Source organism: Streptomyces sp. NPDC003027, assembly GCF_053591435.1.
Map to the genome: position 1 here is coordinate 1 of NZ_JBSFTU010000020.1, position 109,344 is coordinate 109,344.

The window sequence follows — 109,344 nt, forward strand, 5'->3', positions numbered from 1 at the left end:
GATCCGTCCCCTCGGCCCTGGCGGGCCTGGGGAGACCCCATGCACCAGACCCCGCTCCCTGATCCGGCCTGATCCAAACGAAAGACCCTAGCCCCACCCGTACGGCCACGCGGCCCATCGGGACGTCAGCCCCGTACGAGCGGCCCTCACGGACGCGGGCGTACGGGCCGTCCTCGCGTGACCGCGTACGCCACCACACCCGCCGCGAGCACCCCCATCCCCGCGAGCACGGAGGCCGGCGGCAGCGCGAACGCCAGGACCGCGCAGCCGGCCAGACCCACGGCCGCGAGAGCCCGGTGCGAGCGGCCCAGCGTCCAGGCGGAGGCGTTGGCGATGCCGTAGTAGACCAGCACGCCGAAGGAGGAGAAGCCGATCGCGCCCCGCACGTCGGCCGTCGCCGCCACCACGGCCACCACGGCCGCCACCGCCACCGCGTGCGCCTGGTCCGGCCACAGATACGCCCCCACCGTCAGCGCCATCGCCGCGCAGGAGGCCGTCTTGCCGACGACGAACGCCCAGCCCGCCAGGTATCCCCAGAACGGCCCCAGGCGTTCGCGACCGTACACATAGGTGCCCCCGGAGGCCGGATGACGGGCCGCGAGCCGGGCCGACGCCATGGCGTTGCAGTACGCCACCACCGCGGCGACGCCGAGCGCCGGAAGCAGCCCCGAACCGGCCGCGCCCGCGGCCGGCGCGAGCGCCACGAAGATCCCCGCCCCCATCATCGAACCCAGCCCGATGACGACGGCGTCGAACACCCCGAGGAACCGGCGCAGTTCCTGTGTCATGCGCCGCACCCTAACCAGTCCCGCGACCGGACCGCCGCGCACGGTGCCCTCCCCGCCGCGCGCTTGGCGAACGCCGCTAGAGCCCCGTCTGGCGCAGGGTGATGTTCAGCCGGCCGGTCAGTCCGAGCTCCGGATCGGCCGTGCCGGGCAGGACCTTGGGCACTGCGTGGTACGCGAGCCGCGACGGCCCGCCGAAGACGAAGAGATCGCCCGACGCCAACTCCACGTCCGTGTAGGGCCGCCCGCGGTTCTCGGTGTTCCCGAACCGGAACACGCAGGTGTCGCCGAGACTCAACGACACCACGGGAGCACCCGACCGCTCCTCCCGGTCCTGGTGCATGCCCATCCTCGCCCCGGCGTCGTAGAAGTTCACCAGCGCCGTGTCCGGCGCGAAACCCCCGTGCTCGCCGTACGCCTCGACCAGCGCCTCACGCCCCAGCTCCGCGAGCCAGTCGGGCAGTTCGACACCCATCCCCGGCAGATAGCGGTACGGCTCCCACCGCCGGCCAAGGCACAGCGACCGCACGGACATCACCCCGCCGCCCGGCAGCACGGTGTGCCGGTACGCGACGGGCCCACGGCCCCACGCCCGGCAGGCGGCGACCAACTCCCGCTGCCGCGCGGGCGGCAGCCACCCGGGCACATGCACCGCGCCCGGCGCGACGACCGCCCGCTCGCGCGGGAAGAGCCCTTCCGCGCTCATCCCACCAGGGCGCCTTCCAGCCCGAGCAGCCGCTCCTTGCGCTCGAGACCGGCCGCGTACCCGCGCAGACTCCCGTCCGCGCCGATCACCCGGTGGCAGGGCCGCACCACGAGCAGCGGATTGCGCCCGATCGCGGTGCCGACCGCCCGCACCCCGGCCCCGGACGCCCCGACCCGGCGGGCGATGTCCGCGTACGAGACGGTGGAGCCGTACGGAATGTCCTCGAGGGCCCGCCAGACGCGCCGCTGGAAGTCCGTACCGCTCACGGCGTACACGACGTCGAAACGGTCCCGCCGCCCGGCGAAGTACTCACCCAGCTGCCCGGCGACCCCGGCGAGAAGCTCGGGGTCGTGCCGCCAGCCGTCCCGGACGGTGACGGCACCCTTCTGGCCGGGCAGCGAGAGCGACGCCAGCTCCGTGGAACCGTCCTCGGTGACGCGACCGACCAGCAGCATCTCCCCGAGGGGGCTGTCGAAGTGGGCGTACACGGTCTGCGGCGTCATGGCTGGTTCCTCTCCTCGCACGCTCGATCCGTCGTCCAGTGTGCGAGGGGCCGCCCGGGGCGGCTGGCGGTTTTCGGACACGCAGGTCGTGGACCTAGCGGTAGTTCACGAACTGGATGGCGAAGTCGAAGTCCTTGCCCTTGAGCAGCGCCTGCACGGCCTGCAGGTCGTCCCGGCTCTTCGAGCTGACCCGCAGCTCGTCACCCTGGACCTGCGCCTTGACGCCCTTGGGGCCCTCGTCACGGATGACCTTGGAGACCTTCTTGGCGTTCTCCTGGGAGATGCCCTCCTCGATCGTGGCGAAGATCTTGTACTCCTTGCCGGACAGCTGCGGCTCGCCCGCGTCCAGCGACTTCAGCGAGATCCCGCGCTTGATCAGCTTCGTCTGGAAGATGTCCAGGATCGCCTTGACCCGCTCCTCGCCGTTCGCCTGCATCAGGATCTTCTCGCCCTGCCAGGAGATCGAGGCGTCCGTGCCCTTGAAGTCGTACCGCTGCGAGATCTCCTTCGCCGCCTGGTTGAGGGCGTTGTCGACCTCCTGCCGCTCGACCTTGGAGACGATGTCGAAACTGGAGTCGGCCATGACGTGTGGCTCCTTGCGTCGAATGCGTGGGGTTGCGTTGGCGTTACGACGCAAGCCTAGTCACCCGCACCCACCCGAACCGCTGATCAATCCGGTGGCGGACCACCCCCACGCATCGGGTATCGTTTACGTCGTTGCCACGGAGCACCGCCGAAAAGCGGCTCCCGGCAGCGACATCCCATGGCGGTGTGCCCGAGTGGCCAATGGGAGCGGACTGTAAATCCGTCGGCTTAGCCTACCCAGGTTCGAATCCTGGCGCCGCCACGCGATAAGAACGGCCCCTGATCTGCGGAGACGCGAATCAGGGGCCGTTTCTGTGTGCCCGGGCCGCTATTCGCCCGCCACGGCCTTCACGGCGACCGAAACCGGGGCCGAGCCGCTGACCACTTCCAGGGTCAGACCCGCCGTGGCCGGGGTCTCCAGGAGTTCCGCGAGGACCGCCGCCACGTCGTCGCGGGGGATCGGCCCGCGGCCCGTGTGGGCCTCCAGGCGGACCAGGCCCTTGCCGGCGTCGTCCGTGAGGATGCCGGGGCGCAGGATCGTCCAGTCCAGGGCCTTTCGGGAGCGCACGGCGTCGTCCGCCTCGCCCTTGGCGCGGAGGTAGGCGTCGAAGACCTCCTCGCCCGGGTGGGCCGCGTCGGCTCCCATGGAGGAGACGACGACATAGCGCCGTACGCCCGCCCGTTCGGCGGCGTCCGCGAAGAGCACCGCGGCCGCGCGGTCCACGGTGTCCTTGCGCTCCACCGAGCTGCCCGGTCCCGCGCCCGCCGCGAAGACCGCCGCGTCGGCGCCGCGCAGCACCTCGGCGACCTCGTCCACCGAGGCCGACTCCAGGTCCAGGACGACCGGTTCGGCGCCCGCCGCACGCAGGTCCTCGGCCTGTTCCGGTCTGCGGATGATCCCGACCGCCTCGTGCCCGCCCGCCGAGAGCAGCCGCTCCAGACGCAGGGCGATCTGTCCGTGTCCTCCAGCGATGACAATGCGCATACTCACGACCGTACGTCGGCCCCGCCCGGAGGGCTTCCCGACTCCGGCCGTGACTGGCGCGGAAGATCGAGCGCGGCCGCGGAGTCGCAGTACTCCCGCACCGCGCTCGTGCGCGCCACCACCCGCCCCCGGTGCACCACGATCCGGCTGTACGCGAGGGAGAGCACGCCCGTGAGCCGCTCACCGCGCACCGCGAGCAGCTCGGCCGGGAACCCGGCCTCCACCCGCACCTCCGGCAGCCCCATCGCGGTCCTCGCCGCCGCGCTCACGGTGTCGTACGCGTCCTGGGCCGCGAGGCCCCCCAGGGAGGTCAGCAGATAGGCCGCCTCCAACGGGTCCCCCCGCCCCACCGGGTTGGCGACGTCCCGCAGGGCCCCGCCGCCCGCGGCCAGCCGTACCCCGGCCGCGCGCAGCAGCCGCACCGGTGCCGGGCCGCGCAGCTCGGTCGCCCCGCAGCCGCCCTGCGGCAGGCACACGACGGTCACCCCGGCCGCCGCCAGCCGGTCGACCGCCCGCCGTGCCACGTCGGAGGGCAGCCGGGCGAGCCCGGAGCAGGGCCCGATGGTCACTCCGGGCCGCAGCCCGCCGGCCATCGCGGCGAGCCGCGCCAGGCGCGCCGGGTCGTCGCCGTCGGTGTGGAGGTCGACCGGACAGCCCTGCTCCGCCGCGGTCTCCAGGACGGCCTCCACGTACCCGGTCGGATCGGGGTCGAGGTCGGGGCAGCCTCCCACCACCCCGGCGCCCATCTTCACCGCGTCCCGCAGCATCGCGAGTCCGTCGGCGCCCGCAGCCCCGGTCAGCAGGCGCGGCACCGCGACCGCCGTCAGGTCCGTGAGGCCGCGCAGCGAGCGCCGCGCCTGGAGGACGGCTTCGAGGGGGCCGAGCCCCTGGACGTCCCCGATCCGGACGTGGGCGCGCAGGGCGGTGGCGCCGTGGCCGAGCTGGAGCAGCGCCGCCTCGGTGGCGCGCCGCTGCACCTCCTCGGGGGCGTACGAGACGGGGCCGGGGGTGTCGGCGCTGAGCGCGGTGTCGGCGTGGGCGTGCGGTTCGGCGGGCGCGGGCAGCAGGAGGTACCCGGCGAGGTCGACGCGGGCGCCGAGTGCGGTCAGGCTGCCGGCCGTACCGACTGCCTCGATCCGGCCGCCGACGAGGCGCACGTCCACCGTCCGGCCGTCGGCGAGACGGGCGTTGGAGAGCAGGAGCGAGGTGGAGTCGGCGGTGTCGGCGGCCCAGTCGTCGGGCGGCTGGGGCTGCTTGCTGTCGGCTGACATCGGGCTCCTCAAGGCTCCTCAAGATCAAGATCACGCAGCGTGGAGCCGAGCCTAGGGGCGGCCCGGCCGCCCTTCGCGGAGGAGCGCAATAGTCGTACTGATGAGGCCACGAGTGGCGTACGGGGCGGGCGGGACACCGCGTGCGCGTGGGGGGACGCGGGCGCGAACGCACGCGCGGAGACGGCCCCGGAAACGGATTTGGGCGATCGGCGGAGGACCGTGTAATGTCTTCATCGCTCGCCCCAATAGCTCAGTCGGTAGAGCGTCTCCATGGTAAGGAGAAGGTCTACGGTTCGATTCCGTATTGGGGCTCTGGTGAGAAGGACCCGCCTTCGGGCGGGAACCAGATCATCAAAGCGGTGTAGCTCAGTCGGTAGAGCAAGCGGCTCATAATCGCTGTGTCACCGGTTCAAGTCCGGTCACCGCTACACACAGTAGCCGATTGTGGGGTCGGTCCTTCGATCGGCTACTCTTCTATGCGTTCATCCGTCCACCCGTCCGTCAAGGAGCACTCACGTGGCTGCCACCGACGTCCGCCCGAAGATCACGCTGGCCTGCGTGGAGTGCAAGGAGCGGAACTACATCACCAAGAAGAACCGGCGTAACAACCCGGACCGTCTTGAGATGAAGAAGCACTGCCCTCGCTGCAACTCGCACACTGCGCACCGCGAGACTCGTTAATCAGGCTCGTACACGAGGCCGTCCCCACCAGGGGGCGGCCTCGTGTCGTTTGTCGGCACGATCGGCAACACCGGCAACATCGGCAATGAATCCAGGAGGTATCGAGTCCATGGCGCTCGACCAGTCCTTCGTGGGTCGGACCTATCCGCCCACCGCGCCCTACGAGGTCGGCCGCGAAAAGATCCGCGAGTTCGCGGAAGCGGTGGGTGACGCGAACCCCGCCTACATCGATCAGGAAGCGGCGAAAGCGCTCGGTCACCCGGACGTGATCGCTCCGCCGACTTTTGTGTTCGCCATCACTTTCGCGGCGGCCGGGCAGGTCATCGAGGATCCGCAGCTCGGTCTGGACTACAGCCGCGTGGTGCACGGCGACCAGAAGTTCGTCTACACCCGGCCGGTGCGGGCCGGGGACCGGCTCTCCGTCACCTCCACCATCGAAGCGGTCAAGACCCTGGCGGGCAACGACATCCTGGACATCCGCGGCGAGGTGCACGACCAGACCGGCGAGCACGTCGTGACCGGCTGGACCAAGATCGTGTCCCGAGCGCCCGAGGAGGCCTGAACCCATGGCTGCGAAGATCGCTTACGACGAGGTCGAGGTCGGCACCGAGCTGCCGGCGCAGTCCTTCCCCGTGACGCGCGCCACGCTGGTGCGGTACGCCGGTGCCTCCGGGGACTTCAACCCGATCCACTGGAACGAGAAGTTCGCGCGTGAGGTCGGTCTCCCCGACGTCATCGCGCACGGCATGTTCACCATGGCGGAGGCGGTCCGCGTCGTGACGGACTGGGTCGGCGACCCGGGGGCCGTCGTCGAGTACGGCGTGCGCTTCACCAAGCCGGTCGTCGTGCCGAACGACGACAAGGGCGCCCTGATCGAGGTCAGCGGCAAGGTCGCGGCGAAGCTGGACGACGGGCGGGTCCGGGTGGACCTGACGGCGATGTCGGCGGGCCAGAAGGTGCTGGGCATGTCCCGGGCCGTGGTCCGGCTCGCGTAGCTCGTGCCGCAGGCGGAGGTGCCCGCGGCGGGACGTTCCGCGTGGCCGTCTCCGACCGCTTCGGGCGCGCGGCCCCGACCGGACCGGCGGGGCCGCCCCCGTACTCTTGAGCCCGTGCAGGAACTCCACGACGCCCCCCTCGCCCCCCTGACCACCTTCCGGCTCGGCGGCCCGGCCGCCCGGCTGGTCACCGCGACGACCGACGCCGAGGTGATCCAGGCGATCCGCGACGCCGATGTGACGGCCACCCCGCTGCTGATCATCGGCGGGGGCAGCAACCTGGTCATCAGCGACAAGGGCTTCCCGGGCACCGCCCTGCGCATCGCCACCAAGGGCTTCGAGCTCGACGGCACCGAGCTGGAGCTGGCGGCCGGCGAGGTCTGGACCGACGCCGTGGAGCGCACCGTCGAGGCGGGTCTCGCGGGCATCGAGTGCCTGGCGGGGATCCCCGGGTGCGCGGGCGCGACGCCGATCCAGAACGTGGGCGCGTACGGCCAGGACGTCTCGTCCACGATCACCGAGGTGGTCGCGTACGACACGGTCGACCACCGGGTGGTCACGCTGACGAACGAGCAGTGCGACTTCTCGTACCGGCACAGTCTCTTCAAGAGGCTGCCGGACTCCTACGTCGTGCTGCGCGTCCGCTTCCGGCTGGAGGACGCCGGGGGGCTGAGCACGCCCATCGCGTACGCGGAGACCGCCCGGGCCCTCGGGGTGGAGGTCGGTGACCGGGTCCCGCTGGCCACCCTCCGCGAGACCGTCCTGAAGCTGCGCGCGGGCAAGGGCATGGTGCTCGACCCGGAGGACCACGACACCTGGTCGGCCGGGTCGTTCTTCACCAACCCGATCCTCACCAACGAGGAGTTCTCCGCCTTCCACGCGCGCGTGGCCGAGCGGCTCGGTCCCGACGCGCAGGCCCCCGCCTTCCCCGTCGGCGACGGTTTCACCAAGACCTCGGCCGCCTGGCTGATCGACAAGGCCGGCTTCGGCAAGGGGTACGGCTCCGGCCCGGCCCGGATCTCCACGAAGCACACCCTCGCCCTCACCAACCGGGGCGAGGCCACCACCGAGGACCTGCTCGCGCTGGCCCGCGAGGTCGTCGCCGGGGTGCGGGACGCCTTCGGGATCACCCTCGTCAACGAGCCCGTGACGGTCGGCGTCAGCCTCTGAATCCCGGGCACCCGCGCCGGCTCAGCCCGCCGGGTTCGCCAGCCAGTCGTCGATGCCCGACAGCAGCTTCCGCCGGACGTCCTCCGGCGCCGCCGAACCCCGTACCGACTGGCGGGCCAGCTCGGCCAGTTCCGCGTCCGTGAAGGCGTGGTACCTACGGGCGATCTCGTACTGGGCCGCCAGGCGGGAACCGAAGAGCAGCGGGTCGTCCGCGCCCAGGGCCATCGGCACGCCCGCCTCGAAGAGCGCCCGCAGCGGAACGTCCTCCGGCTTCTCGTACACCCCGAGGGCCACATTGGAGGCCGGGCAGACCTCGCAGGTCACACCCCTCTCGGCCAGTTTGCGCAGCACCCGGGCGTCCTCCGCCGCCCGCACCCCGTGACCCACCCGGGTCGCCCGGAGGTCGTCCAGGCAGTCGCGTACCGACGCGGGGCCCGCCAGCTCGCCGCCGTGCGGGGCCGCCAGCAGCCCGCCGTCGCGGGCGATCGCGAAGGCCCGGTCGAAGTCGCGGGCCATGCCCCGGCGCTCGTCGTTGGAGAGACCGAAGCCGACCACACCCCGGTCCGCGTACCGCACGGCGAGCCGCGCCAGCGTGCGGGCCTCCAGGGGATGCTTCATCCGGTTCGCCGCGACCAGGACCCGCATCCCGAGCCCCGTCTCGCGCGCGGCCGTGTCCACGGCGTCCAGGATGATCTCCATCGCCGGGATCAGACCGCCGAGCAGCGGGGCATACGAGGTCGGGTCGACCTGGATCTCCAGCCACCCGGAGCCGTCCCGCACGTCCTCCTCGGCCGCCTCGCGGACCAGCCGCCGGATGTCCTCCGGCTCCCGCAGACAGGACCGCGCGATGTCGTACAGGCGCTGGAAGCGGAACCAGCCGCGCTCGTCCGTCGCCCGCAACTGGGGCGGAGTGCCGCTGCTCAGCGCCTCCGGCAGATGGACGCCGTACTTGTCGGCCAGTTCGAGCAGCGTCGAGGGACGCATCGAACCGGTGAAGTGCAGATGCAGGTGCGCCTTCGGCAGCAGGCTGATGTCGCGGACGGCAGGCTCGGAATCGTGCTCGGAAACGTGCTCCATTGAAGGATCTTGCCGCACCCGAATGGACGAGGACAGCCCCTTTCCCCGATCGGGACCTTGCTAGAACGCGAGAACGGGCCCCCGGCGCGACGCCGGGGGCCCGTTCCTGGGACTGAAGCCCGAAGTGCGAAGACTAGGGACGCGCTTCCGCGAGCAGCTTCTGCATCCGGGAGACGCCCTCCACCAGGTCCTCGTCACCCAGCGCGTACGAGAGACGCAGGTAGCCCGGCGTGCCGAAGGCCTCGCCCGGGACGACCGCGACCTCGGCCTCGTCCAGGATCAGCGCCGCCAGCTCGACCGACGTCCGCGGCCGCCTGCCGCGGATCTCCTTGCCGAGCAGCCCCTTCACCGACGGGTACACGTAGAACGCGCCCTCCGGGGTGGGGCACAGGACGCCCTCGATCTCGTTGAGCATCCGCACGATCGTCTGGCGGCGCCGGTCGAAGGCGCGCCCCATCTCCGCGACCGCGTCCAGGTTCCCCGAGACGGCGGCCAGCGCGGCGGCCTGCGCCACGTTGCTCACGTTCGACGTGGCGTGCGACTGCAGGTTCGTCGCGGCCTTCACGACGTCCTTCGGGCCGATGATCCACCCCACGCGCCAGCCGGTCATCGCGTACGTCTTGGCGACGCCGTTGACCACGACGCACTTGTCGCGCAGCTCCGGCATGACAGCCGGCAGGGAGACCGCGGAGGCGTTGCCGTACACCAGGTGCTCGTAGATCTCGTCGGTCAGCACCCACAGACCGTGCTCGACGGCCCAGCGCCCGATGGCCTCGGTCTCGGCCTCGCTGTAGACGGCGCCGGTCGGGTTCGACGGGGAGACGAAGAGGACGACCTTGGTCCGCTCCGTGCGGGCCGCCTCCAGCTGCTCGACCGAGACGCGGTAGCCGGTCGTCTCGTCGGCGACGACCTCGACCGGGACACCGCCCGCGAGACGGATGGACTCGGGGTACGTCGTCCAGTACGGGGCCGGGACGATGACCTCGTCACCCGGGTCGAGGATCGCGGCGAAGGCTTCGTAGATCGCCTGCTTGCCGCCGTTGGTGACCAGGATCTGGGAGACGTCGACCTCGTAGCCGGAGTCGCGCAGCGTCTTGGCTGCGATCGCGGCCTTCAGCTCGGGCAGACCGCCGGCCGGGGTGTAGCGGTGGTACTTCGGGTTCTTGCACGCCTCGACGGCGGCGTCGACGATGTAGTCGGGCGTCGGGAAGTCGGGCTCACCCGCGCCGAAACCGATCACCGGCCGCCCGGCGGCCTTGAGGGCCTTGGCCTTGGCGTCGACGGCGAGGGTCGCGGACTCGGAGATCGCACCGATGCGGGCGGAGACCCGGCGCTCGGTCGGAGGGGTAGCAGCGCTCATGCGGCCCATCGTCCCAGACCGTCTCGCGACCCGGCACACAGGTTTCGAGGAGCGGACAGGAACGGTCGTTCCCGGTCGTACGGGGGCCTGCGGGGGCCTCCGGAAATCCCCGGCGAGGGACCTCTCGGAGCGCCTGCGGGCCTCCGACGTGCTTTCTGTTCGACGCAGCGCTCTTGAACACGTACACTCACTGCTCGTTGGCCCTCACCGACCACATCTCAGGATGCGGTAGGTTGGGGGAGCCACAAAGGGTCGTAGCTCAATTGGTAGAGCACTGGTCTCCAAAACCAGCGGTTGGGGGTTCAAGTCCCTCCGGCCCTGCTACACACACCGCCAGGATGTGTGCGCATGTACGTACTTCAATGCACCGCCGTGCGGATCCACCCGGCACGGCTCTGCCATGACCCGGGATCAGGTGAGAAGCGTGACGGACGCCGTGGGCTCCATCGACATGCCTGATGCCGAGGACGAGGCGCTGGAGTCGAAGAAGAAGGCCCGTAAGGGCGGCAAGCGCGGGAAGAAGGGCCCTCTGGGCCGCCTCGCGCTCTTCTACCGCCAGATCGTCGCCGAGCTCCGCAAGGTCGTCTGGCCCACTCGTAGCCAGCTGACGACGTACACCACGGTAGTGATTGTCTTCGTTGTCATCATGATCGGTCTGGTGACCGTGATTGACTATGGCTTCCAGGAAGCAGTCAAGTACGTCTTCGGCTGACTTCTTGTTCCACCCCATCTGTATCCAGGAAGAAGCAGCCACCGTGTCTGACCCGAACCTGAACGACGCCGTCGATTCTGTCGAGTCCGTTGAGGACGAGCTCGACATCGTCGAGGCGGCCGACGAGGACCAGGCTGAGGCTGCTGACGCCGCTGCGGGCGAGGCGGCCGAAGAGACCGCCCTGACCATCGACGACGAGTCCGACGAGGACGACTCCGAAGAGGCCGTCGAGGCCGAGGTCTCCGACGCCGAGGGCGACTCCGACGAGGACACCGAGGCCCAGGCCGAAGAGGTCGAGGCCGCCGAGGACGCCGAGGACGCCGACGAGGAGCCCGCCGATGCGGTCGACCCGGTCCAGGCCCTGCGTGACGAGCTCCGCGGCCTGCCCGGCGAGTGGTACGTGATCCACACCTACGCGGGCTACGAGAAGCGCGTGAAGGCCAACCTCGAGCAGCGTGCCGTCTCGCTGAACGTCGAGGAGTTCATCTACCAGGCCGAGGTGCCCGAGGAAGAGATCGTCCAGATCAAGAACGGCGAGCGCAAGAACGTCCGGCAGAACAAGCTGCCCGGTTACGTTCTCGTCCGCATGGATCTGACGAACGAGTCCTGGGGCGTCGTCCGCAACACCCCCGGCGTCACCGGCTTCGTGGGCAACGCCTACGACCCGTACCCGCTGACCCTGGACGAGATCGTCAAGATGCTCGCCCCGGAGGCCGAGGAGAAGGCCGCCCGCGAGGCCGCCGAGGCCGAGGGCAAGCCGGCTCCGGCCCGCAAGGTGGAGGTCCAGGTCCTGGACTTCGAGGTCGGCGACTCGGTCACCGTCACCGACGGCCCCTTCGCCACCCTCCAGGCCACGATCAACGAGATCAACGCCGACTCCAAGAAGGTCAAGGGCCTCGTCGAGATCTTCGGTCGCGAGACCCCGGTCGAGCTCAGCTTCGACCAGATCCAGAAGAACTGACCCTCGACCCTCACAGGTTTCCGACCAGGTCAGAGTGGCTCTCACAGCCGCTCTGACCTGCTCGGTTTTTAGCCGCACGTCTATACCCGTTATCGTGGTGCGGTATGCCTCCATCCGGATGACCGGATGGCGGGCTGAACACTCTCACTAGGACCCGGAGAGAGCAATGCCTCCCAAGAAGAAGAAGGTCACGGGGCTTATCAAGCTCCAGATCAACGCCGGTGCGGCCAACCCGGCCCCGCCGGTCGGCCCCGCGCTCGGTCAGCACGGCGTCAACATCATGGAGTTCTGCAAGGCCTACAACGCCGCGACCGAGTCGCAGCGTGGCATGGTCGTGCCGGTGGAGATCACGGTCTACGAAGACCGCTCCTTCACCTTCATCACCAAGACTCCGCCGGCCGCCAAGCTGATCCTCAAGGCCGCAGGTGTGGACAAGGGCTCCGGCGAGCCGCACAAGACCAAGGTCGCCAAGCTCACGGCCGCCCAGGTCCGCGAGATCGCCACGGTCAAGCTGCCCGACCTGAACGCCAACGACCTGGACGCCGCGTCGAAGATCATCGCCGGCACCGCCCGCTCCATGGGCATCACGGTCGAGGGCTGATCAGCCCCCTTGTGACCTCTGTGGTAGGACCAGCGCTGGTCCGCACCACGACTCCACACCTGAACCAAGCAGGAGAAGCAGTGAAGCGCAGCAAGGCACTCCGCGCCGCGGACGCCAAGATCGACCGGGAGCGGAACTACGCCCCCCTCGAGGCCGTCCGTATCGCCAAGGACACCGCCTCCACCAAGTTCGACGGAACCGTCGAGGTCGCCTTCCGCCTGGGTGTCGACCCGCGCAAGGCCGACCAGATGGTCCGTGGCACCGTGAACCTTCCGCACGGCACCGGTAAGACCGCCCGGGTCCTGGTCTTCGCGACCGGTGACCGTGCCGAGGCCGCGATCGCCGCGGGCGCCGACATCGTCGGCTCCGACGAGCTCATCGACGAGATCTCCAAGGGCAACCGCCTGAACGAGTTCGACGCCGTTGTGGCCACCCCGGACCTCATGGGCAAGGTCGGCCGCCTGGGCCGTGTCCTCGGCCCGCGTGGTCTCATGCCGAACCCGAAGACCGGCACCGTCACCCCCGATGTCGCCAAGGCTGTCAACGAGATCAAGGGCGGCAAGATCGAGTTCCGCGTCGACAAGCACTCGAACCTGCACTTCATCATCGGCAAGGTCTCCTTCGACGAGACGAAGCTGGTCGAGAACTACGCCGCGGCTCTGGAGGAGATCCTCCGTCTGAAGCCGTCCGCCGCCAAGGGCCGCTACATCAAGAAGGCGACCCTGACGACGACGATGGGCCCCGGCATCCCGCTGGACTCCAACCGCACCCGCAACCTCCTCGTCGAGGAGGACCCGGCCGCGGTCTGAGCCCCCACGGCTCGCTGAGTGGTCATACCGGCCCCCTCAACCCTCTTCGGAGGGCTGAGGGGGCCGGTTTTTTTCCGTACGGGTCTGTCAGCGCCGTGGACTACCGTTCGGGTGACCGGCTGAACTGAAGATCAAGGGGTGGGGATTCATGAGCAGGACCGCGTGGAAGCGTGCCGGCGTCTCGCTGGTCGCCGTGGCCGTCGTGGCCGGTGTCACCGGCTGTGAAGGCGACGCGGGCGGGGGCGGCGGGAAGAAGGGCGCCGACGCGCCCGCGACGTCGCCGCTCCAGACGCACGAGACGGTCACGAAGGTCATCCGGGCCGCGTACGAGAAGACCTCGGCCGCCAAGTCCGCGAAGATCAAGATGAGTGTGTTGATGCCGGCCGCCCTCGGGGGCGGCGGCACCATGGAGCTGACCGGCGTCCAGGGGTGGGACCCCGTCGCCATGGACATCACCATGAAGGGCTCCATGCTCGGCCTCGGCCGCCCGGACGCCCCCGAGCAGACGCGCATGATCATGGCCGGCGACGCCGTGTACATGGACATGGGCGCCGAGCGGGCCGCCGAGATGGACGGCAAGCGCTGGATGAAGCTCGACATGGGGGCAGCGGCGAAGGCCGGGGGCGACGAGCTGCGGAAGTCGATGGGCACCAGCTTCGAGCAGATGAACCAGGACCCGGCCCAGCAGCTGGCGCTGCTCCTGGAGTCCCCGAACCTCAAGCACGTCGGCGCCGTGAAGGTCAACGGCGTCGAGACCCAGCACTACAAGGGCACGCTCAGCGTCGAGCAGATGCTGGACGCCAACAAGGCGAAGTCCGCGGCCCTCTCGGAGCAGGAGCGGAAGGAGCTCCTCGCCAAGGTCGAGAAGGCCGGCATGAAGGGCTACGACACCGAGGTCTGGGTCGACGCCAACGGCTACCCCTCGCGCATGGTCGTCGAGATGACCATGGGCGTGGGTACGGTCGAGATGGCGGCCGACTACACCGACTACAGCGCCGAGGCCGCCGTCCAGGCCCCGCCGGCCAAGGACACCTTCGACCTCGCCGCGATGCTCAAGGACCTCGGCGGGGACACCGGTCAGGCCTGAGGCGACTGAGCCGTACGGGCGGATTTGCTCCTTGCCGTAGGCGTCGCGTACTCTTCCACAGAAGCCAAAGACCGCTGGTCGTTGCCGTGTGCTCGTAAGAGGATGCGGCGGCCGAAGGTTCGCTGGGATGCGAACGGCCCGCGCAGGTGATCGTGGAAGAGTTCCCGGATCTTTTGACCCGGTCGAGCTGAGCCCCGTGCGCCTGCGCCGGGGCGTTTTGTTTTGTCAGCCCCTTCTGAGCGGTCCTCATCACCCGGAAGGAGGCCGACGCTCTATGGCAAGGCCCGACAAGGCTGCCGCGGTAGCCGAGCTGGAGGACAAGTTCCGCAGCTCGAACGCCGTCGTGCTGACCTCGTACACGGGGCTCACCGTGGCGCAGCTCAAGACGCTGCGTCGTTCGCTCGGTGAGAACGCCCAGTACGCCGTGGTGAAGAACACGCTGACCAAGATTGCGGCCAACCAGGCCGGGATCGCCGCGCTGGACGACCAGCTTGCTGGTTCGACCGCGGCCGCCTTCGTCACCGGTGACCCGGTGGAGTCGGCGAAGGCTCTGCGTGACTTCGCCAAGGACAACCCGAACCTCGTCATCAAGGGCGGTGTCCTTGACGGCAAGGCGCTGTCCGCCGACGAGTTCAAGAAGCTTGCGGACCTCGAGTCCCGCGAGGTTCTGCTCAGCAAGCTGGCCGGCGCGTTCAAGGGCAAGCAGTCGCAGACTGCCTCGCTCCTCCAGGCGCTGCCGTCGAAGTTCGTCCGCACCGCGGAGGCGCTTCGGGTCAAGCTCGCCGAGCAGGGCGGTGCCGAGTAACTCGGCTCGCGCAATGATCGCCGCTCAGTAGAGCGACGGTCGCAGCGGGCCGAACGTACGCCCGCCTACATGTACATCCGGCACCTGCCGAATTAGTGGAAGGACGCCATCATGGCGAAGCTGTCCCAGGACGACCTGCTCGCGCAGTTCGAGGAGATGACCCTCATCGAGCTCTCCGAGTTCGTGAAGGCCTTCGAGGAGAAGTTCGACGTCACCGCCGCCGCGGCCGTCGCCGTCGCCGGCCCCGCCGCTGCGGGCGCCCCGGCCGAGGCCGAGGCCGAGCAGGACGAGTTCGACGTCATCCTCGAGGGTGCGGGCGAGAAGAAGATCCAGGTCATCAAGGTCGTGCGTGAGCTGACCTCCCTGGGCCTGAAGGAGGCCAAGGACCTCGTCGACGGCACCCCGAAGCCGGTCCTCGAGAAGGTCGCCAAGGAGGCCGCGGAGAAGGCTGCCGAGTCCCTCAAGGCCGCCGGCGCCTCCGTCACGGTCAAGTAACACCTCGCGAGTCCTCCGACTCGCTCAGGCGCCGCTCAGGCGCCTTCTGAAGGGCGATCACCCATCCGGGTGGTCGCCCTTCGGCGTTCCCCTGACCGGGCGCGTCGGGGGTCGTGGAGCCCGTCCGTGGCGGAGTATGGTGATCTTCGCCGTGCGCCCCGCTGACCGGGGGGCCTTGACGAACCGCACGCAGCGCGCAATTCTCAGGACGCGTCGTCACAACGATCCGTATCCGAGGCATGGATCGACGGCGGAACGGGCAGTATCGAGGTGCGCCGCATGGCGCGTGGTACCGCGGAGTTGAGAACAACGAGGGTCGAGAAAAGCACGCCCTGGACATCAGTGAGCCGAGTGGCTACACTGACCCTTTGCGCTGCCTGTTAGCTGCCCCCTGCCCGTCACCAGGGGCATCCCCTCGCAATAGCATCGTGGACACGACCGCCCTGACCTGGCCTTTCGGCCGATGTCTGGAACGTCCGTCTCTGTGCACCGCTTGGGACCGGTACGCGCGTAGTGAGTCCGAGCCCTCGGAAGGACCCCCTCTTGGCCGCCTCGCGCAACGCCTCGACCAATACGAACAACGGCGCCAGCACCGCCCCGCTGCGCATCTCCTTTGCAAAGATCAAGGAGCCCCTCGAGGTTCCGAACCTCCTCGCGCTGCAGACCGAGAGCTTTGACTGGCTGCTCGGCAACGCCGCCTGGAAGGCTCGCGTCGAGGCAGCTCTCGAGTCGGGACAGGACGTCCCCAGGAAGTCGGGTCTGGAGGAGATCTTCGAGGAGATCTCCCCGATCGAGGACTTCTCCGGGTCGATGTCGCTGACCTTCCGCGACCACCGTTTCGAGCCGCCGAAGAACTCGATCGACGAGTGCAAGGACCGTGACTTCACGTACGGCGCCCCGCTCTTCGTCACCGCCGAGTTCACCAACAACGAGACCGGGGAGATCAAGTCCCAGACGGTCTTCATGGGCGACTTCCCGCTCATGACGAACAAGGGCACCTTCGTCATCAACGGCACCGAGCGTGTCGTCGTGTCGCAGCTCGTCCGTTCGCCCGGCGTCTACTTCGACTCCTCCATCGACAAGACGTCCGACAAGGACATCTTCTCCGCCAAGATCATCCCGTCCCGGGGTGCCTGGCTGGAGATGGAGATCGACAAGCGCGACATGGTCGGTGTCCGCATCGACCGCAAGCGCAAGCAGTCCGTGACCGTCCTCCTCAAGGCGCTCGGCTGGACCACCGAGCAGATCCTGCAGGAGTTCGGCGAGTACGAGTCCATGCGCGCCACCCTGGAGAAGGACCACACCCAGGGCCAGGACGACGCGCTGCTCGACATCTACCGCAAGCTGCGTCCGGGCGAGCCGCCGACGCGTGAGGCCGCTCAGACGCTGCTCGAGAACCTCTACTTCAACCCCAAGCGCTACGACCTCGCGAAGGTCGGCCGCTACAAGGTGAACAAGAAGCTCGGCGCCGATGAGCCGCTGGACGCGGGTGTCCTCACCACCGACGACATCATCGCGACCATCAAGTACCTCGTGAAGCTCCACGCGGGCGAGACCGAGACGGTCGGCGAGAACGGCTCGGAGATCGTCGTCGAGACCGACGACATCGACCACTTCGGCAACCGTCGTCTGCGCAACGTCGGCGAGCTCATCCAGAACCAGGTCCGTACGGGTCTGGCTCGTATGGAGCGCGTCGTGCGTGAGCGCATGACCACCCAGGACGTCGAGGCGATCACGCCGCAGACCCTGATCAACATCCGGCCGGTCGTCGCCTCCATCAAGGAGTTCTTCGGCACCAGCCAGCTGTCGCAGTTCATGGACCAGAACAACCCGCTGTCCGGGCTGACGCACAAGCGTCGTCTGTCCGCGCTCGGCCCGGGTGGTCTGTCCCGTGAGCGGGCCGGCTTCGAGGTTCGAGACGTGCACCCGTCCCACTACGGACGCATGTGCCCGATCGAGACCCCCGAAGGCCCGAACATCGGTCTGATCGGTTCGCTCGCCTCGTACGGCCGCGTCAACGCGTTCGGCTTCGTCGAGACGCCGTACCGCAAGGTCACCGAGGGCCAGGTCACCGACGAGGTCGACTACCTGACCGCCGACGAGGAGGACCGCTTCGTCATCGCCCAGGCGAACGCGACCCTGAACGACGAGCTCCAGTTCACCGAGCCCCGCGTTCTGGTCCGCCGCCGTGGTGGCGAGGTCGACTACGTCCCGCCGACCGACGTCGACTACATGGACGTCTCGCCGCGCCAGATGGTGTCGGTCGCGACCGCCATGATCCCGTTCCTCGAGCACGACGACGCCAACCGTGCCCTCATGGGCGCGAACATGATGCGTCAGGCGGTGCCGCTGATTAAGTCCGAGGCCCCGCTCGTCGGTACCGGCATGGAGTACCGCTGTGCCACCGACGCCGGCGACGTGCTGAAGGCCGAGAAGGACGGTGTGGTCCAGGAGGTCTCCGCGGACTACATCACCACCGCCAACGACGACGGCACGTACACCACGTACCGCCTGCACAAGTTCTCCCGCTCGAACCAGGGCACCTCGGTCAACCAGAAGGTTGTCGTGGACGAGGGCTCCCGGGTCGTCGAGGGCCAGGTCCTCGCCGACGGTCCGGCCACCGAGAACGGTGAGATGGCGCTCGGCAAGAACCTGCTCGTGGCGTTCATGCCGTGGGAGGGTCACAACTACGAGGACGCGATCATCCTGTCGCAGCGCCTCGTGCAGGACGACGTCCTCTCCTCGATCCACATCGAGGAGCACGAGGTCGACGCCCGTGACACCAAGCTCGGCCCGGAGGAGATCACCCGGGACATCCCGAACGTCTCCGAGGAGGTCCTCGCCGACCTCGACGAGCGCGGCATCATCCGTATCGGTGCCGAGGTCGTCGCCGGCGACATCCTCGTCGGCAAGGTCACGCCCAAGGGTGAGACCGAGCTGACCCCCGAGGAGCGCCTGCTCCGCGCGATCTTCGGCGAGAAGGCCCGTGAGGTCCGTGACACCTCGCTGAAGGTGCCGCACGGCGAGACCGGCAAGGTCATCGGCGTCCGCGTCTTCGACCGCGAGGAGGGCGACGAGCTTCCCCCGGGCGTGAACCAGCTGGTCCGCGTCTACGTCGCCCAGAAGCGCAAGATCACCGATGGTGACAAGCTCGCCGGCCGTCACGGCAACAAGGGCGTCATCTCCAAGATCCTGCCGATCGAGGACATGCCGTTCCTGGAGGACGGCACCCCGGTCGACATCATCCTCAACCCGCTGGGTGTCCCGTCCCGAATGAACCCGGGACAGGTCCTGGAGATCCACCTCGGCTGGCTCGCCAGCCGCGGCTGGGACGTCTCCGGCCTCGCGGACGAGTGGGCGCAGCGCCTCCAGGCGATCGGCGCCGACAAGGTGGAGCCCGGTACCAACGTCGCCACCCCCGTCTTCGACGGCGCGCGTGAGGACGAGCTGGCCGGCCTGCTCCAGCACACCATCCCGAACCGCGACGGCGAGCGCATGGTGCTCCCCTCCGGCAAGGCGCGTCTGTTCGACGGCCGCTCCGGCGAGCCGTTCCCGGACCCGATCTCGGTCGGGTACATGTACATCCTCAAGCTCCACCACCTGGTCGACGACAAGCTGCACGCCCGGTCGACCGGTCCGTACTCGATGATCACCCAGCAGCCGCTGGGTGGTAAGGCCCAGTTCGGTGGCCAGCGCTTCGGTGAGATGGAGGTGTGGGCGCTGGAGGCTTATGGCGCCGCGTACGCCCTCCAGGAGCTGCTGACGATCAAGTCCGACGACGTGACCGGCCGCGTGAAGGTCTACGAGGCCATCGTCAAGGGCGAGAACATCCCTGAGCCCGGCATCCCCGAGTCCTTCAAGGTGCTCATCAAGGAGATGCAGTCCCTGTGCCTCAACGTGGAGGTGCTGTCCTCGGACGGCATGTCCATCGAGATGCGCGACACCGACGAGGACGTCTTCCGCGCAGCGGAGGAGCTCGGTATCGACCTGTCCCGGCGCGAGCCGAGCAGCGTCGAAGAGGTCTGACGGGAGTCCGGCCGGGGTACCAGCGATGGTTCCCCGGCCGGCCCCAGGACCCCCGTATCAGACCCCTAAGACTTACAACCCTGAGAGGGATTGACGCATAGTGCTCGACGTCAACTTCTTCGATGAGCTCCGGATCGGTCTGGCCACCGCTGACGACATCCGTCAGTGGAGCCACGGCGAGGTCAAGAAGCCCGAGACCATCAACTACCGCACGCTCAAGCCCGAGAAGGACGGACTCTTCTGCGAGAAGATCTTCGGTCCGACCCGGGACTGGGAGTGCTACTGCGGCAAGTACAAGCGTGTCCGCTTCAAGGGCATCATCTGTGAGCGGTGTGGCGTCGAGGTCACCCGTGCCAAGGTGCGCCGTGAGCGGATGGGCCACATCGAGCTCGCCGCCCCCGTCACCCACATCTGGTACTTCAAGGGCGTCCCGTCGCGCCTTGGCTACCTGCTCGACCTGGCGCCGAAGGACCTCGAGAAGGTCATCTACTTCGCCGCGTACATGATCACGTTCGTCGACGACGAGCGTCGCACCCGCGACCTCCCGTCGCTGGAGGCTCACGTCTCCGTCGAGCGTCAGCAGATCGAGAACCGTCGCGACTCCGACCTGGAGGCCCGCGCCAAGAAGCTCGAGACCGACCTGGCCGAGCTCGAGGCCGAGGGTGCCAAGGCCGATGTGCGCCGCAAGGTGCGCGAGGGCGCCGAGCGTGAGATGAAGCAGCTGCGCGACCGCGCGCAGCGCGAGATCGACCGTCTCGACGAGGTCTGGACCCGCTTCAAGAACCTCAAGGTCCAGGACCTGGAGGGCGACGAGCTCCTCTACCGCGAGCTGCGTGACCGCTTCGGCACGTACTTCGACGGTTCGATGGGTGCCGCGGCGCTGCAGAAGCGCCTGGAGTCCTTCGACCTGGAGGAGGAGGCCGAGCGCCTCCGCGAGATCATCCGTACCGGCAAGGGCCAGAAGAAGACCCGTGCGCTCAAGCGCCTCAAGGTCGTCTCCGCGTTCCTGCAGACCGCGAACAGCCCCAAGGGCATGGTTCTCGACTGCGTGCCGGTGATCCCGCCGGACCTGCGTCCGATGGTGCAGCTGGACGGTGGCCGCTTCGCGACCTCCGACCTGAACGACCTGTACCGCCGTGTGATCAACCGCAACAACCGTCTGAAGCGTCTGCTCGACCTCGGTGCCCCCGAGATCATCGTGAACAACGAGAAGCGGATGCTCCAGGAGGCGGTCGACGCCCTCTTCGACAACGGCCGTCGCGGTCGCCCGGTCACGGGCCCCGGCAACCGTCCGCTGAAGTCCCTCAGCGACATGCTGAAGGGCAAGCAGGGTCGATTCCGTCAGAACCTGCTCGGTAAGCGTGTGGACTACTCCGCGCGTTCCGTCATCGTCGTCGGTCCGCAGCTCAAGCTGCACCAGTGCGGTCTGCCCAAGGCCATGGCCCTTGAGCTCTTCAAGCCGTTCGTGATGAAGCGCCTGGTCGACCTGAACCACGCGCAGAACATCAAGAGCGCCAAGCGGATGGTCGAGCGCGGCCGCACGGTCGTGTACGACGTCCTCGAAGAGGTCATTGCCGAGCACCCGGTTCTCCTCAACCGTGCGCCCACGCTGCACCGCCTCGGCATCCAGGCCTTCGAGCCGCAGCTGGTCGAGGGCAAGGCCATCCAGATCCACCCGCTCGTCTGCACCGCGTTCAACGCGGACTTCGACGGTGACCAGATGGCCGTGCACCTGCCGCTCTCCGCGGAGGCGCAGGCCGAGGCCCGCATCCTGATGCTGTCCTCGAACAACATCCTCAAGCCGGCCGACGGCCGTCCGGTCACGATGCCGACCCAGGACATGGTCCTCGGTCTGTTCTTCCTGACCACCGACGGTGAGCTGCGTGACACCAAGGGCGAGGGCCGCGCATTCGGCTCCACGGCCGAGGCGATCATGGCGTTCGACGCCGGCGAGCTGGCGCTGCAGTCGCAGATCGACATCCGCTTCCCGATCGGCACCGTTCCCCCGCGCGGCTGGGTTCCCCCGGTCGCCGAGGAGGGCGAGCCGCAGTGGCAGCAGGGTGACTCGTTCCGGCTGCGGACCTCGCTGGGCCGCGCGCTCTTCAACGAGCTGCTGCCCGAGGACTACCCCTTCGTCGACTACTCCGTCGGCAAGAAGCAGCTCTCCGAGATCGTCAACGACCTCGCCGAGCGCTACCCCAAGGTCATCGTGGCGGCGACGCTCGACAACCTGAAGGCGGCCGGCTTCTACTGGGCGACCCGCTCCGGTGTCACCGTGGCCATCTCCGACGTCGTCGTTCCCGAGGCGAAGAAGGAGATCGTCAAGGGCTACGAGGCGCAGGACGAGAAGGTCCAGAAGCAGTACGAGCGCGGTCTCATCACCAAGGAAGAGCGCACTCAGGAGCTCATCGCGATCTGGACCAAGGCGACCAACGAGGTCGCCGAGGCCATGAACGCGAACTTCCCCAAGACGAACCCCATCTTCATGATGGTTGACTCGGGTGCCCGAGGAAACATGATGCAGATGCGGCAGATCGCCGGTATGCGTGGTCTGGTGTCGAACGCCAAGAACGAGACGATTCCGCGTCCCATCAAGGCGTCCTTCCGTGAGGGTCTCTCCGTCCTCGAGTACTTCATCTCGACGCACGGTGCCCGTAAGGGTCTGGCCGACACCGCCCTGCGTACCGCCGACTCGGGTTACCTGACCCGTCGTCTGGTGGACGTCTCGCAGGACGTGATCATCCGCGAGGAGGACTGCGGCACCGAGCGCGGTCTGAAGCTGCGGATCGCCGAGAAGGGCGCCGACGGCGTCCTGCGGAAGACGGACGACGTCGAGACCTCCGTGTACGCGCGGATGCTCGCCGAGGACGTCGTCGTGGACGGCAAGGTCATCGCGCCGGCCAACGTCGACCTGGGTGACGTGCTCATCGACGCCCTGGTCAACGCGGGTGTCGAGGAGGTCAAGACCCGCTCGGTCCTGACCTGTGAGTCCGCGGTCGGCACCTGCGCCTTCTGCTACGGCCGTTCGCTGGCCACCGGCAAGCTGGTCGACATCGGTGAGGCCGTCGGCATCATCGCCGCCCAGTCCATCGGTGAGCCCGGTACCCAGCTGACGATGCGTACCTTCCACACCGGTGGTGTGGCCGGTGACGACATCACCCAGGGTCTGCCCCGTGTCGTCGAGCTCTTCGAGGCGCGGCAGCCCAAGGGTGTCGCCCCGATCTCGGAGGCGGCCGGCCGCGTCCGTATCGAGGAGACCGAGAAGACCAAGAAGATCGTCGTCACCCCGGACGACGGCAGCGACGAGACGGCGTACCCGATCTCGAAGCGTGCCCGTCTGCTGGTGGGCGAGGGCGACCACGTCGAGGTGGGCCAGAAGCTCACCGTGGGTGCCACCAACCCGCACGACGTGCTGCGGATCCTCGGTCAGCGCGCGGTCCAGGTCCACCTGGTCGGCGAGGTCCAGAAGGTCTACAACTCGCAGGGCGTGTCGATCCACGACAAGCACATCGAGATCATCATCCGGCAGATGCTGCGCCGCGTGACGATCATCGAGTCCGGCGACGCGGAGCTGCTGCCGGGCGAGCTCGTGGAGCGGTCGAAGTTCGAGACCGAGAACCGTCGTGTGGTCACCGAGGGCGGTCACCCCGCCTCCGGCCGTCCGCAGCTGATGGGTATCACCAAGGCCTCGCTCGCCACCGAGTCGTGGCTGTCGGCGGCGTCCTTCCAGGAGACGACCCGGGTTCTGACCGACGCGGCGATCAACGCCAAGTCGGACTCCCTGATCGGCCTCAAGGAGAACGTCATCATCGGTAAGCTCATCCCGGCCGGTACGGGCCTGTCCCGCTACCGCAACATCCGGGTCGAGCCGACCGAGGAGGCCAAGGCCGCGATGTACTCGGCCGTCGGCTACGACGACATCGACTACTCGCCGTTCGGCACCGGCTCCGGCCAGGCCGTCCCGCTGGAGGACTACGACTACGGTCCGTACAACCAGTAAGTAGATCGAAACCGAAGGGCGGTCACCCCGTGGGGTGGCCGCCCTTCGGCGTGTGCGGAACAGAGCGGCTAGCGGCCCGCCAGTTCCCAGACCGCGATCATCAGACCCGCGCTCGCCGTCAGCGCGGCGATGCTGGCCAGGGGCCAGCGGGCGCGCTCCAGGGCGTCGAGGCGGGTCTCCATGTCGGCGAGCTGCTTGTCGGTCTGGTCGCTGCGCTGCACGAGCAGCGCGAGCGAGCCGTCGACGCGGGCGAAGCCGGCCTCCAGGGTGCCGCGCAGCCGTTCCAGTTCGAGCGCGACGGTGACCGGGTCGTGCTGATCAGAGTCGGTCATCTGCACCGCCCGGGGAGCCGCTGCGCAGCCACGCCGGCAGCAGGTTCTGGACACCGGGGACGGCCATGACACGGGTGAGACCGCCGGCCACGGCCAGGGCGGCGGCGACCCAGGGGAGGGTCGCGGGGATGCCGGCGGCATCGACGATCGCGGGGAGGACGACGGCGATCCCGACGGCGGACTGCAGGACGGTACGGGCCGTGCGCCTGGCGGCGTCGGACATGGGGAACTCCTTGACGTGGGGGTACGGGACCTCTACTTGCTGTACGGGACCTTGAGCGCGTTCCAGGAGGCGCCGCCCGGCCAGCCGTCGGCTTCGGCGCCGCGGAAGCCGAGCTTGCGCTGCCACGCGGCGTACGACCGGCGGTCGGCCTCCGACCAGCGGGGGCCGGGCCCGACCTGGTAGCGGCCGCAGCCCTCGGCCATCAGGCGGCGGCCCATCGCGGTCACGATCGGCGAGCTGGGGCCGGCCTTGAAGAACGAGGTGCCGGGGAACGGCTGGTAGCGCGGGGCGGCCGGCTTCGCCGGGGCGGTCGTGCCCTTCGAAGGGGCGGCGCCGAGCCGCGTCTGGATCCGCTCGCGCATACCGGGCATGCCGAAGCCGCGCGGATCGCTCTTCCAGTCGGACCACTCCAGGTGACCGATCACGGACTTCGCGCCCCAGCCGTGCGCCCGGCACAGCGCCGCGGAGGCCCGCTCGATGGCGTCGAGCTGGGCGGCCGGCCAGGGGTCGGAGCCGTTGCCGAGGTTGACGCACTCGAAGCCGTAGAAGCGGGAGTTGCCGTCGACGGCGCCCGCGCTTCCCTGGTGCTCGCGGGGGGCGGGCGGCCGGTCGCCGTAGGTCTCGCTGACCACGGCCCTGAGGACGGACGGGTCGCCGCCTCCGGCATGGTTGGCGCGGCCGCTGCCGACCAGGTGGACCGTGCCGTCCTTGGCGATGACGCCGTGGCAGAGAGGGCCCGGCAGGCCGGCGTATCCGTGGTAGCAGAGCTCGACGGACGAGGCGGTGCCGCTGGAGACGGTGTGGTGGATCATCACACCGCTCACGGGGCCCCAGGCGCCGGCCTGGTTGCGGTGGTGGGTGCGCCAGCCGTCGTGCTCGACGACCTTGACGCCTTCGGCGCGGAGCGCGGCGAGGAGCCGGTCCGCGGACAGGGGAGTGGCCATCTGGTGTCCTCCGGGCAAGCGAAAAGCCCCGGCCGGATCGGCGCGGGGCGGGCGTACGGGGTGAGGCGTGGGGCTGGGCGCGATTACTCGGTGGGCTCGGGCGCCGGTGCCGGGGCGGGGGCCGGGGCCCAGGTGGCGCAGAGCGCGGCGTAGGCCTTGCGGCGGGTCTCGAAGTCGGCGAGCGCGGCCTCGACGGCCCGTCGGACGGCGGTCGGGTCGGGGACGGCCGGCTCGCCGTTCTGCGCGTGGACGACGACCAGGCCGGAGCCGCGCAGGACGGAGTCGCCCTCGCCCTTCTCGTCGAGGTCGGCGGTGACGTACACCGACGGGTACTGGCCCGTGACCGGGTCGCGCTCCAGGGCGTAGCCGAGGGTGTTGTCGTGGACGCGGATGCGGAGGGCGTGGCCGTTCTCGGTGAGGCTCGCGCGGCCCGCGTAGTCGATGGCCACGCCCCAGGGCTGAGTGGGGTCGATCTGCATGGGGTGCTCCTCGTGTTCGTCGTGCTCGCCGGTGCTCGTGCTCGTCGGGGTGCCGGTCAGGTCTGGGCGCCGTGGATGAGCGCGGTCTGGGCGTAGACCGTGCCGCCGCTCGCCTGCGCCTGGATCTCGATGCTCATGGTCTGGCCGAACCGTGTCTTCATGTCGCCGGGCAGCAGCCCGAGATGGTCGAAGGTGGTGCCGGCGGTGACCGTGGGCCCGAACTGGACGTTGTCGACGAGGACCCGCACCTGGCCGGTGGCGCCCGACGACGCCGCCGTGTTGAGGGCGATCCGCATCTTGGGCTGCCAGATGGGGTTGGAGCAGCGGGCGATGGTGGTGAAGGTGGCGCTCGTGGTCGAGGGCCACTTGGCCACGTCGCTCGCCAGCGGCGGCATCAGTTGCAGCCAGGGCCGGGCGAGGCCGCCGGTCAGGATGTCGTCCGCGAAGATCTCGTGGTTGTAGCCGTCGAAGATCCGGAACAGCGGCCGGTTGACGGTGACGCTGCCGGACTGCGTGGCGGGGCGGATCTCGTTGACCGCGGGGCGGGTGTTGACGGCGGTGGACAGCGCCTTGATCCGGCGCTCCATCTGGTTGAGCCGGTCGATGATGTCCTCGGGCAGCTTGGGCATCAGGCCTCCTCAAGGTAGAGCTCGGCGGTGTCGGGGCGGCCGCGCTCCGGCGGGGTGACCTTGACGCCGATGATGCGGAAGCGGGCGTCGAGGCCCTGGGAGTACCACTCGTCCGTGATGCGGATGCGGGCGACACGGCCGAGGAGCGCCGGCGGCACGATCCCGCCGAGGCGGACGCTGATCGCGGGGATCACGACCGCGCCCCGGGCCTCGTCGAGCGACCTCTTGGCCAGCGAGTCGAGCGTGAGGATGTCGGTGACCTCGTTGTGGTCCGAGGACAGGTCGATCAAGGGCCAGCCGTCGGCGAGCAGATCGGTGGCGACCTGCTCGCTGGAGACGAGCGGCCGGGACTCGGCGGCCGCGTTGCTGTTGGTGGAGGCGCCGCGGGCCACGGCGGTGGTGCCGCCCCGGGTCGCGTCCCACGGGAAGGAGTACGACAGGATCGCGCCCGGCCGGTCGAAGATCAGGTCGGTGGCGCCGGTACGGATCTGGGGCGAGCCGAGCCGGAGCTGCCGGACGCGGCGTCCGGAGACGGGGTCCCGGTACACCAGGATCTGGTGCTCGAAACCGTCCTGGAGGGCGGCGAGCTGATCCAGCGCCTCCAGGTACACGGTCTCGTCGCCGTGGCGCCAGGTGACCGTCCGCCGGGAGTCGGACGTCTCCTCGCCGAAGTCGATGTCGAAGCACCCGTCGCCTGCGGTGAGCTCGCGCCACAGCCGGCGGGCGATCTCCAGCTGGTCGGTCGGCTCGGTGTACTTGATCTCCGTACGGATGCGCCGCCTGCCCGCGTACGAGTCGAAGGTCGCGGCCTGCAGGGAGAGGGTCAGCACCCCCCGCCCGCTCGACTGGAGTGTGGTGGTCCAGATGATCCCGCCCCACCACAGGTCGCCGCCGCGCTCCAGGTAGACCGCGGTGCGGCCTTCCCGGACCTTCTTCACACGGTCGGCGATCTCCTTGTCCGGGATGGGGATGGTGCCGGACAGGGAGCCGGCCTTGCCGATGTAGTCGTCGAACGAGACGTCCCGCAGGGGCAGGATGTCGATGGTCTGATCGGTGATCAGATCGCAGAAGATCGCCCGATAGGGCGTTTCCAGGCTCATCGTGCTCCTCTCACTGGACGTAGGTGGCGGAGATCCGGACGTGCCTGGTGGCCTCCAGCGTCCCGTTGGGGGACCAGGTCCGCAGCCGGACCTGGCCGCTCGCGTAGACCACGGCCCCGCCGTCGCCGAAGCCGTCGCACGCGGGCGCCTCGATGTCGAAGGCGGGGCGCCACCCGGCGGGGAGGGTGCACAGCGGCTCGTCGTTGACGTTGCCGGCGCTGTTGGCGGTGATGGTGGCGCCGGTGCGGGTGACGGTGACGGTCATGGTGCACAGGCCGCCCTTGGTCCTGCGGGCGGCGAAGGCGACCATGCCCCAGCCGGTCAGCGCGGTGGCGCCGGAGGTGGTGGTCTCCACCTCGACCGGCGGCTGGTAGTTCACCCACGCGGTGCCGTTCCAGCGCTGGAGGACTCCGCCGTTCTCGCGGAACTGTCCGGGGTAGCTGCCGTTGGCCAGCGTGCCGCCGGGGGCGATGCCCCCGATCTCCTTCGGGTACGGCACCCAGGTGCTGCCGTCCCAGCGCTGGAGGAAGTGGGAGCTGTCGTTGTCCTGGTACTGGCCCGGATAGGCGCCGGGCACACCGGCGTTGTTGTGGACGGGCAGGATGCCGCCGGCGCTCACGACGGTGGTGCGCAGGTCGGTGAGGATGCCGTCGGACCAGCCGACGCCGCCGGTGCCCGCCGAGGCACCGGCCTTCACCCTGACCGAGTACAGCGGGAGCGAACGCGGGGGCGTGGCCGGTGCCTGCGGGACGGCCGCGGGCACGCCCCGGATGATCTCGATGGCCGCCTCGTGCCTCCCGGGGGCGTCGGCGTCGTTGTCGTACACCCGCAGCACGACGAGGTCGATGCGCGGGTTGAGCGGGTCGCCGTCGCCGAAGGTGAGGGTGATGTCCTCGTCGAGGGCGACCGGGTAGGCGCCGTCCGTGGTGCCGCCCTGGATCACGGCCTTGCCGTGGTAGACGGTGGCCGTCATCGGGCCGCTGCCGTTCAGCCACAGGCCGCCGACGCGGGACTTCCCGTCGTACGTGCCGGGCAGGACGCCGGAGCGGGTGCCGAGCGGGTTGACGGGGGTGGTGGCGCCGATGTTGGTGACGCGGGTGTTCTGGCGGGTCTGCCCGGTGGGCGACAGCCAGCCGGAGCGTACGGGCATGGGTACTCCTCGGAAGGGGGGCGGCCGGGGGAAGGGCGGCTCAGTACTGGGGGGTGACCTGGATGAAGGTGTTGTCGAACCACGCGCGCACGTTGCTGTGCGACGTCCGGTAGTGCGCGGTGACCGTGTACGTCAGGCCCGGCGTCAGGCTGTGGAGGCGCTGGGTGGTCGAGGCGGAGAAGGCGTCCGTCGGGTCGGCCGACTTCGAGGCCATGACGGCCAGTTCGTCGTCCAGCTCGCGGTGGACGGTGGTGCCCTGCGTGATGCGCACGCACATGAGCGCCGAGCTGGCGATGCCCGTGCTGCCGGAGTTGAGGGCCAGCTCCATCCGCGAACCGAAGGTGAGGATCGCCTGCCGGCTCTCCGGGGCGACGAAGCTCACCGTCAACGGGTTCTTGCCCGTCCGCTCGATCAGCGTGTTCACATAGGTGGTCGACAGGGTGTAGCCCGCGTCGATCGAGTCGTTGAAGTACGGCCCCGGGTACGCCGGCGCCCACGCCGAGCCGGTCCAGCGCTGGAGCGCGCCGTCCGGGACGGCCCGGTACTGGCCGGTGTAGCTCGGCTGGGTCGAGACGGAGGCCGGGATCACGCCGCCGACCGCCGCCGGGTACCCGACCCACTGGCCGCCGTCCCAGCGCTGGAACTGGCCGTCCGCCGTGTCCTGGTACTGGCCCGGGTGGGCGCCCGGCAGGACCCGCCCCTCGACCGGAAGGATGCCGCCGACGGAGACGACGGGGGTGCGCAGGTCCTTCAGGGCGGTGTTCCACGGGATGCCGCCGTTGCCCGCGCTGACGCCGGCCGGGACCGTCACCTCGTACAGCGGGAGGCTGCGCGGCGGGGCGGCCGGGGGCTTGGGGGCCTGTTCCGGGGTGCCCTGGATGATCTCGATCTTCGCCTCGTTGCGCTGGTTGGTGTCGTAGAGGCTGTCGTAGATCCTCAGGACGACCAGGTCGATCCGGTTGTACTGGGCGTTGCCCTCGGCGAAGGTGACCTGCTCGGCGGCCGGCAGGGCCACCGGGTAGGCGCCCTGGGAGATGTCGCCCTGGATGACGGCCCGGCCCTCGGAGACGATCGCCGCCATGGCGGAGGCGTTCGTCATCCAGAAGCCGGACAGCCGGTACTTGCCGTCGTAGGAGCCCGGCAGGATGCCGGAGCGGACCTGGACGGGGTTGATCATGGTGGTCGCCCCGACCTGGTTGAGGCGGGTGTCCTCGCGGGTCTGGCCGGTCTCGGCGACCCAGCTGCTGCGCAGGTTCATGGGTTTCTCCAATCGGGAAGGTGCGGTGACGCGCCGGTCAGGACTTGATCCACTCGGCGGAGAGGTTGCAGGCGTAGCCCGAGCCGCCGAGGGTCTTCACCGTCGTCGTGCTGGACTGGTACGCGGCCAGCTGGACCGTGTTGCCGGCGGTCAGCTTGATCAGGCCGTCACCGCCGACGGTGATGGCACCGTTGCCGGCCGGGGTGAGCCAGGTGGTGCGGTTCACGCCGGCACCGTTGACGAGGACACGGGCGCCGCGCTGGCCGGCCTGGGAGTCGTTGACCCAGGCCACGTTCGCGGAGATCCGCCACCAGCCCGTGCGCGGCACGGAGTAGGTGGTGCTGCCGTTCCAGCCGGCGGCCTCGTCGACGTCGACCGTCGGCAGCTTGAGCACGGTCCAGGCGTTGGGAGCGATGCTCTGCTGCTGCTCCGAGTACAGCTGTGAGGCGCTGAACAGGATCTTCGACCGGCCTTCGGTGTACTGCCAGTTGGAGCCGTCCCAGCGCTGGAGGATCCCGGCGTTGTCGCGGTACTGACCGGTGTAGCCGCCGGCCGAAATCGCCGAGCCGGGGGCGATGCCGCCGATCGCCTTCGGGTACGAGCTCCAGGTGGTGCCGTCCCAGCGCTGGAGCATGCCGCCCGCGTCGCGGTACTGGCCGACGTAGGCGCCCTTGAAGCCGCTGGTGGGCAGGATGCCGCCGAGGGCCACCACCGGCCAGTGCAGGGTGGTGACCGCGCCGCTGGTCCAGCCGACGCCGCCGGTGCCGGCCGAGGCGGCCTTCGGGACGCGGACCGTGTAGAGCGGCACCGTGCTGCCCGGGCCGCTCGCCGGGGCGGCAGCGTTGGCCGCCGGCTCACCCTTGACCAGGCGGATGACGGCCTCGGTGGCACCGGTCTTGTCGTAGTCGTCGTCGACCACGGCCAGTTCGATCAGGTCGACCCGGTCGTACTGGGGGTCGCCGTCCTCGATGATGATCGTCTCCGGCGAGACGGCGCTGACCAGGTAGGCGCCCTGACGGGTGTCCTTGCCCTGGATGATCGCGCGCCCGGTGCCGATGGTGCACTGCATGGGGGCGGTTCCGGTCAGCACGAAGCCGCCCGGGACGATGCCCGGCCGCGAGCGCAGCGGGGTCTCCTCCGGGCTCTGACCGCTGGGAGTGAGCAGGGCGGCCAGCGTGAGACGGGTGTCCTCGCGGGTCTGGCCGGTGGGCTGGAGCCAGGCGGCCCGTACGGTCATGGTTACCTCTCTCGGGGCGGGGGGACAGGGGCTTCGGTCACCACTCGGCGCTGCGCCAGCGGACCGTCATCCGGGCCTCGGGGGTGGACGCGTCGGGCCTGAAGGACAGCTCCGTGCGGCCCGGTTCGAGCAGGAACAGCTCCTCCGGGCTGGAGTCGGCCATCGCCGTGTGCCGGCGGGAGGCGGTGTTGTTGAGCATCACCGTGCCGTTGGCGGTGTCGACGGTCAGCTCGTCGCCGACGGCCAGGTCGATCGCGTACCGCAGGCGGCGACGGCTGCCGCGCTCGGTGACGGTCGGCATGGAGCACGGCCCGCGGAAGGTGATCACCGGGTGGGTGGGGGCGGAGCCGGTGTTCTCGGCGACGGCGTCGCCGGTGGACTGGGCCTTGCCCCAGTCGAGCGGCCAGACCAGCGGCCAGGTCAGCCCGGTCTCGGGCTGCGGTGCGGTGGTGGTGGCGGTCTGCTCGTTGACGGCGTAGCGGCGCGGGTCGGCGGCCAGCCACTGGATGGACATCCTGGAGCTGCCCTGGGTGGCGAAGCCCTGGTCGGCGGGGATCACGCGCTGGGCGATCCGGGCGCGTACGGCGAGCAGTTCGCCGTGCAGCCGGACGGTGAGCCAGCGCTCCTCGTCGAGCAGGGCGAGCGCCTGGCGCAGGGCGCGGATGGCCTCGGGGGCGCGGTTCCACTCCGGCATCAGGACGATCGTGCCGCCGATCTTGCGCGGCTTGGCGTAGCGGGAGCCGGGCCAGGCACCGTGGGAGGTGGGCCGGTCGGCGTCGGAGGAGTCGTACTCCGGCAGGTCCTCCCAGCCCTGGAGTCCGGAGCGGTCGACGGCGAACGGCGTACCGGTGCCGATGAGAAGCCCGGCCCACTGCATCTGCCCGTCCTGGGTGATGAGCGAGCCGGGCGCGTGGTCGGCGGTGAAGTTGCTTCCGGCGTATGCGGTTGTGGTCTCGGCCATGGGGGCCGTCACCTCACTTCTGAGGGCTGTCGGATGGGCTGGGGCATCGGCGGTGCGCGATCAGCGGTGGGCGGCAGCGAGGAAGAGCAGGTCCTCGGCGGTCGACCGGGGGCCGGCGCCGGGCTCCTCGTGGAAGTCCCGTATGCGGTGCGGCGGCCGGGACGGCTCGGTGAGGGCCGGGACGCGGCGGTTCTCCAGCACGGTGAGCGGGTCGATGCGCGGCGCGTCGGCGGCGCCGGGGAAGACGACACCCCCCTCGGCGAGCATCGGGATCTTGTCGATGTCGACGCCGAACTTCTTGTCCGTGAGGGGGATGGAGACGCTCAGCTCGTTGAGGCCGTCGATGATCCAGTTGGCGAAGGCGATGATGCCGTTGACCGGGCCCTTGACGACGCCGACGACGGCGCTCAGGGCGCCCTTGACGAGGTCGCCGATCCCGCGCAGCGCCCTGCTCACCGCGTCCTTGGCGGTACGGAAGAACCCGGGGATCTTGTCGGTGATGAAGGACAGGACCGGCTTGACGGCGCCCTTGATCCCGCCGAGGGTGCGGGAGGCGATGCCGCGCAGCGCCTGGGAGGCGGCGGTGACGGCGGTGCCGATCCTCTTGATGCCGTTGATCATGGCGCCGACGCCCTTCAGGGCGGCCTTGAAGAGGGTCAGATACGCCTTGGCGTAGGTGGCGACGGCCTTGCCGAGCACCTTCATGAGCGGCGAGAGGAACTTCCAGATCGCCTGGAAGGTCTTGAGGGCCGCCTGGAAGGCCTGCTTGAGGAACTTCTGGCCGGTCTGGGAGTTCACCGCGAGCTCGATGAGGTACGCGGCGACGGGCACCAGGATGCCGACGAGGAAGCCGATCGGGTTGGCGCGCATGGCGACATTGACGGCGGTCATCGCGACGGCGGCGACGGTCATGACGGTGCCGAAGGTGCCCATCAGCTTGGTGATGACGTCGGTGACGGGAAGCAGGGGCAGGAGGACGGCGAGGATCCCGCCCACGCCGGTGCCGAGCTTGCCGGCGGTCCGTCTCGCCTTGGCGGTGGCGCTGCCGAACTTCCTGATGCCGTTGGCCGGTCCCGGCCCGCTGAGCTTCCCGACCGCGGCGTTGGCGGACGCGGCGTTCTGGCCGAAGGTGCGCACGGACGGGGCCGCCGTCCTGGCGCCGCGGTCGAGCGCGTCGACCCCGGAGGCGGCGCGACGCACCGCGCTCAGGACCCGCTGCACCGACTCCGCGGCCTGCCGTGCCCCGCCGGTCAGGGCGCTGAAACCAGGTCCCGACCCGGCGAGCGGGTTGAGGGCCAGGGCACTCATCCGCGTGCCTTCGCCAGGTACATCAGCGCGTTCGCCGTCGACTGCGGGTCACTGCCCCGGGCCGCGTGGTAGTGCTCGATGTGCAGTGAGGCCCCCGTGCCGCCGCCCGCCTGCTTCTGCGCCGACAGACGGGCGCGCCGGGCGGTGAGGGCGAGGAGCCGGTCCAGCTTGGAGAGCGGGAGGACGGCCTCGGCCTCGCCGGCCTCGGCGAGGATCGCCGGGACACCGCCGTGGCGGGGCATGACGACACCACCGGTGGCGAGCATGGGGATGGTCGGGATGTTGACGCCGAAGGTCTTGCCGCCGACGAGCGGCACCCAGCCGGGAACGCTGACCTTGACGCGGTTCAGGCTGCCGATCATTCCGTTGATCAGGCCGATGACGGCGTTGATCGGGCCCTTCACGCCGTTCTTGATGCCGTTGAACGCCCGGGACGCGATGTCCTTCAGACCGTTCCAGATGGACGACATCTTGTCCTTCACGGCCCGGAAGGCGCTCGGGATCGCGGACTTGATCCAGTTCACCACCGGGGTGATGACGGCCTTGATGCCCTTCCAGACGGCACCGACGACCGTCTTGATCGCCTTCATGACCGTGGTGATGACCGTCTTCCAGATCTTCACGTAGGTCTTGATGACGGTGGCGACGGCCTTGACGACGGTGGAGATGGCCTTCTTGATGCCGTTCCAGACCGTCTTGATCAGCTGGCCGGCCTTCTTCATGATCGGGCCGATGGCCTTCATGACCGAGCTGATCACGGTCTTGATGGCGCTGAAGGCCTTCTTCATGACCGTCTGCATGGTCTTCGAGCGCGTCGCCATCTCGACGATCTTCTCGATGAGCGGCATGAAGAGTTCGAGCAGTCGGGCGAGGATGTTGCCCTTCATGGACTTGTTGAGCCTGTCCTGGCCCTTGGCGGCCTTGCCGGCGCCGGACTCGTACGTGCCCAGCTTCCTGCCGGCGGACTCGGCGGTCTGTCCGGCCTTCTTCATGGACCGCTCGGCCTGGTCCGAGGCGGTCTTGAGGTTCTTGAGCTCCCTGGCGGAGCCCTGGGCGGCGCTCTTGATGCCGTTGACACCCCGACCTGCCGACGTGGCACGCTGGCCGAGGGTCTGCGTGGCGCGTTCGGCGGTGGACGTGGCTGATCTGAACTGCTGAAGCGATCCGTTGGCGTTCTTCAGAGAACTGACGAGGGACATGACTGTCCACCTCTGTTCATGGATGGGATGGTGCGGGGGCGGAGGTCAGGACAGGGCCTGTGCGAGCAGGTCGACGCGGCGCTGCAGCAGCGTGACCTGGTCGGTCGCGCCCTGGAGCGCGGGGTTGGAGTCCATGTGCCGGATCTGCTGGCGAGTGGTGTTGCCCCCCGTGGTGAGCCGTCCGACCTTCTTCTCCAGCACTCCGATGCGCTTGTTGGAGCTCTGGATCTTCGTGTGCGCGCTGACGACCAGGTCCTGGAGACGCTGGATCGCGCGCTCGGGCGACTCGCGCTCACGCCGCCGGAGCTCCTGCTCGGAGAGCTTCCACAGGACGCCCCACCGGTTGCGCTCCCAGCCCTTTTTCTTGAACCAGGCCTCGATCGCCGGGTCGAAGTTGAGGAAGGGCATGATCTCGAACTTGAGGAGCGCGCCGCCGATCTGCGCGAACGCGGCGGCGGTCACGAGCGCCACGAACTCCGGCGACTTGATCGTGCCGAAGAGGCTGGTCTTGGTCGCCTCGGTGACGTGGGTCTTCGTCCAGCTCTGCGTGGCGAACTGGGCGTCGCCCGTGGTCGCGTTCAGGGCCCCTGCCCTGAAGTCCGCGGTCTTGGCGGTGCCGCTGAGGACGTACTTGTCACTTTTCGGATCGAGGGCCGTCTGCAGCTCTCCCACGTCCGCGGTCAGCTGCTCAAGGCTCTTCGCCATCGGGCCTCCTTCGGGTCTGAGCGCCTCTCGGCGCTCGCGGGCACACGACGAAGCCCCTGCCGGCAGGGCAGGGGCTTCGTCGTATGCGGTTCAGTGGGCGGCGCGAGTCGGGGGAGCGACCCCGGCGATCAGCCCGGCCTGCGCTCTCGCGTGGGCGGCCGGCCCGCGCGTGCGCGCCGCAGCGCGGCCAGCGTCGTCACGATCCCGGCGATCCCCATCGCGCAGGCGGCGATCCAGTGCCGGGTCTGCGTGCCCAGGACCAGGACCGAGGCGGCGCCGAACCCGAGGCCGGACGCGGGAAGCAGCAGGATCTTCCAGCCGGGGACGCGGCGATCGGCGAGGAACATGGCCGAGCCCAAGGCGATCAGGCCACCGGCGAACAGGGCGTACGTGTAGCGCTCGCCTCCGTCGGGAGGGCCGTAGCGCCCGCGGGCGTGCTCCTCGAGGCCCAGGTGGACGGATCCGCCGATGGCCCAGAAGAAAGCGCTGAACGCGATCACACCGAGAGCGGCGATCCACCACAGACTTCTCACGCGGGGATCCTACGGAGTACGGCGGGACTCGACCAGGGCGTCGCGCCAGCCCGCCGCGTAGGCGAGGGTCTCGCACCGGGTCACCTCGGCGTACAGCGTGCCGAGCAACGCTCTCTTGTCGAGGGCGACGGGTCCTTCGAGGAGCTGGCGGAGGCGGTCCTGGAGTGGGATGTACGGTCGCGATGCCTCGGCCTGCTGAGTCATGGACGCCTGCCTTCCGGTTGCTTGCCCGTGCGTGCGTGGCGGCGCCGCGAGGGAAGCGGGGGCACCACACGTTCGAACTACTGTGCGAACAGAGTGTGGAACACTTGTTCGGTGTTTGTCGAGCGAGAAAGAGCTGACGAGGTGTCTGCTTGTGCCAAAACATGACCGGTTGATGACGCAACGTTCGCGGAGAACGACCGGGTACGCTGGATACGCGCTCCGAGGACCGGACCACCCAGGGGCGCCAGGGGCGCGAGCGGCGCGAGGGGACCCCAGGGGGCGGAAGGCATACGAACGCATGGACAGCGAGCGGGGCGGTGGCCGCCGCGGACGGGTCGTGGACTGGTTCGAGACGAACCCCGACCTACCCCACCTGTTCGCCTGGGTCTCCGAGCTGGTCCACGTCCACGGGTACGCACCCGAAGACCTCGTCGTGATCGCCCGAGCCGAACTCGAACGGCGTGAGACCTCCGCCTTCACCGGGGGCTGGGCCGAAGCCATGTCGGAGGAACTCCCCCGGATACGCCGCGAGTACGAGAGGCGCGTCGCCGACGCCTACGCACAGGGCCAGCGTGACGCGCGTGGAGTCCGCCGCCCGCAGCGCCGCGCCGGCGACGGCGAGGACGGGGCCCGGGTCATCCCGCTCCCCTTCGCCCGGCTCCTCGAACCGCCCGCCGCCGTGATCCAGGCCGAGGAGCGCCTTCGCCGGGAACGCGAAATGTTCGAACGGCGCCCCGCCCAGCCGCCGTCGGCGGAGGAGGCGACCGCACGGGACGCCGATACCGACGCCGACTCCGATAGGGACGCCGGCGCCGAAGCGGACCGCGATCCCGGGCTCGAACACGCCGCCGCGCCCGCGGGCGACGACGAGCCGCCCCGCCCGCGCGCCGAGGAGTCCGACGCCGAAACGGACGTCCTGCTCACCGCCCAGGAGCTGCGGAACCGCAGGAGCGCCCAGCCGGTGCGGAAGGTCGTACGCGGCAAGGGCGGACGCCCCGTCGTGCCCCCGCTCGCCGGGGTCCCCGGACAGGCCGGGTCCGCCGCTGAGCGCCGTACCCCCGGACCCGACGAACGGGAAGCGCGCGGGCGCGGGGGGCGACGGCTGTCGGAGCGGGCCAGGGCTCTGGAGGAGGAGATGGTCGATCGGGGAGCACAGGAACCGCCCCCGGAGCCCGATTCCTGAGGGAAGCGGGCTCCGGGGGCCATGGGGGAAGCGGCATCAGCCGAAGAACCGGGCGAGGGCGACGGGGGAGACCGCCTCGGCCGTGTCCTCCTCCGTGGACTGCGCGTCCCGCTCTTCGCCGTCCGCGGCGCCCGGCCGCGGAACCGGCTTCGGAGCCTCGGGCGGATCGTCGTCCTCCCCGGTGTTGACACAGGCGAACATCCAGTTGGCGACGGCCAGATGGTCCACCGCCGCCGCGAGCAGATGGTCGCTGATCGACCACTCCGCGGCCTCGCCGTGCAGCTCCCGCTGCACGGCGCTGTCGAGCGGCAGGTGCTTGATCAGGGTCATGACCCGGCGGCTGGAGAGGTCGCCGCGGTGCCAGTCGAGGAGGTCGACGGAGTAATAGCGGAGGAAGTCCGCTTCAAGGGCCTCGGCGTGTTCGTCGACGAACTCGACGAGGCTCAGTCTTCCCCCAGGCCGAGCCCGGTCTCCTTGCCGTAGGCCTCCAGGATGGCGGCGATGTCCTGCATGGTGATGTCGTGCCGCTCGAACCGGGCGAACTGCTCCTCACCCATCAGGAGCGCGAGCAGCCCGTCCACGTCGTTGTCGTCGAGCTTGCGCAGACCCTTCGCGGTCGCGCGGCTGAGCTCGGTGGGCAGGGTGAAGGACTCGCCGTCCAGCTCGAAGGACCAGCTGCGGCCGTGGGCCTCCAGGCGCTGGGCGCGGGCGGCGTTGACGTCGAAACGGGCCATGGTGATGCGTACTCCTTGTTCGAGTGAGTGAAAGAGGAGAGGGGCGGGGCGGGACGGCGGAGGGCCGTCCCGCCCCGGGTCGAGCAGGATCAGACGGTGGTGGAGTACTGGCTGTCCTGCATCAGGAAGGTGGCCAGCGGCTTCCCGTCACCGCTCGACATGGCGGAGAAGGTGATGCCCAGGGTGGACGCCGCCTTACGGGCCAGCTTGATGTCGTCGGAGGCGGTGACCTGGCCACGCGGGATGATGAAGCGGTACTTGACCGTGGTGCTGGTACCGGTCGCCGGGTCGGCCTTGACGTCCGTGAACTCCAGGCCGAGGGCGCGCACGTCCGCGTACGGACGCTCGGCGATCTCGTACTTGTAGGTGTCGACCGCCGGGGCCGCCTCCGCCTTGACCTCGCCGCCGCCCATGAAGAACGGCAGCGTGGCCTCGTTGAACTGGAGCATCGAGAACTTCAGCGAGAGGTCACGGGCCGAGTAGATGTAGTGGACCGGGGAGACCGACTGCCACGAGTCGATGGCCTCCAGCTTGTCCTTCTTCGAGAAGGTGACGCCGTCGCCGGTGGTGAAGCCGAGGTCGGTCCAGTTGGCCCAGTCGGTGGCGGAGTTGCCACTGAAGGCGGGGGCGTTGGTGCCGACCTTGGCGACGTAGAGCTTGCCGGTGCCGGCGACGCGGATCTCTGCGGAGTTGTTTCCTGCCATGGTGGGTGTCTCCTTGTGAGGGGGTGAGGGCGCCGCCCGGGGGTCGTCCCCGGGTACGGCAAAGGCCCCGCCGGACGGCGAGGCCTGGTCTGTGGGGTGAGCGGTCCGTCCGGACTCCGAAGAGGTTCAGAAGACGGTCAGGGAGAGGCGGATCACGCACAGGTAGCGGTTGGCGCCTCGGTAGAGGTAGTCGGGCAGCCAGCGCGGCCCGTCCTGCTCCTCGACGTCCTGGACGAGGTTGCCGCCGATCTGCTTGCCGATGGTGGCGAGCAGTGCGCGCCGGGCCGCGTTGGCGAGGGTGTGGGCGGTTGTCTTGCTCGGCCCGTACACCTCGAACTCGATCAGCGGCATGTCGACGTGCAGATCACCGATCCAGGCACCGCCGCGCCGGTTCACGAGCACCGCGCTCTGGGTGCCGTCGAATCCGCTCGGCGGATGGACGGCGACGACGGCGCCGGCCAGGGCCGGGTCGGCCTTGAGGACGTCGACGACCAGCTTCTCGACGTCTGGGAAAGCACTCGGGGGAGTGGTCATGACGGTTCTCCTCGGAGGGGATGCGGGACGGGGCGCCGTCCGGGGCGCTCGACGCGGGGAAGGGGGAGGGGCGCGGAGCGCACCCGGACGGCGAACGGCGAAGCCGTGTCCCGGTGTGGGGCACAGCTCCGCCGCTGCACCAACTGTGACAGAGAGCGTGCGCGCACGCAACTAGTTCGGGAGGTGGGTGGGGGGGACGGCTCGGCGGCCAGGGGTACGGGCGGGGCCGGGGGGCGGTCGCGAGGCGCTCGGGTGGGCCCCGGCGCACGGGTTCCAGGGCGGGCCGGGGCCCCGGGCGTACGAAGAAACGCCCCGCGTCCTGGTGGACGCGGGGCGTTCGGGTCGGGCGGGGTGTTCGGGTCGGGCGGCGCTGCGGATCCGGGGTCACGCGCCCGCGGGGCGCGGGAGCCGGCGGCGGGCGAGGCGTTCGGCGGCGAAGACGTCCTCCAGGCGGAAGAGCTGTGCCCTGCCCGCCTTGCCGACGGCCTTCAGATGGCCCAGCTGGACCCACTTGCGGATCGTGGCCGGAGCGACCCCCGCCTCCTCGGCGGCGAGCGGGCCCGGGATCAGGGCGGGCAGCGGCAGGGACGTCAGCACGGGGTGTCCTCCATCGCCGCGGCGATCTCCTCGGTCGGCGTGCCCGAAGCGTCCGCCAGTTCGTCCCACCGCTCCTGCGGCCACAGGTGGCGGTACGACGGGTCGTCCCGGCAGCCGCACTCCTCGTCGGCGCAGGTGCACGCCGGGTTCACGCACAGCACCGCCCGCCGGTCCGGGAAGGCCCGCAGCGACACCGAGTCGCACCAGGGGCAGCGCCCCGACACCCGTACGACCGTCTCCGCGTCGCCGAGCGTGCGGGCGCACCGCCGGGCCATCCGGCGCAGCTCGTCGCGCATGTGACGGGCCAGGTCGGGGTGGGCCGCGACGTCGTCGAGGAGCGCGAACGTCCGCCGGAGCCGCTCGACGACCGGGGCGCGGCCGGGGCGGGGGAGGCCGAGCCGGGCGCGTACCGCCTCCTCCAGCTCCACCACGCCGTCGGTGATGTCGCGGATGGCGTCGGATACGTGCAGGCGGATCGGGGCGGCACCGTGACCGGGGACGGCCAGCCCGTGCCGCTGCTGCAGGAGCAGGGCCTCACGGCGCTCCTCGCGGATCAGCTCGTCGCGGCCGGAGTGGGGCGCGGTGGGCGCGGATCCGGCCGGGCCGCGGCGACCGGGTGCCAGTTCCTCGGTGAGCTCGGGGAACTGTCGTGCGAGGGAGGCGGTCCACAGCGTGATGTCACGGAGGACGAGCTCAACGGCGCGGTCAGCCACGACGACCGCTCCCGCCCGACGCGACGCTCGGCGTCACGGCCGGTGCGGCGCCCCGCGGCACCGTCGGCGTCGCCGCGACCGCCCTGGCCACGCGTGCGTCGTCCGCCGGGCGGCCGTTGCGCCACAGGCGGCCCGCGCAGACGCCGTCGAAGTAGCTCTCGGCGGGCGCCACCGCCGCCTCGCACTCGCGGCGGACCGGGCAGACGGCGCAGGCGCGGAGCGCCGGGGCCGCGTGCTGGGCGCGGCGGGCGAAGACGACGGAGGGGGACAGGCCGGCGCACGCGGCGGCGGCCTGCCAGGGGGAGGAGTCGGTGAGGAGCAAGGTGGTTCTCCACGGTCCGGGGCCACCAGCGCGTCCCAAGGGGCCGATGGGGCCCGTGGGACTCAGGAGGCCGACGAGTGCGGCGGCGAGCCAGAGTTACATGTTGCGTGCGAGCGCGCAACAACGTTCGTGAAGCACCTTCACCGGTTTGACACGGTTGCGCTGCCGAAACTACGTAATTCCTTGCGCGCAAGCACGCTAGAGTTGGCCGCCTGGAGGAGTGGAGTGAGGAGCGTTACATGACCACTCAAGGGCTGGACCGGTTCGCGGGCTGGGTCGAAGGGCTGATGCGCGAACGCGGGTACGACATCGACAGCCCGCGCGGCGGCGGGAAGTCCCGGATCGCGGACGAGGCCGGTGTGCATCGCGCTGCCGTGACCCGGCTGCTGCAACGGCAGAGCATGCCCGACCTGGAGACCATGCGCAGGATCGCCCCCCTGCTCGGGGTGTCCGTCCGCGACATGCTCATCCGGTCGGGGCGCGTGACACCGGAGGAGCTGCCGCTCGCGGAGGATCTCCTCCCGCCGAACGACTGGCAGCCGTCGATGGAGGACTTCGCCCGCTGGCTCGGGGTCCCCGACGAACGGCTCGGCGTCTTCACCAAGGTGGTGAACGAGTTCCTCGAGACCGACGGCGCGGACGCGGACGGCGGCGAGCAGACCGATCCCGGACGTGCCGCGAGGGAGTGAGCGGTGGCCCGCCGAGCGGGCCGCCGCCGGGAAGTGCCGGGAGGAGCCGGGGTGATGACGCCCCGGCTCCCGCGTGTCTCGGACGCCCGCGTTCCCCGAGGTCGGCCCGGGCTCAGGCCGGGCCCCGGTGCGCGCGGGCATTTGTTTTGACCGGAGTCCATGCGATAGGTACGCTCAGACCTTGTGCCTGGGGTGTGCCTGGGCTCGTGTGCGTGTCCTCAACCGCACCGCGAGTCCGAGTACGGCCACCGCAATCTGCGCTTTTTCGCCCTCGGCGGAGGTCCGCAGTATTCGACACACCCGACCGCGTGGGTCGGCGCAGTGTTTCAGGTTAGTTTTACGACGGCACACAGAAACCGGAGAAGTAGTGCCTACGATCCAGCAGCTGGTCCGGAAGGGCCGGCAGGACAAGGTCGAGAAGAACAAGACGCCCGCACTCGAGGGTTCCCCTCAGCGCCGCGGCGTCTGCACGCGTGTGTTCACGACCACCCCGAAGAAGCCGAACTCGGCCCTCCGTAAGGTCGCGCGTGTGCGTCTGACCTCCGGCATCGAGGTCACGGCCTACATCCCGGGTGAGGGTCACAACCTGCAGGAGCACTCGATCGTGCTCGTGCGCGGTGGCCGTGTGAAGGACCTGCCGGGTGTTCGTTACAAGATCATCCGCGGTTCCCTCGACACGCAGGGCGTCAAGAACCGTAAGCAGGCTCGCAGCCGCTACGGCGCCAAGAAGGAGAAGTAAGAATGCCTCGTAAGGGCCCCGCCCCGAAGCGCCCGGTCATCATCGACCCGGTCTACAGCTCTCCTCTTGTCACCTCGCTGATCAACAAGATCCTGCTGGACGGCAAGCGCTCCACCGCCGAGCGCATCGTCTACGGCGCCATGGAAGGCCTCCGCGAGAAGACCGGCAACGACCCGGTCATCACGCTGAAGCGCGCCCTCGAGAACGTGAAGCCGTCCCTCGAGGTCAAGTCCCGCCGTGTCGGTGGCGCCACCTACCAGGTGCCGATCGAGGTCAAGCCTGGTCGCGCCTCCACCCTCGCGCTCCGCTGGCTCGTGGGCTACTCCCGCGCCCGTCGCGAGAAGACCATGACCGAGCGCCTCATGAACGAGCTTCTCGACGCCTCCAACGGCCTCGGTGCTTCGGTCAAGAAGCGTGAGGACACGCACAAGATGGCCGAGTCCAACAAGGCCTTCGCGCACTACCGCTGGTAGTCGCAACCCACATCGAGACCGAGAGAAGACTGAGCCGATATGGCTACCACTTCGCTTGACCTGGCCAAGGTGCGCAACATCGGCATCATGGCCCACATCGACGCGGGCAAGACGACCACCACCGAGCGAATCCTGTTCTACACCGGTGTCTCCTACAAGATCGGTGAAGTCCACGACGGCGCTGCCACGATGGACTGGATGGAGCAGGAGCAGGAGCGCGGCATCACGATCACGTCCGCCGCGACGACCTGCCACTGGCCGCTCGAGGACGTCGACCACACCATCAACATCATCGACACCCCGGGCCACGTCGACTTCACCGTCGAGGTGGAGCGTTCGCTGCGCGTGCTCGACGGTGCCGTGACGGTGTTCGACGGCGTCGCCGGTGTCGAGCCCCAGTCCGAGACTGTCTGGCGTCAGGCGGACCGCTACGGCGTGCCGCGTATCTGCTTCGTCAACAAGCTCGACCGTACGGGCGCCGAGTTCCACCGCTGCGTCGACATGATCGTGGACCGCCTCGGCGCCGTCCCGATCGTCATGCAGCTCCCCATCGGTGCCGAGATGGACTTCCAGGGTGTCGTGGACCTCGTCCGCATGAAGGCCCTGGTCTGGTCCGCGGAAGCGACCAAGGGCGAGATGTACGACGTCGTCGACATCCCCGCCTCGCACACCGAGGCCGCTGAAGAGTGGCGCGGCAAGCTGGTCGAGACCGTCGCGGAGAACGACGAAGAGATCATGGAGCTCTTCCTCGAGGGCCAGGAGCCCACCGAGGAGCAGCTGTACGCCGCGATCCGTCGTATCACCATCGCGTCCGGCAAGGGTGGCGGCGAGAAGACGATCACCCCCGTCTTCTGTGGCACCGCGTTCAAGAACAAGGGTGTCCAGCCCCTGCTCGACGCGGTCGTGCGCTACCTCCCCTCCCCCCTGGACGTCGAGGCCATCGAGGGCCACGACGTCAAGGACGCCGAGGTCGTCGTCCGGCGCAAGCCCTCGGAGGAGGAGCCCCTTTCGGCGCTCGCCTTCAAGATCGCGAGCGACCCGCACCTCGGCAAGCTCACCTTCGTCCGGATCTACTCCGGTCGCCTGGAGGCCGGCACCTCGGTGCTGAACTCCGTCAAGGGCAAGAAGGAGCGCATCGGCAAGATCTACCGTATGCACGCGAACAAGCGTGAGGAGATCGACTCGGTGGGCGCCGGCGACATCGTCGCCGTCATGGGCCTCAAGCAGACCACCACCGGTGAGACGCTGTGCGACGAGAAGAACCCGGTCATCCTGGAGTCCATGGACTTCCCGGCGCCGGTCATTCAGGTCGCCATCGAGCCCAAGTCCAAGGGTGACCAGGAGAAGCTGGGTGTCGCCATCCAGCGTCTCGCGGAGGAGGACCCCTCCTTCCAGGTCCACTCGGACGAGGAGACCGGCCAGACCATCATCGGTGGTATGGGCGAGCTTCACCTCGACATCCTCGTCGACCGTATGCGTCGCGAGTTCAAGGTCGAGGCGAACGTCGGCAAGCCGCAGGTCGCGTACCGCGAGACGATCCGCAAGGCCGTCGAGCGCGTGGACTTCACCCACAAGAAGCAGACCGGTGGTACCGGTCAGTTCGCCAAGGTGCAGATCGCGATCGAGCCCATCGAGGGCGGTGACGCCTCGTACGAGTTCGTGAACAAGGTCACCGGTGGCCGCATCCCGAAGGAGTACATCCCTTCGGTCGACGCCGGTGCGCAGGAGGCCATGCAGTTCGGCATCCTGGCCGGCTACGAGATGACTGGCGTCCGCGTCATCCTTCTCGACGGTGCCTACCACGAGGTCGACTCCTCCGAGCTCGCCTTCAAGATCGCCGGTTCGCAGGCCTTCAAGGAGGCCGCGCGCAAGGCTTCCCCCGTCATCCTTGAGCCCATGATGGCCGTTGAGGTCGTCACGCCCGAGGACTACATGGGTGAGGTCATCGGTGACATCAACTCCCGCCGTGGTCAGATTCAGGCCATGGAGGAGCGCAGCGGCGCTCGCGTCGTGAAGGGCCTCGTGCCCCTTTCGGAGATGTTCGGCTACGTCGGAGACCTCCGCAGCAAGACCTCGGGTCGCGCAAGCTACTCGATGCAGTTCGACTCCTACGCCGAGGTTCCGCGGAACGTCGCCGAGGAGATCATCGCGAAGGCCAAGGGCGAGTAACTCTCCCGAGTTCACGCTTTAGGCTTGACCCAGTCGCCGGGGCTCCTCCCCGTAACCCGAGGAATCGGGCCCCGGCCACTGGCATTCCAGCAAAGATCACCTGGCGCCGATGAAGCAAGGCGTTCAGAACCACTCCAGGAGGAACCCCGTGGCGAAGGCGAAGTTCGAGCGGACTAAGCCGCACGTCAACATCGGCACCATTGGTCACATCGACCACGGTAAGACGACCCTCACGGCCGCCATTACCAAGGTGCTGCACGACGCGTACCCGGACCTGAACGAGGCCTCGGCCTTCGACCAGATCGACAAGGCTCCTGAGGAGCGCCAGCGCGGTATCACCATCTCCATCGCGCACGTCGAGTACCAGACCGAGTCGCGTCACTACGCCCACGTCGACTGCCCCGGTCACGCGGACTACATCAAGAACATGATCACGGGTGCGGCGCAGATGGACGGCGCCATCCTCGTGGTCGCGGCCACCGACGGCCCGATGCCGCAGACCAAGGAGCACGTGCTCCTGGCCCGCCAGGTCGGCGTTCCGTACATCGTCGTCGCCCTGAACAAGGCCGACATGGTGGACGACGAGGAGATCCTGGAGCTCGTCGAGCTCGAGGTGCGTGAGCTCCTCTCCGAGTACGAGTTCCCGGGCGACGACCTGCCGGTCGTCAAGGTCTCGGCGCTCAAGGCGCTCGAGGGCGACAAGGAGTGGGGCCAGTCGGTCCTGAACCTGATGGCCGCCGTCGACGAGGCGATCCCGCAGCCCGAGCGTGACGTCGACAAGCCGTTCCTGATGCCGATCGAGGACGTCTTCACGATCACCGGTCGTGGCACCGTCGTCACCGGCCGTATCGAGCGTGGTGTCCTGAAGGTCAACGAGACCGTCGACATCGTCGGTATCAAGCAGGAGAAGACCACCACCACGGTCACCGGCATCGAGATGTTCCGCAAGCTGCTCGACGAGGGCCAGGCCGGTGAGAACGTCGGTCTGCTCCTCCGTGGCATCAAGCGCGAGGATGTCGAGCGCGGCCAGGTCATCATCAAGCCCGGCTCGGTCACGCCGCACACCTCGTTCGAGGCCCAGGCGTACATCCTGTCGAAGGACGAGGGTGGCCGTCACACCCCGTTCTTCAACAACTACCGCCCGCAGTTCTACTTCCGTACCACGGACGTGACCGGCGTCGTGACCCTCCCCGAGGGCACCGAGATGGTCATGCCGGGCGACAACACCTCCATGACCGTCGAGCTGATCCAGCCCGTCGCCATGGAGGAGGGCCTGAAGTTCGCCATCCGTGAGGGTGGCCGGACCGTGGGCGCCGGCCAGGTCGTCAAGATCAACAAGTAATTGTCGATCGTCTGACCTGTGCCGCTCCTGACGGAGCGTCAAACGAGGGCCCCGCACCGCTTCGGCGGCGCGGGGCCCTTCGTTTTACCCCCTGATGGCAGAAGCAAACCTGACTGCATGTAGCATGCGCCGGTCAGTTGTGTCATGACCATTAGGGGTGGAGACAACTTGAGATCGGGACGTCGAGCACGTCGTACGACTGCGGCGCGCGTGCGCCGTACGGCGATCGGTACCGCCATCGGTGTCGTAGCGGTACTGGGCTTCCAGGCCGCCGCGAACGGTGCGGTATTCGGGACCGAGGGAAACCGTGAGGCAGCGGACGAGCCGGGGCTGTACAGCGCCCAGGCCGGCGGAAACGCTTCTGCCGAGAGCGAGCTGCACAAGCTCGCGCTGACCGACAAGGGCAAGGGCGAGGCCGTCCTCACGCAGCGGACCACCCAGCCGTTCGGCCTCCTCGGCGTCTCCTGGACGGACCCCGCCCAGAAGGTCAAGGGCACGATCGAGGCGCGCACCCGCAGCGTCGAGACCGGTGAGTGGTCCGACTGGATCGAGCTGGAGCCGCTCCCGTCCGGCCTGGACGGCTACCGCCCGGGCGCGCCCGGATCCACCGAGCCCGTATGGGTCGGTGCCTCCGACGGCGCCGAGGTCCGGGTGAGCGACGGAGCCGCGCTGGGCAAACTGCCCGCCGGACTTCAGCTCAACATGGTCGACCCGGGCGGAGCGGGAGCCGAGGCGAAGGAGAACGGCGAGCTGAACGCCGAGCCGGCCGCTTTCGTGGCCGCCGACGAGCCGCCGACGACGCCGCCGAGCGTGCCGGGGCCCGCGTCGACGGCGCCGCAGCCGAAAATCATCACCCGCGCCGAGTGGGGCGGAGCCGCGATCGAGGAGAAGACCCCCGAGCCGGCCCAGTACCTGATCGGCGGCAAGATCAAGGCCGCGTTCGTGCACCACACCACGAGCGCCGAGTACGAGTGCTCGGCCTCGGCCAGCGTCGTCCGGAGCATCCTCGACTACCACGTCGACGTCCAGAAGTGGCGCGACATCGGCTACAACTTCCTCGTCGACAAGTGCGGGACGGTCTTCGAGGGCCGCAAGGGCGGCGTCGACCAGCCGGTGCTCGGTGCCCACACCTTCGGCTGGAACGCCGAGTCCACCAGCGTCGCGATCATCGGTGACTACACGGACCAGGCCGCCTCGAACGCCGCGCTGGTCTCGTCCTCGCGCGTGGCCGCGTACAAGCTCGGCCAGTACGGCGTCGACCCGGGCGGCAAGGCCATGCTGACCGCGGGCGCCACCCAGAAGAACTACTTCGGCACCTCGTTCACCCAGGGCACGGCGTACAGCTTCGACGCGATCTCCGGTCACCGCAACGGCTACAACACCCAGTGCCCGGGGAACATGCTCTACCCCCAGCTGCCCACCATCCGCAGCTACGCCACCGGCACCGTCGCCAACCTGAAGATCGACTCCGTGGGTGGCGGCGCGACCGTCGCCGGCAGTGGGTACGAGACGCCCGGGCCGCTGACGCTCAACTGGTCCTCGACCACGCCGGCCAACCTCGTCCACCGCTTCGAGCTGCTGGTCGACGGCCAGATGGTCAAGTGGGTCACCGGCGGCACGCGGAGCACGTCGACGACGCTCACGGGCTACGGCGCCCACCAGGTCGCCATCCGGGGCATCCACACCTCCGGCAAGACGACCACCACCCCGGCGATCACCGTGACCGTCCCCGGTCCCAAGACGTTCAAGCCCGTCACGCCGACCCGGCTGATGGACACGCGATCCGGTCTCGGCGTGGCCAAGGCCAAGGTCGGTCCCGGCGGCGTCGTGACGCTCCAGGTGACCGGCGCCAACGGCATACCGGCCACGGGCGTGGGCGCGGTCGTGCTGAACGTGACGGCGACCAACCCGACGGCCGGCAGCTTCGTGTCGGTGTACCCGAACGGTACGACCCGTACGAGCGCGTCGAACCTGAACTTCACCGCCGGCACGACGATCCCCAACCTGGTGACCGTCCCGGTCGTGAACGGCAAGGTCAGCTTCTACAACCACGCCGGCACCGTCGATCTGCTCGCGGACATCACCGGCTACTACACCACCGACACCACCGGCTCCACGCACGCCAACCACGGCCCGCTGCGGCTGATGGACACGCGGTCCGGCCTCGGGGTGCGGCAGGGCAAGGTCGGTCCCGGCGGCGTCGTGACCCTTCCGGTCGCGGGCGTCCAGGGCGTTCCGGAGACCGGCGTCACCGCCGTGGTCCTGAACGTCACGGCGACCGCGCCGACCGCGGGGAGCTTCGTGTCGGTGTACCCGAACGGTACGACCCGTACGAGCGCGTCGAACCTGAACTTCACCGCCGGTCAGACGATCCCGAACCTGGTCGTCGTCCCGGTCGTGAACGGCAAGGTGGACTTCTACAACCGCGCCGGCTCCGTCGACCTGATCGCCGACATCACCGGCTACTTCACCGCCGGGCAGGAGGGCGCGTCCCACATCAACCTGGGCCCGAAGCGGCTGATGGACACGCGTTCCGGTCTCGGGGTGCCGAAGGCCAAGGTCGGTCCCGGCGGCGTCGTGACCCTCCCGGTCGCGGGTGTCGAGGGCGTTCCCGCCTCCGGCGTCACCGCCGTGGTCCTGAACGTGACGGCGACGAACCCGACCGCGGGCAGCTTCGTGTCGGTCTACCCGGACGGTACGACCCGTACGAGCGCGTCGAACCTGAACTTCACCGCCGGTCAGACGATCCCGAACCTGGTCGTCGTCCCGGTCGTGAACGGCAAGGTCAGCTTCTACAACAAGTCGGGTTCGGTGGACCTGCTCGCCGACATCACCGGCTACTTCATCAAGTGAAGCGAGTGACAGCGGTGACCTGAGCGCCTCGCCGCCGGGTCCGGGCCCGTCTCCCTCATCGAGGGGGGCGGGCCCTTTCCGTCGGCCGCCACAGCCACGGGTGGCCGTCGGCGCCGAGGCCGGCGGCGGCCGCTCCGTGGAGCGCGGCGTTCCCGACGGCGGCGACCCCCTGCGTACGGGTGTGCGTGCGCGCGCCCCTGCGCAGCCGCATACGCCCGCGCAGGTCCCGGCCGAGGAGCACCGTCTCGCCGTCGACGAGCCGGGCGGTGACGGCGCCGTATCCGTCGAAGGACGCGTCCTGCCCGGCCCTGAGCAGGGCGGCGGCCGCCGGTTCGCGGTAGTACACGTCGACGCCGCCGCTGCCGGGGACGGCGGCGACGGGGTCGCCGGCGAGGGGCAGCGGATCGGCGAGCGCGCCGTCGATCCAGTGCGCGACCGACTCCCGGCCCGCCGCCAGGAGGTGGACGTGCCCGGCAGCGTCGACCAGGGCGGTCAGCCCGTCCTGCACCTCCGCCTCGCCGTCCAGGGGCTGCCAGGGGCTCCAGGCGCCGGAGGTGTCCCGTACCCGCGTCGACACACCCTTGTCGGCGTTGCGTACGAAGAGATGGACCCGGCCGTCGGGGGCCGTCACGGCCACCGGCACACCGATGCGGCGGCCGCGGTCGTCGCCGCGCTCGGGATTGCCCAGGCCGCGCCAGGCGAGGAAGGGGCCGCCCGGGGAGCGCTGCTCCAGGAGCACGACCTCCCGTCTGTTCGGGCCGCCGTGGCCGCCGAGCGCGGCGAAGCGCACCCCCAGGAGCAGCAGCCGCCCGTCGGGGAGCACGGCCGAGCCCAGCTCCGGCACGAGCGGCCCGCCGCCGAGGTCCTCCGGCTCGCCCCAGAGGCCGGAGCCCTTCTCCGTCTCACGCCAGCGGACCGCCCGCAGCCCGAGCACTCCATGGGCGACGAGCCGCCCGTCGGGCTCCGCGACGAGGGCGGGGCCGGCTCCGGGCCAGCGGTGGTGCGTGGAGCGCACCCAGCCCTTCTTGTTGGCGAGGGGCCGCTCGCCGCCGACGCCGTAGTCGCCGCAGCCGGAGGGGTCGCCGCACTGCCAGGAGGGATCGCCGCCGTACGGGACGAGATGCGCGGCCTTCTCCCGCAGGACCTGCGGGGGGAGGTTCTTGGGCCAGTGGCGGTTGTAGTAGCCGCGGAAGGCGTGCGCCGTGAACGCCGGTACGGCCGCGCCGTCCCGCGCGGACTCGGCGACCCAGCGGATCAGCGCGGCCCAGGAGAAGCAGGCGACGGCGGTGTGGTCGCCGTGGTCGGAGTAGCCGGGCTGCTCGCTGTCCCGCTTGCGCGTCGCCTCGTCGCTCAGCTGGATGTCCGGGTCCGGGTCGAGGGTCTGGACGACCGTCGGCCGGTACCGCTCCAGGAGGCCGACGAGGACGTCGATCAGCTGGTCGTGGTCGTAGGTGTCCGAGCGGCCGACGGGGGAGCCGGCGGAGAGGTGGGTCCTCAGTTCGAGGGCCCGGTCGTGCCACAGCGCGGGCAGGGCCATGTACCGCCGGGAGCTGTGCATGGGCAGGTTGAGGTAGATCAGCTCGACCCGGCGACCGCCATGGGTGAGCGTGTTGATCTCGGCCCGTCGTCCGCCGCGCAGGGTGATGACGTCCTTCTGCCAGGGGGTGAACCGGTTGAGGCCGACGGCCTCCGCGTACGCCTGGCGCAGGCCCTGGTGACGGGCGGCGGAGTAGGCGGACTTGTCCGGGGCGGTCTCCGGCATGCCCTTGATCCAGTTCCTGCCGGTGTGCTCGCCCGCGGTGACGTACACGGAGGCGAGGGGGACACCGGCGTCGAGCATGCGCTGGGTGTCCGGGTTCATGAAGTACAGGTCGTCGTCCGGGTGCGCGGCGAACTGCACGAGCTGTGCGCGGCGCGAGCCGGCGATCGCCATCCCGGGCGCGGGATCGGCGGTCGGGCCGGTGCGGCGGGGCGCGGGCACGGAGCACCCGGCGAGGGCGGCCACCGCGACGGCGGCCGCGAGCATGCTGCGCCGCCGGGGCCGGAAGGCCCCGGAGACGGCTATGTCGTCCACTGGTGGAGGTTCCCCCGCGCTGCGTAGCGGTCCCTGAGCGCCTTGGTAGACGGATTTCCGGTACCGGAGGTTGTGCGATGAGTCGCAAGTGTGTCCGAGGAATTCATTCGGTGTCGGGCGCGGACCATCGCAGCTCGCCCGTTCCGAGCCGCAGCCTCGCCCGGACGCGCATCGGTCCGTCGCCCCGGCGGGAGAGCAGGACGAGCTCGGTGACCCGCGCCGTCACCGCTCCCAGCAGGGCGTCGGCCTTCGACGCGAGAGCGTGCGGGTCGCGGGTGCGGCCGAGGGAGAGGTGCGGGGTGAAGCCCCCGCCCCGGTGGGCTCCGCAGCGAGGGAAGCGGGCCTCCAGGGCCTCCCGCAGCCGGGCCCACGGCTCCTCGCCGGCCGCCGCCGGATCGAGCCAGACAGTGGCGTCCTCACGGTGGCCGAACCAGTGCACGCCCTCCAGCCGGGCCTTGAACGCCGGCACCTCGGCCACCGCCGCGGCGGCGAGCGGGGCCGCCCGCGCGAAGTCCTCCTCGGGTACGAAGCCGAAGAGCACGTTGACGTGCGGCGGCCAGCGGTGGATCTGGCGGTCTGCTCGCGGCGGATGTGCTGGATCGGGGGCCACAGCTCGGACGGCGGGACCCAGGCCACGGCCGTACGGTTCGTCGGCGCGACCGCCAGGACCTCCCGGGAGCCCGCCGGCTCGGTGGCCCGCGGCGCCAGAAGCCCGTCGAGCCGGTCGATCCCTGTCGCCCGGTCCCAGACGACCCGCCCGTCGGCCTCGAAGAAGACCACCCGGTGCCAGGGGATCTCGCCACCGGGCACGAAGTCGACCAGCGGCATCCGCTGGGGCCCGGCACCGCGCTCGGCGATCCCCATCACGAAGCGCTCGGGATCGAAGCGGGGGTCCCACAGCACCCGGTGGTAGATCTCGTCACTGGTGTGCACGTCGGGCGGGTGCCCTGGGTGGGGCGTCTCAGTCGGCGGCCGAGGCTGTTGCGCGGTGGCGCGGCAGGTCCTGGGTCGGGATCGAGTCCTGTGTTGAGGTCGCCACCACCCCTGCCACGATCCACGACCGCGACTCCAAGGTCACCGAAGGCCCCGCCGCACCTTCGCCCCCGCCGCCTGGGCGGCTTCGTCTCGTACGCCCCCCGAGGGCTGAGTTCCCCCGATCTCGGAAAGATCAACGAACCCGGCCTGCCCGCGCCTTCCGCCACGCCCCGTGAAACCCTCCTGACCGCGAGCACGGTCAGGGGTGGGGAACATGAGTGAGAAGGACCCGTCGGTCTCCGACGAGGAATGGGCCGCGTTCGTCGAGGCGGCGAGGATGGACGGGGTCGGTTCCGACGTCGTCCCGGAGGCCCGCCGGCGGCGGCCTCGGCGGCCGAAGCGGCACGAGCCCGAGGGGTGGCGGACCGGGCCGGCCTGGCGGGAGATGAACGGACGGGGCAGGGCGCGGCGCCAGTTCAAGGGTGCCGTCGGGATCACCCTGGCCGCCGGCCTCCTGCTGATCGCCCTGCGCCCGGACCTCGTCACGGACCGGTTGCCCGAGGGGCTCGGCGGCCCGGGCGCGACCACCCCCCTGTCCGCGGAGACCGCACGTCCGAGCGCGGCGCCGTCCCAGGAGATCCTCCCGGACCGTCCGACGCTGAAGGAACCGTTCAAGGGATCGCCGGCTCTCCGGTGGGCGGACGGGGCCGCGGGGATCGAGGTGCCCCGGGCCCAGGCCGTCGGAGGGATGTCCGAGGAGGAGGTCGCCGGCGCGCTCGACTCGGTCAGACGGTTCCTCGTCGCCGCGAACCTGGACCGGGCCACGCTGCGCGGGGAACGGCCGACCGACGCGATCGCACTGCTCGATCCCCTGCAGAAGGACGTCCGTCCGCGCATCGACCGGTGGCTCGCGAAGCCGGGCCGGGACAACGACCCGCTGTGGCTGTTCAGCCGGTTCGACCCGGCCGAGGCGCGTCTCGCCGGTGACGTCGTCAAGACGCGCGGGCGGATGACCTTCGAGGCGGGTGAGCGGAGCGGCGAGGTTCAGGTGCACGCCGACTACACCTTCGTCTATCCGCTGGTGAAGACCCGCCCCGGCTTCGACGAGGTTGCCCGTACCGTCGTACGGCGCCAGATGACCTTCGCTCTCTACGACCCGGCCGAAGTCGTGGCGACGCGAGGCATGTTGGCCGTGCTGCGGATGGACGAGTCCGCCGGGAACAGCGACTGCGCCAGGGACGGGGACGGCTTCCTGCATCCCCAGTTCAGCGAGGACCTGATCAGCGCGGCGCCCCCCGGCGGGCCGGAGATCGATCCGTACGACCGCAGCAAGGACCTCGGAGATCTCCCGAAGAAGTGCGGCACGGTCACCCGTACCTGACGCGTTCCGCACCGTCCCGCTGCGTCGGGCGACCGGCGGCGGGTGGGGAGCGTGTCGCACCCCAGGTTTGATCTCCGTCACGCCCGGGGTACTCTCTTCGGCCCGATTGGCCACGGACGCGTCACGTGTGGCAGACTGTCGGGGTTGCTCGGTTGAGTGCCGATGCTGCGCGCCTCCCGCCGGGAGGACCGGAAGCGAGTCCCACAGTACTCGTCGCCTCTTCTCAGGGGCGGACGTACGGGAATCTTCCGGGAAGCGTGGGCGGGGCGCCGACCAGGCACCCGGTGGGTGTTTCGCCCCCGGCTTCGCGGGTTTGCAGGGCCCGCACCCCCTTGGTTGGGAAATCCTTCGGGAGATCTTCGTAGAGGGAGTGCGACACGCCCGACCGCGTGGGTCGGAGGTGGAGTCAGGAGAACCCCCGGGTTCCAGAGCGTTACGAGAGACAGGACTACTGAGTAGCCATGGCGGGACAGAAGATCCGCATCCGGCTCAAGGCCTACGACCACGAGGTCATCGACTCCTCGGCGAAGAAGATCGTCGAGACGGTGACGCGCACTGGTGCGTCGGTCGCGGGCCCGGTGCCGCTGCCCACTGAGAAGAACGTGTACTGCGTCATCAAGTCGCCGCACAAGTACAAGGACTCGCGCGAGCACTTCGAGATGCGCACGCACAAGCGCCTCATCGACATCCTCGACCCCACGCCGAAGACGGTTGACTCGCTCATGCGCCTCGACCTGCCGGCGGGCGTCGACATCGAGATCAAGCTCTGAGGTGACGCGCGAGATGGCTAAGAACATCAAGGGCATCCTGGGCGAGAAGCTCGGCATGACGCAGGTCTGGGACGAGAACAACCGGGTCGTCCCGGTGACCGTCGTCAAGGCCGGTCCGAATGTCGTGACCCAGGTGCGTACGAACGACACCGACGGCTACGAGTCGGTCCAGATCGCCTTCGGCGAGATCGACCCTCGCAAGGTGAACAAGCCCCTCAAGGGTCACTTCGCCAAGGCCGACGTCACCCCGCGCCGCCACCTGGTGGAGCTCCGCACCGCTGACGCCTCCGAGTACACGCTCGGCCAGGAGATCACCGCCGAGCTCTTCGAGGCCGGCGTGAAGGTCGACGTCACCGGCAAGAGCAAGGGCAAGGGCTTCGCCGGTGTCATGAAGCGCCACAACTTCCGTGGTGGCAAGGCGTCTCACGGTGCCCACCGCGTGCACCGCAAGCCTGGTTCCATCGGTGGTTGTGCCACCCCCGGCCGTGTCTTCAAGGGCATGCGCATGGCGGGTCGCATGGGCAACGAGCGGGTCACCACCCAGAACCTGACCGTCCACGCCGTTGACGCCGAGAAGGGTCTGCTGCTCATCAAGGGCGCCGTCCCCGGCCCGAACGGTGGCCTCGTCCTGGTCCGCACCGCGGCCAAGGGGGTTTGAGGAACCGATGAGCACCATTGACATCCTTTCGCCGGCAGGCGACAAGGCCGGGACCGTCGAGCTCCCCACGGAGATCTTCGGCGCCAAGATCAGCATCCCGCTGATCCACCAGGTCGTCGTCGCGCAGCTGGCCGCTGCCCGCCAGGGCACGCACAAGACCAAGAGCCGTGGCGAAGTCCGTGGTGGTGGCCGCAAGCCGTACCGCCAGAAGGGCACCGGCCGCGCGCGTCAGGGTTCGACCCGTGCGCCGCAGTTCGCCGGCGGTGGCGTCGTCCACGGCCCCGTGCCGCGTGACTACTCCCAGCGCACCCCGAAGAAGATGAAGGCCGCCGCCCTGCGCGGTGCCCTCTCCGACCGGGCGAACCACTCCCGTATCCACGTCGTCACCGGCGTGGTCGAGGGTGACATCTCCACCAAGGCCGCCAAGACGCTGTTCGGCAAGATCTCGGAGCGCAAGAACCTGCTCCTGGTCGTCGAGCGCTCGGACGAGGTCGCGTGGCTCTCCGCCCGCAACCTGCCCCAGGTTCACATCCTGGAGCCGGGCCAGCTGAACACGTACGACGTGATGCGATCCGACGACGTGGTCTTCACCCAGGCCGCTCTCGAGTCCTTCGTGTCCGGCGCTGCGAAGTCGTCGGCTGCTGACACCGAAGGGAGCGAGGCCTGATGTCCGAGGCCACGATCACCAGCAAGACCTTCACGGACCCGCGCGACGTTCTCGTCAAGCCGGTTGTCTCCGAGAAGAGCTACGCCCTGCTGGACGAGAACAAGTACACGTTCATCGTCGCGCCCGGCACCAACAAGACCCAGATCAAGCAGGCCGTCGAGGCGGTCTTCTCGGTCAAGGTCACCGGGGTCAACACGATCAACCGCCAGGGCAAGCGCAAGCGCACCCGCACCGGTTTCGGCAAGCGCGCCAACACCAAGCGCGCCATCGTGACCCTTGCCGAGGGCGACCGTATCGACATCTTCGGCGGCCCGACCGCCTGACGGCGGTCGAGTCGTCCGGAATCGGACGAGGACTGAGAAATGGGAATCCGCAAGTACAAGCCGACTACGCCGGGCCGCCGTGGCTCCTCCGTAGCCGACTTCGTCGAGATCACGCGGTCCACGCCGGAGAAGTCGCTGGTCCGCCCCCTGCACAGCAAGGGCGGCCGTAACAACACCGGTCGTGTGACCGTCCGCCACCAGGGCGGTGGCCACAAGCGCGCCTACCGCGTGATCGACTTCCGTCGTCACGACAAGGACGGCGTGCCGGCCAAGGTCGCTCACATCGAGTACGACCCGAACCGCACCGCGCGCATCGCGCTGCTCCACTACGCGGACGGCGAGAAGCGCTACATCATCGCCCCGCGTGGCCTCTCGCAGGGCGACCGGGTCGAGAACGGCCCCGGCGCCGACATCAAGCCCGGTAACAACCTGGCCCTCCGCAACATCCCGGTCGGTACCACGATCCACGCGATCGAGCTCCGTCCCGGCGGTGGCGCCAAGTTCGCCCGTTCCGCGGGTGCCTCCGTGCAGCTGCTCGCGAAGGAGGGCTCGATGGCCCACCTCCGCATGCCGTCCGGTGAGATCCGTCTCGTCGACGCCCGCTGCCGCGCCACCATCGGTGAGGTCGGCAACGCCGAGCAGTCGAACATCAACTGGGGCAAGGCCGGCCGTAAGCGCTGGCTGGGCGTTCGCCCGACCGTTCGCGGTGTGGCGATGAACCCGGTTGACCACCCGCACGGTGGTGGTGAGGGCAAGACCTCCGGTGGTCGCCACCCGGTCTCCCCGTGGGGTCAGAAGGAGGGTCGTACTCGCTCGCCGAAGAAGGCTTCGAGCAAGTACATCGTCCGCCGCCGCAAGACGAACAAGAAGCGCTAGGAGCGGGTTTAGATGCCGCGCAGTCTCAAGAAGGGACCCTTCGTTGACGGCCACCTCGTGAAGAAGGTGGACGCTCAGAACGAAGCCGGTACCAAGAACGTCATCAAGACCTGGTCCCGTCGCTCGATGATCATCCCGGCCATGCTCGGCCACACGATCGCGGTGCACAACGGCAAGACCCACATTCCGGTGTTTGTCACCGAGTCGATGGTCGGCCACAAGCTCGGCGAGTTCTCGCCGACGCGCACCTTCCGGGGTCACGTGAAGGACGACCGGAAGTCGAAGCGCCGCTAGTAGCGGGGTGGAATGACCATGACAGACACTGGAAGGACAACCATGGAAGCCAGGGCCCAGGCGCGGTACATCCGCGTCACGCCCATGAAGGCCCGCCGCGTGGTGGACCTTATCCGTGGCATGGACGCCACGGAGGCTCAGGCGGTCCTGCGTTTCGCCCCGCAGGCCGCGAGCGTGCCGGTTGGCAAGGTGCTGGACAGCGCCATCGCCAACGCTGCACACAACTACGACCACAGTGACGCCTCTTCGCTGTTCATCAGCGAGGCGTACGTGGATGAGGGCCCGACCCTGAAGCGGTTCCGTCCGCGTGCTCAGGGCCGTGCCTACCGGATCCGTAAGCGGACCAGCCACATCACCGTGGTCGTCAGCAGCAAGGAAGGAACCCGGTAATGGGCCAGAAGGTTAACCCGCATGGGTTCCGGCTCGGCATCACCACGGACTTCAAGTCCCGCTGGTACGCCGACAAGCTGTACAAGGACTACGTCAAGGAAGACGTCGCCATCCGCAGGATGATGACGTCCGGCATGGAGCGCGCCGGCATCTCGAAGGTCGAGATCGAGCGCACCCGTGACCGCGTGCGGGTGGACATCCACACCGCGCGTCCGGGCATCGTCATCGGCCGCCGTGGCGCCGAGGCCGACCGCATCCGCGGCGACCTCGAGAAGCTCACGGGCAAGCAGGTCCAGCTGAACATCCTCGAGGTCAAGAACCCCGAGATGGACGCTCAGCTGGTCGCCCAGGCCGTTGCCGAGCAGCTCTCCTCCCGCGTCTCCTTCCGTCGCGCCATGCGTAAGAGCATGCAGGGCACGATGAAGGCCGGCGCCAAGGGCATCAAGATCCAGTGCGGCGGTCGCCTCGGCGGCGCCGAGATGTCCCGCTCGGAGTTCTACCGCGAGGGCCGCGTGCCCCTGCACACGCTCCGCGCGAACGTCGACTACGGCTTCTTCGAGGCCAAGACGACCTTCGGTCGCATCGGCGTGAAGGTCTGGATCTACAAGGGCGACGTCAAGAACATCGCCGAGGTCCGCGCCGAGAACGCCGCGGCCCGTGCGGGTAACCGCCCGGCCCGTGGTGCCGGCGCTGGTGACCGTCCCGCCGGCCGTGGTGGCCGCGGTGGCGAGCGTGGCGGCCGCGGCCGCAAGCCGCAGCAGCAGTCCGCGCCGGCTGCGGAGGCCCCCAAGGCCGACGCTCCCGCCGCCGCTGCCGCTCCGGCTGAGAGCACCGGAACGGAGGCCTGACCGAAATGCTGATCCCCCGTAGGGTCAAGCACCGCAAGCAGCACCACCCGAAGCGCAGCGGAATGTCCAAGGGTGGTACGCAGGTTGCGTTCGGCGAGTACGGCATTCAGGCCCTCACTCCGGCGTACGTGACCAACCGCCAGATCGAGGCGGCCCGTATCGCGATGACCCGCCACATCAAGCGTGGCGGCAAGGTCTGGATCAACATCTACCCGGACCGCCCGCTGACCAAGAAGCCTGCCGAGACCCGCATGGGTTCCGGTAAGGGTTCGCCGGAGTGGTGGATCGCGAACGTCAAGCCCGGTCGGGTGATGTTCGAGCTGTCCTACCCGAACGAGAAGATCGCGCGCGAGGCCCTGACCCGTGCGGCCCACAAGCTGCCGATGAAGTGCAAGATCGTCAAGCGCGAGGCAGGTGAGCTGTGATGACTGCCGGTACCAAGGCGTCCGAGCTGCGCGAGCTGGGCAACGAGGAGCTTCTCAACAAGCTCCGCGAGGCCAAGGAAGAGCTGTTCAACCTCCGCTTCCAGGCGGCGACTGGCCAGCTCGAGAACCACGGGCGGCTCAAGTCCGTCCGCAAGGACATCGCGCGGATCTACACCCTGATGCGTGAGCGCGAGCTGGGCATCGAGACGGTGGAGAGCGCCTGATGAGCGAGAACAACGTGACTGAGACTGACAACAAGAGCGGCTCCGCCGCGGGCTCGCGCAACGCGCGCAAGGTCCGCGAGGGCCTGGTCGTCAGCGACAAGATGGACAAGACCGTCGTCGTCGCCGTCGAGGACCGCGTCAAGCACGCGCTGTACGGCAAGGTCATCCGCCGTACGAACAAGCTCAAGGCTCACGACGAGCAGAACGCTGCCGGCGTCGGCGACCGCGTCCTCCTGATGGAGACCCGGAAGCTGTCCGCCACGAAGCACTGGCGCGTCATCGAGATCCTCGAGAAGGCCAAGTAATCACCTGAGGGGTTTCCCTCAGGTCAGTTCCGCCAGGCTCGGTGGGGCCCCACCTCGTAAGGGGCGGGTCCCCGCCGGGAACCGGCAGACAATCAGGAGATAGACGTGATCCAGCAGGAGTCGCGACTGCGTGTCGCCGACAACACTGGTGCCAAGGAGATCCTTTGCATCCGTGTTCTCGGTGGCTCCGGTCGCCGCTACGCGGGCATCGGTGACGTCATCGTCGCCACCGTCAAGGACGCGATCCCCGGTGGCAACGTGAAGAAGGGTGACGTCGTCAAGGCGGTCATCGTTCGCACCGTCAAGGAGCGCCGCCGCCAGGACGGCTCGTACATCCGCTTCGACGAGAACGCCGCTGTCATTCTCAAGAACGACGGCGACCCTCGCGGCACCCGTATCTTCGGCCCGGTGGGCCGTGAGCTGCGCGAGAAGAAGTTCATGAAGATCATCTCGCTCGCGCCGGAGGTGCTGTAAGCATGAAGATCAAGAAGGGCGACCTGGTCCAGGTCATCACCGGTAAGGACAAGGGCAAGCAGGGCAAGGTCATCGCGGCCTTCCCCCGTGAGGACCGTGTCCTGGTCGAGGGTGTCAACCGGGTCAAGAAGCACACCAAGGCCGGCCCCTCGCAGGCCGGTGGCATCGTCACGACCGAGGCGCCTGTCCACGTCTCCAACGTCCAGCTGGTCGTTGAGAAGGACGGCAACAAGGTCGTCACGCGCGTCGGTTACCGCTTCGACGACGAGGGCAACAAGATCCGCGTTGCCAAGCGGACGGGTGAGGACATCTGATGGCTACCACCACCACTCCGCGTCTCAAGACGAAGTACCGCGAGGAGATCGCGGGCAAGCTGCGTGAGGAGTTCTCGTACGAGAACGTCATGCAGATCCCCGGCCTCGTCAAGGTCGTGGTCAACATGGGTGTGGGCGACGCCGCCCGCGACTCCAAGCTGATCGAGGGCGCCATCCGCGACCTCACCACGATCACCGGCCAGAAGCCGGCCGTCACCAAGGCTCGCAAGTCCATCGCGCAGTTCAAGCTGCGTGAGGGCCAGCCGATCGGTGCGCACGTCACCCTCCGTGGCGACCGCATGTGGGAGTTCCTCGACCGCACCCTGTCGCTCGCGCTTCCGCGCATCCGCGACTTCCGTGGTCTGTCCCCCAAGCAGTTCGACGGGCGTGGCAACTACACCTTCGGTCTCACGGAGCAGGTCATGTTCCACGAGATCGACCAGGACAAGATCGACCGTGTCCGGGGTATGGACATCACCGTGGTCACCACGGCGACCAACGACGCTGAGGGCCGTGCCCTTCTCCGTCACCTCGGCTTCCCGTTCAAGGAGGCGTAAGCGAGATGGCGAAGAAGGCTCTCATCGCGAAGGCTGCCCGCAAGCCCAAGTTCGGCGTGCGCGGCTACACGCGCTGCCAGCGCTGTGGTCGTCCCCACTCCGTGTACCGCAAGTTCGGCCTGTGCCGCGTGTGCCTTCGTGAGATGGCTCACCGTGGCGAGCTGCCGGGCGTGACCAAGAGCTCCTGGTAATCCCCGTAATCACGGGATAACCGGAGTCTCTCGGTAAGCAGAGGGTTGGCGGAGGCCCACCTCTCCATGGCTTAGGCTAGGAGGGTTGGGCGTCTGCCGCCCGTACGACTTACTACGCCGTAGGTCCCCGCGCCGCACCCGTCCCGCCCCTGTGTGGGGAGAGGGATGGCGCACTGGAAACCCCGGCGAGAGAGGCCGAAGGCCAATTCATGACCATGACTGATCCGATCGCAGACATGCTCACGCGTCTGCGTAACGCGAACTCGGCATACCACGACACCGTGACGATGCCGCACAGCAAGATCAAGTCTCACATCGCGGAAATCCTCCAGCAGGAGGGCTTCATCACGGGCTGGAAGGTCGAGGACGCCGAAGTCGGCAAGAACCTCGTCCTCGAGCTCAAGTTCGGTCCGAACCGTGAGCGCTCCATCGCGGGCATCAAGCGGATCTCGAAGCCGGGCCTCCGGGTTTACGCGAAGTCCACCAACCTGCCGAAGGTCCTCGGCGGCCTGGGCGTGGCGATCATCTCCACGTCCCACGGTCTCCTGACCGGCCAGCAGGCAGGCAAGAAGGGCGTAGGTGGGGAAGTCCTCGCCTACGTCTGGTAGTCGGGAACGGAGGAATAGCTAATGTCGCGTATTGGCAAGCTGCCTATCCAGGTTCCCGCCGGCGTGGACGTCACCATCGAGGGCCGCTCGGTCACGGTGAAGGGTTCCAAGGGCACCCTGAGCCACACCGTTGCCGCGCCGATCGAGATCGTCAAGGGTGAGGACGGCGTTCTCAACGTCACCCGTCCCAACGACGAGCGTCAGAACAAGGCCCTTCACGGCCTGTCCCGCACGCTGGTGGCCAACATGATCACCGGTGTGACCCAGGGTTACGTGAAGGCGCTCGAGATCAGCGGTGTCGGTTACCGCGTGGCCGCGAAGGGCTCCAGCCTGGAGTTCCAGCTCGGCTACAGCCACCCGATCCTGGTGGAGGCGCCCGAGGGCATCTCCTTCAAGGTCGAGTCGCCGACCAAGTTCTCGGTCGAGGGCATCGACAAGCAGAAGGTCGGCGAGGTCGCGGCGAACATCCGCAAGCTGCGGAAGCCCGACCCGTACAAGGCCAAGGGCGTCAAGTACGCCGGCGAGGTCATCCGCCGCAAGGTCGGAAAGGCTGGTAAGTAAGCCATGGCATACGGTGTGAAGATCGCCAAGGGCGACGCTTACAAGCGCGCGGCCAAGGCCCGCCGTCACATTCGCATCCGCAAGAACGTGTCGGGTACGGCGGAGCGTCCGCGCCTCGTCGTGACGCGTTCCAACCGCGGTATCACCGCTCAGGTCATCGACGACCTCAAGGGTCACACCCTTGCGTCCGCGTCGAACCTGGACGCGTCGATCCGCGGCGGTGAGGGTGACAAGTCGGCGCAGGCCAAGCAGGTCGGCGCTCTCGTCGCCGAGCGCGCCAAGGCCGCGGGTGTCGAGACTGTCGTGTTCGACCGTGGTGGCAACAGGTACGCCGGGCGCATTGCCGCTCTGGCTGACGCCGCCCGCGAAGCCGGGCTGAAGTTCTAAGCCCCGGTTCCGGGACTAACGGACGTAACAGAGAGAGGTAATCCAATGGCTGGACCCCAGCGCCGCGGAAGCGGTGCCGGTGGCGGCGAGCGGCGGGACCGGAAGGGCCGCGACGGTGGCGCTGCCGCCGAGAAGACCGCGTACGTTGAGCGCGTTGTCGCGATCAACCGCGTCGCCAAGGTTGTCAAGGGTGGTCGTCGCTTCAGCTTCACCGCGCTGGTCGTGGTGGGCGACGGTGACGGCACCGTAGGTGTCGGTTACGGCAAGGCCAAGGAAGTTCCCGCGGCCATCGCCAAGGGTGTCGAGGAAGCCAAGAAGAACTTCTTCAAGGTTCCGCGCATCCAGGGCACCATCCCTCACCCGATCACGGGCGAGCGTGCCGCGGGCGTCGTGCTCCTGAAGCCGGCTTCCCCCGGTACCGGTGTTATCGCCGGTGGCCCGGTGCGCGCCGTTCTGGAGTGCGCCGGCGTTCACGACATCCTGTCGAAGTCGCTCGGCTCGTCCAACGCGATCAACATCGTGCACGCGACCGTGGCGGCCCTCAAGGGCCTGCAGCGTCCCGAGGAGATCGCGGCCCGCCGCGGTCTGCCCCTCGAGGACGTCGCCCCCGCGGCTCTGCTCCGTGCACGTGCTGGGGCGGGTGCGTAATGGCTCGCCTCAAGATCACGCAGACGAAGTCGTACATCGGCAGCAAGCAGAACCACCGCGACACTCTGCGTTCGCTCGGGCTCAAGCGCCTGAACGACGTGGTCGTCAAGGAGGACCGCCCCGAGTTCCGCGGAATGGTTCACACCGTCCGCCACCTCGTGACGGTCGAGGAGGTCGACTGACATGGCGGAGAACAACCCGCTGAAGGTCCACAACCTCCGTCCCGCCCCGGGCGCCAAGACCGCCAAGACCCGTGTCGGTCGTGGTGAGGCGTCGAAGGGTAAGACGGCCGGTCGTGGTACCAAGGGCACGAAGGCCCGTTACCAGGTTCCGGAGCGCTTCGAGGGTGGGCAGATGCCCCTCCACATGCGTCTCCCGAAGCTCAAGGGCTTCAAGAACCCGTTCCGCACCGAGTACCAGGTCGTGAACCTGGACAAGCTGGCCGCGCTCTACCCGCAGGGTGGCGAGGTCACGGTGGCCGATCTGGTCGCCAAGGGTGCGGTTCGTAAGAACCAGCTCGTCAAGGTGCTCGGCACCGGCGAGATCTCCGTGGCGCTGCAGGTGACGGTCGACGCCGTCTCCGGCTCCGCCAAGGAGAAGATCGCCGCTGCCGGCGGCACCGTCACCGAGCTCGTCTGAGACGACTCGATGGCCTGAACATCCGACCGGGGATGCCTCCCAAAAGGGGCATCCCCGGTTGGTCGTTCCTAGGGGGGCACACTCGCCGGTAAGGTGGCGTGCACTGTCTAGGCTCCGTGCGGTATGCCCGCACGGTTTTCGTGACCGTTACCTATTCGTCGAACCTCAAGACCGTCACCTCATGCGCATGGCGCGGGGGTCGCAGGAGGCACCGTGCTCACCGCGTTCGCCCGGGCGTTCAAGACGCCCGACCTGCGCAAGAAGCTGCTCTTCACGCTCGGCATCATCGTGCTGTACCGGCTCGGGGCGCACATCCCCGTGCCCGGCGTCAGCTACGAGGCCGTCCAGCAGTGTGTCGACCAGGCGAGCCAGGGGAACAACTCCCTGTTCGGCCTGGTGAACATGTTCAGTGGCGGGGCGCTGCTGCAGATCACCATCTTCGCGCTCGGCATCATGCCGTACATCACGGCGAGCATCATCCTGCAGCTGCTGACCGTCGTGATCCCACGTCTGGAAGCCCTGAAGAAGGAGGGGCAGTCCGGCACGGCGAAGATCACTCAGTACACGCGTTACCTGACGATCGCGCTCGCCATCCTCCAGGGCACCGGACTCGTGGCGACCGCTCGCACGGGTGCGCTCTTCAGCGGCTGCACGGTGGCCAACCAGGTTGTTCCCGACCAGTCCATCTTCGTGACCGTGACCATGGTCATCACGATGACCGCCGGTACCGCCGTCGTCATGTGGCTCGGTGAGCTCATCACCGACCGCGGCATCGGCAACGGCATGTCGATCCTGATGTTCATCTCGATCGCCGCCGGCTTCCCGGGCGCCCTGTGGGCCATCAAGGAGAGCGGCAAGCTCGCCAAGGGCTGGATCGAGTTCGGCACCGTCATCCTGATCGGATTCGTGATGGTGGCCCTCGTCGTCTTCGTCGAGCAGGCCCAGCGCCGGATCCCGGTGCAGTACGCGAAGCGGATGATCGGCCGCAGGTCCTACGGCGGAACGTCCACTTATATCCCGCTCAAGGTGAACCAGGCGGGTGTGATTCCCGTCATCTTCGCCTCGTCGCTGCTCTACATCCCGGCCTTGATCGCTCAGTTCTCCAGCTCGACCGCGGGCTGGAAGACCTGGATCGAAGCCCACTTCGTCAAGGGCGACCACCCCTACTACATCGCCACGTACTTCCTCCTGATCGTGTTCTTCGCCTTCTTCTACGTGGCGATCTCGTTCAACCCCGAGGAAGTCGCGGACAACATGAAGAAGTATGGTGGCTTCATCCCGGGTATCCGGGCTGGTCGACCTACTGCCGAGTATCTGAGCTTCGTGCTCAACCGGATCACTTGGCCGGGCTCGCTGTATCTGGGTCTGATCGCTCTTGTGCCGACGATGGCGTTGGCGGGCTTCGGCGGTGCCAATGCCAACTTCCCCTTCGGCGGGACGAGCATCCTCATCATCGTGGGTGTGGGGCTGGAGACCGTGAAGCAGATCGAGAGCCAGCTCCAGCAGCGCAATTACGAAGGGTTCCTCCGCTGATGCGAATCGTCCTCGTCGGACCGCCCGGGGCCGGCAAGGGTACGCAGGCCGCGTTCCTTGCCAAGAACCTGGACATCCCGCACATCTCCACGGGTGACCTGTTCCGCGCCAACATCAGTCAGGGCACGGAGCTGGGTCTGAAGGCGAAGGCGTTCATGGACGCCGGTGACCTGGTACCCGACGAGGTGACCATCGGCATGGCCAAGGACCGCATGGAGCAGCCGGACGCCGCGAACGGCTTCCTGCTCGACGGCTTCCCGCGCAACGTGGCCCAGGCCGAGGCGCTGGACGTGGTTCTCAAGGCCGAGGACATGCAGCTGGACGCGGTCCTGGACCTGGAGGTCCCCGAGGACGAGGTCGTGAAGCGGATCGCGGGTCGCCGCATCTGCCGCAACGACAGCGCGCACGTCTTCCACGTGACGTACACCCCGCCGAAGGCGGAGGGCGTGTGTGACGTGTGCGGCGGCGAGCTCTACCAGCGCGACGACGACTCCGAGGAGACCGTCCGCCGGCGCCTGGAGGTCTACCACACGCAGACCGAGCCGATCATCGACTACTACCGGGCGCAGAACCTGGTCGTGACGATCTCGGCGCTCGGCAAGGTGGACGAGGTCACCGGTCGCGCGATGGCGGCGCTGAAGAAGAGCTGACCCACACGGTTCGTGCGATACGGCCGCGGTGCCCCTCGGGGGCGCCGCGGCCGTATCGTTGTTCTGTCTCCCGTACTCGATGGAAAGGCCCCGGCCACGATGGTGCAGATCAAGACCCCCGAGCAGATCGCGAAGATGCGCGAGGCGGGGCTGGTCGTCGCCGCCATCCATGCGGCGACCCGTGAGGCGGCCGTGCCGGGCGCCACGACGAAGGACCTGGACGAGGTCGCGCGGAAGGTGATCGCCGACCACGGGGCGAAGTCGAACTTCCTCGGGTACGGCGGCTTCCCCGCGACGATCTGCACCTCGGTGAACGAGGTCGTCGTCCACGGCATCCCGGACGAGAAGACGGTCCTCAAGGACGGGGACATCATCTCCATCGACTGCGGCGCGATCATCGACGGCTGGCACGGCGACGCGGCGTACACGGCGTTCGTGGGCACGGGGCACGCCCCGGAGCTGATCGAGCTCTCGCGGGTGACCGAGGAGTCGATGTGGGCCGGCATCGCCGCGATGAAGAACGGTAACCGGCTGGTGGACATCTCGCGCGCGATCGAGACGTACATCCGCCGCCAGCCGAAGCCGGGCGGCGGCAAGTACGGCATCGTCGAGGACTACGGCGGCCACGGCATCGGCACCGAGATGCACATGGACCCGCACCTGCTGAACTACGTCTCGCGCAAGCGCGGCAAGGGCCCGAAGCTGGTCCCCGGCTTCTGCCTGGCGATCGAGCCGATGGTCTCGCTGGGCACGCCCCGTACGGAGGTCCTGGCGGACGACTGGACGGTCATCACGACCGACGGCACCTGGTCCTCCCACTGGGAGCACTCCGTGGCCCTCACGGAGGACGGACCGCTGGTCCTGACGGCCCCCGACGGCGGCAAGGCGAAGCTGGCGGAGCTGGGCGTCACCGCGGCGCCCGATCCCCTGGCATAGCGGCCCGAACCGCCGCGCCGCTTCTTGCGTAGGGATCTTCCCGGGTGGGCAGACTTCCCGGATTCGTCTTTTCCAAGGGCCTGGCGTAGACTGATGCGTCGGCTCTCGTGTACCCGTGTGTCCGCATACGGGGGCGGGAGTCGATCAAGGTAGCCGATTCGAAAGGCGAAGCGTGGCCAAGAAGCAAGGTGCCATCGAAATCGAGGGCACCGTGATCGAGTCCCTCCCGAACGCCATGTTCAAGGTGGAGCTCCAGAACGGTCACAAGGTCCTCGCGCACATCTCCGGCAAGATGCGGATGCACTACATCCGAATCCTTCCGGACGACCGGGTCGTGGTGGAGCTCTCTCCGTACGACCTGACGCGTGGCCGGATCGTCTACCGGTACAAGTAGATCTTGCCCGCACCCCGCATCTTCCGTGCGCGGGTGGTGGCACTGACCCGGAGAACCTCACATCCCATGAAGGTCAAGCCGAGCGTCAAGAAGATCTGCGACAAGTGCAAGGTGATCCGCCGTCACGGCCGGGTCATGGTCATCTGCGACAACCTGCGCCACAAGCAGCGCCAGGGCTGACGCACGCCGACCGACCTGCACCTCCGCAGTTCTTCGCGCGACGCAAGCAAACGTACATACGCAGAGCCCGTCGGGCCGTGTTCCACGGCTGACGGCACCTCCGGCGGGGGCCGGGGACCCGTTCCGTACCTCATACGGCGTGGCGGGAGTGGCTTTGCGGAAGACCCCCGAACACACAGGAGCCATTGAATGGCACGCGTTTCCGGTGTTGACATCCCGCGTGAAAAGCGTGTGGAGATCGCACTCACCTACGTCTTCGGTATCGGGCGCACCCGGTCCAAGGAGATCCTCGACTCCACCGGCGTGAACCCGAACACCCGCGTTCGTGACCTGGCCGAAGAGGACCTGGTCAAGATCCGCGAGTACGTGGACGCCAACCTCCGCACCGAGGGTGACCTCCGCCGCGAGATCCAGGGCGACATCCGCCGCAAGATCGAGATCGGCTGCTACCAGGGTATCCGCCACCGTCGCGGCCTCCCGGTGCACGGTCAGCGCACCAGCACGAACGCCCGTACCCGCAAGGGCCCGCGTCGCGCCATCGCCGGCAAGAAGAAGCCGGGCAAGAAGTAGTCCTCAGCGGACGCTTGACCACACGGTCTTCGCTGTAGGACCGACCACCTCCCGTAGGAGATATAGATGCCCCCCAAGGGTCGTCAGGGCGCTGCCAAGAAGGTGCGCCGCAAGGAAAAGAAGAACGTCGCTCACGGCCACGCGCACATCAAGAGCACGTTCAACAACACGATCGTCTCGATCACGGACCCCTCGGGCAACGTGATCTCCTGGGCCTCCGCCGGCCACGTCGGCTTCAAGGGCTCGCGCAAGTCGACTCCGTTCGCCGCGCAGATGGCCGCCGAGTCGGCCGCTCGCCGCGCGCAGGAGCACGGCATGCGCAAGGTCGACGTCTTCGTCAAGGGGCCGGGCTCCGGCCGCGAGACCGCGATCCGCTCCCTCCAGGCCACGGGCCTCGAGGTCGGTTCGATCCAGGACGTCACCCCCACGCCGCACAACGGCTGCCGTCCGCCGAAGCGTCGTCGCGTCTGACGCACGACCGGCAACGGTCCGAGGGACTGGGCGGTACGGCTCTTCGGAGGCGTGCCGCCCGTACCCTTGCAGTACCTCGGGACATCAAATAGTGGGTGTCCATGACTGAAGGATTCACATCATGCTGATCGCTCAGCGTCCCTCGCTGACCGAAGAGGTCGTCGACGAGTACCGCTCGCGGTTCGTCATCGAGCCCCTGGAGCCGGGCTTCGGCTACACGCTCGGCAACAGCCTCCGTCGTACGCTCCTCTCCTCGATCCCGGGTGCGGCCGTCACGTCCATCCGTATCGACGGTGTCCTGCACGAGTTCACCACCGTGCCGGGCGTCAAGGAGGACGTCACCGACCTCATCCTGAACATCAAGCAGCTGGTCGTTTCCTCGGAGCACGACGAGCCGGTCGTGATGTACCTGCGCAAGCAGGGCCCCGGCCTGGTCACCGCTGCCGACATCGCCCCGCCGGCCGGTGTCGAGGTGCACAACCCCGACCTGGTGCTCGCCACGCTCAACGGCAAGGGCAAGCTGGAGATGGAGCTGACCGTCGAGCGCGGTCGCGGCTACGTCTCCGCCGTGCAGAACAAGCAGGTGGGCCAGGAGATCGGCCGTATCCCGGTCGACTCCATCTACTCGCCGGTGCTCAAGGTCACGTACAAGGTCGAGGCGACCCGTGTCGAGCAGCGCACCGACTTCGACAAGCTGATCGTCGACGTCGAGACCAAGCAGGCCATGCGCCCGCGTGACGCCATGGCGTCCGCCGGCAAGACCCTGGTCGAGCTGTTCGGTCTGGCGCGCGAGCTCAACATCGACGCCGAGGGCATCGACATGGGCCCGTCCCCGACGGACGCCGCCCTCGCCGCCGACCTGGCGCTGCCGATCGAGGAGCTCGAGCTCACCGTTCGTTCGTACAACTGCCTCAAGCGTGAGGGCATCCACTCCGTGGGTGAGCTCGTGGCGCGCTCCGAGGCCGACCTGCTCGACATCCGCAACTTCGGTGCGAAGTCGATCGACGAGGTCAAGGCGAAGCTGGCCGGCATGGGCCTGGCCCTCAAGGACAGCCCGCCCGGATTCGACCCGACCGCCGCCGCCGACGCCTTCGGCGCCGACGACGACGCGGACGCGGGCTTCGTCGAGACCGAGCAGTACTGATCGCTGCCCGTAGGCGACCGCCTGCGGGGCCCTGACCCCGGTACCTGATACGGCCGGGGCAGATCACAAGGAGAAACACCATGCCGAAGCCCGCCAAGGGTGCCCGTCTGGGCGGCAGCGCCGCGCACGAGAAGCTGCTCCTCGCCAACCTGGCGAAGTCGCTCTTCGAGCACGGCCGCATCACGACGACCGAGGCCAAGGCCCGCCGCCTGCGTCCGGTCGCCGAGCGCCTGATCACCAAGGCGAAGAAGGGCGACATCCACAACCGTCGCCTGGTGCTGCAGACGATCACCGACAAGGGCGTCGTCCACACCCTCTTCACCGAGATCGCGCCGCGCTACTCCGAGCGTCCCGGTGGCTACACCCGTATCACCAAGATCGGCAACCGTCGTGGCGACAACGCCCCGATGGCCGTGATCGAGCTGGTCGAGGGTGAGATCGCCAAGAAGGCGACCGTCGCCGAGGCCGAGGCCGCCACCAAGCGTGCGGTCAAGGAGGACGAGGCCAAGGTCGAGGAGACCAAGGCCGAGGACGCCACCGAGGCTCCGGCCGAGGAGGCGAAGGACGCGTAAGCGTTCTTCCGTTTTTCTCGTGGGCGGGCCCGTACCCCTGGGGGTACGGGCCCGCTCCCGTACGCAGAGGTTTTGAGAGGAATCAGCGCGTGAGCGACGACGTGCAGCCCGGATTCGTACGCATCCGGCTCGACCTGTCCTACGACGGCAGGGACTTCTCCGGCTGGGCCAAGCAGGCCCGCGGCCAGCGGACCGTCCAGGGCGACATCGAGGACGCCCTGAAGACCGTGACCCGCTCCAAGGAGACGTACGAGCTGACCGTCGCGGGCCGCACCGACGCCGGGGTGCACGCCCGCGGCCAGGTGGCCCACGTCGATCTGCCCGTCGAGCTGTGGGCCGAGCACCGGGACAAGCTGCTGCGGCGGCTCGCCGGGCGCCTCTCGCACGACGTACGCGTCTGGCGGCTGACCGAGGCCCCCAGCGGCTTCAACGCCCGCTTCTCCGCCGTCTGGCGCCGCTACGCCTACCGCGTCACCGACAACCCCGGCGGCGTCGACCCGCTCCTGCGCGGCCATGTCCTGTGGCACGACTGGGCCCTCGACATGGACGCGATGAACGCCGCGGCCGAGCGTCTCGTCGGCGAGCACGACTTCGCCGCCTACTGCAAGAAGCGCGACGGCGCCACCACCATCCGGACGCTCCAGGAGCTGCGCTGGGAGCGGCGGCCCGGGGGCATCCTGGAGGCCACCGTCAAGGCGGACGCCTTCTGCCACAACATGGTCCGCTCGCTGGTCGGCGCGCTGCTGTTCGTCGGTGACGGACACCGGCCGGTCGACTGGCCGGCGAAGGTCCTGGCGGCGGGGGTACGGGACTCGGCCGTGCATGTCGTCCGCCCGCACGGCCTCACCCTCGAAGAGGTCGGCTACCCGGCCGACGAGCTCCTGGCCGCCCGCAATCTGGAAGCCAGGAACAAGCGGTCACTCCCCGGGAGCTCCGGCTGCTGCTGAGGCCTGGGCGCGGCCGCGGGCGTAGATCTGGTTGAAGGCGAAGGCGCCGAGGTCGTCGCTGACCTGGTAGACGGCCTCCTCCGCCTCGGTGACCTTCTTGCCGTTCGTGAAGCCCGCCTGGGTGAAGTACGCGTACCGGCCGATCGAGTTCGAACGGCGCAGACAGACCGTCGCGCGGCAGAAGTCGGCCACACCCGAGCCGGCCAGCGGGGCGATACCGCCCTTGGCCTGCTGCTTCGCCTTCAGCGCCTCGGCCTCGGTGGAGAAGACGGCCACGCCGACGGTGACGGCGACCCCGTCCCTCACGTACGTGGCGCGCAGCACCCGGTCGCAGCCGTTCTTCTCCAGGATCGAGCCGAGGGGGCCCTGCGCGACGTTCGCGCAGGCGGTCGTCGACGAGGTCGCGCCCTTCTTGTAGGCGCGGCCGCTCATGGTCAGCTTCTTGCCCGGGAAGAGGCCCTCGGCGCTGAGCGGCGCCTTGTCCTTCGCCTCATTGGAGATGAAGTCCTTGGGGTCGGGCGGGGGCGGCGGCGCCACGGAGGAGAACGTCGGGGTGGGGGTGAGGGAGTCGTCGGGCGTGGCGGAGCCGGTCGGCGTGACCGAGCCGTTCTTGGCCGTGTCGTCGCTCCCGCCGCCGCTCACGATCGCGGTGGCGACGATCGCGCCGACCACGAGGACGGCGAGCGCGCCGCCGCCGAGGATCATCCGGCGCTTGCGGCGGCTACGGGCCGCGGAGGCTTCCGCGAGCGCGCTCCAGTCCGGCGTGTCCGGCGCGTGCGCGCCGGGAAACGGGTCGGGCTGCTGCTGTCCGTACGGCTGCGCGCCGTGCTGCTGCGGCTCCTGCGGCCACCGGGGTCCCCCAAAGCTCATGCCGCGCATCCTAATCCGGTTGGGAGACGGGGGCGTCGGCGGCGACAATGCACCTCATGGGACATGTCGAGGCCGCGCATCTGGAGTACTACCTTCCGGACGGGAGGGTGCTCCTCGCCGACGCCTCCTTCCGGGTGGGGGAGGGCGCGGTGGTCGCCCTGGTCGGGGCCAACGGCGCCGGGAAGACGACGCTGCTGCGGATGATCGCCGGCGAGCTCCAGCCGCACGGCGGCACGGTCACCGTCAGCGGCGGCCTCGGGGTGATGCCGCAGTTCGTCGGCTCGGTGCGCGACGAGCGTACGGTCCGCGACCTGCTCGTCTCCGTCGCCCAGCCCCGGATCCGCGAGGCCGCGAAGGCGGTCGACGAGGCCGAGCATCTGATCATGACGGTCGACGACGAGGCCGCGCAGATGAGGTACGCGCAGGCCCTCAGCGACTGGGCCGAGGTCCAGGGGTACGAGGCCGAGACGCTCTGGGACATGTGCACGATGGCGGCCTTGGGCGTCCCGTACGAGAAGGCGCAGTTCCGCGAGGTGCGCACGCTCAGCGGCGGTGAGCAGAAGCGGCTGGTCCTGGAGTCGCTGCTGCGGGGCACCGACGAGGTGCTGCTGCTCGACGAGCCGGACAACTACCTCGACGTCCCCGGCAAGCGGTGGCTGGAGGAGCGGCTGCGGGAGACCCGTAAGACCGTGCTCTTCATCTCCCACGACCGGGAGCTCCTCGCCCGCGCCGCCCAGAAGATCGTCGCGGTCGAGCCGGGCCCGGCCGGGTCCGACGTCTGGGTGCACGGCGGCGGCTTCGAGACCTTCCACGAGGCGCGGCGGGAGCGGTTCGCCCGCTTCGAGGAGCTCAAGCGGCGCTGGGAGGAGAAGCACGCCCAGCTGAAGAAGCTGGTGGTCAACCTGCGGCAGGCGGCGGCGGTCAGCCATGAGATGGCGTCCCGGTACGCGGCCGCGCAGACGCGGCTGCGGAAGTTCGAGGAGGCCGGACCGCCGCCCGAGCCGCCGCGCGAGCAGGACATCCGGATGCGGCTGCGCGGCGGCCGTACCGGTGTGCGGGCGGTGACCTGCGAGAATCTTGAGCTGACCGGTCTGATGAAGCCGTTCTCGCTGGAAATCTTCTACGGCGAGCGGGTCGCCGTCCTGGGCTCGAACGGGTCGGGTAAATCGCACTTCCTGCGGCTGCTCGCCGGCGACCCGTCGGTGGCGCACACGGGGACGTGGAAGCTCGGCGCGCGGGTCGTGCCGGGCCACTTCGCCCAGACCCACGCGCACCCGGAGCTCCAGGGGAGGTCCCTGGTGGACATCCTCTGGTCGGAGCACGCCAAGGACCGGGGCGGCGCCATGTCGGTCCTGCGCCGCTACGAACTGGAGGGCCAGGGCGACCAGCCGTTCGAGAAGCTCTCCGGCGGCCAGCAGGCCCGCTTCCAGATCCTGCTCCTGGAGCTGTCGGGGACGACGGCCCTGCTGCTCGACGAGCCGACGGACAACCTCGACCTGGAGTCGGCGGAGGCCCTCCAGGACGGCCTGGAGACGTACGACGGCACGGTCCTGGCGGTCACGCACGACCGCTGGTTCGCGAAGACCTTCGACCGGTACCTGGTCTTCGGCTCGGACGGCGTCGTACGGGAGACGAGCGAGCCGGTCTGGGACGAGCGCAGGGTCGAGCGGGCGCGCTGACCTGGTGTCTCGCGGCGTTTTGACCCGTCGGGGGCGGCGCGGGTACTGTTGCGGTTTGTTATGCGTATTGGCTTCGTCGCTCTCGCGCGAAGGGCCCGTACGCAGGTTCCCTGGAGCAGTTACCAGTGGTTTGCATACGGGCGGTGTTCCCGGCAGTGCAGGCCCCAGCTGCATGATCGCTTCAGGTGTGTCTGGACTCCATCCACTGAAGAAGCGAAGGCTACGAAGTGCGTACGTACAGCCCCAAGCCCGGCGATGTCACTCGCCAGTGGCACATCATCGACGCGCAGGACGTTGTCCTGGGCCGTCTGGCGACCACGGCTGCGAACCTCCTGCGAGGCAAGCACAAGCCGATCTACGCCCCGCACATGGACATGGGCGACTTCGTCATCATCATCAACGCTGACAAGGTCCACCTGTCCGGCAACAAGAAGACCCAGAAGCTGGCGTACCGCCACTCCGGTTTCCCGGGCGGTCTGCGCTCCGTCCGTTACGACGAGCTGCTGGAGAAGAACCCCGAGAAGGCCGTCGAGAAGGCCATCAAGGGCATGATCCCCAAGAACTCCCTGGGCCGTCAGATGCTCTCGAAGCTGAAGGTCTACGCGGGTGAGAACCACCCGCACGCTGCCCAGCAGCCGGTCCCGTTCGAGATCACCCAGGTCGCGCAGTAGTTCCGGCCACACCCCCTAAGAACGAAAGAAATCTGAGGAGAATCGTGGCCGAGACCACTGTTGAGACCCCCGTCGAGGGCGTTGAGGGCGAGGAGACCTACGCGGAGGTCACCACCTTCGAGTCCGAGGTCCCCGTCGAGGGCGAGTACACCACCGAGTCCCTGGCTTCCCGCTTCGGCGACCCCCAGCCGGCCGCCGGCCTGGGCCGTCGCAAGAACGCCATCGCCCGCGTCCGGATCGTTCCGGGCACCGGCAAGTGGAAGATCAACGGTCGCACCCTCGAGGACTACTTCCCGAACAAGGTGCACCAGCAGGAAGTCAACGAGCCCTTCAAGGTGCTCGAGCTCGACAACCGCTACGACGTCATCGCCCGCATCTCGGGTGGCGGCGTCTCCGGCCAGGCCGGCGCCCTGCGCCTCGGCGTGGCCCGCGCGCTGAACGAGGCGGACGTGGAGAACAACCGCGGCCCGCTGAAGAAGGCCGGCTTCCTCTCCCGCGACGACCGTGCGGTCGAGCGCAAGAAGGCCGGTCTCAAGAAGGCTCGCAAGGCCCCGCAGTACAGCAAGCGCTAATCGCCTGCTCGGTCTGCTTGTACGTACGCCCCGGCGGCACTGTCCGTGCCGCCGGGGCGTACGTTTTTTCATCACCTTGGGCACTTCTGGGCGGCATCGGCATCGAAACAGGCATCAGCCGGTCAGAGGATCTGCACGGGATCGCATTTTCTGAGCAGTTTCGGAGGACAGTTGTGGGACGACTCTTCGGCACGGACGGCGTGCGCGGTGTTGCCAACGCGGATCTGACGGCGGAGCTCGCGCTCGGCCTGTCGGTCGCCGCGGCGCATGTGCTCGCCGAGGCGGGAACCTTCGCAGGCCATCGGCCGACCGCGGTGGTCGGGCGGGACCCGCGTGCGTCGGGAGAGTTCCTGGAGGCCGCCGTCGTGGCGGGCCTCGCGAGCGCGGGTGTGGACGTGCTGCGCGTCGGCGTGCTGCCCACCCCCGCCGTGGCCTATCTCACCGGAGCGCTCGGCGCCGACCTCGGCGTGATGCTCTCCGCGAGCCACAACGCCATGCCGGACAACGGCATCAAGTTCTTCGCCCGCGGCGGCCACAAGCTCGCGGACGAGCTGGAGGACCGGATCGAGTCCCTCTACGAGGAGCACCGCACCGGCGCCCCGTGGGAGCGGCCGACCGGCGCGGGCGTCGGACGGGTCCGTGACTACGACGAGGGCTTCGACAAGTACGTCGCCCACCTCATCGCCGTCCTGCCCAACCGGCTCGACGGACTGAAGGTCGTCCTCGACGAGGCGCACGGCGCCGCGGCGCGCGTGTCGCCCGAGGCGTTCTCGCGGGCGGGCGCCGAGGTCGTCACGATCGGCACCGCCCCGGACGGCCTCAACATCAACGACGGCTGCGGCTCGACCCACCTGGAGCTGCTCAAGGCCGCCGTCGTCGAGCACGGCGCGGACTTCGGCATCGCCCACGACGGCGACGCGGACCGCTGCCTCGCGGTCGACGCGGCCGGTCACGAGGTCGACGGCGACCAGATCCTCGCGGTGCTCGCGCTCGCCATGCGCGAGGCGGGCACCCTGCGCGGCGACACCGTCGTCGGGACCGTGATGTCCAACCTCGGCTTCAAACTCGCCATGGAACGGGAGGGGCTGCGGGTGGTCCAGACGGCGGTCGGCGACCGGTACGTCCTGGAGTCCATGAAGGAGCACGGGTACGCGCTCGGCGGCGAGCAGTCCGGCCATGTGATCGTGCTCGACCACGCGACCACCGGCGACGGCACGCTGACCGGTCTCATGCTGGCGGCCCGGGTCGCGGCCACGGGCAGGTCGCTCGCGGAGCTGGCCTCCGTGATGGAGCGGCTGCCGCAGGTCCTCATCAACGTGCCCGACGTCGACAAGTCGCGGGTGACCACCTCGGCGGAGCTGGCCGGCGCGGTCACCGAGGCCGAGCGGGAGCTGGGCGACACCGGTCGCGTACTGCTGCGTTCCTCCGGTACGGAGCCGCTCGTACGCGTGATGGTGGAGGCCGCCGACATCGAGCAGGCCCGCGCGGTGGCGGGCCGCCTGGCGGACGTGGTGAAGTCGGCGCTCGGTTGACCGCAGGCGTCGGCTACCTGCCTCGTGGCGTACCCGGCGGCCGGGTCATCCGACCCCGCTGGGTGCGCCACAGCAGTTTCCAGCCCACGAGGGTGAGGACGCCGGCGAGGATGATGCCGAGCAGATTCAGCAGCAACTGCTCGGCGGAGCCCCACATCTGACCCACCTCGCCGTAGCTGAGCGCCACCGCCGCGTTCGCGGCGGCCGGGACCGTCGTCACCGAGATCGCCACCCCCACGAGCGCGCCGGACTTCGAGGAAGTGAGCGAGAGGACGCCGGCCGCGCCCGCCAGCAGGGCCACGATGAAGGAGAACGGGTCCGGCTGCCAGATGAAGCTGGTGTTCGGGCGCGGGTTCTCGAGCATGGCCTCGTCGAACTGGCCCCAGGCGTCCATCACCACGCTGAAGACGGTGGTGGCCGCGATCGCGACCGCGAAACCGGCCAGGAGGGCGATCAGACAGCGCCAGGTCAGCCGGGGAGCGCGCCGCACCAGACCCGTACAGATCCCGGCGAGCGGACCGAACTCCGGGCCGACGGCCATCGCGCCCACGATCAGGATCGCGTTGTCGAGGACCACACCGCAGGCCGCGATCATCGTCGCGAGGGTGAGGAACAGCAGATAGGTGATACTGAGGGTGGACTCCTCGTGGGTCGCCTCGGTGAGCTGCTCCCACACCACCGCGTCCGCCCCCTCGCCGGGGGCCTCCTTCTCGGCGTCGTCGGCGCGCGAGGAGAGGGACAGGTCGATGTGGTCGACCGCGATCGACCCGTCCTTGTCGATGCCCAGGTCCCGGAGTCCGTTGAGGAGTCCGTCACCGGCCTCGCGGGCCACGTCGCACAGGACTATGTCGCCGGCCGGATCGCGCGCGGCACCGGTGAACACCGCCAGATGGGTGGTGCCCACCGTCCTGTCGATCAGTTCGAGGACGGCGTCCGTGCGGTCGGCCGGGATGATCATCCGCAAGTGCAGCATGGCCGCACCTTCTCACGGAGATCAGAGCTTGCGCAGGGAGAGGCGCTGGACCTTGTGGTCGGGGCCCTTGCGGACGACGAGCGTGGCCCGGCCGCGCGTCGGGGCCACGTTCTCCAGGAGGTTGACCTTGTTGATGGTCCGCCACATCGTGCGGGCGTAGTCGAGGGCCTCCTCCTCGGAGACCTGGGTGTAGCGCTGGAAGTACGAGAAGGGGTTCTGGAAGGCGGTCTCGCGCAGCTTGCGGAAGCGGTTGAGGTACCAGCTCTCGATGTCCTCGGGGCGGGCGTCCACATACACCGAGAAGTCGAAGTAGTCGGCGAGCCCGACCCGCGTGCGGCCGTCCTTGCCGGGCAGCGCCGGCTGGAGGACGTTGAGCCCCTCGACGATCAGGATGTCGGGGCGGCGGACGACGAGCCGCTCGCCGGGCACGATGTCGTAGATCAGGTGGGAGTAGACCGGGGCGGTGACCTCGTCCTTCCCGGCCTTGATGTCGGCGACGAACCGGGTCAGGGCGCGGCGGTCGTACGACTCCGGGAAGCCCTTCCGGGACATCAGCCCGCGCGCCTTCAGCTCCTCCATCGGCAGCAGGAAGCCGTCGGTGGTCACCAGCTCCACGCGCGGGTGCTCGGGCCAGCGGGCGAGCAGCGCCTGGAGGAGCCGGGCCACGGTCGACTTGCCGACGGCGACGGAACCGGCCACTCCTATGACGAACGGCGTGCCGCGCTGCTCGGCGTTCTCGCCGAGGAAGGTGTTCAGCGCGCCCCGCAGGCCGCTGGTGGCCTGGACGTACAGATTGAGCAGCCTCGACAGCGGCAGATAGATGTCCCGCACCTCGTCGAGGTCGATGACGTCCCCGAGGCCGCGCAGCCGCTCGACCTCGTCGGCGGAGAGCGGCAGCGGCGTCTTGTCGCGCAGCGCACTCCACTCGGCCCGGGTGAGGTCGACGTACGGCGACGCCTCGGCCCGGCGCTGGCCGTTGCCGTTCCCCTTGCCGGGGGCGGGACCTGGGCCGGGCCCGGCGGCGGAGCCGGGACCTGCACCGGGGCCTGGTCCGGCTCCGGGGGCGGAGCCGGAGCCGTTGCCTGTGCCGGAGCCGGGCTCGTTGCCGTTGCCCTGGGCGCTTCGTGGCGGCGAAGTGATCACACCGCCATTGTCGGGGGTACGGGGCCGTCGTGGGTGGTGGGCTGGGTCACGTGGCGGATCGGCCGGCCGGGCGGGCCCCGCGGCTGGGCAGCAGGGACCTGAGCCGCCGCTCGGCCGGCTTCTCGACGCACTCGTGCAGGAACGCGGCGACGGCCAGCGTGGCCAGCGCCGCCGCCGTCACTTCGAGGGCGTCCAGACGCAGCCCGTCGCTCGGCACCATTCCGAGGTGCTCGCACACCGCGAGGACGACCACATGGCAGATGTAGAAGGCGAAGGACCACTCGCCGAGCTTGAGCAGCGGCTTGGCGCGCAGGACGGAACGCTCGCCCCGGACGTCGCGCAGCGCCGCCGTCACGATCAGCAGGGTGAAGGCCGGCATGAGGAGGGCGTCGAAGACGCCGAACTCCGCCGTGAGGTACGGAACGGCGTCGGGATGGCGTGTCCAGAGCCAGCACAGGAGCAGCGATCCCGCGGTCAGGGCGAGGGCGACACCCGAGCCGAACATCGGCCGCCGGCCGCGTCGGACGAGGATCGCCGCACACAGGCCGAGGACGAACATCGGGGTCAGGGCGAGCGGCGAGGCCACGACGAGGCGCTCCAGCTGGTGGCCGAACTCGTACCGCTCGGCCACCAGGCGCGTGCCCGCCGTGGTGGCCACCGAGAGCACGGCCACCACCGCCAGCAGCCAGGAGGGGCAGCGTACGAGCAGCCAGAAGAGGAGCGGGAAGGCGAGATAGAAGAACGCCTCCACGGACAGGGTCCAGGTGACCGCGTTCAGGGCGAAGAAGTGGTCGGTGCTCCAGGCCTGGGCGAAGGTGAGCGTCCACAGGATGTCCGTCTTGGAGACCGGCAGATGCCACCACCATGTCCTGAGCGCCACGACGGCCACCGTGGTGACGGCGAGCAGGGGCCAGATACGGGCGAAGCGGCGCCAGTAGTAACGCAGGGGTGTGTCGTGGGGACGGGCCACCCACGCCATGACGAACCCGGACAGAACGAAGAAGAACGGTACGCCTTCATATCCGATCGCCGCGAGCTGCAGGAGTTCAGGGGACTCGCCGAAATACCAGCGTGCGTGGAAGAGGAACACTCCGAGCGCCGCGAACCAGCGCAGCCCCGTCAGCGAGTCCACCCGCGTCCCGCCCAGAGGCATCGCCCGGAGCGGCGTGTGCGGCGAGCGTGCTGGTCCGCCTCGCGCTTCGCTCGGTGCCGGCAGGTGACGGTGGTCGATGACAGAAGAGATGAGCCCACCTTTCGATGTGCCCCACGTCCGACGGCGTGCGATCGGCGAGGGGACTCGGCAGCCCGCGTCGCGGAAAGTCCTTGGGCGGACCACCGGTTGGTTTACGTTGCAACTCCCACCCCCGCCGCGCGAAGCTATCACGGCCGCGAGGACCGACCGGATGCTTGTCATATGGGCATTTGTCCGCCCTGGGGGAGAGTGGATTCCCGGCGAACAAGGGCAAATGCGGAAGGGCTTGCGCGATGATTGCGATCGCATACCGGTTGGTAATGCGGTGATCGGCGGGTTGATCGCTTGCATAGGCTGCTCACTGATTCACGCGCCCGAGTAGAGAGTTGAACCATGAGAGCCACCACCCTTCGCCGCACCGCGGTCGTCGCCGCCACCGCCACCTCGCTGGCGATGCTGCTCACCGCGTGCGGCGGGGACGCGAACGACGGCAAGCCGAAGGGCGAGAACGACGCCTCCGCCTCCGCCGCGGCCAAGCCGGACGTGAAGGCGCTCTCCGCCGCGGAGCTGGAGAAGCTCGTCGTCGAGCAGGCCGACCTCAAGGGGTACCGGGTGGAGAAGGTCAAGCCCGGCGAGGTCCTGAACGCCGGGGACGTCGGCGCCGACAAGCCCGCCTGCGAGCCGCTCGCCGAGGCCATGTCGTCCGTCGCCCCCGGCGACGCGGGCGTCAGCACGCAGCGCAAGGCGATCGAGGCGAAGAAGGGCACCGCGGCGTCCCCGGAGGACATCAAGGGCGCCCTCGCCACCCCCATGACCACCGTGACCCTCGGTTCGTACAACGGCCAGGGCGCCGAGAAGGCCTTCGCCTCCCTCAAGACCGCCGGCACCGACTGCGCCGGCGGGTTCACCGTCATGGCGAGCGGCGCCAAGACCAAGGTCGAAAAGGTCGCCCCGGAGAGCCTGACCGCCGGTGACGAGGCGCTCGCCTGGACGGTCACCAGTGACATGGAGGGCCAGCCCTTCGTCACCAAGCTGGTGGTGTTCCGCAAGGGCAACACGCTGGCCTCCTTCGCCACCATGAGCCTGCTCGGCGAGGTCAAGGCGCTGCCGGAGGCCGTCATCGACGCGCAGGCCGCCAAGCTGCGCTGAGTCCCGGCCCACGGCCGTCTTCGGCCGTAGGCTGCCGCCATGTGCGGAATCGTGGGTTACGTCGGCGGGCAGTCGGCGCTTGATGTGGTGATCGCGGGCCTCAAGCGGCTCGAGTACCGGGGCTACGACTCGGCCGGCGTCGCGGTGCTCTCCGACGGAGGCATGGCCGCGGCGAAGAAGGCGGGCAAGCTCGTCAATCTGGAGAAGGAGCTGGTGGACCGGCCGCTGCCGAGCGGCTCCACCGGTATCGGTCACACCCGCTGGGCCACGCACGGCGGGCCGACCGACGCCAACGCGCACCCGCATCTCGACAACGCGGGGCGCGTGGCCGTCGTCCACAACGGCATCATCGAGAACTTCGCCACCCTGCGCGACGAGTTGCGGGAGCGCGGCCACGACCTCGCGTCCGAGACGGACACCGAGGTCGTGGCCCATCTCCTCGCCGAGCAGTTCTCCTCCTGCGGGGACCTGGCCGAGGCGATGCGGCTGGTGTGCCGGCGCCTGGAGGGGGCGTTCACCCTCGTCGCCGTGCATGCGGACGATCCCGACGTGGTCGTCGGCGCCCGCCGCAACTCACCCCTCGTGGTCGGCGTCGGCGAGGGCGAGTGCTTCCTCGCCTCGGACGTCGCCGCCTTCATCGCGCACACCCGGTCCGCGATCGAGCTCGGACAGGACCAGGTCGTCGAGCTGCGCCGGGACGGGGTGACCGTCACCGATTTCGAGGGCGGGCCCGCCGACGTACGGGCGTACCACGTGGACTGGGACGCCTCCGCCGCCGAGAAGGCCGGCTACGACTACTTCATGCTCAAGGAGATCGCCGAGCAGCCCAAGGCCGTCGCCGACACCCTGCTGGGGCGGATCGACGCGGAGGGCCGGCTCACGCTCGACGAGGTGCGCATCCCCGCCGCCGTGCTGCGGGAGGCCGACAAGGTCGTCATCATCGCCTGCGGCACCGCCTTCCACTCCGGTCTCATCGCGAAGTACGCCATCGAGCACTGGACCCGGATCCCCTGCGAGGTGGAGCTGGCCAGCGAGTTCCGATACCGCGACCCGATCCTCGGTCAGCGCACCCTCGTCATCGCCATCTCCCAGTCCGGCGAGACCATGGACACCCTGATGGCGCTGCGCCACGCGCGCGAACAGGGCGCGAAGGTGCTCGCCATCTGCAACACGAACGGTTCGACCATCCCCCGGGAGTCCGACGCCGTCCTCTACACGCACGCCGGCCCCGAGGTCGCCGTCGCGTCGACGAAGGCCTTCCTGACGCAGCTCGTGGCCTGCTACCTCGTCGCGCTGTACCTGGGGCAGGTGCGCGGGACGAAGTGGGGCGACGAGATCCACGCCGTGATCCGGGAACTGGCGCGGATCGCCGACGAGGTCGAGCGGGTCCTGGAGACCATGCAGCCGGTACGCGAGCTGGCGCGCTCGCTCGCCCACAAGAACACGGTCCTCTTCCTCGGACGGCACGTCGGCTACCCGGTGGCCCTGGAAGGCGCGTTGAAGCTGAAGGAGCTCGCCTACATGCACGCCGAGGGCTTCGCCGCCGGTGAGCTCAAGCACGGGCCGATCGCGCTCATCGAGGAGGATCTGCCGGTCGTCGTGGTCGTCCCGTCCCCCAAGGGCCGGTCCGTCCTCCATGACAAGATCGTCTCCAACATCCAGGAGATCCGGGCGCGCGGGGCGCGGACCATCGTGATCGCGGAGGAGGGCGACGAGGCCGTCGTCCCGTACGCCGACCATCTCATCCGTATCCCGGCAACGCCTACGCTGCTCCAGCCGCTGGTCTCCACCGTGCCGCTGCAAGTCTTCGCCTGCGAGCTGGCGACGGCGCGCGGCAACGAGGTGGACCAGCCGCGGAACCTGGCGAAATCTGTGACCGTGGAGTGATGAGCGAATGATCATCGGGGTGGGGATCGACGTGGCCGAGGTGGACCGCTTCGCGGCCTCCCTGGAGCGGACCCCCGGGCTGCTCGGGCGGCTCTTCGTCGAGCGCGAGCTGCTGCTGCCGAGCGGCGAGCGGCGCGGCCCCGCCTCGCTCGCGGTCCGCTTCGCCGCCAAGGAGGCGGTGGCCAAGGCGCTCGGCGCGCCCGCGGGCCTGCACTGGACGGACGCGGAGGTGTACGTCGAGGACACCGGGCAGCCCCGGCTGCGGGTGCGCGGGACGGTGGCGGCGCGGGCGGCCGAACTCGGGGTGCGGCACTGGCATGTGTCCCTCAGTCATGACGCCGGTGTGGCATCGGCGGTGGTGATCGCCGAAGGGTGACGGCCCTCTTCTGCGGGCGGGCGCTCGACGGGTGCGGCAGACTGCGGGACATGCGTACCGCTTACCGCGTGGAGTCCGTACGGGCCGCAGAGGCCGAGTTGATGAGCCGTCTGCCGGAGGGCGCGCTGATGCACCGGGCGGCGGCGGGGCTCGCCGCCGCCTGTGTCTCGCTCCTCGGGCGGGGCCGGGTGTACGGGGCGAGAGTGGTGCTGCTCGTCGGCAGCGGGGACAACGGCGGCGACGCGCTGTACGCGGGCGCGCGGCTCGCCCGGCGGGGGGCCGGCGTGACGGCCGTCCTGCTCGGCTCGCGCGCCCACGAGGGCGGTCTCGGCGCACTGCGGGCGGCCGGCGGGCGGGTCGCGGAGGACCCGTTCGAGCCGCTCGCCGCCGCCGATCTCGTCCTGGACGGGATCACCGGCATCGGCGGGCGCGGCGGACTGCGCCCGGACGCGGTGCCGGTCGCGCGGGCGGCACGGGGTTCGGACGCGGTCGTGGTCGCCGTCGACCTGCCCAGCGGCGTCGACGCGGACACGGGCCGGGTGGCGGGGGAGGCGCTGCGGGCGGACGCGACCGTGACGTTCGGGGCGTACAAGCCGGGGCTGCTGATCGACCCGGCGCGGGAGTACGCGGGGGCGCTGCGGCTCGTCGACATCGGACTCGGGGACCTCCTGCCGTCGGTGCCCGACCTGGAGGCGCTCCAGCACGAGGACGTGGCGCGGCTGCTGCCCGTGCCGGGCGCGGAGAGCGACAAGTACCGGCGCGGTGTCGTGGGCGTGGTCGCCGGGTCCGCGCGCTACCCGGGCGCGGCCGTCCTCGCGGTGGCCGGAGCGCTGCGGGGCGGTGCGGGCGCGGTGCGGTACGTGGGCCCGGCCGGGGACGCGGTGATCGCCCGCTTCCCCGAGACGCTGGTGCACGCCGGGCCCCCGGAGAAGGCCGGCCGGGTCCAGGCGTGGGTGGTGGGCCCGGGGCTCGGGGACGGCCCCGGGGTCGCGGACGTCCTCGCCTCGGACGTACCGGTCCTGGTGGACGCGGACGGCCTGCGCGACCTGCCGGTCTCCGTGGTGCGCGGCCGTACGGCCCCGACGCTGCTCACCCCGCACGCGGGGGAGGCGGCGGCGCTGCTCGGCGTCTCCCGCGAGGCGGTGGAGGCGGGACGGCTAGCGGCGGTACGCGAACTGGCGGCGCGCTTCGACGCGACGGTGCTGCTCAAGGGCTCGACGACGCTGGTGGCCGGGCCGGACACGGCGGTACGGGTCAACCCCACCGGCACGTCCTGGCTGGCCACGGCGGGCAGCGGCGATGTGCTGTCCGGGCTCGCGGGATCGCTCCTCGCGGCGGGCCTGCCGGCCCTGGACGCGGGGTCGGCGGCCGCCTACCTCCACGGACTCGCGGCCCGCCGCGCATCCGGCGGCGCGCCGATCACGGCGGCACAGGTGGCGACGGCGCTCCCCGAGGCGTGGCGGGACGTGACGTCGTAACCCCCGGCGGGGCATCGGGGACGCCGGCTCGTCCGGCCGCCCGGGGGTGACCGGGACTACATCCGGGGAAAGCGGCCCCGGGGCGGACACCTGAGAGACTGGGCGCGATGACTGAGACACCGCCGCCCCGCCGAGCCCGCGCCGAGATCGACCTCGGCGCGCTGCGTGCCAACGTCCGCGCGCTGCGCACCCGCGTCGCGCCCCACGCCCAGGTCATGGCCGTGGTCAAGGCGGACGCGTACGGACACGGCGCCGTACGCTGCGCCCGCGCCGCCCTCGAAGCGGGCGCCACCTGGCTCGGCACCGCCACCCCGCACGAGGCGCTCGCCCTGCGCGCGGCCGGGATCACGGAGGCGGACGCCCGGGTCATGTGCTGGCTGTGGACCCCCGGCGACCCGTGGGCCGACGGCATCGAAGCCGGTCTCGACATGTCCGTCAGCGGCCTGTGGGCCCTGCGGGAGGTCGTCGACGCGGCGCGCGCCACGGGGAAGCGGGCGAGCATCCAGCTCAAGGCCGACACCGGACTCGGCCGCAACGGCTGCCAGCCCGCCGACTGGCCCCAGCTCGTCGGGGAGGCCCTGAAGGCCGAGAGCCAGGGCCTGGTCCGGGTCACCGGCCTCTGGTCGCACTTCGCCTGCGCCGACGAGCCCGGCCACCCCTCCATCGCCTCCCAGCTCGACGTCTTCCACACGATGCTGGAGTACGCCGAGAAGGCGGGCGTCGAGCCCGAGGTCCGGCACATCGCGAACTCGCCGGCCACCCTCACCCTCCCCCAGACGCACTTCGACCTCGTCCGGCCCGGCATCGCCATGTACGGCGTCTCGCCCAGCCCCGAGCTCGGCACCCCCGCCGACCTCGGTCTGCGGCCCGTGATGTCGCTCAAGGCGAGCATCGCCCTGGTGAAGCAGGTCCCGGCCGGTCACGGCGTCAGCTACGGACACCATTACGTCACCGAGGACGAGACCCGGCTCGGCCTCGTGCCCCTCGGCTACGCCGACGGGATCCCGCGCCACGCCTCCGGGCGCGGGCCCGTGCTCGTCGGCGACCGGGTCCGCCGGGTGGCCGGCCGGGTCGCCATGGACCAGTTCGTCGTCGACCTGGGCCGGGACGCCGTGGAGCCCGGCGCGGAGGCGGTGCTCTTCGGCCCCGGCGACCGGGGCGAGCCGACCGCCGAGGACTGGGCCGTCGCCGCCGACACCATCGCGTACGAGATCGTCACCCGCATCGGCGCGCGCGTCCCGCGCGTCTATCTGAACGGGTAGGACGACCGGCAACCAGCGGTACGAGCTGAACGGGTAGGACGACCGGCAACCAGCGGTACGAGTCATCAGGGGAGCGGGAGTGGGCGAGTCCAGTAACGACACCTGGCGCCGTGCCGGGGTCGCCGGTGCCGCGCTGGGCGTCCTCGCGGCCGGCGCGGCCGCGGGCGTCGCGATCGAGCGGCTCACGGTCGGGCGCGGCATGCGGCAGAAGGCGCGGCTCGCTCTCGACGCCTCCGGCCCCTACGGCTCCCTGCGCGGCACCCCCGGCAGGGCGGTCGCCGACGACGGCACCGAGCTGTACTACGAGGTCGACGAGGTGGACCCGGAGGCCGGCGCCCCGCGCAGGCGGCGCCTCTTCGGCCGCAAGGCGCCCGCCCCCGTCACGGTCGTGTTCAGCCACGGGTACTGCCTCGGCCAGGACTCCTGGCACTTCCAGCGGGCGGCCCTGCGCGGCCTGGTCCGCACCGTCCACTGGGACCAGCGCAGCCACGGACGCTCGGCCCGCGGGGCCGCCCAGTCGGGGCCCGACGGCGTGCCCGTCTCCATCGACCAGCTGGGCCGTGATCTGAAGGCGGTCATCGACGCGGCCGCGCCCGAGGGGCCCCTGGTCCTGGTCGGGCACTCGATGGGCGGCATGACGATCATGGCGCTCGCCGAGCGGTGTCCCGAGCTGATCCGGGAACGGGTCGTCGGCGTCGCCTTCGTCGGGACCTCCTGCGGCAAGCTCGGGGAGGTGAACTACGGCCTGCCGATAGCGGGGGTCAACGCGGTGCGGCGGGTGCTGCCGGGCGTGCTGAAGGCGCTCGGCTCGCAGGCGGAGCTGGTGGAGCGGGGTCGCAGGGCCACCGCCGACCTGTTCGCCGGGCTCATCAAGAAGTACTCGTTCTCGTCGAGGGACGTGGACCCGGCGGTGGCCCGGTTCGCGGAGCGGATGATCGAGGCGACCCCGATCGACGTGGTCGCCGAGTTCTATCCGGCCTTCGCCGAGCACGACAGGGCACATGTGCTGCCGGTCTTCCGCGAGGTCCCCGTGCTCGCGCTGGCCGGCGACCGCGACCTCGTCACCCCCAGCTCGCACACCGAGGCCATCGCCGATCTGCTGCCGGACAGCGAGCTGGTCATCGTCCCCGACGGCGGCCATCTGGTCATGCTGGAGCACCCCGAGGCGGTCACCGACCGGCTGGCGGACCTCCTCGCCCGGGTCGGCGCGGTCCCGGCGGCGACAGGCGCGAAGACGGGGTCGGGCAACGGCTAAGTTGGCCCGTATGGAAGCACCGCACAACGCAGCCACGCACAACGCAGCCACGGACGACGCAGCGACGCACAACGCGGTCACGCTCGACGTCGACTCCCCGGAGCGCATGCAGGAGATCGGCCGCCGGCTGGCGAAACTCCTCCGCCCCGGTGACCTCGTGATGCTCACCGGCGAACTCGGTGCCGGGAAGACGACGCTCACCCGCGGCCTGGGCGAGGGCCTCGGGGTGCGCGGCGCCGTCACCTCGCCGACCTTCGTCATCGCGCGCGTCCACCCGTCCCTGGTCGGCGGCCCGGCCCTGGTCCACGTCGACGCGTACCGGCTCGGCGGCGGCCTGGACGAGATGGAGGACCTCGACCTCGACGTCTCGCTGCCCGAGTCGGTGGTCGTCGTGGAGTGGGGCGACGGCAAGGTCGAGGACCTGACGGACGACCGGCTGCATGTGCTGATCCACCGGGTCGTCGGGGACACGGACGACGACCGGCGCACGGTCGTGCTGCGCGGGATCGGCGACCGCTGGGCCGACGAGGACCTCCGGCTCGGCTGACGGCGGCTCGGGCGGAGCGGCGGAACGGGCGGGGAACGTCCGTAGGTTCCGACAAGGTGTCGGGAAGATGTTGCATCGGTCGTACGACCCGTGGTGACATGGAGGCACGAGCTGGTTAGGTGTACCTAACCTACGGGAGGCAACCATGGCGATGCCAGAGCGGGCACGCGCAGCGGACCAGATCTCCATGAGCGATCTGCTGGCGTCCTGCGCCGCCGCCGACGCGGTGTCGACCCCGCCGCGCGAGCGGCAGGCGGAGCCACCGGCCGAGCCGGAGACCGGCGAGGCCGAGGAGATCGCACAGGAGCCCGCGGTCCGGCGCGAGGCGGCTTAATCCGTACGAGCGATTTCGCGCGAGCGCCGCGATCCGGCGGCGGGGCGTGAGCGGGCTCGCGCGGCGAGCGAAGGCCGGCCGGGCCGGGGAAGGTCGCACGGCGAGCGGGAGCCCGGTGAGGCCCAGCGCGGCGGCGGACGCGAGCGGCTAGCCGACGACGATGACCTTCGCGCCGATGGTGGCGAACGTCCACAGCGCGTCGCCGTCCGCCCGCTTCATCCGGATGCCGCCCGTCTTCCGCGTGGGATCCGGTGTCGGCAGCGAGCCGTCGACCGCCGCGCTGAAACCGATCGTGACGTCGTCGACGGTCGCGAACCGCACCACGTGCTCGATCCGCACCCCGTCCGAGCCCTTCACGACGCCCGAGCGCGAGGTCACGCGGTACGCCCCGGGGGCCGGATGGACCGTGCTCGGCATCACCGAGAAGGTGTGCGTGGCCTGGTTCTTCTCGTCCACCAGCCAGACCCGCCGCTCGGACAGCGCGTACACGACCCGCGCGCCCGTGCCTGAGTTCCCCGGGACGGCCAGCGGGTCCCTGACCGGCTTCGCGGGGCCGGTCGCCGCCGCCGACGGTGCCGCGCTCGGCGTCCGCGGCTTCGCCGACACATCGGCCGGGGCGTTCGCCGACGCCTGGTAGGCGAGGAAGGCGACCGCGGCGACGGCCGCCGCGGTGAGCCCGGCCACGAATCCCGAGCTGCTCCTACCCACCCGTGCCACCTTTCTCTCCCGGAGCCTGCGGCCCGGGTGGTACCCCCACGTCCTGTTCGAGGCGACGGTAGCAGCAGCGGACCGGCGGTACGGGGCGCCGTGCCCGGTGGCCGGGAGCCGTAGGCTGTTCGCGTGCTCTTGCTCGCCATGGATACCGCCACGCCCGCCGTCACCGTCGCCCTCCACGACGGTGACTCCGTCGTCGCCGAGTCGCGCCAGGTCGACGCCCGTCGCCACGGGGAGCTGCTGCTGCCCGCCGTCGACCGGGTCATGAAGGAAGCCGGGCTGAAGCTCGACGCCGTCACCGGTGTCGTCGTCGGAGTCGGCCCCGGGCCGTACACCGGCCTGCGGGTCGGCCTGGTCACCGCCGCCACCTTCTCCTCCGCGCTCGGCGTCCCGGTGCACGGCCTGTGCACGCTGGACGGGCTCGCGTACGCCTCCGGGATCGACGAGCCGTTCGTCGTCGCGACGGACGCCCGCCGCAAGGAGGTCTACTGGGCCCGGTACGACGACCGCCGTACGCGGGTGACCGACGCGGCCGTCGACCGCCCCGCCGAGATCGCCCGGGACGTCGCCGGGCTCCCGGCGGTCGGCGCCGGAGCCCGGCTCTACCCCGAGGTCTTCGCCGACCCCCGCGACCCCGAGCACCAGTCCGCCGCGGCGCTCGCCGCCCTCGCGGCCGAGAAGCTGGCGGCCGGGGGGACGGACTTCCTCGACCCGCTGCCCCTCTACCTGCGCCGCCCCGACGCCCAGGTGCCCAAGAACTACAAGGTGGTCACTCCCAAGTGACCGCCGTGACCGCCGCCGTGCTGCGGGAGATGCGCTGGTGGGACATCGAGCCCGTGCTCGCACTCGAACACGAGCTCTTCCCCGAGGACGCCTGGTCCGAGGGGATGTTCTGGTCGGAGCTCGCGCACGCGCGCGGCCCGCGCGCCACCCGCCGCTACGTCGTCGCGGAGTCCGGCGGCCGGCTCGTCGGCTACGCCGGGCTCGCCGCCGCCGGCGGCCTCGGCGACGTCCAGACGATCGCCGTCGCCCGCGACCAGTGGGGGACCGGGCTCGGCGCCCGGCTGCTCACCGATCTGCTCCAGCACGCCACCGCCTTCGAGTGCGACGAGGTGCTGCTGGAGGTACGGGTGGACAACACCCGGGCCCAGAAGCTGTACGAGCGCTTCGGCTTCGAGCCCATCGGCTTCCGGCGCGGCTACTACCAGCCCGGCAACGTGGACGCGCTTGTCATGCGATTGACCGTTCAAGGAACAGAGACGACTGACTGATGGCTGCTGACGAACCGCTCGTACTCGGCATCGAGACCTCCTGCGACGAGACCGGCGTCGGCATCGTGCGGGGCACGACCCTGCTCGCCGACGCCGTCGCGTCCAGCGTCGACACCCACGCGCGCTACGGCGGAGTGGTGCCGGAGATCGCCTCCCGCGCCCACCTGGAGGCGATGGTCCCGACCATCGAGCGCGCCCTGAAGGAGGCCGGGGTCTCCGCGAAGGACCTCGACGGCATCGCGGTCACCGCCGGCCCCGGCCTGGCCGGCGCCCTGCTCGTCGGCGTGTCGGCCGCCAAGGCGTACGCGTACGCCCTGAACAAGCCGCTGTACGGCGTGAACCACCTCGCCTCGCACATCTGCGTCGACCAGCTGGAGCACGGCCCGCTGCCCGAGCCGACGATGGCGCTCCTCGTCTCCGGCGGGCACTCCTCGCTGCTCCTCGCGCCCGACATCACCGCCGACGTGCGGCCGATGGGCGCCACGATCGACGACGCGGCCGGCGAGGCCTTCGACAAGATCGCGCGCGTGCTCGACCTCGGCTTCCCCGGCGGTCCGGTCATCGACCGGCTCGCCCGGGAGGGCGACCCGAACGCCATCGCCTTCCCGCGCGGCCTGAGCGGCGCCAAGGACCCCGCGTACGACTTCTCCTTCTCGGGGCTCAAGACGGCCGTGGCCCGCTGGATCGAGGCGAAGCGGGCGGCGGGCGAGGAGGTGCCGGTACGGGACGTGGCGGCGTCCTTCCAGGAGGCGGTCGTCGACGTGCTCACCCGCAAGGCCGTCCGGGCCTGCAAGGACCAGGGCGTCGACCACCTGATGATCGGCGGTGGTGTGGCGGCCAACTCGCGGCTGCGGGCGCTGGCCGAGGAGCGGTGCGAGCGGGCGGGCATCCGGCTGCGGGTGCCGAGGCCGGGGCTGTGCACGGACAACGGCGCGATGGTGGCGGCGCTCGGCGCGGAGATGGTGGCCCGCAACCGGCCGGCCTCCGACCTGGAGCTGTCGGCGGACTCCTCCCTGCCGGTGACGGACCCGCACGTGCCCGGCGATCACGGCCACGACCATGTGCACGAGGTCAGCAAGGAGAACCTGTACCCGTGACCACCGTGACCCTGATGTGGGAAGCGCGGGCGGTCCCGGGCCGTGGCGACGAACTCCTGGAGTGGGCACGGGCGCAGCCCCTGCCGCACGCGCCGCTGCGCCGTGAGACCTTCCGCGCCGAGCAGGACCGGGTCCTCGTGCTGACCTGGTGGGACGCGGCCGTCGGCGCGGACCCGCCCGAGCTGCCGGAGCCGGCCGGGGACCTGGTCGCCCGCCCGGTGCACCGGTGGCGCTTCGCGTCGGTCTCCGTGGAGACGGGAGCAACCTCCTCGCCGTAAACCGCATCAGACACGGCGTGGACAAGAAGATCGTGGCGTGGGCGGTGCTGACCGTCGCCGCTCTGCTCGTGACGGGGTGCACGTCGGGCGCCGACGCCGCCCCGCGTACGGCCCCCTTGGTGACGCCCTCGGCCGGGAACAAGGCACCCGCGGCCCCCGACAAGGCGGCCGAGTCGGCCGCCGCCTACCGGAAGTGGGGGCTCAAGCCCTTCGCCGCCCCGCCGGCGCCGCCCGCCGCCAAGCCGGTCACGCGGCCGCCGGGCGGCCCCGTGCCGGTCATCAGCTCCATCCCGACGACCGAGAAGATCGTCTTCATCACCGTCGACGACGGTGCCGAGAAGGACCCCCGGTTCGTCGAGATGATGAAGGACCTCAAGGTCCCGATGACGATGTTCCTCACCGACGCGGCGATCCGCACCGACTACGCCTACTTCCAGCCGCTCGCCGCCCTCGGCAACGGCGTCGCCAACCACACCCTCACCCACCCCGACCTGCGCACGCTCGGCCGGGCCGCCCAGGAGCGGGAGATATGCGGCCAGCAGACCAGGCTGACGAAGGAGTACGGGACGGCCCCCCGCCTCTTCCGCCCGCCCTACGGCAACTGGAACGAGGACACCCGCGCCGCCGCCGGCGGCTGCGGCGTGGACGCGATCGTGCTGTGGCGCGAGTCGATGCAGATCAAGAACATGCGGTACCAGCGCGGGGACGGGAAGCTGCACCCCGGAGACATCATCCTGGCCCACTTCCGCGGCCCGGCCGAGCTCAAGGGCACGACCATGACGGAGATGACGGCCAACATGCTCCGCCGCATACAGGACCAGGGCTTCACGGTGGCCCGCCTGGAGGACTACGTCTGAAAGTTCTTCGGCGGACGTGTCGATGCGGGCGGCGCCCGATCGACGTATGGGTGAGAGGCGGGGAACGGCCCCGCCGGCGCACCACCGAGGAGAACACGATGCCCCGCTACCTGACGCTGGTCCGCATCGAAGAAGGCGCCTTCCAGATGGAGGAGGCCGACCCCGGCTTCGAGGACCGCATGGGCGCGCTCTTCGAGGAGATCACCAAGGCCGGCGTGATGCTGGAGACGGCCGGCCTCAAGCCCACCTCCGAGTCCACCCGGGTCGTCTGGGAGGGCGGGAAGATCGGTTGCACCGACGGCCCGTTCACCGAGACGAAGGAGGTCGTCGGCGGCTACTCGATCTCCCAGTGCCGCGACATGGCCGAGGCCGTCGAGTGGGCGAAGCGCTTCCTGGAGATCCACCCGCCGCAGTGGAAGGTGACCTGCGAGGTCCGCGAGATCGAAGAGATGTAGGCACCGCCGGGGCGGGTGCTGTCATGGTGGATCCATGACCGCACCCGCCCCCGCCGCCGTCGAGACGGTCTTCCGGATGGAGTCGGCGCGGATCATCGCCGCCGTGACGAGGATCGTGCGCGATGTCGGCATCGCCGAGGAGATCGCCCAGGACGCGCTCGTCGCCGCACTCGAACAGTGGCCGCGGACGGGGGTCCCGGACCGGCCGGGCGCCTGGCTGACGGCCGCCGCCAAGAACCGCGCCGTCGACCTCGTACGGCGCCGGGAGACATACGCCCGCAAACTTGCGGAGGTCGGCCGTGAGCTGACGGAGGAGTCGTACGACCCCGAGCCCTCCGGCCCCGGGGACATCGACGACGATCTGCTGCGGCTGGTCTTCACGGCCTGCCACCCCGTCCTCTCCGCCGAGGCGCGCACGGCGCTCACCCTGCGGCTGGTCGGCGGACTGCGCACGGACGAGATCGCCCGCGCCTTCCTCGTACCGGAGGCGACCGTCGCGCAGCGGATCGTACGGGCGAAGCGGTCGCTGGCGAAGGCGGGCGTGGAGTTCGAAGTGCCGTACGGGGAGGAGCGGACGGCCCGGCTCGGCTCCGTCCTCGACGTCATCTACCTGATCTTCAACGAGGGATACGCGGCCACGGCGGGCGACGACCTGCTGCGCCCGGCGCTCTGCGAGGACGCCCTGCGACTGGCCCGGGTCCTCGCCGCCCTGATGCCCGAGGAGGGTGAAGCGCACGGGCTGGCCGCCCTGTTGGAGATCCAGGCGTCCCGGACGGCGGCCAGGACCGGCCCGGACGGGCAGCCGGTGCTGCTCGCCGAGCAGAACCGGAGCCGCTGGAACCGGCTGATGATCCGGTGTGGCTTCGCCGCCCTCGAACGGGCCGGCAAGGGCGGCGACTACGGCCCGTACGCGCTCCAGGCCGCGATCGCCGCCTGCCACGCGAGGGCGCGGACGTACGAGGAGACGGACTGGCGGACGATTGCCGCGCTGTACGCCCGGCTGGCCTCCCTCGCGCCCTCGCCGGTCGTCGAACTGAACCGCGCGGTCGCCGTGTCGATGGCCGAGGGCCCACCGGCCGGTCTGGCGATCGTCGACGCGCTGGCCGGCGAACCGGCCCTGGCGCACTACCACTTGCTCCCGAGTGTCCGGGGAGACCTGCTGGCCCGGCTGGGGCGCACGGCCGAGGCCCGGGCCGAGTTCCAGCGGGCGGCCTCGCTCACCCGCAACGAACGGGAGCGGGAACTGCTCCTGGACCGGTCCCGGAGGGTGGGGCGGGCGCCGCGGGCCCGGTAGACGGCCACCCGGCTCCGGTCGCGCACCCGAGCGGTTCCGGGAACGGCTCGTCGTGGAGGGGCGGGCCGGTCAACGCGCCGGCCGGCCGACCAGCATCGTCGGGGCGCCCGCGACACGGGTGAGGAAGACCGTGGCGGAGTGCGGGCCCTTCGGCTTGATCCTGCGGCGCAGCTCCTCGGGCTCGACGGCCGAGCCGCGCTTCTTCACCGTCAGGGTGCCCACCTCGCGCTCGCGCAGCAGCGCCTTCAGCTTCTTGAGGTTGAAGGGCAGCCGGTCGGTGATCTCGTACGCGGTGGCGTAGGGGGTGGGGGTGAGCGCGTCCGCCGTGATGTAGGCGATCGTCTCGTCGATCAGGCCGCCGTCCAGCGCCTCGGCGACCTCGGCGACCAGGTGGGCGCGGATGACGGCGCCGTCCGGCTCGTAGAGGTAGCGGCCGACCGGGCGGACGGCGGGATCGGGCAGGCCCCGGCCGGTCAGGCCGGCGCCGGAGGGCAGGAGGGTGGCGCGGACGGTGCCGGGGGACGTGCCGAACCACAGCACCGCCTCCTTCACATCGCCGCCGTCCGAGATCCACTCCGCCTCCGCGTCCTCGGGGACGGCCTCGTGCGGCACGCCGGGGGCGATCTTCAGCGCCGCGTGCGGGGCCCGGCGCGCGGCCTCGATCGCCCAGGAGAGCGGCGGGGAGTACGCCTCGGGGTCGAAGATCCGGCCGCGTCCACCGCGCCGCGCCGGGTCGACGAAGACCGCGTCGTAGGGGGCCGCGTCGATCTCCGTGACGTCCGCGAGGCGGACCTCGATCAGCCCGTCGAGCCCGAGCGCGGCGGCGTTCGCGCGGGCGGCCTCGACGGTCAGCGGGTCGTGGTCCACGGCGAGGACCGAGATCCCGGCCCGGGCGAAGGCGATGGCGTCCCCGCCGATGCCGCAGCACAGATCGGCGACCGACCGGACGCCGAGCTCCTTGAAGCGGCGGGCCCGGTAGGCCGCGACGGCCGCCCGGGTGGACTGCTCCACGCCGTGGGGCGTGAAGTACATCCGGTACGCGTCGTCCGCGCCGAACTTCGCCACCGCGCGCTGCCGGAGCCTGGCCTGCCCGACCGCCGCCGTGACCAGCTCGGCCGAGTGGTCCCGGCGCAGCCGGGAGACGACGGCCAGCTCCTGGGCGGGGTCGTGGTCGCGCAGGGCGGCGAGCAGGGTCTGGCCCTCGGGGGCGAGCAGGGCGGTGAAGGCGGCGAGGTCGGTCACCGCCCCATTGTGGTGCCTGGCCGCCGGTGGGCCGGCCGGGGGATGGTGCGCGTGGCGCGGCGGTGTCGCGGGGGCGGAGGAGCTCGGCGCTGACAGGATGCGGCGCCATGCAGCTAGTACGACAAACAGAAGAAATGGGTCTCCGGTGCGGAACCTCCCGGGGCGTGCGCCGGTCGCGGAGGGCGGTGGCCGCGGCGCTGCTCGTCGCCGCCCTCGCCTCGGCCTGCGGGGCGCCCTCGGACGGCTCCGCCGGCGGTCCGGGCGCCCCGGGCGGTCCCGCCCCCGGCGGGCCCCAGGGGCAGCCGCAGGGCGCGTCCGCCGCCCTCAACGCGTACGTCGAGAAGGTCCGCAAGCAGCGGGCGGCCCGGGTGCTCGCCGCCAGGAAGTGGGGGCTCGACCGGCCGCCGCTGGAAGCTCCCGCCCCGCCCGCCGTCAAGCCGAGGGTCACCACCCGCAAGGGGTTCGAGACCGGCGGCGAAAACCTGCCGCCCGTCTTCACCACCGTGCCGACCAAGGAGAAGGTCGTCTTCCTGACGATCGACGACGGCGCGGAGAAGGACCCCGAGCTCCTGCGGATGATGAGCGAGCTGCGGATCCCGTACAGCGCCTTCCTCAGCGACTACCTGGTCAAGGAGGACTACGGCTACTTCAAGAAGATGCAGGACGCCGGCGTCTCCCTGCACAACCACACCCTCAACCACCGGTACATGCCCGGGCTCTCCTACGCGTCGCAGAAGCGGGAGATCTGCGGGATGCAGGACACGATCCAGAAGCGGTACGGCAAGCGGCCGCCGCTCTTCCGGCCGCCGTACGGGAACTACAACGAGGACACGCTGCGCGCGGCCAAGGCGTGCGGAGTGAAGGCGGTACCGCTGTGGGCATCGGAGGCCTTCCCGGACCGGATGGAGTGGCGTGAGTGGGACCGGGACCTGCACCCCGGCGACATCGTCCTCACCCACTTCCGGGGCAAGCAGGACTGGAAGGGGTCGATGCCGGACATGATCCGTCGGGTGATGAGCACGATCACGGCCAAGGGCTACGCCGTCGCCAGGCTGGAGGACTACGTGTGACACGGGCCCCGCCGGCCGGCCGGACCGGTCTGGCGGGGAGCGTTCCGGAACCGCCACGCGGGACTGAATTGGCACTCCGCTTGACCGAGTGCTAACCGCGGTCATAGTCTCGGCTCTGGCACTCCCCACCGGAGAGTGCCAACACAGCGACGGGCAGGTCCGGCACCCGCGACGACGGATCCACCTGGTCGCCACCTCAGACAGTTGACCCCGAGATCTCCGAAGGGGGAGGTCGGATCGTGACGACCACCAGCTCCAAGGTTGCCATCAAGCCGCTCGAGGACCGCATTGTGGTCCAGCCGCTCGACGCCGAGCAGACCACCGCCTCTGGCCTGGTCATCCCGGACACCGCCAAGGAGAAGCCCCAGGAGGGCGTCGTCCTGGCCGTGGGCCCGGGCCGCTTCGAGAACGGCGAGCGCCTGCCGCTCGACGTGAAGACCGGCGACATCGTGCTGTACAGCAAGTACGGCGGCACCGAGGTGAAGTACAGCGGCGAGGAGTACCTCGTCCTCTCGGCTCGCGACGTTCTCGCGATCGTCGAGAAGTAGTCCGGGATCCGGGGTCGCCCCCGGACACCGCTTCACCGAAGTCAGATGCATTGAGCTGCGCCCCTAGACCCCGCACTGGGCGTCCGGGGGCGCGGTTCGTTTCACCAGTTTCACCACGAAATCCGAGAGGGCTGAATCGCTCCATGGCGAAGATCCTGAAGTTCGACGAGGACGCCCGTCGCGCCCTTGAGCGCGGCGTCAACAAGCTCGCCGACACGGTGAAGGTGACGATCGGCCCCAAGGGCCGCAACGTCGTCATCGACAAGAAGTTCGGCGCCCCCACCATCACCAACGACGGTGTCACGATCGCCCGCGAGGTCGAGCTCGACGACCCGTACGAGAACCTCGGCGCCCAGCTGGTGAAGGAGGTGGCGACCAAGACCAACGACATCGCTGGTGACGGCACCACCACCGCCACCGTGCTCGCCCAGGCCCTGGTCCGCGAGGGTCTGCGCAACGTCGCCGCCGGCGCCTCCCCGGCCGCCCTGAAGAAGGGCATCGACGCCGCCGTCAAGGCCGTCTCCGAGGAGCTGCTCGCCACCGCGCGCCCGATCGACGACAAGTCGGACATCGCCGCCGTGGCCGCCCTCTCCGCGCAGGACCAGCAGGTCGGCGAGCTCATCGCCGAGGCGATGGACAAGGTCGGCAAGGACGGTGTCATCACCGTCGAGGAGTCCAACACCTTCGGCCTGGAGCTCGACTTCACCGAGGGCATGGCCTTCGACAAGGGCTACCTGTCCCCGTACATGGTCACCGACCAGGAGCGTATGGAGGCCGTCCTCGACGACCCGTACATCCTGATCCACCAGGGCAAGATCTCCTCGATCCAGGACCTGCTGCCGCTCCTGGAGAAGGTCATCCAGGCCGGCTCCAGCAAGCCGCTGCTGATCATCGCCGAGGACGTCGAGGGCGAGGCCCTGTCGACCCTGGTCGTGAACAAGATCCGTGGCACCTTCAACGCCGTCGCCGTCAAGGCTCCCGGCTTCGGTGACCGCCGCAAGGCGATGCTCGGCGACATGGCCACCCTCACCGGTGCCACCGTCATCGCCGAGGAGGTCGGCCTCAAGCTCGACCAGGCCGGCCTGGACGTGCTGGGCACCGCCCGCCGCGTCACCGTCACCAAGGACGCCACCACCATCGTCGACGGTGCCGGCAACTCCGAGGACATCGCGGGCCGCGTCAACCAGATCAAGGCCGAGATCGAGTCCACGGACTCCGACTGGGACCGCGAGAAGCTCCAGGAGCGCCTCGCGAAGCTGGCCGGCGGCGTGTGCGTGATCAAGGTCGGCGCCGCCACCGAGGTGGAGCTCAAGGAGCGCAAGCACCGTCTGGAGGACGCCATCTCCGCGACCCGCGCCGCGGTCGAGGAGGGCATCATCTCCGGTGGTGGCTCCGCTCTGGTCCACGCCGTCAAGATCCTCGAGGGCAACCTCGGCAAGGAGGGCGACGAGGCCACCGGTGTCGCCGTCGTCCGCCGCGCCGCCGTCGAGCCGCTGCGCTGGATCGCCGAGAACGCCGGCCTCGAGGGCTACGTCATCACCTCCAAGGTGGCGGAGCTCGACAAGGGCCAGGGCTTCAACGCCGCGACCGGCGAGTACGGCGACCTGATCAAGGCCGGCGTCATCGACCCGGTGAAGGTCACCCGCTCCGCGCTGGAGAACGCCGCCTCGATCGCCTCCCTGCTGCTCACGACCGAGACCCTGGTCGTCGAGAAGAAGGAAGAGGAGTCGGCGGACGCGGGCCACGGCCACGGTCACGGCCACTCGCACTGAGGCCCACCCGGTCGCTCGCACAGCTGATCACCGAGGCCCGGTGCCCCCGACGGGGGGCGCCGGGCCTCGGCCTTTCCCGTCGCTCGGACCTCCACGGTCCCGTCGCTCAGACCTCCACGGCGCCGAGCTGCCCCATCAGCCCGAGCAGGTCGTACTGCCACCACCCCTCGACGATCTTGCCGTCCTCACGGAACCGGTGGACCACCGTCCCGGACATCGAGACCTCCTTGCCGGTCGCCTCGATCCCCATGAAGTCGCCGGTGTGCGTGGCGTTCCAGGTCCAACGGGTGCAGACCCGGTCACCCTCCGCGATCTGGTCCTCGACGGTGAACCGGAACCGGAAGCCGCCCCGCCACTCGTCCAGCTCCCGCCGGACCGCGTCCATGCCGATGACGTCCTGCGGATTGGCGGGATCGTGGTCGTGGTAGTCCTCGTCGAAGATTTCGTCGAGTGGTGGCAGCCCGCCGTCGGCCGAGGCCAGCTCGAAGAACCGCCGGGCCGTCGTCTTGTACAGCTGCTCGTCGCGGACGACGTCCAGATCGGTGAACGTCGGCATCTCGTCGCAGAGCGCGACCATCTCCCGGAAGATCCGGTCGGTCTCGGGGAGCTGCGAGTTCGTCATCGCCACGTCGTAGGAGGGGAACTCGACGATCTCCACCAGGTGGGAGGCGTCGGAGCGGTCCTTGCCGATGATGCTGTGGGTGGCGGTGCGCTTGCCCTTGGTCTGTTCGACCCACTTGTCCATGAGCCGGTTCATGTCGTCGAGCCGGCTGGTCTTGCAATCGATGATCTGTACGAATGTCATGACGCCTCCCGGACCGGGTGGGACACCTCCATTTTAGGCGCGGAGAGCCGTCGGACCCGTCTGGCAGCATGGCCGCCATGCAGCAGGCACGGGGGAAGCAGTCGGTCGCGGTCGGGGGCGACGCGGGGGTCGTCGTCACCGGGGACCACAACCAGGTCGTGACGGCGCCGCCGGTGCGGTCGGCGTACTGGGAACAGGTGCGCCGGATCGTTCCCCCGGTACTCGTCGACCGCGAGCGGGAGTTGGCGTCGCTCGCCGCCTTCTGCCTGGCCGACTCCGGCCCGTCGTACGTCTGGTGGCGTGCGGAGGCATGGGCGGGCAAGACGGCCCTGATGGCGTGGTTCGCGCTCAACCCGCCGCCCGGGGTGCGGATCGTCCCCTTCTTCATCACGGCACGCTGGGGCGCGCAGAACGACGTGGTCGCGTACGTCGACGTCGTCCTGGAACAACTCGCCGAGCTGGCGGGCGAGGGCATCCCGGCCCACCTGACGGCCTCGACCCGCGAGGCCCATCTGCTCCGTCTGTACGGGGAGGCGTCCCGCGCCTGCGCCGAGCGGGGCGAGCGCCTGGTCCTGCTGGTCGACGGCCTGGACGAGGACCGGGGCGTGACCACGGGCCCGGACGCGCACTCGATCGCGAGCCTGCTGCCCCCGTCGCTGCCGACGATCGTCTCCGGCCGCCTCAACCCGCCCGTCCCGGTCGACGTCCCCGCCGGCCACCCGCTGCGCGACCCCGCGATCGTACGGACCCTGGTGCCCTCCCCGTCCGCCCGCGCGATCCGCGCCGAGGCGGAGCGCGAACTGAAACGCCTCCTGGAGGCGGGCGGCCTGGAGCACGACATCCTCGCCCTGCTCACCGCGGCCGGGGGCGGTCTGACGGCCGAGGACCTGGCGGAGCTGACGGACGCGGTGCCCTACCGCGTGCGGGACGTCCTGCGCACGGGGCCGGGCCGGACGTTCGCCATGCGCGCGGACGTGTACCTCCTCGCCCACGAGGAACTCCAGGCCCAGGCCGTGGAGATGCTGGGCCGGCGCGAACTGGACCGGTGCCGGCGGACGCTCCATGGGTGGGCGGAGAAGTGGCAGGCGCGCGGCTGGCCCGAGGAGACCCCGGAGTACCTGCTGCGCGGATACTTCCCGATGCTCCGTGCGGCGGCAGACGTGGAGCGGATGGTGGGGTGCGCGCTGGATCCCGTACGCCATGACCGGCTGCTGGAGGCCACCGGCGGCGACATCGCGGCGCTGGACGAGGTGCGGCTGGCGGAGGAGGCGTTCGCCGGGGCGGGCGTGCCGGATCTCGTGGACCTGGTGCGCCTGGTGATCCGGCGGGAGGAGCTGGTGGAGCGGAACGACCGCATCCCGAGGACGCTGCCCTGGGCCTGGGCGGCGCTCGGCAGGACCGGCCGCGCCGAGGCCCTCGCCCGGAGCATCCCGAGCCTGGACTGGCGGGCGCTGGCGCTCGTCGACGTCGCGGCGGAGCTGACCGCCCGGGGTGGCGCGGACGAGGCGCTGCGGATCCTGGAGGACGCCGAGGCGGCGGCCCGCCGGTACTCCGATTCCTTCGGCGGCGAACGCGACACGACTCTGGCGGAGGTGAGCCGGGCCTGGGCCGGAGCGGGTCTCCTCGACCGCGCGCAGGACGTCGCACGGGCGGTGGACGATCCGTATGTACGGGCGCGGCTGCTGCCCGAACTGGCGCATGCCTGGGCGCGGCAGGGGGAGGAGGCCCGGGCCCTGGCGCTGTGTCTGCCCGAAGCGGACGACCGGGTCCGGGCCCTGGGCCTCGCCGCCGTGGCGCGCGCCCGCGCCGCCGCGGGGGACGCGGCGGGGGCGGTCCGGTCGGCGGGGAGCGAGGACGCCGGGGCGGAGAGCCTGGTCCTCGCGGTCGTCTCGGCGGAGCTGCGGCGGGCCGGTGACCGGGCGGGCGCGGACGAGGTCCTGGCGCGGCTGGACGCCGTCCTGTGCGCCTCGCCGGTCCTGACCGATGTGGTCGGTGCCCTGGCGGACGCGGGTGAGTACGACCGGGCCGCCGCTGCCGCCTCACTGCATCCGGAGCCCGCGGAGCGAGGGTGGGCCCAGCGCGTGCTGGCCCTCGCCCTCGCGGCCGCCGGGGAGATCGACCGTGCCTGGGAACTGGCGTGCCGGATCGAGGCCGCACCCGCCCGGGCCTCGGCGCAGCTCGGCGTGGCCGCGGGAGCGGCCGGCAGCGGCGCGTACGAACGGGCGGAGGAGTTCGCCCGCACGATCGACGACCAGAGGTGTCGGGAGCGGGCGCTCAACCGCGTGGTCGCGGCTCTCGCCGGAGCCGGGGAGACGGAGCGGGCGGAGCGGCTGGCGCGCGACTGCGCGCACGAGACCGACGTCGTGGACCCGATGGTCCACGTCGTCGAGGCGCTGGCGGGAGCCGGCCACTTCGCGCGGGCCCGCTCCCTCGCGGCGGCCGTCGCCCACGACGACGGCGGATTCGCCCTGGTCAGGGGAGCGGTGGCGGCGGCGGTCAACGCCGGGGCGGCCGATGACGAGGTGCGGGCACGCGCCGCCGAGGTGGTCGAGGAGGTGGAGAGCGGGATCCGGGCCCGGAGCTGGGGCGGCACGCTCGATCCCGTCCACACCCCGAAGGTCCTCGTCGAGGCGGGTTACGTCGAGGAGGCGCGGATGCTGCTCGACGGCATCGAGTCGAAGCTCCTGTCCACGGACCGGCCCGCGCGGGACTCGCACGAGTCCATCGGATGGCAGGTCCGGGCGGGGTTCGCGGTCGAGTCCCTGGCCTGGGCGGGCGAGTTCGACCGCGCCGCGGCTCTGGCGCGGCGGATCACGGCCGACCTCCCCTCGTCGATGGCCCGCCTGGTCCTCGTCGAACGGCTCTGCCACACCGGACGGTTCGCTCCCGCCCTCGCGTTGGTCGAGGAGGAGACGCGTCCGGGGGTGCGCGACCAGCTCTGGTGCGCCCTGGCCGCGGCGGCGGCCGCCGCCGGCGACTGGGAGGCCGCCGAGTCGTACACCGGGCGGATCCGCCTGCCCGGCATGCGGGTCATGGGATGGGCCCGGATCGCCGCGGAGCGCGCCCGGGCCGGTCATCACGCGCAGGCGGACACGGCGCTGGCGCGAGCCCTGGCGCAGGACGTGCACGACGACGACCCCTCCCTGGACTTCACCGACGTGATCCGCGCCCTCTTCCTGCTGGGCCGGCGAGAAGAGGGCGACACCGCGATCGCCGAGCTGGTCGAGCACACGGTGCCGTGGTTCTTCGGTGGGGTCGTGAGCGCCCTCGTGGAGGCGGGCGAGTACGACCGCGCACGGAGCCTGGTGGCCGATCTGGACGGCCGGGACCAGGCTTCCGGCTCCCTCCGGTGCGGGCTGATCCAGGACCTCGTCGAAGCCGGGAAGGAGGCCCTGGCGGCGGAGGAGGCGCGGCTCGCAGGGGACCGGGGCGTCGATCACGGCCGGGGGCCCCTCTCGGTCTGGCCGGCCCTCGCCCTGGCGATCGAGTCGGAGCAGGGCCGGGTCCCGCTCGCCCGGCAGCTGCGGGACATGAACCTCATGGACGCGCTCCACGCCTTCATACGACTCGACCCCCGCACCGTCCCGGTGGTCGTCGACGCCCTACGCCGACCGCGTCAGATCTGACGCCCGCACCTCCTCCGCGAACGGCTCCCCCCGCCCGTACCGCGCCACCTCCTCCAGCGCCCGGTCCGCCATCCGGTGCAGTTCGTTGCCCAGCGAGCCGGCCACGTGCGGGGTGAGGAGCACGTTCGGGAGCGTCCAGAGCGGGGAGTGCGGCGCCGGGACCTCCGGGTCGGTGACGTCGAGGACCGCGTGGAGGCGGCCCGACGTCAGATGGGGCAGGAGCGCCGTCTCGTCGATCAGGGAGCCTCGCGAGGTGTTGACCAGGGTGGCGCCGTCGGGCATCAGGGCCAGCTGGGGCGCCCCGATCATCCGGTGGGTGGAAGGCAGTTGAGGCGCGTGGACCGAGACGATCGAGCCGCGGGCGCACAGGGTGTCGAGGCCGACGAGTTCCACGCCCAGCGCGCGGGCCTCGGCGGGCTCCACGTACGGGTCGTGGAGCAGCACCTCGAAGTCGAAGGGGCGCAGCAGCTCGATCACGCGGCGGCCGATCCGGGAGGCGCCGACCAGACCCACCGTCCGGCGGTAGTTGCCCCAGGCCGCCGACTCGGCGAGCCAAGCGTGGTCGGCGCGGACCTCCTCGTACCGCCGCGCCGAGTGGAGGATCCGCTTTCCCGCGAAGAGGATCGCGGCGAGCGTGTACTCGGCGACGGGCAGCGCGTTGGCCGCCGCGGCCGAGGTGACGGTGAGGCCCCGGTCCCAGCAGGCCTCGGTGACATGGTGTTTGACCGAGCCGGCCGCGTGGACGACGGCCTTCAGGCGCGGGGCGCGGGCCAGGACGGCGGCGGTCAGGGGCGGGGCGCCCCAGCAGGTGAGGAGGATCTCGGTCTCGGCGAGGGCTTCGGCGACGCGGGGGGCGGGCGCGGTCAGGTCGTGGGCGACCAGGTGCGGGTCGGTGCGGGCCAGGGCGGCGAGCCGCTCGCGGTGGGCGTCGGTCAGCAGCCGCTCGGCGATGCCCGGGCCCATGGAGAGCAGGAGTGCCGGTCGGTTGTCAGTGGCGTGGTGCATGGTGGAAGTCGTGCTCCTCACTTGACGCTGCCGGCGGTCAGACCCGCCTTCCAGTGGCGCTGGAGGGAGACGAAGGCGACGACGAGGGGGACGACGGCCAGCAGGGATCCGGTGACGACGAGGGGGTAGAAGTCGGGTTCCGCGTGGGCGTTGCTGTTCCACGCGTACAGGCCGAGGCTCAGCGGGTAGAGCTTCTGGTCCGAGAGCATCACCAGGGGGAGGAAGAAGTTGTTCCAGATGGCGGTGAACTGGAAGAGGAAGACGGTCACGAAGCCGGGCATGACCATGCGCAGACCGATCGACCAGAAGGTGCGCAGTTCGCCGGCTCCGTCGATACGGGCGGCCTCGAGTGCCTCGTCGGGGATGTAGCCGGCGCTGAAGACCCGGGAGAGATAGACCCCGAAGGGGTTGACCAGGACCGGGATCAGCACGGCCCAGTAGGTGTTGACGACGCCCACCTCGCTGGCGAGGAGGTACATCGGCAGGGCGAGCGCGGTGGTGGGCACCAGCACGCCCAGGAGGACGGCGCCGAAGAGCTTCTCCTTGCCCGGGAAGTCGTACTTGTCGAAGGCGTACCCGGCGGCGACGCTGATCAGGGAGCAGGCGAGGGCACCCACGCCCGCGTAGAGGAGGCTGTTGACGTACCAGTGGAAGTAGATGCCGTCGTTGTACTCGGCGAGCCGGGCGAGGTTGCCGCCCAGGTCGAAGCCCTCGAAGGAGAAGGCGTTTCCGGCGAGGAGACCGCCCGCGTCCTTGGTGGCGGCGGTCAGCAGCCAGACGAGGGGGAAGAGCATGTAGACGACGGCGAGGACGAGCGCGCCGTTGACGGCGGTCCTGGACAGCCAGGCGCTCTGGGGACGGCGCTTCGTCATGCCGCCTTCTCCTTCCGGCGTCCGGTGAGGCGTGTGACGCCGAAGGACAGCAGTGCGGCCGTCAGGGCCAGCAGGACGGACGCGGCCGCGGCCAGTCCGTAGTCGTTGCGGTCGAAGGCCGCGGTATAGGCGTACATGTTCGGCGTCCAGGTCGAGGTGACGGCGGAGCCCGTGCCCTTGTTGAGGATCAGCGGTTCGGTGAACAGCTGGAGCGAGCCGATGACGGTGAAGAGGCCGACCATCACGAGCGAGGCGCGGATCAGGGGGACCTTGATGCTGAACGCGATGCGCCAGGCGCCCGCCCCGTCGACGGTGGCCGCCTCCAGGACCGAGCGGTCGATGGCCTGCAGCGCCGCGTAGAAGATCACCATGTTGTAGCCGAGCCACTCCCAGAGGGCGATGTTGACCACGGAGGGGAGAGCGCCCTCGGGGGAGAAGAAGTCGAAGCCGATGCCACCGGCCTCCATGGCCTGGACCACAGGGCTGAGTTGCGGTGTGTAGAGGTAGACCCAGATCAGCGCCGCGATGATGCCGGGGACCGCGTGCGGCAGGAAGAGCGCGAGCTGGAAGAAGCGGCGGGCGCGGGCGAGCGCCGAGTCGAGCAGCAGGGCGAGGGCGAGGGCCCCGGCGAGCAGCAGCGGAATGTAGAACAGGCAGTATCCGAGCAGGACGCCGAAGCCCTCGCGGAAGGCCCGGTCACCCAGCGCCGCGGTGTAGTTGTCGAGGCCGGTGAAGACGGTCTCGGTGCCGCCGAAGCCCAGCCCCGACTGCTTCTCGGTGAAGAGGCTGAGCCAGACCGCGTATCCGATCGGCACCACCATCACCGCGGTGAACAGGAGGAAGAAGGGGGTCAGCAGGAAGGCTGCGGCACGGGTGCGGGCCTGCATCGGGTCAGCCCTCGACCTTCAGCCCGCGCTTCTTCAGCTCGGTGACGGTCGCCTGGTGTCCGGTCCTGATCGCGTCGGCGATGGTGGGACCACCTTTGGCGATCTTGCCGAACTGGTCCTTGATGGCGGTGTTGGTGGTGCCGGTGGTCGGGCCCCAGGCCCAGTTCCGGCCGATGGCGGCACCGGACTCCTCGAAGAGGGCGTAGATGTCCTGGCCGCCGTAGTAGCCGGCGTCGAAGACCTGCTTGGCGACCGGGCGCAGCGCGGTCGCGGCGGGGAAGGCGCTGGACGTGCCGGAGGCGATACGCGCCTTGACGCCCGCCTCGGTGGTGGACATCCACTCGGCGAACTCGACGGCCGCCGCCTTCTTCCCGCTGTCCTTCGTCACGGCGAAGGAGGTTCCGCCGAGCATGCCGCTGGCGGGCTTGCCGTCCCAGCTCGGCATGGGCGCCACGGCCCACTTCCCGCTCTGCTCGGGAAGGGTGCCCTTGAGGACACCCGCGCCCCAGGAGGCGCCGAGGTAGCCGATGGTGGTGCCGTTCTTGAGCGAGCCGGTCCACTCGGGGCTGAAGGAGGCGTTCTTGTGGACGAGGTCGGAGTCGATCAGGCCCTGCCAGTAGGCGGCGACCTTGGTGGTGGCCGGGTCCGTGGTGTCGATCTTCCAGGTGTCGTTCTCGGCCTTGAACCACTGGGCGCCGGCCTGCCAGGCCATCGCCTCGAAGGTGGTCGGGTCGTCGGGGAAGAAGGTGGCGATACGGGCCTTGGCGTCGGCCTTCTTCACCTTCTCCGCGGCCCTCTTGAAGTCGTCCCAGGTCTTGGGGACGTCCACCCGGTACTTCTCGAACAGGTCCTTGCGGTAGAAGAAGGCCTGCGGGGACGCGTCGAAGGGGACGGCCCACGTCCTGCCGCCGAGCGTGGTGAGCTCCACCGCCTGCGGCAGGAGCTTGCTCCGGTCGGTCTCGGTGAACTGGTCGCCGATGTCCTGGAGGGCGCCGGAGCTGACGAACTCGGGGAGCGAGGAGTACTCGATGGAGACCAGATCGGGTGCGTTGCCCGCCTTCACCGCGTTGGAGATCTTGGCGTAGCCGCCGGCGGTGCCGGAGGGGATCTCCTCGAACTTCACCTGGATGTTCTTGTGGGAGGCGTTGAACGCGTCCACCACGTCCTTGGAGCCCTTGGCCCAGCCCCAGAAGGTGATGGTCACGGGCTTGCCGTCGGTCCCCTTGGACCCGGCGGCGGAGGAGTCGTCACCGCTGCCGCCGCACGCCGTGAGGACGGCGAGGGCGGTGGCGGTGCCGGCTATGACACGGGATGTTCTGCTCCAACTGCGGCTCACGGCACAGCTCCTGAAGGCGGGCGGCTAGGACGTTGTGGCCGCGATCCTTGGACCGTTGGTGACCGAAGTCAAGAGCGAAAGATTGTTTGATCGAAAAAAGCTCAGTTCGATCAGAAGGGCCCGGGAGTGAGTGGAGAGCCGGGGGCGCCGCAGGAGGACCGCACCCGAAGCCGGGGCAGCAGGCTCAGATGGCGCCGCGCGGGCTCCTCGTCCGGGGCATGAGGCTGCGTCAGCCGCTCCACCAGCAACTCCGTGGCGTGCCGGCCCACCTGGCGCTTGGGCGGCGCGACCGCCGTCAGCGGGGTGTCGGCGAGGGCGGCGACCTCGTCGTCGTACGCGATCACGGCCAGGTCCTCGGGCACCTTGACGCCCAGGTCGGCCAGCCGCCGCACGACCTCGATCGCGTCCACGTCGTTGTGGACCAGGGCGGCGCTCGCGCGGCCGGACGTGACGGCCTCGTGCAACGCCCGTACCGCGCGCGCGAATCCCTCCGGGTCCTGGTCGGCCGGTACGGAGGCGACCACCGGACCGGGTGCCTCGACGCCCAGCGCCGCCAGCGCCTCCGTGTACCCGGTGCGTACCGCGAGCGCGGTCGGGCTGTCGGCGCGGGCCACCAGCAGCGGGGTGCGATGGCCCAGGTCCAGCAGATGGCGCAGGGCGAGCAGGACGCCGTGGCCGTGGTCGGAGACGACCCGGTCCAGGCCGTCGAGCGGGGAGCCGGGAGCGGCGCGGCGCTCCAGGAGCACGGCGGGCACGGGCAGTTCGGCCGGCCAGTCGCCGTACGCGAGCCGGTCCTCGGGCCCGCGCCAGCCGGGCGCCACGAGTACGCCCTCGGCGCCCGCCGCCAGCAGGCCCTCCGCGCGCGTCCGGTCCTCCTCGGGCCGGTAGTCCGAGATCCGCAGGATGAGCCGGGCGCCCGCCCGCGCCGCCGCCTCGTGCGCGCCGCGGATGACCTCGGCGAAGTAGTACGTCGCCGAGGGGGCGAGCAGGCCGAGGACCAGACCCTCGCCGGAACGCCCCGCTCCAGCTTCGCCCTGACGCCCCGGCCAGGACACCTGGCCGTGCACGCGGTCGAGCAGCCCCCGGCCGGCCAGCGCCTCCACGTCCCGGCGGGCGGTGACGGGGGAGACCCCGAGCAGGGTGGCCAGGTCCGCGACGCGGGCGGTACCGCGCTCGCGCACCAGGGTCAGCAGTCGGTCGTGACGTTCAGCGGCACTCTCGCGCACGGCGTGTTCCCCTCGCGGTGTGGTGGTCCGGCGGGGCGCCGTCCCCGGCCCGACTGTAATGCAAGATGATCGAACTGCGCGGAGTTTCGATCATTCGGTCCGGACCATTGACGTTCGATCAGGCCCCGTTCATGATTCCCGGCGACGCCGATCTCCGCCCCAGGAGAGCATCATGCCCACGCCGCCCGAGAACCGTGCGCTCAGCCCGTTCACCGGCTGGACCCGCGCCCACTGGGAGGACCACGCCGACCGACTCCTCCTCGCCGTGCGCCCGTACGCGACTCCCCGGCACGGACGCGTCGACCTCCCCGGGCCCCGGCCCAGCTGGTCCGGCGCCCGCTCCGACGGCCTCGAAGGGTACGCGCGCACGTTCCTCCTCGCCGCACTCCGCGTCGCGGGCGCCCAGGGTGACGACCCGCACGGCCATCTCGCCCGCTACGCCGAAGGCCTTGCGGCGGGTACGGCCGAGCTTGCGGGCCCCATCGGCGCCGCCCCCGAGTCCTGGCCGCTCCTCGACGACGTCCGCCAGGCGATCGTCGAATCCGCCTCGATCGCGCTGGGACTGCGCCTGACCCGGCCCTGGCTCTGGGACACCCTCGACGACCGCACTCGCCAACGCGCCGTCGACTGGCTGCTGCCCGCCCTGGCCCCGTCCCCGGTCGACAACAACTGGTGGCTCTTCGGCCTCACCGTCGCGGGCTTCCTCCAGGACGCCGGCATCGAGACCGACCGGGCCGCCGCCACCATCGACCGCTCCCTCGCCCGGATCGAGGAGTGGTACCTCGGCGACGGCTGGTACAGCGACGGCGACAACCGCGCCTTCGACCACTACAACGCCTGGGCCCTGCACTTCTACCCCGTCCTGCACGCCCACCTCGCCGGCGACCGGGGCCTCCTCGACCGCTACGGTCCCCGGCTCCGCGCCCATCTCGACGACTACGTCCACCTCTTCGACACCCACGGCGCCCCGCTGCCGTACGGCCGCTCGCTCGTCTACCGCTTCGCCGCGGCCGCCGCACCCTGGCTCGGAGCCCTCACCGGCCACACCCCCCTCACCCCGGGAGCCACCCGCCGACTCGCCTCCGGCACCCTGCGGTACTTCCTCGACCGGGGTGCCCTCGACGAGCGCGGACTGCTCACCCTCGGCTGGCACGT

The 109,344-nt window shown here is 70.1% G+C and carries 120 protein-coding genes, 4 tRNA genes and 1 pseudogene (1 of these 125 only partly in view); 80 read left to right on the plus strand and 45 right to left on the minus strand.

Annotation, left to right across the window (positions count from 1 at the left end; genetic code table 11):
* Positions 1 to 146: 146 nt before the first annotated feature.
* From ACWDX6_RS16300 to ACWDX6_RS16315, 4 genes are all read right to left on the minus strand, one after another.
* Positions 147 to 788 carry an amino acid permease gene (locus ACWDX6_RS16300; protein WP_451485601.1) on the minus strand — a complete coding sequence of 214 codons (642 nt, stop codon included), beginning with the start codon at positions 786 to 788 and terminating at the stop codon, positions 147 to 149.
* Positions 789 to 864: 76 nt separating this feature from the next.
* Entirely contained in the window at positions 865 to 1,491 is a 627-nt protein-coding gene (locus ACWDX6_RS16305; RefSeq protein WP_451485602.1) for an alpha-ketoglutarate-dependent dioxygenase AlkB family protein, read from the minus strand.
* Positions 1,488 to 1,994: a methylated-DNA--[protein]-cysteine S-methyltransferase gene (locus tag ACWDX6_RS16310; RefSeq protein WP_451485603.1), complete on the minus strand. Its 507-nt coding sequence runs from the start codon at positions 1,992 to 1,994 to the stop codon at positions 1,488 to 1,490. Before ACWDX6_RS16310 ends, ACWDX6_RS16305 begins: the two co-directional genes overlap by 4 nt.
* Before the next feature lie 94 nt (positions 1,995 to 2,088).
* Complete coding sequence (locus tag ACWDX6_RS16315) at positions 2,089 to 2,577, minus strand: YajQ family cyclic di-GMP-binding protein (RefSeq protein WP_403287860.1); 489 nt, start codon at positions 2,575 to 2,577, stop codon at positions 2,089 to 2,091.
* Between the two features lie 182 nt (positions 2,578 to 2,759).
* On the opposite strand from ACWDX6_RS16315, the gene ACWDX6_RS16320 reads away from it, so the two are divergent.
* Positions 2,760 to 2,841 (plus strand) — tRNA-Tyr (locus ACWDX6_RS16320).
* Positions 2,842 to 2,907: 66 nt separating this feature from the next.
* On the opposite strand, the gene ACWDX6_RS16325 is transcribed toward ACWDX6_RS16320, so the two are convergent.
* Positions 2,908 to 3,564 (minus strand): NAD(P)H-binding protein, encoded by a 657-nt coding sequence (locus tag ACWDX6_RS16325; protein WP_451485604.1) that lies wholly within the window; start codon positions 3,562 to 3,564, stop codon positions 2,908 to 2,910.
* Between the two features lie 2 nt (positions 3,565 to 3,566).
* Positions 3,567 to 4,835: an amidohydrolase family protein gene (locus ACWDX6_RS16330; protein WP_451485605.1), complete on the minus strand. Its 1,269-nt coding sequence runs from the start codon at positions 4,833 to 4,835 to the stop codon at positions 3,567 to 3,569.
* 239 nt (positions 4,836 to 5,074) lie between these two features.
* Between ACWDX6_RS16330 and ACWDX6_RS16335 the strand changes: the two genes are divergently transcribed.
* From ACWDX6_RS16335 to ACWDX6_RS16360, 6 genes are all read left to right on the plus strand, one after another.
* Positions 5,075 to 5,147 (plus strand) — tRNA-Thr (locus ACWDX6_RS16335).
* A gap of 43 nt (positions 5,148 to 5,190) precedes the next feature.
* Positions 5,191 to 5,263 (plus strand) — tRNA-Met (locus ACWDX6_RS16340).
* Between the two features lie 88 nt (positions 5,264 to 5,351).
* On the plus strand, positions 5,352 to 5,516 hold the full coding sequence (gene rpmG / locus ACWDX6_RS16345; RefSeq protein WP_003956487.1) for a 50S ribosomal protein L33: 165 nt from the start codon (positions 5,352 to 5,354) through the stop codon (positions 5,514 to 5,516).
* Positions 5,517 to 5,625: 109 nt separating this feature from the next.
* Positions 5,626 to 6,078: an FAS1-like dehydratase domain-containing protein gene (locus ACWDX6_RS16350; protein WP_451485606.1), complete on the plus strand. Its 453-nt coding sequence runs from the start codon at positions 5,626 to 5,628 to the stop codon at positions 6,076 to 6,078.
* 4 nt (positions 6,079 to 6,082) lie between these two features.
* Positions 6,083 to 6,511 (plus strand): MaoC family dehydratase, encoded by a 429-nt coding sequence (locus ACWDX6_RS16355; protein ID WP_451485607.1) that lies wholly within the window; start codon positions 6,083 to 6,085, stop codon positions 6,509 to 6,511.
* Between the two features lie 114 nt (positions 6,512 to 6,625).
* Positions 6,626 to 7,681 carry a UDP-N-acetylmuramate dehydrogenase gene (locus ACWDX6_RS16360; protein ID WP_451485608.1) on the plus strand — a complete coding sequence of 352 codons (1,056 nt, stop codon included), beginning with the start codon at positions 6,626 to 6,628 and terminating at the stop codon, positions 7,679 to 7,681.
* Positions 7,682 to 7,702: 21 nt separating this feature from the next.
* Here ACWDX6_RS16360 and ACWDX6_RS16365 read toward each other — a convergent pair whose 3' ends face one another.
* Together ACWDX6_RS16365 and ACWDX6_RS16370 are read right to left on the minus strand one after the other, a co-directional pair.
* Positions 7,703 to 8,758, minus strand: a complete 1,056-nt coding sequence (locus ACWDX6_RS16365) for an adenosine deaminase (protein WP_451485609.1) — start codon at positions 8,756 to 8,758, stop codon at positions 7,703 to 7,705.
* 133 nt (positions 8,759 to 8,891) lie between these two features.
* Positions 8,892 to 10,127, minus strand: a complete 1,236-nt coding sequence (locus ACWDX6_RS16370) for a pyridoxal phosphate-dependent aminotransferase (RefSeq protein WP_451485610.1) — start codon at positions 10,125 to 10,127, stop codon at positions 8,892 to 8,894.
* 239 nt (positions 10,128 to 10,366) lie between these two features.
* Between ACWDX6_RS16370 and ACWDX6_RS16375 the strand changes: the two genes are divergently transcribed.
* The 10 genes from ACWDX6_RS16375 (at position 10,367) to ACWDX6_RS16420 (ending at position 23,614) form a co-directional block, all read left to right on the plus strand.
* Positions 10,367 to 10,439, plus strand: a tRNA-Trp gene (locus ACWDX6_RS16375).
* 103 nt (positions 10,440 to 10,542) lie between these two features.
* Positions 10,543 to 10,830 (plus strand): preprotein translocase subunit SecE, encoded by a 288-nt coding sequence (gene secE, locus ACWDX6_RS16380; protein WP_356886166.1) that lies wholly within the window; start codon positions 10,543 to 10,545, stop codon positions 10,828 to 10,830.
* A 43-nt stretch (positions 10,831 to 10,873) separates the two neighbouring features.
* A complete protein-coding gene (gene nusG, locus ACWDX6_RS16385; protein ID WP_451485611.1) occupies positions 10,874 to 11,791 on the plus strand; it encodes a transcription termination/antitermination protein NusG in 918 nt (305 codons plus the stop codon).
* Positions 11,792 to 11,957: 166 nt separating this feature from the next.
* Positions 11,958 to 12,392, plus strand: a complete 435-nt coding sequence (rplK, locus tag ACWDX6_RS16390) for a 50S ribosomal protein L11 (RefSeq protein WP_030318720.1) — start codon at positions 11,958 to 11,960, stop codon at positions 12,390 to 12,392.
* An 80-nt stretch (positions 12,393 to 12,472) separates the two neighbouring features.
* A complete protein-coding gene (gene rplA, locus ACWDX6_RS16395; RefSeq protein WP_451485612.1) occupies positions 12,473 to 13,201 on the plus strand; it encodes a 50S ribosomal protein L1 in 729 nt (242 codons plus the stop codon).
* Between the two features lie 148 nt (positions 13,202 to 13,349).
* A complete protein-coding gene (locus ACWDX6_RS16400; protein WP_451485613.1) occupies positions 13,350 to 14,288 on the plus strand; it encodes a hypothetical protein in 939 nt (312 codons plus the stop codon).
* A 274-nt stretch (positions 14,289 to 14,562) separates the two neighbouring features.
* Positions 14,563 to 15,093, plus strand: coding sequence for a 50S ribosomal protein L10 (gene rplJ, locus ACWDX6_RS16405; protein ID WP_403287872.1), 531 nt, complete (start codon positions 14,563 to 14,565; stop codon positions 15,091 to 15,093).
* A gap of 111 nt (positions 15,094 to 15,204) precedes the next feature.
* Positions 15,205 to 15,588 carry a 50S ribosomal protein L7/L12 gene (rplL, locus tag ACWDX6_RS16410; protein WP_329117219.1) on the plus strand — a complete coding sequence of 128 codons (384 nt, stop codon included), beginning with the start codon at positions 15,205 to 15,207 and terminating at the stop codon, positions 15,586 to 15,588.
* 543 nt (positions 15,589 to 16,131) lie between these two features.
* Positions 16,132 to 19,614 (plus strand): DNA-directed RNA polymerase subunit beta, encoded by a 3,483-nt coding sequence (gene rpoB, locus ACWDX6_RS16415; protein ID WP_451485614.1) that lies wholly within the window; start codon positions 16,132 to 16,134, stop codon positions 19,612 to 19,614.
* Positions 19,615 to 19,714: 100 nt separating this feature from the next.
* Positions 19,715 to 23,614 carry a DNA-directed RNA polymerase subunit beta' gene (locus tag ACWDX6_RS16420; RefSeq protein ID WP_451485615.1) on the plus strand — a complete coding sequence of 1,300 codons (3,900 nt, stop codon included), beginning with the start codon at positions 19,715 to 19,717 and terminating at the stop codon, positions 23,612 to 23,614.
* A gap of 68 nt (positions 23,615 to 23,682) precedes the next feature.
* Here ACWDX6_RS16420 and ACWDX6_RS16425 read toward each other — a convergent pair whose 3' ends face one another.
* From ACWDX6_RS16425 to ACWDX6_RS16495, 15 genes are all read right to left on the minus strand, one after another.
* The gene (locus ACWDX6_RS16425; protein ID WP_451485616.1) at positions 23,683 to 23,946 is read right to left on the minus strand and encodes a hypothetical protein; all 264 of its coding nucleotides are present in this window, start codon (positions 23,944 to 23,946) and stop codon (positions 23,683 to 23,685) included.
* Positions 23,933 to 24,169 carry a hypothetical protein gene (locus ACWDX6_RS16430; RefSeq protein WP_451485617.1) on the minus strand — a complete coding sequence of 79 codons (237 nt, stop codon included), beginning with the start codon at positions 24,167 to 24,169 and terminating at the stop codon, positions 23,933 to 23,935. The genes ACWDX6_RS16425 and ACWDX6_RS16430 overlap by 14 nt, the downstream gene beginning before the upstream one ends.
* Before the next feature lie 32 nt (positions 24,170 to 24,201).
* Positions 24,202 to 25,113, minus strand: a complete 912-nt coding sequence (locus ACWDX6_RS16435) for a peptidoglycan-binding protein (RefSeq protein WP_451485618.1) — start codon at positions 25,111 to 25,113, stop codon at positions 24,202 to 24,204.
* A gap of 83 nt (positions 25,114 to 25,196) precedes the next feature.
* The gene (locus ACWDX6_RS16440; RefSeq protein ID WP_451485619.1) at positions 25,197 to 25,592 is read right to left on the minus strand and encodes an ATP-binding protein; all 396 of its coding nucleotides are present in this window, start codon (positions 25,590 to 25,592) and stop codon (positions 25,197 to 25,199) included.
* Positions 25,593 to 25,648: 56 nt separating this feature from the next.
* Positions 25,649 to 26,221 (minus strand): hypothetical protein, encoded by a 573-nt coding sequence (locus ACWDX6_RS16445; protein ID WP_451485620.1) that lies wholly within the window; start codon positions 26,219 to 26,221, stop codon positions 25,649 to 25,651.
* Entirely contained in the window at positions 26,221 to 27,321 is a 1,101-nt protein-coding gene (locus tag ACWDX6_RS16450) for a hypothetical protein (RefSeq protein ID WP_451485621.1), read from the minus strand. The genes ACWDX6_RS16445 and ACWDX6_RS16450 overlap by 1 nt, the downstream gene beginning before the upstream one ends.
* A 10-nt stretch (positions 27,322 to 27,331) precedes the next feature.
* A complete protein-coding gene (locus tag ACWDX6_RS16455) occupies positions 27,332 to 28,471 on the minus strand; it encodes a hypothetical protein (protein ID WP_451485622.1) in 1,140 nt (379 codons plus the stop codon).
* 40 nt (positions 28,472 to 28,511) lie between these two features.
* Positions 28,512 to 29,729, minus strand: a complete 1,218-nt coding sequence (locus tag ACWDX6_RS16460; protein WP_451485623.1) for a hypothetical protein — start codon at positions 29,727 to 29,729, stop codon at positions 28,512 to 28,514.
* Between the two features lie 37 nt (positions 29,730 to 29,766).
* Positions 29,767 to 30,966: a hypothetical protein gene (locus ACWDX6_RS16465; protein WP_451485624.1), complete on the minus strand. Its 1,200-nt coding sequence runs from the start codon at positions 30,964 to 30,966 to the stop codon at positions 29,767 to 29,769.
* A gap of 37 nt (positions 30,967 to 31,003) precedes the next feature.
* Positions 31,004 to 31,927, minus strand: a complete 924-nt coding sequence (locus ACWDX6_RS16470; RefSeq protein ID WP_451485625.1) for a phage distal tail protein — start codon at positions 31,925 to 31,927, stop codon at positions 31,004 to 31,006.
* 60 nt (positions 31,928 to 31,987) lie between these two features.
* On the minus strand, positions 31,988 to 33,235 hold the full coding sequence (locus tag ACWDX6_RS16475) for a tape-measure protein (RefSeq protein WP_451485626.1): 1,248 nt from the start codon (positions 33,233 to 33,235) through the stop codon (positions 31,988 to 31,990).
* Complete coding sequence (locus tag ACWDX6_RS16480) at positions 33,232 to 34,434, minus strand: phage tail protein (protein WP_451485627.1); 1,203 nt, start codon at positions 34,432 to 34,434, stop codon at positions 33,232 to 33,234. Before ACWDX6_RS16480 ends, ACWDX6_RS16475 begins: the two co-directional genes overlap by 4 nt.
* A 45-nt stretch (positions 34,435 to 34,479) precedes the next feature.
* A complete protein-coding gene (locus ACWDX6_RS16485; protein ID WP_451485628.1) occupies positions 34,480 to 35,139 on the minus strand; it encodes a hypothetical protein in 660 nt (219 codons plus the stop codon).
* A gap of 128 nt (positions 35,140 to 35,267) precedes the next feature.
* The gene (locus tag ACWDX6_RS16490; protein ID WP_451485629.1) at positions 35,268 to 35,672 is read right to left on the minus strand and encodes a hypothetical protein; all 405 of its coding nucleotides are present in this window, start codon (positions 35,670 to 35,672) and stop codon (positions 35,268 to 35,270) included.
* Between the two features lie 9 nt (positions 35,673 to 35,681).
* A complete protein-coding gene (locus ACWDX6_RS16495) occupies positions 35,682 to 35,876 on the minus strand; it encodes a hypothetical protein (RefSeq protein WP_451485630.1) in 195 nt (64 codons plus the stop codon).
* Positions 35,877 to 36,174: 298 nt separating this feature from the next.
* Between ACWDX6_RS16495 and ACWDX6_RS16500 the strand changes: the two genes are divergently transcribed.
* On the plus strand, positions 36,175 to 37,059 hold the full coding sequence (locus ACWDX6_RS16500; RefSeq protein WP_451485631.1) for a hypothetical protein: 885 nt from the start codon (positions 36,175 to 36,177) through the stop codon (positions 37,057 to 37,059).
* Between the two features lie 36 nt (positions 37,060 to 37,095).
* Here the strand turns inward: ACWDX6_RS16500 and ACWDX6_RS16505 are convergent, their stop codons facing one another.
* From ACWDX6_RS16505 to ACWDX6_RS16535, 7 genes are all read right to left on the minus strand, one after another.
* A complete protein-coding gene (locus ACWDX6_RS16505; RefSeq protein WP_451485632.1) occupies positions 37,096 to 37,389 on the minus strand; it encodes a hypothetical protein in 294 nt (97 codons plus the stop codon).
* A gap of 113 nt (positions 37,390 to 37,502) precedes the next feature.
* The gene (locus tag ACWDX6_RS16510; protein ID WP_451485633.1) at positions 37,503 to 37,793 is read right to left on the minus strand and encodes a hypothetical protein; all 291 of its coding nucleotides are present in this window, start codon (positions 37,791 to 37,793) and stop codon (positions 37,503 to 37,505) included.
* Positions 37,794 to 37,882: 89 nt separating this feature from the next.
* Positions 37,883 to 38,497 (minus strand): phage tail tube protein, encoded by a 615-nt coding sequence (locus ACWDX6_RS16515; protein WP_451485634.1) that lies wholly within the window; start codon positions 38,495 to 38,497, stop codon positions 37,883 to 37,885.
* 126 nt (positions 38,498 to 38,623) lie between these two features.
* Positions 38,624 to 39,031: a hypothetical protein gene (locus ACWDX6_RS16520; RefSeq protein ID WP_451485635.1), complete on the minus strand. Its 408-nt coding sequence runs from the start codon at positions 39,029 to 39,031 to the stop codon at positions 38,624 to 38,626.
* 384 nt (positions 39,032 to 39,415) lie between these two features.
* Positions 39,416 to 39,628, minus strand: a complete 213-nt coding sequence (locus ACWDX6_RS16525) for a hypothetical protein (RefSeq protein ID WP_451485636.1) — start codon at positions 39,626 to 39,628, stop codon at positions 39,416 to 39,418.
* Positions 39,622 to 40,341 (minus strand): hypothetical protein, encoded by a 720-nt coding sequence (locus ACWDX6_RS16530; protein ID WP_451485637.1) that lies wholly within the window; start codon positions 40,339 to 40,341, stop codon positions 39,622 to 39,624. Before ACWDX6_RS16530 ends, ACWDX6_RS16525 begins: the two co-directional genes overlap by 7 nt.
* Positions 40,334 to 40,663 carry a WhiB family transcriptional regulator gene (locus ACWDX6_RS16535; RefSeq protein WP_451485638.1) on the minus strand — a complete coding sequence of 110 codons (330 nt, stop codon included), beginning with the start codon at positions 40,661 to 40,663 and terminating at the stop codon, positions 40,334 to 40,336. The genes ACWDX6_RS16530 and ACWDX6_RS16535 overlap by 8 nt, the downstream gene beginning before the upstream one ends.
* Positions 40,664 to 40,902: 239 nt before the next feature.
* Between ACWDX6_RS16535 and ACWDX6_RS16540 the strand changes: the two genes are divergently transcribed.
* From ACWDX6_RS16540 to ACWDX6_RS16565, 6 genes are all read left to right on the plus strand, one after another.
* Positions 40,903 to 41,352, plus strand: coding sequence for a helix-turn-helix domain-containing protein (locus ACWDX6_RS16540; RefSeq protein WP_451485639.1), 450 nt, complete (start codon positions 40,903 to 40,905; stop codon positions 41,350 to 41,352).
* A 367-nt stretch (positions 41,353 to 41,719) separates the two neighbouring features.
* Complete coding sequence (rpsL, locus tag ACWDX6_RS16545) at positions 41,720 to 42,091, plus strand: 30S ribosomal protein S12 (protein WP_003948652.1); 372 nt, start codon at positions 41,720 to 41,722, stop codon at positions 42,089 to 42,091.
* Positions 42,092 to 42,093: 2 nt separating this feature from the next.
* A complete protein-coding gene (gene rpsG / locus ACWDX6_RS16550) occupies positions 42,094 to 42,564 on the plus strand; it encodes a 30S ribosomal protein S7 (RefSeq protein WP_003966970.1) in 471 nt (156 codons plus the stop codon).
* Positions 42,565 to 42,603: 39 nt separating this feature from the next.
* On the plus strand, positions 42,604 to 44,733 hold the full coding sequence (gene fusA, locus ACWDX6_RS16555) for an elongation factor G (protein WP_403287899.1): 2,130 nt from the start codon (positions 42,604 to 42,606) through the stop codon (positions 44,731 to 44,733).
* Positions 44,734 to 44,881: 148 nt separating this feature from the next.
* A complete protein-coding gene (tuf, locus tag ACWDX6_RS16560; RefSeq protein ID WP_451485640.1) occupies positions 44,882 to 46,075 on the plus strand; it encodes an elongation factor Tu in 1,194 nt (397 codons plus the stop codon).
* A 210-nt stretch (positions 46,076 to 46,285) separates the two neighbouring features.
* Positions 46,286 to 48,928: a peptidoglycan recognition protein family protein gene (locus ACWDX6_RS16565; RefSeq protein ID WP_451485641.1), complete on the plus strand. Its 2,643-nt coding sequence runs from the start codon at positions 46,286 to 46,288 to the stop codon at positions 48,926 to 48,928.
* 55 nt (positions 48,929 to 48,983) lie between these two features.
* On the opposite strand, the gene ACWDX6_RS16570 is transcribed toward ACWDX6_RS16565, so the two are convergent.
* From ACWDX6_RS16570 to ACWDX6_RS16580, 3 genes and pseudogenes are all read right to left on the minus strand, one after another.
* A complete protein-coding gene (locus ACWDX6_RS16570; RefSeq protein WP_451485685.1) occupies positions 48,984 to 50,954 on the minus strand; it encodes a PIG-L family deacetylase in 1,971 nt (656 codons plus the stop codon).
* Positions 50,955 to 51,105: 151 nt separating this feature from the next.
* Positions 51,106 to 51,612 (minus strand): 2'-5' RNA ligase family protein, encoded by a 507-nt coding sequence (locus tag ACWDX6_RS16575; protein WP_451485642.1) that lies wholly within the window; start codon positions 51,610 to 51,612, stop codon positions 51,106 to 51,108.
* Positions 51,613 to 51,800: 188 nt separating this feature from the next.
* Positions 51,801 to 51,935 (minus strand): annotated as a pseudogene (locus tag ACWDX6_RS16580) (DUF504 domain-containing protein); the annotation flags it as partial.
* Between the two features lie 316 nt (positions 51,936 to 52,251).
* Here ACWDX6_RS16580 and ACWDX6_RS16585 point away from each other — a divergent pair.
* From ACWDX6_RS16585 to truA, 32 genes are all read left to right on the plus strand, one after another.
* The gene (locus ACWDX6_RS16585) at positions 52,252 to 53,358 is read left to right on the plus strand and encodes a hypothetical protein (RefSeq protein WP_451485643.1); all 1,107 of its coding nucleotides are present in this window, start codon (positions 52,252 to 52,254) and stop codon (positions 53,356 to 53,358) included.
* A 461-nt stretch (positions 53,359 to 53,819) separates the two neighbouring features.
* The gene (gene rpsJ / locus ACWDX6_RS16590; RefSeq protein ID WP_003948644.1) at positions 53,820 to 54,128 is read left to right on the plus strand and encodes a 30S ribosomal protein S10; all 309 of its coding nucleotides are present in this window, start codon (positions 53,820 to 53,822) and stop codon (positions 54,126 to 54,128) included.
* Positions 54,129 to 54,141: 13 nt separating this feature from the next.
* On the plus strand, positions 54,142 to 54,786 hold the full coding sequence (gene rplC / locus ACWDX6_RS16595) for a 50S ribosomal protein L3 (RefSeq protein WP_388687950.1): 645 nt from the start codon (positions 54,142 to 54,144) through the stop codon (positions 54,784 to 54,786).
* 7 nt (positions 54,787 to 54,793) lie between these two features.
* Positions 54,794 to 55,453: a 50S ribosomal protein L4 gene (gene rplD / locus ACWDX6_RS16600; protein WP_403287905.1), complete on the plus strand. Its 660-nt coding sequence runs from the start codon at positions 54,794 to 54,796 to the stop codon at positions 55,451 to 55,453.
* Positions 55,453 to 55,776: a 50S ribosomal protein L23 gene (gene rplW / locus ACWDX6_RS16605; protein WP_451485644.1), complete on the plus strand. Its 324-nt coding sequence runs from the start codon at positions 55,453 to 55,455 to the stop codon at positions 55,774 to 55,776. The genes rplD and rplW overlap by 1 nt, the downstream gene beginning before the upstream one ends.
* A 39-nt stretch (positions 55,777 to 55,815) precedes the next feature.
* Positions 55,816 to 56,652: a 50S ribosomal protein L2 gene (rplB, locus tag ACWDX6_RS16610; RefSeq protein ID WP_403287906.1), complete on the plus strand. Its 837-nt coding sequence runs from the start codon at positions 55,816 to 55,818 to the stop codon at positions 56,650 to 56,652.
* 12 nt (positions 56,653 to 56,664) lie between these two features.
* Positions 56,665 to 56,946: a 30S ribosomal protein S19 gene (gene rpsS, locus ACWDX6_RS16615; RefSeq protein ID WP_015035577.1), complete on the plus strand. Its 282-nt coding sequence runs from the start codon at positions 56,665 to 56,667 to the stop codon at positions 56,944 to 56,946.
* A 42-nt stretch (positions 56,947 to 56,988) separates the two neighbouring features.
* Positions 56,989 to 57,336, plus strand: a complete 348-nt coding sequence (gene rplV, locus ACWDX6_RS16620) for a 50S ribosomal protein L22 (protein ID WP_058848120.1) — start codon at positions 56,989 to 56,991, stop codon at positions 57,334 to 57,336.
* Positions 57,336 to 58,184, plus strand: coding sequence for a 30S ribosomal protein S3 (rpsC, locus tag ACWDX6_RS16625; RefSeq protein ID WP_017239578.1), 849 nt, complete (start codon positions 57,336 to 57,338; stop codon positions 58,182 to 58,184). Before rplV ends, rpsC begins: the two co-directional genes overlap by 1 nt.
* Before the next feature lie 5 nt (positions 58,185 to 58,189).
* The gene (rplP, locus tag ACWDX6_RS16630) at positions 58,190 to 58,609 is read left to right on the plus strand and encodes a 50S ribosomal protein L16 (protein WP_015035580.1); all 420 of its coding nucleotides are present in this window, start codon (positions 58,190 to 58,192) and stop codon (positions 58,607 to 58,609) included.
* Positions 58,609 to 58,833 (plus strand): 50S ribosomal protein L29, encoded by a 225-nt coding sequence (rpmC, locus tag ACWDX6_RS16635; RefSeq protein WP_030214018.1) that lies wholly within the window; start codon positions 58,609 to 58,611, stop codon positions 58,831 to 58,833. Before rplP ends, rpmC begins: the two co-directional genes overlap by 1 nt.
* On the plus strand, positions 58,833 to 59,138 hold the full coding sequence (gene rpsQ, locus ACWDX6_RS16640; protein WP_451485645.1) for a 30S ribosomal protein S17: 306 nt from the start codon (positions 58,833 to 58,835) through the stop codon (positions 59,136 to 59,138). Before rpmC ends, rpsQ begins: the two co-directional genes overlap by 1 nt.
* A gap of 105 nt (positions 59,139 to 59,243) precedes the next feature.
* Positions 59,244 to 59,612, plus strand: coding sequence for a 50S ribosomal protein L14 (gene rplN, locus ACWDX6_RS16645; protein ID WP_003956455.1), 369 nt, complete (start codon positions 59,244 to 59,246; stop codon positions 59,610 to 59,612).
* 2 nt (positions 59,613 to 59,614) lie between these two features.
* Positions 59,615 to 59,926 (plus strand): 50S ribosomal protein L24, encoded by a 312-nt coding sequence (rplX, locus tag ACWDX6_RS16650; protein WP_158989426.1) that lies wholly within the window; start codon positions 59,615 to 59,617, stop codon positions 59,924 to 59,926.
* A complete protein-coding gene (rplE, locus tag ACWDX6_RS16655) occupies positions 59,926 to 60,483 on the plus strand; it encodes a 50S ribosomal protein L5 (RefSeq protein WP_260229393.1) in 558 nt (185 codons plus the stop codon). Before rplX ends, rplE begins: the two co-directional genes overlap by 1 nt.
* A 5-nt stretch (positions 60,484 to 60,488) precedes the next feature.
* The gene (locus ACWDX6_RS16660; RefSeq protein ID WP_003948630.1) at positions 60,489 to 60,674 is read left to right on the plus strand and encodes a type Z 30S ribosomal protein S14; all 186 of its coding nucleotides are present in this window, start codon (positions 60,489 to 60,491) and stop codon (positions 60,672 to 60,674) included.
* A gap of 209 nt (positions 60,675 to 60,883) precedes the next feature.
* Complete coding sequence (gene rpsH, locus ACWDX6_RS16665) at positions 60,884 to 61,282, plus strand: 30S ribosomal protein S8 (RefSeq protein WP_030209003.1); 399 nt, start codon at positions 60,884 to 60,886, stop codon at positions 61,280 to 61,282.
* A 21-nt stretch (positions 61,283 to 61,303) separates the two neighbouring features.
* On the plus strand, positions 61,304 to 61,843 hold the full coding sequence (gene rplF, locus ACWDX6_RS16670; RefSeq protein WP_451485646.1) for a 50S ribosomal protein L6: 540 nt from the start codon (positions 61,304 to 61,306) through the stop codon (positions 61,841 to 61,843).
* A gap of 3 nt (positions 61,844 to 61,846) precedes the next feature.
* Positions 61,847 to 62,230, plus strand: a complete 384-nt coding sequence (gene rplR / locus ACWDX6_RS16675) for a 50S ribosomal protein L18 (RefSeq protein ID WP_351793016.1) — start codon at positions 61,847 to 61,849, stop codon at positions 62,228 to 62,230.
* Between the two features lie 45 nt (positions 62,231 to 62,275).
* Positions 62,276 to 62,878: a 30S ribosomal protein S5 gene (rpsE, locus tag ACWDX6_RS16680; protein WP_030214033.1), complete on the plus strand. Its 603-nt coding sequence runs from the start codon at positions 62,276 to 62,278 to the stop codon at positions 62,876 to 62,878.
* On the plus strand, positions 62,878 to 63,060 hold the full coding sequence (rpmD, locus tag ACWDX6_RS16685; RefSeq protein ID WP_005313525.1) for a 50S ribosomal protein L30: 183 nt from the start codon (positions 62,878 to 62,880) through the stop codon (positions 63,058 to 63,060). The genes rpsE and rpmD overlap by 1 nt, the downstream gene beginning before the upstream one ends.
* Position 63,061: 1 nt before the next feature.
* A complete protein-coding gene (rplO, locus tag ACWDX6_RS16690; protein ID WP_403287911.1) occupies positions 63,062 to 63,517 on the plus strand; it encodes a 50S ribosomal protein L15 in 456 nt (151 codons plus the stop codon).
* A 213-nt stretch (positions 63,518 to 63,730) separates the two neighbouring features.
* A complete protein-coding gene (gene secY / locus ACWDX6_RS16695) occupies positions 63,731 to 65,050 on the plus strand; it encodes a preprotein translocase subunit SecY (RefSeq protein WP_356886089.1) in 1,320 nt (439 codons plus the stop codon).
* A complete protein-coding gene (locus ACWDX6_RS16700; RefSeq protein ID WP_451485647.1) occupies positions 65,050 to 65,700 on the plus strand; it encodes an adenylate kinase in 651 nt (216 codons plus the stop codon). The genes secY and ACWDX6_RS16700 overlap by 1 nt, the downstream gene beginning before the upstream one ends.
* Positions 65,701 to 65,799: 99 nt before the next feature.
* Positions 65,800 to 66,636, plus strand: coding sequence for a type I methionyl aminopeptidase (gene map, locus ACWDX6_RS16705; RefSeq protein ID WP_356886085.1), 837 nt, complete (start codon positions 65,800 to 65,802; stop codon positions 66,634 to 66,636).
* A 172-nt stretch (positions 66,637 to 66,808) separates the two neighbouring features.
* Complete coding sequence (gene infA, locus ACWDX6_RS16710) at positions 66,809 to 67,030, plus strand: translation initiation factor IF-1 (protein WP_003956442.1); 222 nt, start codon at positions 66,809 to 66,811, stop codon at positions 67,028 to 67,030.
* A gap of 66 nt (positions 67,031 to 67,096) precedes the next feature.
* A complete protein-coding gene (rpmJ, locus tag ACWDX6_RS16715) occupies positions 67,097 to 67,210 on the plus strand; it encodes a 50S ribosomal protein L36 (RefSeq protein ID WP_003956441.1) in 114 nt (37 codons plus the stop codon).
* Positions 67,211 to 67,399: 189 nt separating this feature from the next.
* Complete coding sequence (gene rpsM, locus ACWDX6_RS16720) at positions 67,400 to 67,780, plus strand: 30S ribosomal protein S13 (RefSeq protein WP_451485648.1); 381 nt, start codon at positions 67,400 to 67,402, stop codon at positions 67,778 to 67,780.
* A gap of 66 nt (positions 67,781 to 67,846) precedes the next feature.
* Positions 67,847 to 68,251: a 30S ribosomal protein S11 gene (gene rpsK, locus ACWDX6_RS16725; RefSeq protein WP_003956432.1), complete on the plus strand. Its 405-nt coding sequence runs from the start codon at positions 67,847 to 67,849 to the stop codon at positions 68,249 to 68,251.
* 121 nt (positions 68,252 to 68,372) lie between these two features.
* Positions 68,373 to 69,395, plus strand: a complete 1,023-nt coding sequence (locus ACWDX6_RS16730; protein ID WP_003956430.1) for a DNA-directed RNA polymerase subunit alpha — start codon at positions 68,373 to 68,375, stop codon at positions 69,393 to 69,395.
* An 80-nt stretch (positions 69,396 to 69,475) separates the two neighbouring features.
* Positions 69,476 to 69,967, plus strand: coding sequence for a 50S ribosomal protein L17 (rplQ, locus tag ACWDX6_RS16735; protein WP_403287915.1), 492 nt, complete (start codon positions 69,476 to 69,478; stop codon positions 69,965 to 69,967).
* A gap of 89 nt (positions 69,968 to 70,056) precedes the next feature.
* Complete coding sequence (gene truA / locus ACWDX6_RS16740; protein WP_451485649.1) at positions 70,057 to 70,914, plus strand: tRNA pseudouridine(38-40) synthase TruA; 858 nt, start codon at positions 70,057 to 70,059, stop codon at positions 70,912 to 70,914.
* On the opposite strand, the gene ACWDX6_RS16745 is transcribed toward truA, so the two are convergent.
* Complete coding sequence (locus ACWDX6_RS16745; RefSeq protein ID WP_451485650.1) at positions 70,885 to 71,784, minus strand: hypothetical protein; 900 nt, start codon at positions 71,782 to 71,784, stop codon at positions 70,885 to 70,887. The genes truA and ACWDX6_RS16745 overlap by 30 nt on opposite strands.
* 56 nt (positions 71,785 to 71,840) lie before the next feature.
* Between ACWDX6_RS16745 and ACWDX6_RS16750 the strand changes: the two genes are divergently transcribed.
* From ACWDX6_RS16750 to glmM, 4 genes are all read left to right on the plus strand, one after another.
* Positions 71,841 to 73,463 carry an ABC-F family ATP-binding cassette domain-containing protein gene (locus tag ACWDX6_RS16750; protein ID WP_451485651.1) on the plus strand — a complete coding sequence of 541 codons (1,623 nt, stop codon included), beginning with the start codon at positions 71,841 to 71,843 and terminating at the stop codon, positions 73,461 to 73,463.
* A 227-nt stretch (positions 73,464 to 73,690) separates the two neighbouring features.
* Entirely contained in the window at positions 73,691 to 74,134 is a 444-nt protein-coding gene (gene rplM / locus ACWDX6_RS16755; protein ID WP_189600870.1) for a 50S ribosomal protein L13, read from the plus strand.
* A 44-nt stretch (positions 74,135 to 74,178) separates the two neighbouring features.
* Complete coding sequence (gene rpsI / locus ACWDX6_RS16760) at positions 74,179 to 74,706, plus strand: 30S ribosomal protein S9 (RefSeq protein ID WP_451485652.1); 528 nt, start codon at positions 74,179 to 74,181, stop codon at positions 74,704 to 74,706.
* Positions 74,707 to 74,879: 173 nt separating this feature from the next.
* Positions 74,880 to 76,238 carry a phosphoglucosamine mutase gene (glmM, locus tag ACWDX6_RS16765; RefSeq protein ID WP_451485653.1) on the plus strand — a complete coding sequence of 453 codons (1,359 nt, stop codon included), beginning with the start codon at positions 74,880 to 74,882 and terminating at the stop codon, positions 76,236 to 76,238.
* 13 nt (positions 76,239 to 76,251) lie between these two features.
* Here glmM and ACWDX6_RS16770 read toward each other — a convergent pair whose 3' ends face one another.
* The 3 genes from ACWDX6_RS16770 to ACWDX6_RS16780 are packed head-to-tail and all read right to left on the minus strand — an operon-like array spanning position 76,252 to position 79,507.
* Complete coding sequence (locus ACWDX6_RS16770; RefSeq protein WP_451485654.1) at positions 76,252 to 77,211, minus strand: DUF389 domain-containing protein; 960 nt, start codon at positions 77,209 to 77,211, stop codon at positions 76,252 to 76,254.
* Positions 77,212 to 77,232: 21 nt separating this feature from the next.
* The gene (gene coaA, locus ACWDX6_RS16775) at positions 77,233 to 78,354 is read right to left on the minus strand and encodes a type I pantothenate kinase (RefSeq protein WP_451485655.1); all 1,122 of its coding nucleotides are present in this window, start codon (positions 78,352 to 78,354) and stop codon (positions 77,233 to 77,235) included.
* 46 nt (positions 78,355 to 78,400) lie between these two features.
* Positions 78,401 to 79,507 carry an acyltransferase family protein gene (locus ACWDX6_RS16780; protein ID WP_451485656.1) on the minus strand — a complete coding sequence of 369 codons (1,107 nt, stop codon included), beginning with the start codon at positions 79,505 to 79,507 and terminating at the stop codon, positions 78,401 to 78,403.
* Between the two features lie 432 nt (positions 79,508 to 79,939).
* Here ACWDX6_RS16780 and ACWDX6_RS16785 point away from each other — a divergent pair, with 432 nt between their 5' ends.
* The 8 genes from ACWDX6_RS16785 (at position 79,940) to ACWDX6_RS16820 (ending at position 87,834) form a co-directional block, all read left to right on the plus strand.
* Positions 79,940 to 80,695 (plus strand): hypothetical protein, encoded by a 756-nt coding sequence (locus tag ACWDX6_RS16785; RefSeq protein WP_451485657.1) that lies wholly within the window; start codon positions 79,940 to 79,942, stop codon positions 80,693 to 80,695.
* 39 nt (positions 80,696 to 80,734) lie between these two features.
* Entirely contained in the window at positions 80,735 to 82,582 is a 1,848-nt protein-coding gene (gene glmS, locus ACWDX6_RS16790; protein WP_451485658.1) for a glutamine--fructose-6-phosphate transaminase (isomerizing), read from the plus strand.
* A gap of 7 nt (positions 82,583 to 82,589) precedes the next feature.
* Complete coding sequence (locus ACWDX6_RS16795) at positions 82,590 to 82,958, plus strand: holo-ACP synthase (protein WP_451485659.1); 369 nt, start codon at positions 82,590 to 82,592, stop codon at positions 82,956 to 82,958.
* Between the two features lie 50 nt (positions 82,959 to 83,008).
* Positions 83,009 to 84,436, plus strand: a complete 1,428-nt coding sequence (locus ACWDX6_RS16800; protein ID WP_451485660.1) for an NAD(P)H-hydrate dehydratase — start codon at positions 83,009 to 83,011, stop codon at positions 84,434 to 84,436.
* A 107-nt stretch (positions 84,437 to 84,543) separates the two neighbouring features.
* The gene (alr, locus tag ACWDX6_RS16805) at positions 84,544 to 85,698 is read left to right on the plus strand and encodes an alanine racemase (protein ID WP_451485661.1); all 1,155 of its coding nucleotides are present in this window, start codon (positions 84,544 to 84,546) and stop codon (positions 85,696 to 85,698) included.
* A gap of 79 nt (positions 85,699 to 85,777) precedes the next feature.
* Positions 85,778 to 86,953, plus strand: coding sequence for an alpha/beta fold hydrolase (locus ACWDX6_RS16810; RefSeq protein ID WP_451485662.1), 1,176 nt, complete (start codon positions 85,778 to 85,780; stop codon positions 86,951 to 86,953).
* Between the two features lie 10 nt (positions 86,954 to 86,963).
* The gene (gene tsaE, locus ACWDX6_RS16815) at positions 86,964 to 87,500 is read left to right on the plus strand and encodes a tRNA (adenosine(37)-N6)-threonylcarbamoyltransferase complex ATPase subunit type 1 TsaE (RefSeq protein WP_451485663.1); all 537 of its coding nucleotides are present in this window, start codon (positions 86,964 to 86,966) and stop codon (positions 87,498 to 87,500) included.
* Between the two features lie 145 nt (positions 87,501 to 87,645).
* Positions 87,646 to 87,834, plus strand: a complete 189-nt coding sequence (locus ACWDX6_RS16820) for a hypothetical protein (RefSeq protein ID WP_451485664.1) — start codon at positions 87,646 to 87,648, stop codon at positions 87,832 to 87,834.
* A 147-nt stretch (positions 87,835 to 87,981) separates the two neighbouring features.
* On the opposite strand, the gene ACWDX6_RS16825 is transcribed toward ACWDX6_RS16820, so the two are convergent.
* Positions 87,982 to 88,518, minus strand: coding sequence for a hypothetical protein (locus ACWDX6_RS16825; RefSeq protein WP_451485686.1), 537 nt, complete (start codon positions 88,516 to 88,518; stop codon positions 87,982 to 87,984).
* 156 nt (positions 88,519 to 88,674) lie between these two features.
* Between ACWDX6_RS16825 and tsaB the strand changes: the two genes are divergently transcribed.
* The 7 genes from tsaB (at position 88,675) to ACWDX6_RS16860 (ending at position 93,800) form a co-directional block, all read left to right on the plus strand.
* Positions 88,675 to 89,331, plus strand: coding sequence for a tRNA (adenosine(37)-N6)-threonylcarbamoyltransferase complex dimerization subunit type 1 TsaB (gene tsaB / locus ACWDX6_RS16830; protein ID WP_451485665.1), 657 nt, complete (start codon positions 88,675 to 88,677; stop codon positions 89,329 to 89,331).
* A 29-nt stretch (positions 89,332 to 89,360) separates the two neighbouring features.
* Positions 89,361 to 89,819: a ribosomal protein S18-alanine N-acetyltransferase gene (gene rimI, locus ACWDX6_RS16835; protein ID WP_451485687.1), complete on the plus strand. Its 459-nt coding sequence runs from the start codon at positions 89,361 to 89,363 to the stop codon at positions 89,817 to 89,819.
* The gene (gene tsaD / locus ACWDX6_RS16840) at positions 89,819 to 90,916 is read left to right on the plus strand and encodes a tRNA (adenosine(37)-N6)-threonylcarbamoyltransferase complex transferase subunit TsaD (RefSeq protein WP_451485666.1); all 1,098 of its coding nucleotides are present in this window, start codon (positions 89,819 to 89,821) and stop codon (positions 90,914 to 90,916) included. The genes rimI and tsaD overlap by 1 nt, the downstream gene beginning before the upstream one ends.
* Before the next feature lie 14 nt (positions 90,917 to 90,930).
* Entirely contained in the window at positions 90,931 to 91,194 is a 264-nt protein-coding gene (locus tag ACWDX6_RS16845) for a hypothetical protein (protein WP_451485688.1), read from the plus strand.
* Positions 91,195 to 91,211: 17 nt separating this feature from the next.
* Positions 91,212 to 92,051 (plus strand): polysaccharide deacetylase family protein, encoded by an 840-nt coding sequence (locus tag ACWDX6_RS16850; RefSeq protein ID WP_451485667.1) that lies wholly within the window; start codon positions 91,212 to 91,214, stop codon positions 92,049 to 92,051.
* Between the two features lie 98 nt (positions 92,052 to 92,149).
* On the plus strand, positions 92,150 to 92,506 hold the full coding sequence (locus ACWDX6_RS16855) for a YciI family protein (protein ID WP_451485668.1): 357 nt from the start codon (positions 92,150 to 92,152) through the stop codon (positions 92,504 to 92,506).
* A 34-nt stretch (positions 92,507 to 92,540) separates the two neighbouring features.
* Complete coding sequence (locus tag ACWDX6_RS16860) at positions 92,541 to 93,800, plus strand: RNA polymerase sigma factor (RefSeq protein WP_451485669.1); 1,260 nt, start codon at positions 92,541 to 92,543, stop codon at positions 93,798 to 93,800.
* Positions 93,801 to 93,869: 69 nt separating this feature from the next.
* Here the strand turns inward: ACWDX6_RS16860 and ACWDX6_RS16865 are convergent, their stop codons facing one another.
* Positions 93,870 to 95,042: a class I SAM-dependent methyltransferase gene (locus ACWDX6_RS16865; RefSeq protein WP_451485670.1), complete on the minus strand. Its 1,173-nt coding sequence runs from the start codon at positions 95,040 to 95,042 to the stop codon at positions 93,870 to 93,872.
* Between the two features lie 107 nt (positions 95,043 to 95,149).
* On the opposite strand from ACWDX6_RS16865, the gene ACWDX6_RS16870 reads away from it, so the two are divergent.
* The 3 genes from ACWDX6_RS16870 to groL all read left to right on the plus strand — a co-directional run bounded on the left by ACWDX6_RS16870 (position 95,150) and on the right by groL (position 98,432).
* A complete protein-coding gene (locus tag ACWDX6_RS16870) occupies positions 95,150 to 96,112 on the plus strand; it encodes a polysaccharide deacetylase family protein (protein WP_451485671.1) in 963 nt (320 codons plus the stop codon).
* A 239-nt stretch (positions 96,113 to 96,351) separates the two neighbouring features.
* Positions 96,352 to 96,660: a co-chaperone GroES gene (gene groES, locus ACWDX6_RS16875; protein ID WP_010471835.1), complete on the plus strand. Its 309-nt coding sequence runs from the start codon at positions 96,352 to 96,354 to the stop codon at positions 96,658 to 96,660.
* Positions 96,661 to 96,803: 143 nt separating this feature from the next.
* Entirely contained in the window at positions 96,804 to 98,432 is a 1,629-nt protein-coding gene (groL, locus tag ACWDX6_RS16880; RefSeq protein ID WP_451485672.1) for a chaperonin GroEL, read from the plus strand.
* 106 nt (positions 98,433 to 98,538) lie between these two features.
* Here the strand turns inward: groL and ACWDX6_RS16885 are convergent, their stop codons facing one another.
* Positions 98,539 to 99,237, minus strand: coding sequence for an ester cyclase (locus ACWDX6_RS16885; protein ID WP_451485673.1), 699 nt, complete (start codon positions 99,235 to 99,237; stop codon positions 98,539 to 98,541).
* A 77-nt stretch (positions 99,238 to 99,314) separates the two neighbouring features.
* Between ACWDX6_RS16885 and ACWDX6_RS16890 the strand changes: the two genes are divergently transcribed.
* On the plus strand, positions 99,315 to 102,863 hold the full coding sequence (locus ACWDX6_RS16890) for a hypothetical protein (RefSeq protein ID WP_451485674.1): 3,549 nt from the start codon (positions 99,315 to 99,317) through the stop codon (positions 102,861 to 102,863).
* Here the strand turns inward: ACWDX6_RS16890 and ACWDX6_RS16895 are convergent.
* The 5 genes from ACWDX6_RS16895 to ACWDX6_RS16915 all read right to left on the minus strand — a co-directional run bounded on the left by ACWDX6_RS16895 (position 102,840) and on the right by ACWDX6_RS16915 (position 108,189).
* Entirely contained in the window at positions 102,840 to 103,868 is a 1,029-nt protein-coding gene (locus ACWDX6_RS16895; RefSeq protein WP_451485675.1) for a hydroxyacid dehydrogenase, read from the minus strand. The genes ACWDX6_RS16890 and ACWDX6_RS16895 overlap by 24 nt on opposite strands.
* Positions 103,869 to 103,885: 17 nt before the next feature.
* The gene (locus ACWDX6_RS16900) at positions 103,886 to 104,740 is read right to left on the minus strand and encodes a carbohydrate ABC transporter permease (protein WP_451485676.1); all 855 of its coding nucleotides are present in this window, start codon (positions 104,738 to 104,740) and stop codon (positions 103,886 to 103,888) included.
* Complete coding sequence (locus tag ACWDX6_RS16905) at positions 104,737 to 105,627, minus strand: carbohydrate ABC transporter permease (RefSeq protein ID WP_451485677.1); 891 nt, start codon at positions 105,625 to 105,627, stop codon at positions 104,737 to 104,739. The genes ACWDX6_RS16900 and ACWDX6_RS16905 overlap by 4 nt, the downstream gene beginning before the upstream one ends.
* 4 nt (positions 105,628 to 105,631) lie before the next feature.
* Positions 105,632 to 106,963 (minus strand): ABC transporter substrate-binding protein, encoded by a 1,332-nt coding sequence (locus ACWDX6_RS16910; RefSeq protein ID WP_451485678.1) that lies wholly within the window; start codon positions 106,961 to 106,963, stop codon positions 105,632 to 105,634.
* A gap of 110 nt (positions 106,964 to 107,073) precedes the next feature.
* Positions 107,074 to 108,189 (minus strand): LacI family DNA-binding transcriptional regulator, encoded by a 1,116-nt coding sequence (locus ACWDX6_RS16915; RefSeq protein WP_451485679.1) that lies wholly within the window; start codon positions 108,187 to 108,189, stop codon positions 107,074 to 107,076.
* Positions 108,190 to 108,361: 172 nt separating this feature from the next.
* Between ACWDX6_RS16915 and ACWDX6_RS16920 the strand changes: the two genes are divergently transcribed.
* Positions 108,362 to 109,344, plus strand: partial view of a DUF2264 domain-containing protein gene (locus tag ACWDX6_RS16920; protein ID WP_451485680.1) — the 5' portion only. Its footprint extends 835 nt past the window's final position; the window shows 983 of its 1,818 coding nt (coding positions 1-983); its start codon is at positions 108,362 to 108,364; its stop codon lies beyond the right edge, outside the window.

Coding starts and splice junctions, on each gene's coding strand:
- tsaD (WP_451485666.1), top strand. CDS start 89,819: ATGGCTGCTGACGAACCGCTCGTACTCGGCATCGAGACCTCCTGCGAC.
- glmS (WP_451485658.1), top strand. CDS start 80,735: ATGTGCGGAATCGTGGGTTACGTCGGCGGGCAGTCGGCGCTTGATGTG.
- rplC (WP_388687950.1), top strand. CDS start 54,142: ATGGCTAAGAACATCAAGGGCATCCTGGGCGAGAAGCTCGGCATGACG.
- ACWDX6_RS16330 (WP_451485605.1), bottom strand. CDS start 4,835: ATGTCAGCCGACAGCAAGCAGCCCCAGCCGCCCGACGACTGGGCCGCC.
- alr (WP_451485661.1), top strand. CDS start 84,544: ATGACTGAGACACCGCCGCCCCGCCGAGCCCGCGCCGAGATCGACCTC.
- ACWDX6_RS16730 (WP_003956430.1), top strand. CDS start 68,373: ATGCTGATCGCTCAGCGTCCCTCGCTGACCGAAGAGGTCGTCGACGAG.
- rpsC (WP_017239578.1), top strand. CDS start 57,336: ATGGGCCAGAAGGTTAACCCGCATGGGTTCCGGCTCGGCATCACCACG.
- ACWDX6_RS16495 (WP_451485630.1), bottom strand. CDS start 35,876: ATGACTCAGCAGGCCGAGGCATCGCGACCGTACATCCCACTCCAGGAC.
- rplW (WP_451485644.1), top strand. CDS start 55,453: ATGTCCGAGGCCACGATCACCAGCAAGACCTTCACGGACCCGCGCGAC.
- rpsQ (WP_451485645.1), top strand. CDS start 58,833: ATGAGCGAGAACAACGTGACTGAGACTGACAACAAGAGCGGCTCCGCC.
- tsaE (WP_451485663.1), top strand. CDS start 86,964: ATGGAAGCACCGCACAACGCAGCCACGCACAACGCAGCCACGGACGAC.
- rplE (WP_260229393.1), top strand. CDS start 59,926: ATGGCTACCACCACCACTCCGCGTCTCAAGACGAAGTACCGCGAGGAG.
- ACWDX6_RS16445 (WP_451485620.1), bottom strand. CDS start 26,221: ATGCCCAAGCTGCCCGAGGACATCATCGACCGGCTCAACCAGATGGAG.
- rplL (WP_329117219.1), top strand. CDS start 15,205: ATGGCGAAGCTGTCCCAGGACGACCTGCTCGCGCAGTTCGAGGAGATG.
- ACWDX6_RS16750 (WP_451485651.1), top strand. CDS start 71,841: ATGGGACATGTCGAGGCCGCGCATCTGGAGTACTACCTTCCGGACGGG.
- ACWDX6_RS16860 (WP_451485669.1), top strand. CDS start 92,541: ATGACCGCACCCGCCCCCGCCGCCGTCGAGACGGTCTTCCGGATGGAG.
- ACWDX6_RS16585 (WP_451485643.1), top strand. CDS start 52,252: ATGAGTGAGAAGGACCCGTCGGTCTCCGACGAGGAATGGGCCGCGTTC.
- ACWDX6_RS16895 (WP_451485675.1), bottom strand. CDS start 103,868: ATGCACCACGCCACTGACAACCGACCGGCACTCCTGCTCTCCATGGGC.
- ACWDX6_RS16350 (WP_451485606.1), top strand. CDS start 5,626: ATGGCGCTCGACCAGTCCTTCGTGGGTCGGACCTATCCGCCCACCGCG.
- map (WP_356886085.1), top strand. CDS start 65,800: ATGGTGCAGATCAAGACCCCCGAGCAGATCGCGAAGATGCGCGAGGCG.
- ACWDX6_RS16800 (WP_451485660.1), top strand. CDS start 83,009: ATGCGTACCGCTTACCGCGTGGAGTCCGTACGGGCCGCAGAGGCCGAG.
- ACWDX6_RS16470 (WP_451485625.1), bottom strand. CDS start 31,927: ATGGCCGAGACCACAACCGCATACGCCGGAAGCAACTTCACCGCCGAC.
- rplB (WP_403287906.1), top strand. CDS start 55,816: ATGGGAATCCGCAAGTACAAGCCGACTACGCCGGGCCGCCGTGGCTCC.
- ACWDX6_RS16540 (WP_451485639.1), top strand. CDS start 40,903: ATGACCACTCAAGGGCTGGACCGGTTCGCGGGCTGGGTCGAAGGGCTG.
- groL (WP_451485672.1), top strand. CDS start 96,804: ATGGCGAAGATCCTGAAGTTCGACGAGGACGCCCGTCGCGCCCTTGAG.
- ACWDX6_RS16430 (WP_451485617.1), bottom strand. CDS start 24,169: ATGTCCGACGCCGCCAGGCGCACGGCCCGTACCGTCCTGCAGTCCGCC.
- ACWDX6_RS16885 (WP_451485673.1), bottom strand. CDS start 99,237: ATGACATTCGTACAGATCATCGATTGCAAGACCAGCCGGCTCGACGAC.
- ACWDX6_RS16400 (WP_451485613.1), top strand. CDS start 13,350: ATGAGCAGGACCGCGTGGAAGCGTGCCGGCGTCTCGCTGGTCGCCGTG.
- ACWDX6_RS16370 (WP_451485610.1), bottom strand. CDS start 10,127: ATGGGCCGCATGAGCGCTGCTACCCCTCCGACCGAGCGCCGGGTCTCC.
- rplJ (WP_403287872.1), top strand. CDS start 14,563: ATGGCAAGGCCCGACAAGGCTGCCGCGGTAGCCGAGCTGGAGGACAAG.
- ACWDX6_RS16820 (WP_451485664.1), top strand. CDS start 87,646: ATGGCGATGCCAGAGCGGGCACGCGCAGCGGACCAGATCTCCATGAGC.
- ACWDX6_RS16450 (WP_451485621.1), bottom strand. CDS start 27,321: ATGAGCCTGGAAACGCCCTATCGGGCGATCTTCTGCGATCTGATCACC.
- rpsM (WP_451485648.1), top strand. CDS start 67,400: ATGGCACGCGTTTCCGGTGTTGACATCCCGCGTGAAAAGCGTGTGGAG.
- ACWDX6_RS16310 (WP_451485603.1), bottom strand. CDS start 1,994: ATGACGCCGCAGACCGTGTACGCCCACTTCGACAGCCCCCTCGGGGAG.
- rplD (WP_403287905.1), top strand. CDS start 54,794: ATGAGCACCATTGACATCCTTTCGCCGGCAGGCGACAAGGCCGGGACC.
- ACWDX6_RS16485 (WP_451485628.1), bottom strand. CDS start 35,139: ATGGCGAAGAGCCTTGAGCAGCTGACCGCGGACGTGGGAGAGCTGCAG.
- ACWDX6_RS16440 (WP_451485619.1), bottom strand. CDS start 25,592: ATGCAGATCGACCCCACTCAGCCCTGGGGCGTGGCCATCGACTACGCG.
- ACWDX6_RS16300 (WP_451485601.1), bottom strand. CDS start 788: ATGACACAGGAACTGCGCCGGTTCCTCGGGGTGTTCGACGCCGTCGTC.
- rpsE (WP_030214033.1), top strand. CDS start 62,276: ATGGCTGGACCCCAGCGCCGCGGAAGCGGTGCCGGTGGCGGCGAGCGG.
- rplQ (WP_403287915.1), top strand. CDS start 69,476: ATGCCGAAGCCCGCCAAGGGTGCCCGTCTGGGCGGCAGCGCCGCGCAC.
- ACWDX6_RS16780 (WP_451485656.1), bottom strand. CDS start 79,507: ATGCCTCTGGGCGGGACGCGGGTGGACTCGCTGACGGGGCTGCGCTGG.
- rpmD (WP_005313525.1), top strand. CDS start 62,878: ATGGCTCGCCTCAAGATCACGCAGACGAAGTCGTACATCGGCAGCAAG.
- ACWDX6_RS16795 (WP_451485659.1), top strand. CDS start 82,590: ATGATCATCGGGGTGGGGATCGACGTGGCCGAGGTGGACCGCTTCGCG.
- rplP (WP_015035580.1), top strand. CDS start 58,190: ATGCTGATCCCCCGTAGGGTCAAGCACCGCAAGCAGCACCACCCGAAG.
- ACWDX6_RS16700 (WP_451485647.1), top strand. CDS start 65,050: ATGCGAATCGTCCTCGTCGGACCGCCCGGGGCCGGCAAGGGTACGCAG.
- ACWDX6_RS16315 (WP_403287860.1), bottom strand. CDS start 2,577: ATGGCCGACTCCAGTTTCGACATCGTCTCCAAGGTCGAGCGGCAGGAG.
- ACWDX6_RS16845 (WP_451485688.1), top strand. CDS start 90,931: ATGTGGGAAGCGCGGGCGGTCCCGGGCCGTGGCGACGAACTCCTGGAG.
- ACWDX6_RS16515 (WP_451485634.1), bottom strand. CDS start 38,497: ATGGCAGGAAACAACTCCGCAGAGATCCGCGTCGCCGGCACCGGCAAG.
- rpsS (WP_015035577.1), top strand. CDS start 56,665: ATGCCGCGCAGTCTCAAGAAGGGACCCTTCGTTGACGGCCACCTCGTG.
- rplX (WP_158989426.1), top strand. CDS start 59,615: ATGAAGATCAAGAAGGGCGACCTGGTCCAGGTCATCACCGGTAAGGAC.
- ACWDX6_RS16510 (WP_451485633.1), bottom strand. CDS start 37,793: ATGGCCCGTTTCGACGTCAACGCCGCCCGCGCCCAGCGCCTGGAGGCC.
- rpmC (WP_030214018.1), top strand. CDS start 58,609: ATGACTGCCGGTACCAAGGCGTCCGAGCTGCGCGAGCTGGGCAACGAG.
- ACWDX6_RS16475 (WP_451485626.1), bottom strand. CDS start 33,235: ATGAGTGCCCTGGCCCTCAACCCGCTCGCCGGGTCGGGACCTGGTTTC.
- rpsJ (WP_003948644.1), top strand. CDS start 53,820: ATGGCGGGACAGAAGATCCGCATCCGGCTCAAGGCCTACGACCACGAG.
- ACWDX6_RS16770 (WP_451485654.1), bottom strand. CDS start 77,211: ATGCTGCACTTGCGGATGATCATCCCGGCCGACCGCACGGACGCCGTC.
- ACWDX6_RS16505 (WP_451485632.1), bottom strand. CDS start 37,389: ATGACCCTGATCAAGCACCTGCCGCTCGACAGCGCCGTGCAGCGGGAG.
- ACWDX6_RS16435 (WP_451485618.1), bottom strand. CDS start 25,113: ATGGCCACTCCCCTGTCCGCGGACCGGCTCCTCGCCGCGCTCCGCGCC.
- rplV (WP_058848120.1), top strand. CDS start 56,989: ATGGAAGCCAGGGCCCAGGCGCGGTACATCCGCGTCACGCCCATGAAG.
- ACWDX6_RS16305 (WP_451485602.1), bottom strand. CDS start 1,491: ATGAGCGCGGAAGGGCTCTTCCCGCGCGAGCGGGCGGTCGTCGCGCCG.
- fusA (WP_403287899.1), top strand. CDS start 42,604: ATGGCTACCACTTCGCTTGACCTGGCCAAGGTGCGCAACATCGGCATC.
- rpsH (WP_030209003.1), top strand. CDS start 60,884: ATGACCATGACTGATCCGATCGCAGACATGCTCACGCGTCTGCGTAAC.
- ACWDX6_RS16785 (WP_451485657.1), top strand. CDS start 79,940: ATGAGAGCCACCACCCTTCGCCGCACCGCGGTCGTCGCCGCCACCGCC.
- ACWDX6_RS16660 (WP_003948630.1), top strand. CDS start 60,489: ATGGCGAAGAAGGCTCTCATCGCGAAGGCTGCCCGCAAGCCCAAGTTC.
- ACWDX6_RS16905 (WP_451485677.1), bottom strand. CDS start 105,627: ATGCAGGCCCGCACCCGTGCCGCAGCCTTCCTGCTGACCCCCTTCTTC.
- ACWDX6_RS16570 (WP_451485685.1), bottom strand. CDS start 50,954: ATGCTCGCGGCCGCCGTCGCGGTGGCCGCCCTCGCCGGGTGCTCCGTG.
- rplF (WP_451485646.1), top strand. CDS start 61,304: ATGTCGCGTATTGGCAAGCTGCCTATCCAGGTTCCCGCCGGCGTGGAC.
- rimI (WP_451485687.1), top strand. CDS start 89,361: ATGCGCTGGTGGGACATCGAGCCCGTGCTCGCACTCGAACACGAGCTC.
- ACWDX6_RS16480 (WP_451485627.1), bottom strand. CDS start 34,434: ATGTCCCTCGTCAGTTCTCTGAAGAACGCCAACGGATCGCTTCAGCAG.
- ACWDX6_RS16870 (WP_451485671.1), top strand. CDS start 95,150: ATGCAGCTAGTACGACAAACAGAAGAAATGGGTCTCCGGTGCGGAACC.
- ACWDX6_RS16465 (WP_451485624.1), bottom strand. CDS start 30,966: ATGACCGTACGGGCCGCCTGGCTCCAGCCCACCGGCCAGACCCGCGAG.
- ACWDX6_RS16460 (WP_451485623.1), bottom strand. CDS start 29,729: ATGAACCTGCGCAGCAGCTGGGTCGCCGAGACCGGCCAGACCCGCGAG.
- ACWDX6_RS16365 (WP_451485609.1), bottom strand. CDS start 8,758: ATGGAGCACGTTTCCGAGCACGATTCCGAGCCTGCCGTCCGCGACATC.
- rplR (WP_351793016.1), top strand. CDS start 61,847: ATGGCATACGGTGTGAAGATCGCCAAGGGCGACGCTTACAAGCGCGCG.
- rpsK (WP_003956432.1), top strand. CDS start 67,847: ATGCCCCCCAAGGGTCGTCAGGGCGCTGCCAAGAAGGTGCGCCGCAAG.
- ACWDX6_RS16425 (WP_451485616.1), bottom strand. CDS start 23,946: ATGACCGACTCTGATCAGCACGACCCGGTCACCGTCGCGCTCGAACTG.
- ACWDX6_RS16745 (WP_451485650.1), bottom strand. CDS start 71,784: ATGAGCTTTGGGGGACCCCGGTGGCCGCAGGAGCCGCAGCAGCACGGC.
- ACWDX6_RS16890 (WP_451485674.1), top strand. CDS start 99,315: ATGCAGCAGGCACGGGGGAAGCAGTCGGTCGCGGTCGGGGGCGACGCG.
- rplK (WP_030318720.1), top strand. CDS start 11,958: ATGCCTCCCAAGAAGAAGAAGGTCACGGGGCTTATCAAGCTCCAGATC.
- ACWDX6_RS16355 (WP_451485607.1), top strand. CDS start 6,083: ATGGCTGCGAAGATCGCTTACGACGAGGTCGAGGTCGGCACCGAGCTG.
- ACWDX6_RS16455 (WP_451485622.1), bottom strand. CDS start 28,471: ATGCCCGTACGCTCCGGCTGGCTGTCGCCCACCGGGCAGACCCGCCAG.
- rplO (WP_403287911.1), top strand. CDS start 63,062: ATGGCGGAGAACAACCCGCTGAAGGTCCACAACCTCCGTCCCGCCCCG.
- ACWDX6_RS16855 (WP_451485668.1), top strand. CDS start 92,150: ATGCCCCGCTACCTGACGCTGGTCCGCATCGAAGAAGGCGCCTTCCAG.
- ACWDX6_RS16500 (WP_451485631.1), top strand. CDS start 36,175: ATGGACAGCGAGCGGGGCGGTGGCCGCCGCGGACGGGTCGTGGACTGG.
- ACWDX6_RS16520 (WP_451485635.1), bottom strand. CDS start 39,031: ATGACCACTCCCCCGAGTGCTTTCCCAGACGTCGAGAAGCTGGTCGTC.
- rpmJ (WP_003956441.1), top strand. CDS start 67,097: ATGAAGGTCAAGCCGAGCGTCAAGAAGATCTGCGACAAGTGCAAGGTG.
- ACWDX6_RS16900 (WP_451485676.1), bottom strand. CDS start 104,740: ATGACGAAGCGCCGTCCCCAGAGCGCCTGGCTGTCCAGGACCGCCGTC.
- ACWDX6_RS16325 (WP_451485604.1), bottom strand. CDS start 3,564: ATGCGCATTGTCATCGCTGGAGGACACGGACAGATCGCCCTGCGTCTG.
- rpsG (WP_003966970.1), top strand. CDS start 42,094: ATGCCTCGTAAGGGCCCCGCCCCGAAGCGCCCGGTCATCATCGACCCG.